General features: G+C 54.2%; 113 protein-coding genes and 1 pseudogene (2 of these 114 only partly in view). 46 read left to right on the top strand and 68 right to left on the bottom strand.

Going from position 1 to position 115,343, the window contains the following annotated elements:
• The 7 genes from chbG to osmE all read right to left on the bottom strand — a co-directional run.
• Positions 1–579 carry the 5' portion of a chitin disaccharide deacetylase gene (gene chbG / locus BJP35_RS13910; protein ID WP_032677967.1) on the bottom strand. 180 nt of this gene lie to the left of the window's left edge, so only the first 579 of its 759 coding nucleotides appear in the window; it begins with the start codon at positions 577–579; its stop codon lies off the left edge, out of view.
• 11 nt (positions 580–590) lie between these two features.
• Positions 591–1,946: a 6-phospho-beta-glucosidase gene (locus BJP35_RS13905; protein ID WP_025204406.1), complete on the bottom strand. Its 1,356-nt coding sequence runs from the start codon at positions 1,944–1,946 to the stop codon at positions 591–593.
• 110 nt (positions 1,947–2,056) lie between these two features.
• Entirely contained in the window at positions 2,057–2,896 is an 840-nt protein-coding gene (chbR, locus tag BJP35_RS13900; RefSeq protein WP_014169676.1) for a transcriptional regulator ChbR, read from the bottom strand.
• A gap of 8 nt (positions 2,897–2,904) precedes the next feature.
• Positions 2,905–3,252 carry a PTS N,N'-diacetylchitobiose transporter subunit IIA gene (gene chbA / locus BJP35_RS13895; RefSeq protein WP_047744488.1) on the bottom strand — a complete coding sequence of 116 codons (348 nt, stop codon included), beginning with the start codon at positions 3,250–3,252 and terminating at the stop codon, positions 2,905–2,907.
• Between the two features lie 47 nt (positions 3,253–3,299).
• Positions 3,300–4,658 (bottom strand): PTS N,N'-diacetylchitobiose transporter subunit IIC, encoded by a 1,359-nt coding sequence (gene chbC, locus BJP35_RS13890; RefSeq protein WP_014169674.1) that lies wholly within the window; start codon positions 4,656–4,658, stop codon positions 3,300–3,302.
• A 79-nt stretch (positions 4,659–4,737) separates the two neighbouring features.
• Positions 4,738–5,055: a PTS N,N'-diacetylchitobiose transporter subunit IIB gene (gene chbB, locus BJP35_RS13885; RefSeq protein ID WP_008500676.1), complete on the bottom strand. Its 318-nt coding sequence runs from the start codon at positions 5,053–5,055 to the stop codon at positions 4,738–4,740.
• Positions 5,056–5,336: 281 nt separating this feature from the next.
• Entirely contained in the window at positions 5,337–5,681 is a 345-nt protein-coding gene (gene osmE / locus BJP35_RS13880; protein ID WP_014169673.1) for an osmotically-inducible lipoprotein OsmE, read from the bottom strand.
• Positions 5,682–5,913: 232 nt separating this feature from the next.
• Here osmE and nadE point away from each other — a divergent pair, with 232 nt between their 5' ends.
• Together nadE and cho are read left to right on the top strand one after the other, a co-directional pair.
• On the top strand, positions 5,914–6,741 hold the full coding sequence (gene nadE / locus BJP35_RS13875) for an ammonia-dependent NAD(+) synthetase (RefSeq protein ID WP_020884418.1): 828 nt from the start codon (positions 5,914–5,916) through the stop codon (positions 6,739–6,741).
• Positions 6,742–6,864: 123 nt separating this feature from the next.
• A complete protein-coding gene (gene cho, locus BJP35_RS13870) occupies positions 6,865–7,743 on the top strand; it encodes an excinuclease Cho (protein ID WP_086463335.1) in 879 nt (292 codons plus the stop codon).
• Here cho and ves read toward each other — a convergent pair.
• The 7 genes from ves to BJP35_RS13835 form a co-directional block, all read right to left on the bottom strand.
• The gene (gene ves / locus BJP35_RS13865; RefSeq protein WP_020884419.1) at positions 7,721–8,278 is read right to left on the bottom strand and encodes an environmental stress-induced protein Ves; all 558 of its coding nucleotides are present in this window, start codon (positions 8,276–8,278) and stop codon (positions 7,721–7,723) included. The genes cho and ves overlap by 23 nt on opposite strands.
• Before the next feature lie 297 nt (positions 8,279–8,575).
• Entirely contained in the window at positions 8,576–9,073 is a 498-nt protein-coding gene (gene spy, locus BJP35_RS13860) for an ATP-independent periplasmic protein-refolding chaperone Spy (protein ID WP_047744483.1), read from the bottom strand.
• 338 nt (positions 9,074–9,411) lie between these two features.
• The gene (gene astE, locus BJP35_RS13855) at positions 9,412–10,377 is read right to left on the bottom strand and encodes a succinylglutamate desuccinylase (RefSeq protein WP_047744481.1); all 966 of its coding nucleotides are present in this window, start codon (positions 10,375–10,377) and stop codon (positions 9,412–9,414) included.
• 10 nt (positions 10,378–10,387) lie between these two features.
• Positions 10,388–11,713, bottom strand: a complete 1,326-nt coding sequence (gene astB, locus BJP35_RS13850) for an N-succinylarginine dihydrolase (RefSeq protein ID WP_040017243.1) — start codon at positions 11,711–11,713, stop codon at positions 10,388–10,390.
• Positions 11,700–13,187, bottom strand: a complete 1,488-nt coding sequence (gene astD / locus BJP35_RS13845; RefSeq protein WP_047744479.1) for a succinylglutamate-semialdehyde dehydrogenase — start codon at positions 13,185–13,187, stop codon at positions 11,700–11,702. The genes astB and astD overlap by 14 nt, the downstream gene beginning before the upstream one ends.
• On the bottom strand, positions 13,184–14,218 hold the full coding sequence (gene astA / locus BJP35_RS13840; protein WP_086463334.1) for an arginine N-succinyltransferase: 1,035 nt from the start codon (positions 14,216–14,218) through the stop codon (positions 13,184–13,186). The genes astD and astA overlap by 4 nt, the downstream gene beginning before the upstream one ends.
• Complete coding sequence (locus BJP35_RS13835) at positions 14,215–15,435, bottom strand: aspartate aminotransferase family protein (RefSeq protein WP_047744475.1); 1,221 nt, start codon at positions 15,433–15,435, stop codon at positions 14,215–14,217. Before BJP35_RS13835 ends, astA begins: the two co-directional genes overlap by 4 nt.
• Before the next feature lie 433 nt (positions 15,436–15,868).
• Between BJP35_RS13835 and xthA the strand changes: the two genes are divergently transcribed.
• The 6 genes from xthA (at position 15,869) to BJP35_RS13805 (ending at position 22,044) form a co-directional block, all read left to right on the top strand.
• Positions 15,869–16,675, top strand: a complete 807-nt coding sequence (xthA, locus tag BJP35_RS13830; RefSeq protein ID WP_020884424.1) for an exodeoxyribonuclease III — start codon at positions 15,869–15,871, stop codon at positions 16,673–16,675.
• Positions 16,676–16,681: 6 nt separating this feature from the next.
• A complete protein-coding gene (locus tag BJP35_RS13825) occupies positions 16,682–17,365 on the top strand; it encodes a TVP38/TMEM64 family protein (RefSeq protein ID WP_025204411.1) in 684 nt (227 codons plus the stop codon).
• Positions 17,366–17,380: 15 nt separating this feature from the next.
• Positions 17,381–18,541, top strand: coding sequence for an ABC transporter substrate-binding protein (locus tag BJP35_RS13820; RefSeq protein WP_032679673.1), 1,161 nt, complete (start codon positions 17,381–17,383; stop codon positions 18,539–18,541).
• On the top strand, positions 18,514–20,043 hold the full coding sequence (locus tag BJP35_RS13815) for a thiamine ABC transporter permease (RefSeq protein ID WP_086463333.1): 1,530 nt from the start codon (positions 18,514–18,516) through the stop codon (positions 20,041–20,043). Before BJP35_RS13820 ends, BJP35_RS13815 begins: the two co-directional genes overlap by 28 nt.
• Positions 20,043–20,663, top strand: a complete 621-nt coding sequence (locus BJP35_RS13810; protein ID WP_047744471.1) for an ATP-binding cassette domain-containing protein — start codon at positions 20,043–20,045, stop codon at positions 20,661–20,663. Before BJP35_RS13815 ends, BJP35_RS13810 begins: the two co-directional genes overlap by 1 nt.
• 73 nt (positions 20,664–20,736) lie before the next feature.
• Positions 20,737–22,044 (top strand): rhodanese-like domain-containing protein, encoded by a 1,308-nt coding sequence (locus BJP35_RS13805; protein WP_032681220.1) that lies wholly within the window; start codon positions 20,737–20,739, stop codon positions 22,042–22,044.
• Here the strand turns inward: BJP35_RS13805 and BJP35_RS13800 are convergent.
• Together BJP35_RS13800 and BJP35_RS13795 are read right to left on the bottom strand one after the other, a co-directional pair.
• Positions 22,041–22,658 (bottom strand): CDP-alcohol phosphatidyltransferase family protein, encoded by a 618-nt coding sequence (locus BJP35_RS13800; protein ID WP_032677958.1) that lies wholly within the window; start codon positions 22,656–22,658, stop codon positions 22,041–22,043. The genes BJP35_RS13805 and BJP35_RS13800 overlap by 4 nt on opposite strands.
• Positions 22,651–23,220 (bottom strand): carboxymuconolactone decarboxylase family protein, encoded by a 570-nt coding sequence (locus BJP35_RS13795; protein ID WP_086463332.1) that lies wholly within the window; start codon positions 23,218–23,220, stop codon positions 22,651–22,653. Before BJP35_RS13795 ends, BJP35_RS13800 begins: the two co-directional genes overlap by 8 nt.
• Positions 23,221–23,295: 75 nt before the next feature.
• On the opposite strand from BJP35_RS13795, the gene BJP35_RS13790 reads away from it, so the two are divergent.
• Positions 23,296–23,712: a pyrimidine (deoxy)nucleoside triphosphate diphosphatase gene (locus tag BJP35_RS13790; protein ID WP_025204417.1), complete on the top strand. Its 417-nt coding sequence runs from the start codon at positions 23,296–23,298 to the stop codon at positions 23,710–23,712.
• Here BJP35_RS13790 and BJP35_RS13785 read toward each other — a convergent pair.
• Positions 23,672–23,944: a YnjH family protein gene (locus BJP35_RS13785; protein WP_014169653.1), complete on the bottom strand. Its 273-nt coding sequence runs from the start codon at positions 23,942–23,944 to the stop codon at positions 23,672–23,674. The genes BJP35_RS13790 and BJP35_RS13785 overlap by 41 nt on opposite strands.
• Before the next feature lie 228 nt (positions 23,945–24,172).
• On the opposite strand from BJP35_RS13785, the gene gdhA reads away from it, so the two are divergent.
• The gene (gene gdhA, locus BJP35_RS13780) at positions 24,173–25,516 is read left to right on the top strand and encodes an NADP-specific glutamate dehydrogenase (protein WP_032677955.1); all 1,344 of its coding nucleotides are present in this window, start codon (positions 24,173–24,175) and stop codon (positions 25,514–25,516) included.
• A 49-nt stretch (positions 25,517–25,565) separates the two neighbouring features.
• Here the strand turns inward: gdhA and BJP35_RS13775 are convergent, their stop codons facing one another.
• The 3 genes from BJP35_RS13775 to BJP35_RS13760 all read right to left on the bottom strand — a co-directional run bounded on the left by BJP35_RS13775 (position 25,566) and on the right by BJP35_RS13760 (position 29,189).
• Positions 25,566–27,473 carry a DNA topoisomerase III gene (locus BJP35_RS13775; RefSeq protein WP_047744468.1) on the bottom strand — a complete coding sequence of 636 codons (1,908 nt, stop codon included), beginning with the start codon at positions 27,471–27,473 and terminating at the stop codon, positions 25,566–25,568.
• Between the two features lie 4 nt (positions 27,474–27,477).
• A complete protein-coding gene (gene selD / locus BJP35_RS13770; protein WP_047744466.1) occupies positions 27,478–28,521 on the bottom strand; it encodes a selenide, water dikinase SelD in 1,044 nt (347 codons plus the stop codon).
• Positions 28,522–28,637: 116 nt separating this feature from the next.
• Complete coding sequence (locus BJP35_RS13760; protein ID WP_014169648.1) at positions 28,638–29,189, bottom strand: NAD(P)H nitroreductase; 552 nt, start codon at positions 29,187–29,189, stop codon at positions 28,638–28,640.
• A 167-nt stretch (positions 29,190–29,356) separates the two neighbouring features.
• Between BJP35_RS13760 and sppA the strand changes: the two genes are divergently transcribed.
• The 4 genes from sppA (at position 29,357) to BJP35_RS13740 (ending at position 34,374) form a co-directional block, all read left to right on the top strand.
• The gene (gene sppA, locus BJP35_RS13755; RefSeq protein WP_047744464.1) at positions 29,357–31,213 is read left to right on the top strand and encodes a signal peptide peptidase SppA; all 1,857 of its coding nucleotides are present in this window, start codon (positions 29,357–29,359) and stop codon (positions 31,211–31,213) included.
• Positions 31,214–31,276: 63 nt separating this feature from the next.
• A complete protein-coding gene (gene ansA, locus BJP35_RS13750) occupies positions 31,277–32,293 on the top strand; it encodes an asparaginase (RefSeq protein WP_020884438.1) in 1,017 nt (338 codons plus the stop codon).
• A gap of 9 nt (positions 32,294–32,302) precedes the next feature.
• Positions 32,303–32,944 (top strand): bifunctional nicotinamidase/pyrazinamidase, encoded by a 642-nt coding sequence (gene pncA, locus BJP35_RS13745; RefSeq protein WP_047744462.1) that lies wholly within the window; start codon positions 32,303–32,305, stop codon positions 32,942–32,944.
• A gap of 170 nt (positions 32,945–33,114) precedes the next feature.
• Positions 33,115–34,374, top strand: a complete 1,260-nt coding sequence (locus tag BJP35_RS13740) for a glycoside hydrolase family 18 protein (protein ID WP_047744460.1) — start codon at positions 33,115–33,117, stop codon at positions 34,372–34,374.
• A gap of 55 nt (positions 34,375–34,429) precedes the next feature.
• On the opposite strand, the gene BJP35_RS13735 is transcribed toward BJP35_RS13740, so the two are convergent.
• Together BJP35_RS13735 and msrB are read right to left on the bottom strand one after the other, a co-directional pair.
• On the bottom strand, positions 34,430–34,693 hold the full coding sequence (locus BJP35_RS13735; protein ID WP_153852331.1) for a YeaC family protein: 264 nt from the start codon (positions 34,691–34,693) through the stop codon (positions 34,430–34,432).
• Between the two features lie 56 nt (positions 34,694–34,749).
• Positions 34,750–35,163: a peptide-methionine (R)-S-oxide reductase MsrB gene (gene msrB, locus BJP35_RS13730; RefSeq protein ID WP_020884441.1), complete on the bottom strand. Its 414-nt coding sequence runs from the start codon at positions 35,161–35,163 to the stop codon at positions 34,750–34,752.
• A 341-nt stretch (positions 35,164–35,504) separates the two neighbouring features.
• Between msrB and gapA the strand changes: the two genes are divergently transcribed.
• Both gapA and BJP35_RS13720 read left to right on the top strand, forming a co-directional pair.
• A complete protein-coding gene (gene gapA / locus BJP35_RS13725; protein ID WP_020884442.1) occupies positions 35,505–36,500 on the top strand; it encodes a glyceraldehyde-3-phosphate dehydrogenase in 996 nt (331 codons plus the stop codon).
• Between the two features lie 74 nt (positions 36,501–36,574).
• Positions 36,575–37,459: a D-hexose-6-phosphate mutarotase gene (locus BJP35_RS13720; protein WP_014169640.1), complete on the top strand. Its 885-nt coding sequence runs from the start codon at positions 36,575–36,577 to the stop codon at positions 37,457–37,459.
• Between the two features lie 47 nt (positions 37,460–37,506).
• Here the strand turns inward: BJP35_RS13720 and BJP35_RS13715 are convergent, their stop codons facing one another.
• Positions 37,507–38,361 carry an aldo/keto reductase gene (locus BJP35_RS13715; protein WP_047744457.1) on the bottom strand — a complete coding sequence of 285 codons (855 nt, stop codon included), beginning with the start codon at positions 38,359–38,361 and terminating at the stop codon, positions 37,507–37,509.
• Between the two features lie 91 nt (positions 38,362–38,452).
• On the bottom strand, positions 38,453–39,202 hold the full coding sequence (locus BJP35_RS13710) for a MipA/OmpV family protein (protein WP_014169638.1): 750 nt from the start codon (positions 39,200–39,202) through the stop codon (positions 38,453–38,455).
• A 432-nt stretch (positions 39,203–39,634) separates the two neighbouring features.
• Here BJP35_RS13710 and yeaG point away from each other — a divergent pair, with 432 nt between their 5' ends.
• From yeaG to BJP35_RS13695, 3 genes are all read left to right on the top strand, one after another.
• On the top strand, positions 39,635–41,569 hold the full coding sequence (gene yeaG, locus BJP35_RS13705; protein ID WP_014169637.1) for a protein kinase YeaG: 1,935 nt from the start codon (positions 39,635–39,637) through the stop codon (positions 41,567–41,569).
• 101 nt (positions 41,570–41,670) lie between these two features.
• A complete protein-coding gene (locus BJP35_RS13700; RefSeq protein WP_047744454.1) occupies positions 41,671–42,954 on the top strand; it encodes a YeaH/YhbH family protein in 1,284 nt (427 codons plus the stop codon).
• Between the two features lie 114 nt (positions 42,955–43,068).
• Complete coding sequence (locus tag BJP35_RS13695; protein WP_014169635.1) at positions 43,069–43,569, top strand: YbaK/prolyl-tRNA synthetase associated domain-containing protein; 501 nt, start codon at positions 43,069–43,071, stop codon at positions 43,567–43,569.
• A 20-nt stretch (positions 43,570–43,589) separates the two neighbouring features.
• Here the strand turns inward: BJP35_RS13695 and yoaI are convergent, their stop codons facing one another.
• Entirely contained in the window at positions 43,590–43,694 is a 105-nt protein-coding gene (gene yoaI, locus BJP35_RS24630; protein WP_014169634.1) for a small membrane protein YoaI, read from the bottom strand.
• 145 nt (positions 43,695–43,839) lie between these two features.
• Between yoaI and BJP35_RS13685 the strand changes: the two genes are divergently transcribed.
• Positions 43,840–44,286: a DUF441 domain-containing protein gene (locus tag BJP35_RS13685; RefSeq protein WP_014169633.1), complete on the top strand. Its 447-nt coding sequence runs from the start codon at positions 43,840–43,842 to the stop codon at positions 44,284–44,286.
• Here BJP35_RS13685 and BJP35_RS13680 read toward each other — a convergent pair.
• Entirely contained in the window at positions 44,270–45,061 is a 792-nt protein-coding gene (locus BJP35_RS13680; RefSeq protein WP_020884444.1) for a helix-turn-helix transcriptional regulator, read from the bottom strand. The two genes, BJP35_RS13685 and BJP35_RS13680, sit on opposite strands and share 17 nt — an antisense overlap.
• A gap of 99 nt (positions 45,062–45,160) precedes the next feature.
• On the opposite strand from BJP35_RS13680, the gene BJP35_RS13675 reads away from it, so the two are divergent.
• Positions 45,161–46,348, top strand: a complete 1,188-nt coding sequence (locus tag BJP35_RS13675; RefSeq protein ID WP_047744451.1) for a CynX/NimT family MFS transporter — start codon at positions 45,161–45,163, stop codon at positions 46,346–46,348.
• A 30-nt stretch (positions 46,349–46,378) separates the two neighbouring features.
• On the opposite strand, the gene BJP35_RS13670 is transcribed toward BJP35_RS13675, so the two are convergent.
• Entirely contained in the window at positions 46,379–47,086 is a 708-nt protein-coding gene (locus tag BJP35_RS13670) for a CTP synthase (protein ID WP_014169630.1), read from the bottom strand.
• A 151-nt stretch (positions 47,087–47,237) separates the two neighbouring features.
• Here BJP35_RS13670 and BJP35_RS13665 point away from each other — a divergent pair, with 151 nt between their 5' ends.
• Complete coding sequence (locus BJP35_RS13665) at positions 47,238–47,582, top strand: DUF488 domain-containing protein (protein ID WP_014169629.1); 345 nt, start codon at positions 47,238–47,240, stop codon at positions 47,580–47,582.
• Here BJP35_RS13665 and BJP35_RS13660 read toward each other — a convergent pair whose 3' ends face one another.
• Both BJP35_RS13660 and BJP35_RS13655 read right to left on the bottom strand, forming a co-directional pair.
• Positions 47,583–47,888, bottom strand: a complete 306-nt coding sequence (locus tag BJP35_RS13660) for a hypothetical protein (protein ID WP_020884446.1) — start codon at positions 47,886–47,888, stop codon at positions 47,583–47,585. It lies immediately after the preceding gene.
• A gap of 80 nt (positions 47,889–47,968) precedes the next feature.
• On the bottom strand, positions 47,969–48,223 hold the full coding sequence (locus BJP35_RS13655; protein ID WP_020884447.1) for a DUF333 domain-containing protein: 255 nt from the start codon (positions 48,221–48,223) through the stop codon (positions 47,969–47,971).
• 304 nt (positions 48,224–48,527) lie between these two features.
• Between BJP35_RS13655 and BJP35_RS13650 the strand changes: the two genes are divergently transcribed.
• The 3 genes from BJP35_RS13650 to yoaJ are packed head-to-tail and all read left to right on the top strand — an operon-like array spanning position 48,528 to position 49,775.
• Positions 48,528–49,556 carry a sensor domain-containing diguanylate cyclase gene (locus BJP35_RS13650; RefSeq protein ID WP_044868073.1) on the top strand — a complete coding sequence of 343 codons (1,029 nt, stop codon included), beginning with the start codon at positions 48,528–48,530 and terminating at the stop codon, positions 49,554–49,556.
• A 45-nt stretch (positions 49,557–49,601) separates the two neighbouring features.
• Positions 49,602–49,700, top strand: coding sequence for a YoaK family small membrane protein (locus BJP35_RS13645; RefSeq protein ID WP_086463331.1), 99 nt, complete (start codon positions 49,602–49,604; stop codon positions 49,698–49,700).
• A complete protein-coding gene (yoaJ, locus tag BJP35_RS24845) occupies positions 49,701–49,775 on the top strand; it encodes a protein YoaJ (RefSeq protein WP_071605476.1) in 75 nt (24 codons plus the stop codon). It begins immediately after the preceding gene.
• Between the two features lie 54 nt (positions 49,776–49,829).
• On the opposite strand, the gene BJP35_RS13640 is transcribed toward yoaJ, so the two are convergent.
• The 3 genes and pseudogenes from BJP35_RS13640 to BJP35_RS13630 all read right to left on the bottom strand — a co-directional run bounded on the left by BJP35_RS13640 (position 49,830) and on the right by BJP35_RS13630 (position 53,527).
• Positions 49,830–50,078: a GlsB/YeaQ/YmgE family stress response membrane protein gene (locus tag BJP35_RS13640; RefSeq protein WP_006174788.1), complete on the bottom strand. Its 249-nt coding sequence runs from the start codon at positions 50,076–50,078 to the stop codon at positions 49,830–49,832.
• A 275-nt stretch (positions 50,079–50,353) separates the two neighbouring features.
• Positions 50,354–51,826: a sensor domain-containing diguanylate cyclase gene (locus BJP35_RS13635; protein WP_032679672.1), complete on the bottom strand. Its 1,473-nt coding sequence runs from the start codon at positions 51,824–51,826 to the stop codon at positions 50,354–50,356.
• Between the two features lie 180 nt (positions 51,827–52,006).
• Positions 52,007–53,527 (bottom strand): annotated as a pseudogene (locus BJP35_RS13630) (EAL domain-containing protein).
• 237 nt (positions 53,528–53,764) lie between these two features.
• Between BJP35_RS13630 and BJP35_RS13625 the strand changes: the two are divergent.
• A complete protein-coding gene (locus BJP35_RS13625; RefSeq protein ID WP_047744446.1) occupies positions 53,765–55,276 on the top strand; it encodes a cyclic diguanylate phosphodiesterase in 1,512 nt (503 codons plus the stop codon).
• Here the strand turns inward: BJP35_RS13625 and BJP35_RS13620 are convergent.
• The 5 genes from BJP35_RS13620 to icd all read right to left on the bottom strand — a co-directional run bounded on the left by BJP35_RS13620 (position 55,273) and on the right by icd (position 59,968).
• Entirely contained in the window at positions 55,273–55,968 is a 696-nt protein-coding gene (locus BJP35_RS13620; protein WP_047744444.1) for a hypothetical protein, read from the bottom strand. The genes BJP35_RS13625 and BJP35_RS13620 overlap by 4 nt on opposite strands.
• A gap of 243 nt (positions 55,969–56,211) precedes the next feature.
• On the bottom strand, positions 56,212–56,457 hold the full coding sequence (locus tag BJP35_RS13615; protein WP_047744441.1) for a YmjA family protein: 246 nt from the start codon (positions 56,455–56,457) through the stop codon (positions 56,212–56,214).
• Between the two features lie 76 nt (positions 56,458–56,533).
• Positions 56,534–56,884, bottom strand: coding sequence for a DUF1304 domain-containing protein (locus BJP35_RS13610; RefSeq protein ID WP_032681232.1), 351 nt, complete (start codon positions 56,882–56,884; stop codon positions 56,534–56,536).
• A 199-nt stretch (positions 56,885–57,083) separates the two neighbouring features.
• Positions 57,084–58,130 (bottom strand): glycosyl hydrolase, encoded by a 1,047-nt coding sequence (locus BJP35_RS13605; RefSeq protein WP_052951156.1) that lies wholly within the window; start codon positions 58,128–58,130, stop codon positions 57,084–57,086.
• A gap of 587 nt (positions 58,131–58,717) precedes the next feature.
• A complete protein-coding gene (gene icd, locus BJP35_RS13600; protein WP_014169617.1) occupies positions 58,718–59,968 on the bottom strand; it encodes an NADP-dependent isocitrate dehydrogenase in 1,251 nt (416 codons plus the stop codon).
• A 117-nt stretch (positions 59,969–60,085) separates the two neighbouring features.
• On the opposite strand from icd, the gene rluE reads away from it, so the two are divergent.
• The 8 genes from rluE (at position 60,086) to BJP35_RS13560 (ending at position 67,893) form a co-directional block, all read left to right on the top strand.
• Entirely contained in the window at positions 60,086–60,739 is a 654-nt protein-coding gene (gene rluE, locus BJP35_RS13595; RefSeq protein ID WP_020884455.1) for a 23S rRNA pseudouridine(2457) synthase RluE, read from the top strand.
• A gap of 9 nt (positions 60,740–60,748) precedes the next feature.
• A complete protein-coding gene (locus BJP35_RS13590) occupies positions 60,749–61,222 on the top strand; it encodes an NUDIX hydrolase (protein WP_020884456.1) in 474 nt (157 codons plus the stop codon).
• A gap of 40 nt (positions 61,223–61,262) precedes the next feature.
• Positions 61,263–62,375, top strand: coding sequence for a tRNA 2-thiouridine(34) synthase MnmA (mnmA, locus tag BJP35_RS13585; RefSeq protein ID WP_032670452.1), 1,113 nt, complete (start codon positions 61,263–61,265; stop codon positions 62,373–62,375).
• A 27-nt stretch (positions 62,376–62,402) separates the two neighbouring features.
• Entirely contained in the window at positions 62,403–63,032 is a 630-nt protein-coding gene (gene hflD / locus BJP35_RS13580; protein ID WP_014169611.1) for a high frequency lysogenization protein HflD, read from the top strand.
• Positions 63,033–63,051: 19 nt separating this feature from the next.
• Entirely contained in the window at positions 63,052–64,422 is a 1,371-nt protein-coding gene (gene purB / locus BJP35_RS13575; RefSeq protein WP_020884458.1) for an adenylosuccinate lyase, read from the top strand.
• Between the two features lie 122 nt (positions 64,423–64,544).
• Positions 64,545–65,216 carry a two-component system response regulator PhoP gene (gene phoP / locus BJP35_RS13570; RefSeq protein WP_032670531.1) on the top strand — a complete coding sequence of 224 codons (672 nt, stop codon included), beginning with the start codon at positions 64,545–64,547 and terminating at the stop codon, positions 65,214–65,216.
• Positions 65,217–66,680, top strand: coding sequence for a two-component system sensor histidine kinase PhoQ (phoQ, locus tag BJP35_RS13565; protein WP_032681238.1), 1,464 nt, complete (start codon positions 65,217–65,219; stop codon positions 66,678–66,680). It begins immediately after the preceding gene.
• Between the two features lie 91 nt (positions 66,681–66,771).
• Complete coding sequence (locus tag BJP35_RS13560; RefSeq protein WP_032677894.1) at positions 66,772–67,893, top strand: cupin domain-containing protein; 1,122 nt, start codon at positions 66,772–66,774, stop codon at positions 67,891–67,893.
• Between the two features lie 56 nt (positions 67,894–67,949).
• Here BJP35_RS13560 and pepT read toward each other — a convergent pair whose 3' ends face one another.
• On the bottom strand, positions 67,950–69,173 hold the full coding sequence (pepT, locus tag BJP35_RS13555; RefSeq protein WP_047357245.1) for a peptidase T: 1,224 nt from the start codon (positions 69,171–69,173) through the stop codon (positions 67,950–67,952).
• 233 nt (positions 69,174–69,406) lie between these two features.
• Here pepT and potA point away from each other — a divergent pair, with 233 nt between their 5' ends.
• From potA to potD, 4 genes are read left to right on the top strand one after another with little or no spacing between them, the layout of a single operon-like run.
• Positions 69,407–70,558: a spermidine/putrescine ABC transporter ATP-binding protein PotA gene (potA, locus tag BJP35_RS13545; protein ID WP_171032980.1), complete on the top strand. Its 1,152-nt coding sequence runs from the start codon at positions 69,407–69,409 to the stop codon at positions 70,556–70,558.
• A complete protein-coding gene (gene potB / locus BJP35_RS13540; RefSeq protein ID WP_047744360.1) occupies positions 70,542–71,399 on the top strand; it encodes a spermidine/putrescine ABC transporter permease PotB in 858 nt (285 codons plus the stop codon). Before potA ends, potB begins: the two co-directional genes overlap by 17 nt.
• Positions 71,396–72,187 (top strand): spermidine/putrescine ABC transporter permease PotC, encoded by a 792-nt coding sequence (gene potC / locus BJP35_RS13535; protein WP_047174455.1) that lies wholly within the window; start codon positions 71,396–71,398, stop codon positions 72,185–72,187. The genes potB and potC overlap by 4 nt, the downstream gene beginning before the upstream one ends.
• On the top strand, positions 72,184–73,218 hold the full coding sequence (gene potD / locus BJP35_RS13530) for a spermidine/putrescine ABC transporter substrate-binding protein PotD (RefSeq protein ID WP_047744357.1): 1,035 nt from the start codon (positions 72,184–72,186) through the stop codon (positions 73,216–73,218). The genes potC and potD overlap by 4 nt, the downstream gene beginning before the upstream one ends.
• A gap of 47 nt (positions 73,219–73,265) precedes the next feature.
• Here potD and BJP35_RS13525 read toward each other — a convergent pair whose 3' ends face one another.
• Positions 73,266–74,495, bottom strand: coding sequence for an EAL and HDOD domain-containing protein (locus tag BJP35_RS13525; RefSeq protein ID WP_047744354.1), 1,230 nt, complete (start codon positions 74,493–74,495; stop codon positions 73,266–73,268).
• A 237-nt stretch (positions 74,496–74,732) separates the two neighbouring features.
• Between BJP35_RS13525 and BJP35_RS13520 the strand changes: the two genes are divergently transcribed.
• A complete protein-coding gene (locus tag BJP35_RS13520) occupies positions 74,733–76,664 on the top strand; it encodes a methyl-accepting chemotaxis protein (RefSeq protein ID WP_047357241.1) in 1,932 nt (643 codons plus the stop codon).
• 46 nt (positions 76,665–76,710) lie between these two features.
• Here BJP35_RS13520 and cobB read toward each other — a convergent pair whose 3' ends face one another.
• Genes cobB through lolC form a run of 5 tightly spaced genes read right to left on the bottom strand, consistent with a single transcriptional unit; the run spans position 76,711 to position 81,650 of the window.
• Positions 76,711–77,532, bottom strand: a complete 822-nt coding sequence (cobB, locus tag BJP35_RS13515) for a Sir2 family NAD+-dependent deacetylase (RefSeq protein ID WP_014169599.1) — start codon at positions 77,530–77,532, stop codon at positions 76,711–76,713.
• 14 nt (positions 77,533–77,546) lie between these two features.
• Positions 77,547–78,458 (bottom strand): N-acetylglucosamine kinase, encoded by a 912-nt coding sequence (gene nagK, locus BJP35_RS13510; protein ID WP_086463330.1) that lies wholly within the window; start codon positions 78,456–78,458, stop codon positions 77,547–77,549.
• Positions 78,459–78,512: 54 nt separating this feature from the next.
• Positions 78,513–79,757 (bottom strand): lipoprotein-releasing ABC transporter permease subunit LolE, encoded by a 1,245-nt coding sequence (gene lolE / locus BJP35_RS13505; protein ID WP_014169597.1) that lies wholly within the window; start codon positions 79,755–79,757, stop codon positions 78,513–78,515.
• Complete coding sequence (gene lolD, locus BJP35_RS13500; protein WP_020884656.1) at positions 79,757–80,458, bottom strand: lipoprotein-releasing ABC transporter ATP-binding protein LolD; 702 nt, start codon at positions 80,456–80,458, stop codon at positions 79,757–79,759. Before lolD ends, lolE begins: the two co-directional genes overlap by 1 nt.
• A complete protein-coding gene (gene lolC / locus BJP35_RS13495; protein WP_086463329.1) occupies positions 80,451–81,650 on the bottom strand; it encodes a lipoprotein-releasing ABC transporter permease subunit LolC in 1,200 nt (399 codons plus the stop codon). Before lolC ends, lolD begins: the two co-directional genes overlap by 8 nt.
• Positions 81,651–81,906: 256 nt before the next feature.
• Between lolC and BJP35_RS13490 the strand changes: the two genes are divergently transcribed.
• From BJP35_RS13490 to BJP35_RS13480, 3 genes are all read left to right on the top strand, one after another.
• Complete coding sequence (locus BJP35_RS13490; protein WP_014169594.1) at positions 81,907–82,980, top strand: acyltransferase family protein; 1,074 nt, start codon at positions 81,907–81,909, stop codon at positions 82,978–82,980.
• A 148-nt stretch (positions 82,981–83,128) separates the two neighbouring features.
• Positions 83,129–86,575 carry a transcription-repair coupling factor gene (gene mfd, locus BJP35_RS13485; protein ID WP_020884658.1) on the top strand — a complete coding sequence of 1,149 codons (3,447 nt, stop codon included), beginning with the start codon at positions 83,129–83,131 and terminating at the stop codon, positions 86,573–86,575.
• Positions 86,576–86,724: 149 nt separating this feature from the next.
• A complete protein-coding gene (locus BJP35_RS13480; protein ID WP_032681246.1) occupies positions 86,725–87,690 on the top strand; it encodes a L,D-transpeptidase family protein in 966 nt (321 codons plus the stop codon).
• 79 nt (positions 87,691–87,769) lie between these two features.
• Here the strand turns inward: BJP35_RS13480 and bhsA are convergent, their stop codons facing one another.
• A complete protein-coding gene (bhsA, locus tag BJP35_RS13475) occupies positions 87,770–88,027 on the bottom strand; it encodes a multiple stress resistance protein BhsA (RefSeq protein ID WP_013097102.1) in 258 nt (85 codons plus the stop codon).
• 244 nt (positions 88,028–88,271) lie between these two features.
• On the opposite strand from bhsA, the gene comR reads away from it, so the two are divergent.
• Positions 88,272–88,907, top strand: coding sequence for a TetR family copper-responsive transcriptional repressor ComR (comR, locus tag BJP35_RS13470; protein ID WP_014169591.1), 636 nt, complete (start codon positions 88,272–88,274; stop codon positions 88,905–88,907).
• 61 nt (positions 88,908–88,968) lie between these two features.
• Here the strand turns inward: comR and BJP35_RS13465 are convergent, their stop codons facing one another.
• The 8 genes from BJP35_RS13465 to hinT form a co-directional block, all read right to left on the bottom strand.
• Positions 88,969–89,508: a glycine zipper 2TM domain-containing protein gene (locus tag BJP35_RS13465; RefSeq protein ID WP_008500779.1), complete on the bottom strand. Its 540-nt coding sequence runs from the start codon at positions 89,506–89,508 to the stop codon at positions 88,969–88,971.
• Between the two features lie 192 nt (positions 89,509–89,700).
• The gene (locus BJP35_RS13460) at positions 89,701–91,005 is read right to left on the bottom strand and encodes an NAD(P)/FAD-dependent oxidoreductase (protein ID WP_025204449.1); all 1,305 of its coding nucleotides are present in this window, start codon (positions 91,003–91,005) and stop codon (positions 89,701–89,703) included.
• Positions 91,006–91,242: 237 nt separating this feature from the next.
• The gene (gene ycfP / locus BJP35_RS13455; protein WP_013097106.1) at positions 91,243–91,785 is read right to left on the bottom strand and encodes an alpha/beta hydrolase YcfP; all 543 of its coding nucleotides are present in this window, start codon (positions 91,783–91,785) and stop codon (positions 91,243–91,245) included.
• A 34-nt stretch (positions 91,786–91,819) separates the two neighbouring features.
• Positions 91,820–92,845 carry a beta-N-acetylhexosaminidase gene (gene nagZ / locus BJP35_RS13450; protein ID WP_020884661.1) on the bottom strand — a complete coding sequence of 342 codons (1,026 nt, stop codon included), beginning with the start codon at positions 92,843–92,845 and terminating at the stop codon, positions 91,820–91,822.
• An 11-nt stretch (positions 92,846–92,856) separates the two neighbouring features.
• Complete coding sequence (thiK, locus tag BJP35_RS13445) at positions 92,857–93,681, bottom strand: thiamine kinase (protein ID WP_032677888.1); 825 nt, start codon at positions 93,679–93,681, stop codon at positions 92,857–92,859.
• Positions 93,662–94,309, bottom strand: coding sequence for a penicillin-binding protein activator LpoB (lpoB, locus tag BJP35_RS13440; RefSeq protein ID WP_014169586.1), 648 nt, complete (start codon positions 94,307–94,309; stop codon positions 93,662–93,664). The genes thiK and lpoB overlap by 20 nt, the downstream gene beginning before the upstream one ends.
• A gap of 10 nt (positions 94,310–94,319) precedes the next feature.
• Positions 94,320–94,694 (bottom strand): YcfL family protein, encoded by a 375-nt coding sequence (locus BJP35_RS13435; RefSeq protein ID WP_014169585.1) that lies wholly within the window; start codon positions 94,692–94,694, stop codon positions 94,320–94,322.
• 1 nt (position 94,695) lies between these two features.
• Positions 94,696–95,055: a purine nucleoside phosphoramidase gene (gene hinT / locus BJP35_RS13430; RefSeq protein ID WP_014169584.1), complete on the bottom strand. Its 360-nt coding sequence runs from the start codon at positions 95,053–95,055 to the stop codon at positions 94,696–94,698.
• A gap of 350 nt (positions 95,056–95,405) precedes the next feature.
• Here hinT and fhuE point away from each other — a divergent pair, with 350 nt between their 5' ends.
• The gene (gene fhuE / locus BJP35_RS13425) at positions 95,406–97,595 is read left to right on the top strand and encodes a ferric-rhodotorulic acid/ferric-coprogen receptor FhuE (protein WP_086463328.1); all 2,190 of its coding nucleotides are present in this window, start codon (positions 95,406–95,408) and stop codon (positions 97,593–97,595) included.
• A gap of 57 nt (positions 97,596–97,652) precedes the next feature.
• On the opposite strand, the gene ptsG is transcribed toward fhuE, so the two are convergent.
• From ptsG to yceD, 14 genes are all read right to left on the bottom strand, one after another.
• Entirely contained in the window at positions 97,653–99,086 is a 1,434-nt protein-coding gene (ptsG, locus tag BJP35_RS13420; protein WP_014169582.1) for a PTS glucose transporter subunit IIBC, read from the bottom strand.
• A gap of 297 nt (positions 99,087–99,383) precedes the next feature.
• The gene (locus BJP35_RS13415; RefSeq protein WP_014169581.1) at positions 99,384–100,178 is read right to left on the bottom strand and encodes a metal-dependent hydrolase; all 795 of its coding nucleotides are present in this window, start codon (positions 100,176–100,178) and stop codon (positions 99,384–99,386) included.
• A gap of 10 nt (positions 100,179–100,188) precedes the next feature.
• Positions 100,189–101,193 (bottom strand): DNA polymerase III subunit delta', encoded by a 1,005-nt coding sequence (holB, locus tag BJP35_RS13410; protein ID WP_086463327.1) that lies wholly within the window; start codon positions 101,191–101,193, stop codon positions 100,189–100,191.
• Entirely contained in the window at positions 101,190–101,831 is a 642-nt protein-coding gene (gene tmk / locus BJP35_RS13405) for a dTMP kinase (protein ID WP_014169579.1), read from the bottom strand. The genes holB and tmk overlap by 4 nt, the downstream gene beginning before the upstream one ends.
• Positions 101,821–102,843, bottom strand: coding sequence for a cell division protein YceG (gene yceG / locus BJP35_RS13400; RefSeq protein ID WP_086463326.1), 1,023 nt, complete (start codon positions 102,841–102,843; stop codon positions 101,821–101,823). The genes tmk and yceG overlap by 11 nt, the downstream gene beginning before the upstream one ends.
• A gap of 2 nt (positions 102,844–102,845) precedes the next feature.
• A complete protein-coding gene (gene pabC / locus BJP35_RS13395; RefSeq protein WP_086463325.1) occupies positions 102,846–103,655 on the bottom strand; it encodes an aminodeoxychorismate lyase in 810 nt (269 codons plus the stop codon).
• A gap of 121 nt (positions 103,656–103,776) precedes the next feature.
• The gene (fabF, locus tag BJP35_RS13390; RefSeq protein WP_014169576.1) at positions 103,777–105,018 is read right to left on the bottom strand and encodes a beta-ketoacyl-ACP synthase II; all 1,242 of its coding nucleotides are present in this window, start codon (positions 105,016–105,018) and stop codon (positions 103,777–103,779) included.
• A gap of 88 nt (positions 105,019–105,106) precedes the next feature.
• Positions 105,107–105,343, bottom strand: coding sequence for an acyl carrier protein (gene acpP, locus BJP35_RS13385; protein WP_003857954.1), 237 nt, complete (start codon positions 105,341–105,343; stop codon positions 105,107–105,109).
• Between the two features lie 154 nt (positions 105,344–105,497).
• Positions 105,498–106,232, bottom strand: a complete 735-nt coding sequence (gene fabG / locus BJP35_RS13380; protein WP_014169575.1) for a 3-oxoacyl-ACP reductase FabG — start codon at positions 106,230–106,232, stop codon at positions 105,498–105,500.
• 12 nt (positions 106,233–106,244) lie between these two features.
• Positions 106,245–107,174, bottom strand: a complete 930-nt coding sequence (gene fabD, locus BJP35_RS13375) for an ACP S-malonyltransferase (RefSeq protein WP_049022666.1) — start codon at positions 107,172–107,174, stop codon at positions 106,245–106,247.
• A gap of 15 nt (positions 107,175–107,189) precedes the next feature.
• Positions 107,190–108,143: a beta-ketoacyl-ACP synthase III gene (locus BJP35_RS13370; RefSeq protein WP_014169572.1), complete on the bottom strand. Its 954-nt coding sequence runs from the start codon at positions 108,141–108,143 to the stop codon at positions 107,190–107,192.
• Between the two features lie 6 nt (positions 108,144–108,149).
• The gene (gene plsX, locus BJP35_RS13365; RefSeq protein WP_014169571.1) at positions 108,150–109,184 is read right to left on the bottom strand and encodes a phosphate acyltransferase PlsX; all 1,035 of its coding nucleotides are present in this window, start codon (positions 109,182–109,184) and stop codon (positions 108,150–108,152) included.
• A gap of 80 nt (positions 109,185–109,264) precedes the next feature.
• Positions 109,265–109,438, bottom strand: a complete 174-nt coding sequence (gene rpmF / locus BJP35_RS13360) for a 50S ribosomal protein L32 (RefSeq protein WP_003857964.1) — start codon at positions 109,436–109,438, stop codon at positions 109,265–109,267.
• 16 nt (positions 109,439–109,454) lie between these two features.
• Positions 109,455–109,976 (bottom strand): 23S rRNA accumulation protein YceD, encoded by a 522-nt coding sequence (yceD, locus tag BJP35_RS13355; protein WP_014169570.1) that lies wholly within the window; start codon positions 109,974–109,976, stop codon positions 109,455–109,457.
• Between the two features lie 140 nt (positions 109,977–110,116).
• On the opposite strand from yceD, the gene BJP35_RS13350 reads away from it, so the two are divergent.
• Complete coding sequence (locus tag BJP35_RS13350) at positions 110,117–110,701, top strand: nucleoside triphosphate pyrophosphatase (protein WP_032677877.1); 585 nt, start codon at positions 110,117–110,119, stop codon at positions 110,699–110,701.
• A 63-nt stretch (positions 110,702–110,764) separates the two neighbouring features.
• On the opposite strand, the gene rluC is transcribed toward BJP35_RS13350, so the two are convergent.
• On the bottom strand, positions 110,765–111,712 hold the full coding sequence (gene rluC / locus BJP35_RS13345; protein ID WP_073395907.1) for a 23S rRNA pseudouridine(955/2504/2580) synthase RluC: 948 nt from the start codon (positions 111,710–111,712) through the stop codon (positions 110,765–110,767).
• A 572-nt stretch (positions 111,713–112,284) separates the two neighbouring features.
• Here rluC and rne point away from each other — a divergent pair.
• Positions 112,285–115,343, top strand: partial view of a ribonuclease E gene (gene rne / locus BJP35_RS13335; RefSeq protein WP_086463324.1) — the 5' portion only. It continues 52 nt past the right edge of the window; 3,059 of the gene's 3,111 nt are visible here — the first part of the coding sequence; it begins with the start codon at positions 112,285–112,287; its stop codon lies beyond the right edge, outside the window.

Raw genomic sequence — 115,343 nt, 5'->3', positions numbered from 1 at the left:
GGACTCATCCAGCACCTGCAGGAACAGCGCTTCGCTAATCTCGTCGCCGTAGAACGCGCTACTGAATCCGTCCGTTGTGGGCACAGAAGACAATGACAGCCCGTGCAGCGCCTGCACCTCACGATCCACGCGCATTGCCACGCCTTTGCGCTGTGCAAATTCCGCCACTGACGGGAAAAGTGCCGGGATCATATGCACGTGATGATGGCTGTCAATATGCGTGGGTTCACGGCCAAAGAGATCGACGAAACGGTTGAACTGACAGTCCAGCTCGCGGGTAATCTCCTCGAGCGGCAGCGTGCCCTGCTCTGCCTGCTCCCAAATCCATTTGCCCAGCTGTCCGTCCCGCGTCAGTCCTGGCATCGGTGAAAGCGGCATCCCGAGCGTCAATACAAAGTGCATGCCGACGCCCAGCGCTGGCACTTCGCGGCTGAGCTGCGCGGCGTGTTCAACCGCGTCACCATTAACCAGTGCCGTTGTTGAGGTCACCACACCCCGGCGGCAGGCTTCAATAATGCCGTAGTTTTGACCTTTTGAGAGACCAAAATCATCAGCATTGACGATCAGCAGGTTTTCCATCACACATCCTCTCAGTGCTGTTTGAATTTCAGCTTCTCAATCGTGGCGGCAAAATTAGGCAACCATTTTTCATGCGCCAGAATCATTTCGCTGGCCAGTTGCTCGGCATCGCGATCGGAATGGACCAGCGGGCTGAGATTGAGTGCCAGAAGAACGTCATTGAGTTCACCGCTCAGCGCCGCGTTGCTGGCTGCCACTTCAAACCCTTTGATGGTGTGGATCAACCCCATCACTTTGTCGTCAAAGTGGGTAATCCGTGGATGCGGCCTGGCGCCATCACGTCCCAGAATGCAGGTCATCTCAACGGCCCAGTCAGCCGGGATGTTGTCGATATGGCCGTGATGCGGCACATTGACGTAGTGCTCGGCCTGCTTGTCGTTGTAAATGGCGTTGATCACTTCGCACGCCGCATCGGAATAATACGCTCCGCCGCGCAGCTCAAGCTCTTTCGGTTTCACGTTCAGGTTCGGATCTTTATACAAATCAAACAGCTGCTTTTCAACTTTCTGCACCACCTGAGCGCGTGCGCCACCCTTATAGTACTCACCCATCTCGATGGCCAGCATCTCTTTCTGTTTGAAGTAGTAAAGCAGGTATGAGCAAGGCAGCAGATTAAGCGAGCGGATCAGCCCTTCGCTGAACGGCAGGTCAAAGATGTTTTTCACTGACGCAGCGGTCAGGCGTCCGGAGGCTACGCCGTCAAGCAGTTCGCTAAAGCGAGACTGACCATTCACGATGACATCTTTGATAAACACCATGTGGTTCAGGCCAAAGAGATCGATAGAAAGATCGTCGGTATCGGTCAACTCCAGCACATCGCTGATGAACATCTTCATGCCAATCGGAATATTACAGACGCCGATAAAGCGTTTGAAACCGGTGTGGCGATAGACCGCCTCGGTCACCATCCCGGCCGGGTTGGTGAAGTTAATCACCCACGCGTTGGGGCAGATCGCTTCCACATCGTTGATGATGTCAAAAATGACCGGAATGGTACGCAGCCCCTTGAACAGGCCGCCCGCGCCGTTGGTCTCCTGCCCCAGATAGCCGTGGCTCAGTGGAATACGTTCATCCATTTCACGCGCTTTGAGTTGACCGACGCGCAGCTGAGTCGTCACGAAGTCGGCATCCTGCAGCGCCAGGCGACGGTCGAGGGTTTTATGCACGGTCAATGGCACACCGGCTTTCGCGACCATCCGCTTGCAGAGCTCAAAAATGATATTCAGTTTCTCCTGACCTTCCTCAACGTCCACCAGCCATAATTCGCTGACCGGTAATTCATGATAACGTTTCAGGAAACCTTCGAGTAATTCCGGGGTATAACTGCTGCCGCCGCCAATGGTTACGACTTTTAATTTCTTCTGCATAATATCTCCCTTAGCATATCAGGTTAATCGCCTGCAAGGTGTAGCGTACTCTTCCCGCTCTGTGGGCAAGCAATCAAGGCAATATTTGTGGCGGGTAAATCCGCCGAAATTTAATTAATTACCGTCAGGTTCTTCCGGTAACTGTTCGGTGTGAACGAGGTCAATTTCTTAAAAGTCTTAATAAACAAGCTGGGGCTACTGTAGCCTGACTCATAAGCAATATCGGTAACCGAGTAGTTAGTTATTTCCAGCTGTTTTTTAGCAAAATTAATGCGGATTTCATTAATAATTTGCACTGGCGTTTTACGATAATAACGCTGAGTTGCTCGGGTCAGATATTCCTGTGATTTACCGGACAAAGCGACCATATTTTCCAGCGCATTTTCGCTGAACTGCCCTTTATCGTGCATCAGTTCAACCGTACTGCGCAGCCACTGCGGAATATCATCGCTCACCTGCTGCTCTTCACGATGGTGGCGCAGACGGTTCATCACATAAAACGTCACCGTTTCAATAAACTCATCAAATTCATTCTCGCGAAAGTTAAGCGAGGCGATAACCGTTTCAATCCAGGTCATGAACTCGTTTTTGATGCGATAGACCTGCGAGGCCACAAAGCAGAACGGCACCAGCGGCAGATAGTGTTTCTCAAAGAAGCGTCTGCTGACACCTACGTTAAGAATGCGGGTTGCACCAAATTCATAAAAGCTCTGGTGATGGGACCCCATCGGCAGGAAGACGAAATCTCCCCGCTCAAGCAGGACGCGCTTGCCGTTGATTTCCTGGTAGTAGCGACCGGTCAGAACAATCGTGAACTCATAGTAGTCATGCTGATGCAGACCGCTCGCGCTCTCCGTCTTGTTGTAAATAATCACGTGAAAATTTTTGCCATTAAACAGTTGCTGTTCAAGTGCGGTTTTTATTTCCATCGCGCTGACCTCCTGCTGCAAATTCTGCCTTACTGCATCTTCTCGTGAAGCTCAATTAACTCGGCCACCAGTTCACGTGCCAGCATCGACGTCATCAGATGATCCTGCGCATGCACCAGCACCAGACTGACCTTCATCTTGCCTTCACCCTGGTCGCTTTCGATAAGCTTTGTCTGCACCAGGTGCGCTTCGTTCAGCGCCGAACGGGACTGTTCCATCATGGTCTTTGCGGCTGCGAAATCACCCTGCTTGGCCTGTTTGAGCGCGGCATACGCCAGGCTACGCGCCTGCCCGGAATTGATGATAAGCCCCATCACCACCTCTTCCAGATCGTTCTCTGCGGTTTCTTCTGCGACAATACTGTCCAAATCTAACATTTTTAAGCTCCTTTTGGCTGGCGCGGGTTGCCCCGCGCCGTGCAATTTTAGAATTTCAGTGCGAGGGCGATATCCTCTTCGCTCTCTTCTTCATCGATAACGGTTGCAGCTTTGTTTGCTATCGCCACGAATGGCATATAGAGCAGTGTTGCAATCCCGAGGTTGAATATCGCCAGCAGGAAGGCAGCCACGCTACCGTTGGTGTTGAAGAACGCCCCCAGACCCGCCGGCATGGTCCACGGCGCAATGTTGGTGACGGGTGGGATAATGCCCAGGTAATAGGCCGTCAGGGTTATGGCCGCCAGCAGTGGCTGAACCAGAATGAACGGAATGAACATTACCGGGTTCATGATGATTGGCAGACCAAACAGAATCGGCTCGTTAATCTGGAAGATGCCTGACGGCAGCGCCAGCTTCGCAACCTGACGATGGTCAGCGCGACGAGAAACAATAAAGACCGCGATGATCAGACCCAGCGTCGCCCCGGTACCCCCCAGGAAGATATAAGAGTCGAGCATCGGCTTCGCCCACACATGGAAGGTTTTACCGGCTGCCAGCGCCGCGTCAACGGAGCCGTACTGCTGGTAAAGTGCAACGTTTTCCAGTGCCCATGGGGTCATGATACCGCTGTCCAGCGCCGCCAGTGCCAGTGAACCATGCACGCCAAAGAACCACAGCAGGGAGGTGAAAATCACATACGCCCAACCGACCACGCTACCCATTGACGCCAGCGGCGTTGAGATAGAGTCCATGATGATCTGGTGGAAGTTAGTGCCCCAATGAGAGAGCGCCCAGGCGATAATCCCCATGATGGAAAGAATAATGAAGCCTGGAATCAACGCGGAAAATGAACGAGAAACGGACGCCGGCACGCTATCCGGTAAACGGATAACCCAGTTGCGACGAATAATAAAGGTGAACATCTCCGCAACCACCAGACCGATAACGATACCGGAGATGATATTAGCGCCCCCCAGCCAGTTGGCCCCTACGGCATAGGCCTCACCGACGCTGTATGGCGTCACGGTCATAAAGGCGGCAATGGATAATAAACCTGCGGCCAGCGGATCCACTTTCCGTTCTTCCGCCAGTGCCATGCCAATAAAGAAAGGTGCCATCAGCGACATAATACCTAACGTACCGTTATATACGTTGCCGCCAATGGCTTTTAAACCATTAAGGGTTTCAATTGTGGAAGCGTCTAATCGAATTCCTAATGAATAAAAAAAGGAACCTTCACCAAAGCTCAGAAAAACGTTGTTAATTAAAACGAACATTGCCCCAGCCAGCGTCAACGGCATTAATCTAATAAAACCATTTTTGATGGCATTAACGTGAGGCTGCTTTCCTATTTTAACAGCAAAAGGAAGGAGTACCTTTTCAAGTGAAGCGATGACTTTACTCATAGGAAAATACCCTTAAATGCCGCAACGCAGGTTACGGCGTATTGTGTGTGAAATAACTCTTTGACGGGAAAAATAAAAATTAATTAGCAGCTTTTTTAATTGCTGCAACAGCAGCTTTCAATACACCTAAACCATCAATCTTGCCGTACAATCCCGAATCGATCACTTCGACCGGTTTATTGGGTAACAGACGTTGAATTTCGGGCAACATATAGGCAATTTGCGGCCCCAGTAAAACGACATCGGCTGTCTGGCCCTTTTCGCCCGCCAGCGTCTCCGGAAACGCTTCGATCACCACCGGGACTTCATACTTCTCAGCCTGAGCACGCATCTTTGACACCAGAAGCGAGGTTGACATGCCTGCTGAGCAGAACAGATAGATATGTTTCTTTTCCATAGTAACTTCCCTCTCGTATGACTACCTGCCATCGCGCTATCACTCGACTCGCTATCCTGGCAGACAGGTAGTTTGCTTACTGTTGTTTGTCGTTGGAGTGAGTATACGCAATGGTACAGACAGGAGATAATTCTGCACAGGGGCAAATTGTCTCTCATTGACCTGGCGTGTTGACTACCTTCACATTTCAGGCAAATAATTCGCGAGAAGAAATAAGATTTACATATGTATAAAAAAACCGGCCCAACGGCCGGTTTGTTAACATACTCAGGCAAGAAGGGTTACTGCGCCTTAGGTGCCTGCGGATCGGTATCGTATTCAGTACAGGTCTGGTAACCGGAGTTGATCACATGACCGGTCTCATCCAACGCAACGAAGTAGGTCTCTGCCTTACCATCACGTTGACCCAGGATATAGGTCTGGCAGGTACCGCGTGCATGAATCATTGTCACTTCAGAAGAAGGCTTGCCGGCAATCGCAGCCACCTGCGAACGGGTCATGCCTTTTTTGACATCTTTCACTACGGGCTGTGTAAACTGATCTTTGGTGCGGTCGTAGGCCGTACACCCTGCCAGCATAGTCAGTACCGCCGCTGCGCTAAGAATTCCTGCTACGTTCTTGTTCATATTCCGTCCTCTTGTTTATCAGCGTGTTATCTAAGCATGGAATAAAAAGTACTATTGTTCAACTTTGTGAATTCCGCCAGACGAATTTCGGAAAATTCTAATAAAACAACGATAACCTGCTAAATCGCCGCAATTTAGCGCACTCGAAACTGTGATCCTTGTCGTTTCTCGTTCAAAGGGTTAGTTTTAACAGTTAACACAATCTGTTTATGTTCTGCATATGGAGGGCGTGATGGCTCTGCAACAAGAGATTATTCAGGCGCTGGGCGCGAAGCCCGCGGTAGACGCACAAGAAGAGATCCGCCGCAGCGTGGATTTTTTAAAGTCTTATTTAAAAACTCACTCGTTCCTGAAATCCCTGGTGCTGGGCATCAGCGGCGGTCAGGACTCTACCCTGGCCGGTAAACTCTGCCAGATGGCAATTTCAGAGCTCCGCGAAGAGACGGGTGATGACGCGCTGCAGTTTATTGCCGTGCGTCTTCCCTATGGCGTGCAGGCTGATGAACAGGATTGCCAGGATGCCATCGCCTTCATCCAGCCCGATCGCGTGCTCACCGTCAATATCAAAGGATCGGTGCTGGCCAGCGAGCAGGCGCTTCGCGAAGCAGGCATTGAGTTGAGTGATTTTGTCCGCGGCAATGAAAAAGCCCGTGAACGTATGAAAGCGCAATACAGCATTGCCGGGATGACCAAAGGCGTTGTGGTCGGTACCGATCATGCGGCAGAAGCCATCACGGGTTTCTTCACCAAGTATGGCGACGGCGGTACCGATATTAACCCGCTCTTCCGTCTGAACAAACGTCAGGGTAAGCAGCTGCTTGCCGCGCTGGGTTGCCCGGAGCACCTTTACAAGAAAGCGCCAACGGCAGATCTGGAAGACGATCGCCCCTCCCTGCCGGATGAAGCGGCCCTGGGTGTCACCTATGACAATATTGATGATTATCTGGAAGGCAAAAAACTGGATGAAGGTACCGCGAAGATCATTGAAAGCTGGTATCTGAAAACCGAGCACAAGCGTCGCCCGCCGATCACCGTGTTCGATGATTTCTGGAAAAAGTAACACTCTGGCACCCTCTCTCTGGGGAGAGGGTGTTCGCCCGCACCGTCCGTTGCGCCACCCGGCTCTTTTTTAACCAAACCGGCTCTGCTACACTGTATGCCTGAACAGTATATGGAGTAGTATGTGAGCAGGCGTCAATCCGCCCCGCGTCTTGAGTTTGAAGCGGCGGCTATCTACGAATATCCCGAACATCTTCGCCCCTGGCTTGAGGAACTGCCTAAACAGCCGGGCGTGTATATCTTTCACGGTGAGAGTGACACCCTTCCGCTCTACATTGGCAAAAGCGTAAATATTCGCAGCCGGGTCATGTCTCATCTGCGCACGCCAGACGAGGCGGCAATGCTGCTCCAGTCGCGACGCATCACCTGGTTTCGTACCGCCGGAGAAATGGGCGCGCTCTTACTGGAAGCCCGGCTGATCAAAGAGCAACAGCCGCTGTTCAATAAGCGCCTGCGCCGCAACCGGCAGCTCTGCTCCCTGCAGATAAACGCCGGTAAGCCGCAGGTTGTCTACGCACGCGAAGTCGATTTTTCTCACGCCCCCAATCTCTACGGGCTGTTCGCAAATAAACGGACGGCTCTGCAGGCTCTGCAAACGCTGGCCGATGAGTTACAGCTGTGCTACAGCCTGCTAGGCCTCGAAGCAACCACCCGCGGGCGTGCCTGTTTCCGCTCAGCGTTAAAGCGCTGCGCAGGGGCCTGCTGCGGGAAAGAAAGCATTGAGGAACACCACGCCCGGCTCCTCGCAGGGCTGGCGGCGCTTAGCGTTAACTGCTGGCCGTGGGAGGGTGCCGTTGCGCTAAAAGAAGTCGGTGACGCGATGACCCAGTATCACATCATCAATAATTGGCTCTGGCTGGGTGCTGTTGACGATGTAAACGATGCGGCAACCTTGCTGCGCACACCCGCCGGTTTCGACCACGATGGCTACAAAATTCTCTGCAAGCCCGTGTTAACCGGCAAGTATGAGGTCATTGAGCTTAGTGCCCCGGCAGCCAGTTAATTTCGCTGAATAATAAGGTGCCCTGAGCCTCCAGCAGGCGGAGAGTATGGACGCCCTCCTCCCAGCTGGCGCCCTGATCGGCCGTCAGCAACTTATCGCCAAGCTGCCACGCCCCGCTTAACACGAACGCGACGCCCCCGCGGGAGCCGAACGTGGTAAAGGTGCGGTCAGCGACACGCACTTTCGCCTGACAACGGTCACGCCGGGTCATGATGTTGAAATCCATCGACATCCGTCCTTCGGAAAGCAGCGCTTTCACCGGCTGATCGCCGGAAAAATGGTATGGCTGATGATGTTTCAGGGTATGGCAGAACGCCTGACCGGCATCCAGCGTTACCTCACCCCCTTCAAGCAAGGTAATCACCCGATCGACACCGGGAAAAGAGGAGAATTCGCCATTGCTGGCGATGGTCGCGATACTGGCACGCCAGTAAAAATCGCGCGTTGCGGGCGGAAAACAACAAATTTCCCGCGTCTCGCCTGCGCCATTGCGCCAGAGGCTGACCGGCATCTTACGGATATCAAAGAACTCCATCACCACTCCTGAAAGGCACAACCTGTGCCAGGGCAAGGATATCGCTATCGTTGCTGTCTTGTTTGTTATCGTTGGGTTCTCACAGACACAGTATCGGCAGCAGAGCGGGCAGGCCTTAGCGGAACGTTAATAAAAATTATAACGCCATGACTCTGCAAACATTCTCTGAAGCGACTACAGGAGAATACCGCTCTGGCGGCGGCAGACAAGAGGGCAGGAAAGAAAAACCGCCGGTCCTGTCCACAGCGTTAGCGCTTTTGTGGACAGGATCCCGGCGGTCTTAAGATGTTGAACCGATTATTCGGTTAGTGCTGGCATTTTACCTTCCATTGCTGGACGTTCTGTCAGACGCTTCTCAAAATTGGCATTAAATTGTTTTTTCTGTTCCGGCGTCAGAATGTTGTAGATCTTGTTCTGGGTTTCCATATGCGCCAGCATGCGGGCTTTATGCTGCTCAGCCATTTTGTCGATCTGCGCTTCGGCTTTTGCTTTATCGAAGCTGTCGCTGGCGATGATGTCATGCATCGCGCGGCGTTCGTCCAGTGACGGACGTTTCATCTGGTCGCGCTGGCTTTTCATGATGTCGCGGACCTGCTGTTTCTGTGCATCCGTCAGGTTCAGATCTTTAAACATCATCATCTCGTGGTGCATACCCGGCTTGCCTTTATGATGCATCATCATTTTGCCTTCGACAGGCGCGGCAGTGGTGGTGGTCGCGGTATCTGCAGCGAACGCCATGCTGGTAGCGCCCAGAGCCAGGGTAGAAGCAACAAACAGTGCAGTAAACTTACGCATAATTTATTTCCTTACTTTCAGTTATTCTTCGGCGCTATGCCGTGTTGACGAGATTAACTTTACGGGGTTTATCGTCAATTAATCAGAGCAACAGTAAAACAATGAAAGTGTAAAAAACAAATTACCGCCAAATGTGGAGGAATTAAGGATAAAGGATGGAGAGTTGCAACGAAAATATTCAAGTTGATGATTTTCAAAGCAATTTAAAAAAGTATAGCGAAGTGAAGACCAATAATAAAGCAATTCACCAGGAATATTCTGCAATAGTTGTCATTGCGCTTTAATCGCTAAGAAAAATATTTTGACGTTCCCCTCTCAGGCAATGAGAGGGGAGATGTTCAGGACACTTTTTCCAGCATCAGCCCGGCGCGCAGGCCAAACGCTACTGATGGATTAGGGAACAGAATATATTCAGTGGTTTTCTGCACCTCGTAACGCTCGTCGCCATCTTCCGCCAGCAGAACGCCTTTGCGAAAAGGGGTGAAGTTCAGCGTGTGGGCGGCCATATGCAGCCGGAAGGCCTCGCTGCGGCGAGTGATCTGCTGTACGACCCGATAACGCACGACAGTCTGTTGCGTTGGCTCGGGTGCCAATCCCCCGAGCAGCGCGCGAAGCGCAAGATGTGTTGGCGCGAAGCGCGTGAGATCGTTCTGGCCAAACGGTAGCGCTTTTCCCAGCTCCAGCGTGCAGGCCAGCGCGCCGAAATGCTCACAGGTGAAATGGGTAAATGTGCCCCCCGGCGACTGATGAAACACCAGAGCCTCCAGCCCGGCGTCGCCCAGCCAGCTCAGAAACGCCTCATCCCACGGCTGGTTACGCTGGGGCAGAACACCAAAGCGCACATGATAAGAGGCGCGAATTGCCGTATGCAGGTCGAGATGCCAGCGCACGGGACCGGCCGCGGCGAAAAATGTGGCAACCACGTGCTCAAGCCACTGCGCCCGCGACGTTTCATCGCCCGGCACAAACTGTGACCAGCGGCCGCCAAACATGCGGTTAAGGTCGCTCTCAAGATAACGTTTGTTTTGCGCCAGCGCTGGCGGGTTGCCAAGCACCACCAGCAGACGGCACTGCAGGGTGATATCTCCCCGATACAACGCGCGAAGCAGCAGGTCGACAATTTCAACCGGCGCGGTTTCATTACCATGGATGCCGGTTGAAAGCAGCAGCGATAACTCACTCTTCGCGGCCGGTGTCAGTTCAAGGACGCCGCGACCCAGCCACCGCCAGTGAAATGAGGGGCCCTCCCCCTCACGCTGTTCGGGCGTTTCATCGGCCAGTGTCAACGCCAGTAAATTTTCCATAGCCACTCCTTTAGCGCTGGAACGGATAAACCGTTCCCAACTGCAGGATTGTTGTTAACGCGTCCAGTGCCTCACGCCCTTCACGCAGTAGCTGAGGGTCGACCAGATCGGCCTGCGTTAATCTGTCGCGATAGTAACGATCCACCCAGTCATTCAGGGAGTTAAACAGCGTCTCATTCATCATCACGGCTGGATTAACAGCCTGCATTTCGTTCTGCGTCAGCACTACGCGCAGGCGTAAACAGGCCGGACCGCCGCCGTTGGCCATGCTTTCGCGCAGGTCAAAGACGCGCAATTCATCGATCGGGTTATCGGCTTTCACCAGTTCAGACAGATAACGCCACACCCCTTTATGGTCCTGCGACTCTTGCGGCAGCACCAGCATCATGCTGCCGTCCTCACGGCTCAACAGCTGGCTATTAAAGAGGTAAGTTTCAACCGCGTCCTGCACGCTGACCGCCTGGGTCGGCACCTGAATCGGCATAAACCCCGGCACCCGCTCATGCAGCGTAGCGAGCAGCTTCTCCTGATGGGCAAACGCCTGCTCATGGCAGAACAGCACCTGGCGGTTAGAGACGGCAATGACGTCATTGTGGAAAACCCCCTGGTCAATCACCTGCGGGTTCTGCTGAGCAAAAATCACCTGTGAGGGATTCACCTGGTTCAGCCGCGCGACGGCCTGGCTTGCCGCCAGCGTCTGGCGGGCGGGATAACGGACAGGCGCCGAATGGCCGCCCTCTTCTCGCCCGTAAATGAACAGCTGTACGCCGGGATCGCCATAATCCCCCCCAAGACGGTTATGGTTTGCCGCTCCTTCATCCCCGAACATGGCCACCTGTGGCAACGCCTGATGGACCTCAAAGTGAGCCTCATCACGGAAAATCGCACGCAGAACGCGCTCGGTCGTCTCCGCTTCGGTAGCACGATGGAATTTGTTATTCAGGTTCGCCACCGTTAAATGTACTTTGCCATCCAGCGTATCGGCCGACGGTGCAACGGTAGCAGCGTTTGCCACCCACATCGACGAGGCAGAGCTCGCCGCTGAAAGCAGGTGCGGCGTCTGCGTACCCGCTTTTTCGATAACCTGCTCATCGCTGCCGCTAAAGCCGAGCTGACGTAACACCGCCACGTTCGGACGCTCCTGCGGCGGGATCACCGCCTGCGGGAAACCGGCATCCGACAAGGCTTTCATTTTCAGCAGCCCCTGCTTCGCTGCCAGTTTCGGGTTAGAGACCTGAAAACGGTGCTTCGTCGAGGCTTCATTACCAAATGAGAGGCCGGCATAGTGGTGCGTTAGCCCCACCAGCCCGTCAAAGTTGACTTCACGCGCTTTCATGACGATCCCCCTGAGTAAAATCCAGCCCCGGACTCAGCGTTTCCGGCAGCGTCAGCGCAGGCGTTTCCAGGCTCGCCATCGGCCACGCGCAGTAATCTGCGGCATACCATGCGCTGGCGCGGTGGTTACCCGAAGCGCCTACCCCGCCAAACGGTGCCGTACTCGCCGCACCGGTAAGCGGTTTATTCCAGTTCACAATCCCGGCGCGTGCTTCGAGCAGCAGCTGATCAAATTTCTCACGATGTGGGGAAATCAGACCGCTCGACAGTCCATAGCGGGTGTGATTGGCCATCTCAATGGCACTGTCAAAATCGTCATAACGCCAGACGCAGAGCAGCGGGCCAAAGACCTCTTCATCCGGCACGTTGCGTGCGCCACTCATCTCAAGAATGCCCGGCGTCAGGAGCGATGTTCCGGGCTTGATTTGCTTTGGCTCAAGCAGGGTTTTCGCCCCGCGCGCCACGTGATCCTGCCAGGCTTTCAGCACGTTCAGCGCGGCCTGCTCGGAAATCAGCCCCCCAATAAATGGCTGTGGGTCGGCATCCCACTGCGCAGGCACCAGACGCGCGCTGATTTCCACCAGCCGCGCGAGGAAGGCATCGCCCTGTGCACCCCGTTTCACCAGCAGACGACGCGCGCAGGTGCAGCGCTGTCCGGCGGTAATAAACGCTGACTGGAGGGTCAAATGCACCGCCGCGTCGATATCATCAGGATCTTCAACGATCAGCGGGTTGTTACCGCCCATCTCCAGCGCGAGAATTTTTTCCGGCTGCCCCGCCAGCTGGCGATGCAGTTGATAGCCTGTTCCGGCGCTGCCGGTAAACAGCAGGCCGTCGATATCACTCAACGTACTCAGGGCCTGGCCGGTTTCACGTCCCCCCTGCACCAGGTTGAGCACCCCGTGCGGCAGACCAGCCTGTTCCCAGAGCTTCACCACCACCTCACCGGACAGTGGCGTTAACTCACTCGGCTTGAAAATCACGCTATTGCCCGCCAGCAGCGCGGGCACGATATGCCCGTTCGGCAGATGCCCCGGGAAGTTATAGGGGCCAAATACCGCCAGCACGCCGTGCGGACGGTGGCGCAGCGTGGCCGCACCGTCAGGCATATCGGTATGTTGCTCGCCGGTACGGGTATGGTACGCCTTCACCGAAATGGCGATTTTATTGATCATCGCCGTCACTTCCGTGGCCGCCTCCCAGCGCGGCTTGCTGGTTTCCTGAGCGATAACGCGCGTCAATTCGGCTTTATTGGCCTCCAGCAGTGATGCAAATTTCTCGACTATTCCCTGACGTACGGAGAACGGTTGTTTCGCCCATCCCGGGAAAGCGCGACGGGCAGCGTGACAGGCCTGTTCGACCTGTCCGGCGCTGGCGTCATTTCCCTTCCAGAGCACTTCTTGTCCGACCGGATTGGTCTTTATGCGCGGCTCGCCTTCGCCCGTGACCCAGTCACCGTTGATCCATAAAGTCATGCTGTTTTCTCCTCAGGGCAGAGACGCACCAGGCGAACCGTGTCGCCGGCGTTACATTTCAGGGCATCCAGTTGCGCGGCCGTCAGCACCAGACGTTCACATTTCGGGTTGGTTCGCACCAGCATGGCGCGGAAATTGTTGTACTGCTCGTTAGCCACCAGACATGCCGGCCACTCACCCGGTGCAGGCTGGCCTTCGGAAACCTCAACCAGCCGGCTTTTACGGATCGCACGCACGCGGTCGATATCGCACTCCAGGGTGGGTCCGCCGTCAAAGATGTCCACATAGTTACGGTAGCGGAAACCCTCTTTTTCCAGCACCGCCCGGGCAGGCGCGGTTTGCGGGTGCACTTCGCCAATCACCGCCTGCGCCCCGGGGCTTAAGAAATGGGTATAGATGGGGTGTTTCGGCATCAGTTCGGCGATAAACGCTTTCTGCCCGGTGCCGCACAGATAGTCCGCGCGGCTGAACTCCATCGAGAAGAAGCGCTCGCCGAGGCTCTCCCAGAAAGGTGAATAGCCGGTGTCGTCGATTACGCCGCGCATCTCGGCGACGACCTTTTCGTTAAAACGATCGCGGAACGCGGCCATAAACATGAAGCGCGACTTGGAGAGCAGATAACCGTTGCCCTCTTTTCGCCACGCAGGATCGAGGAACAGCGTGCAAAGCTCGCTGGCTCCCGTGTGGTCATTACAGAGAAAAAGCGTGGGCAGCGCGTTATAGACGTTCAGCTCTTTTGAGGCGTGAACCATCGTACCGACACGGTAGTTGTACCACGGGTCGTTAAGCCCGACGGCCACTTCGATTGCGCAAATGCCGGCCACGCTACCGGTGTCGGTGTCTTCGAGAACGAACACATAACCCTGTTCGCTTTTTGGCAACGTCCCCTGCCAGGTTTGCAGGGCGCGCTCAATGCGCGCCGACAGCGTTTTTTCATCGGCAGGAAGCGAGGTCAGCCCGCCTCCCGTCTTACCGGCAAGCTGCATGAGCCCGGCGATATCGCCGCGCTCAACGGGACGGATGACCATCATGATGACACCCCGGACTTCACATGTTCACAGGCCAGTGCAAAACGGTCTAAACCGGTTCTCACCTCTTCCTCGCTGACAATCAGCGCAGGGGCAAAACGCACCACGTTGGCACCGGCAATCAGTACCATCACGCCCATTTTTGCCGCTTCCTGTGAAATAAGTTTAGCTTTTCCGGCAAACTCAGGTGTGAGTTCGCAGCCAATTAACAGACCCAGACCGCGGATCTCTTTAAACAGTCCCGTCTTGCTGTTGATGGCGTTCAGGCGCTCAACAAACCAGTCATGACGTTGTTTAACGCCCTTGAGCACTTCCGGCGTGTTAATGATGTCGAGAACCTGTCCGGCCACGGCGGTAGCCAGCGGGTTACCCCCGTACGTTGTACCATGCGTACCCACGGTCATTACGCTGGCGAATTTATCAGTGGTCAGCATGGCGCCAATCGGGAAGCCGCCGCCCAGCGCTTTCGCCGTAGAGAGCACGTCCGGCGTTACGCCGTAGTGCATATAGGCATACAGCTCACCGGTACGCCCCACACCCGTCTGGACTTCATCGAAAATAAGCACCGCGTGATGACGATCGCACAGCTCACGCAGCCCCTGCAGGAACGCTTTTTGCGCCGGAAGGACCCCGCCCTCACCCTGCATAGGCTCGACGATCACCGCACAGGTGGTGTCGTTAATAAGCTCGCTGGCGGACTGCAGATCGTTATACACGCCGTGACGAATATCCGGCGGCAGTGGCGCAAAATCCTGCGAGTATGACGGCTGACCGCCGGCGCTGACGGTAAAGAGCGTGCGGCCATGGAACGCGTTTTTAAACGCCACAATGCCGCTCTTATGAACGCCAAATTTATCGTGTGCATATTTGCGTGCCAGCTTCAGGGCAGCTTCGTTTGCTTCCGCACCTGAGTTACAGAAAAAGACTTTTTCGGCAAACGTTGCGTCGATCAGCTTTTTCGCCAGTCGCAGAGCGGGCTCGTTGGTAAAACCGTTACCGGTATGCCAGAACTTCGCCGCCTGGTCGTTTAACGCCTGACGCAGTGCAGGGTGCGCGTGGCCCAGCGCGTTTACCGCAATCCCGCCTGCAAAGTCGATATACTCTTTGCCCTGTTGATCCCACAGGCGTGAGCCTTCCCCCCGTACCGGAATAAAAGCCGCCGGAGCGTAAACCGGCATTATCCATTCATCGAAATTTTCACGCGTAATTGACTGAGACATAGCGACCTCATCCGGTAAATAAAAGGTTATTTAGATGTTAAATAATTGAGTGTTTGCACTGTGAATGTAGATTGCAGCCTTCGTGCCAGCCAGCGATAAAAATGCATAAACGGGTTAGGGTTACAGAATATCAATAAGTTACGATATGGAGTTATTCACTGTTATTGCATAAAAAGTGAATATTTTTACGACAAGCGGCGCTTTGCCGCACGAAAATAAGAAAGAGTATGCAGAAGCCAAATATAATTCTGGAATTGTGATCGCTCGCGAAATTTATCGGTTCTTTACGCCCTATTGGGGGGCAATGCGCGTCAGAATGGTGCAAATATTGCACCGTTGGCATGATCTGTCGCAGTTATTGGTCGAACCCCGTAACAGTTAACGCAAATTCTGCTACCATCCATGCACTATTCACCTTGCATTGGCAGCGACTATGAAATTTGTCTCTTTTAATATCAACGGCCTGCGTGCCCGCCCTCACCAGCTTGAAGCAATTGTTGAGCAACATCAGCCAGATGTGATCGGCCTGCAGGAGACAAAAGTTCACGACGATATGTTCCCCCTCGAAGAGGTGGCGAAGCTCGGTTACAACGTCTTCTATCACGGACAGAAAGGTCACTATGGCGTGGCGCTGCTGACCAAAGAGACGCCGGTTTCCGTACGTCGTGGCTTCCCGGGCGATGATGGCGAAGCGCAGCGTCGCATCATCATGGCGGAAATTCCCTCACCACTCGGCAATATCACGGTGATTAACGGGTATTTCCCGCAGGGTGAGAGCCGCGACCATGAGACAAAATTCCCGGCCAAGGCAAAGTTTTATCAGGATCTGCAGGATTACCTGACCACCGAACTGAAAAAAGAGAATCCGGTGCTGATCATGGGCGACATGAATATCAGCCCGACCGATCTCGATATCGGCATTGGAGAAGAGAACCGCAAACGCTGGTTGCGTACCGGTAAATGTTCTTTCCTGCCGGAAGAACGCGAGTGGATGGAACGCCTGCTCGGCTGGGGTCTGGTTGATACTTTCCGCACCGCCAACCCGGAAACGCAGGATCGCTTCTCGTGGTTTGACTACCGCTCAAAAGGCTTTGATGACAACCGCGGTCTGCGTATTGACCTGCTGCTGGCCAGCCCGCCGCTGGCGGAACGCTGCATCGAAACCGGCATCGACTACGATATCCGCAGCATGGAAAAACCGTCTGACCATGCGCCGGTCTGGGCGAAATTCAAACTGTAACCTCGTGTGAACACGCAAAAAATACTCCTGATGTGCGCCCTTCTGGGCGCATTTGTTCTGACCTTCGTCTTTCTTCCGCCGGGGACGCTCTCCCTGGAAACCATCAAAACGCACCAGCAGTCGCTCCTCTCGCACGTGGAACAGGCACCGTGGCAAAGCGCGTTTTTCTTTTTCGCCCTCTACGTGTTGGTCTCCGCCCTGTCGATACCCGGTGCGGCGATACTGACGCTGCTGGCGGGAGCGCTGTTTACGCTGTGGGAAGGCACCCTGCTGGTCTCGTTTGCTTCTACCCTCGGCGCCACGCTGGCGATGCTTGCCAGCCGTTATCTGCTGCGCGACTGGGTACAGCGGCGATTCACATCACAGATGAATACGGTGAACGCCGGTATGGCGCGGGACGGTGCAGGGTATCTTTTTGCCCTGCGTCTGATGCCCTTGTTCCCGTTTTTTCTGGTGAATCTGCTCATGGGGCTGACCCGTATTGCGGTCAGTCGCTACTGGTGGGTGAGCCAGGTCGCCATGCTGCCTGCAACCATTATCTTTCTGAATGCCGGACGCGCGCTGGGGAAAGTGAATTCGCTTCGCGATATTTTATCGCCGGGACTGATATTCGCCTTTACACTACTGGGGTTATTGCCGCTGGCGACGCGCTGGCTGTTTTCCCGTTTTACCCCTTCATCAAAAAAGTGAGGCATTATGCGCCGTGTGCGTTTTTGCACGTTTCTGAGCGGTCTGCTGCTGGCAGCCCCGCTGTTTGCAGCGGACAACTGGCAGGCTATCCAACAACAAGCCAAAGGCCAGACCGTCTGGTTTAACGCCTGGGGCGGCGATCGGGCGGTAAACCGCTACCTCGAGTGGGTAAGCGGTGAGATGAAAACGCATTACGACATAACCCTTAAAATCGTCCCACTGGCGGATGCCGCCGATGCGGTCAAACGTATTCAAACAGAAGCCGCCGCAGGCCGGAAAACGAACGGGTCAGTCGACCTCTTATGGGTCAACGGTGAGAACTTCCGTACCCTGAAAGCCGCTAACCTGCTGCAAACCGGATGGGCGCAGACCTTGCCCAACTGGCGCTATGTCGATACCCGTAAACCGGTTATGGAGGATTTTGCTGTCCCCACCGATGGCGCGGAATCCCCGTGGGGCGGTGCACAACTCACCTTTATTGCCCGCCACGCAAGCCTGCCTGCGCCCCCAAACGATCCTCAGGCGTTGCTGGCGTATGCGCAGCAGCATCCGGGCAAAGTCAGCTACCCACGCCCGCCCGATTTTACCGGTACGGCATTTCTGGAACAGTTGCTCCTGACCCTCACCGCTCACCCGGAGGCGTTGCAAAAAGCCCCTGATAACACCTTTGCCCAGGTGACGGCTCCGCTGTGGCACTACCTGGACAAATTACACCCGCTGCTGTGGCGAAAGGGAGAGGACTTTCCTCCCTCGCCCGCCAGAATGGATACCTTGCTTGCCAGCGGTAGTCTTAATCTCTCCCTGACCTTTAACCCGGCACATGCGCAGCAAAAAGTGGCCAGCGGTGAACTGCCTGCCGACAGCTACAGCGTTGGTTTTGACAACGGAATGATAGGCAACGTCCATTTTGTGGCCATTCCGTCGAATGCCAGCGCAAGCGCAGGCGCGAAGGTGGTCGCCAATTTCCTCCTTTCACCGCAGGCGCAAATTCGCAAGGCCGACCCGGCCATCTGGGGAGACCCGAGCGTACTGGATGCGAAAACACTGCCCGAAAAAGAAGCGAAGCAGCTCGCTGCCCATACGCCGGCAGGGCTGCCGAAAATACTTCCCGAGCCGCACGCTGCCTGGGTTAACGCGCTGGAGCAGGAATGGCTGCGTCGTTACGGCACCCGCTGAGCTGGCTCGTCTGGCTGGCGATGGCGGTCATCTATATGCCGCTGCTCCCCGCCGCCGCCATACTGTTTGCCCCGGCATTCTCGCTGAACAACTGGCAGTTGCTGCTTAACGACCCGCAACTGCCACAGGCTACGGTCGCCACGCTGGTCTCAACGCTTATCGCGTCGCTGGGGTCGATGTTTATCGCTCTGGTGATCGTGGCCCTCCTGTGGCCGGGCGAGCGCTGGCGACGGCTCAGCAGCCGACTGCCGTGGCTGCTCGCCGTTCCTCATGTGGCCTTTGCCACCAGCGCTTTACTGCTGTTTGCCGAAGGGGGCCTGTTGTATCAGGTGTGTAGCGTCTGTACGCCGCCGCTTGACCGATACGGTGCAGGGCTGGGGCTGACGCTTGCGGTAAAAGAGAGCGCGTTTGTGCTGTGGGCCCTTTACGCCGTCCTGCCGGAAAAACACCTTGCGCAGCAAAAGGTCGTGCTGCATACCTTCGGCTACGGGCGTTTTCAGGCGCTGAACTGGCTCATCCTTCCAACGATCGCGCCAGCTCTTGGCGCGGTGATGCTGGCGGTGCTGGCCTGGTCCCTGTCGGTTGTGGACGTGGCGATGGTGCTCGGGCCTGGCAATCCCCCGACGCTTGCCGTACTGGCGTGGCAGTGGCTCAGTCAGGGCGATGCGCAGCAGCAGACAAAGGGAACGCTGCTGTGCCTGCTTCTCCTTCTGCTGCTGGCCGCGCTTTCTGCACTGGGTTACGGCGCATGGAGACTCTGGCGTCGCACGCTGCCGGATCTGAGCGGACGCCGTCGAATGTCGCTTATCGCGCCACCAGCGCGTCTGCTCAGCGGATTTCTGCCCGCCTGCGGGGTGCTTTGCGCGGTCGTGCTGCTCATGCTGGCGCAGCGGGACGATATCGGTGCGGTTGGCGCCAGCCTCTCCTTTGGCCTGCTCGCCAGCCTGATTTCGCTGGGGGTAATTGTTCTCTGGCTTGAGTGGGGACCGCAGCGAGGCACACAGTGGGTGTGGTTGCCGCTGGCGCTGCCGGCGCTGCCCCTCGTTACTGGGCAATACGTTATCGCGTTGCGACTGGGTATCGACGGGCACTATGCCGCCGTGCTGTGGAGCCATCTGCTGTGGGTTTTACCGTGGATGTTGTTGGTCCTCCAGCCGGCCTGGCAGAGGATCGATCCCCGTCTGATCCTTACCGCCAGAACGCTCGGCTGGCGGCGGGGAAAAATCTTCTGCTGGCTGAAATGCCCCTTGCTGGTACGCCCGGCGCTGCTGGCTTTCGCGACCGGGTTTTCCGTCAGCATGGCGCAATACATGCCAACCCTCTGGCTGGGCGCAGGCCGTTTTGCGACGCTGACCACTGAAACCGTGGCGCTCAGCAGTGGAGGCAGCATTCCGCTTCTGGCTAACCGGGCGCTGGAGTTGCTGTTGGTCACGGGGAGCGTGTTTGCCCTCGCCGCCCTGCTATCCCGGCTCGCAAGCCGTTACCGACGAGGATTACGTTAATGCTGCAGGTCAGCAATCTCACCATTGAACCGCTTTTCCGCGAGGTCAATTTTTGTGTGCCACGCGGCGAAATAGTCACGCTGATGGGCCCTTCCGGCAGCGGAAAATCAACCCTTTTTGCCTGGATGGTGGGCGCACTGTCAGACGACTTTCAGGCTCAGGGCGAACTGTGGCTTGATGAACGTCGCTGCGACGGACTGCCCGTGGAGGCCCGCGGGTTGGGGATCCTCTTTCAGGATGCCCTGCTGTTTGACCATTTCAGCGTCGGACAAAATTTGCTGCTGGCATTACCTGAACGGATTGTCGGACGAGCGCGGCGGGAAGCGGTCGAGCAGGCGCTCGGTTCTGCCGGGCTTGCCGGGCATTACGCCAGCGATCCGGCGACCCTTTCCGGCGGTGAACGTGCCCGGGTCAGTCTGCTGCGTGCCCTGCTTGCAGAGCCGCAGGCGTTACTGCTGGATGAACCGTTCAGCCGTCTCGATAATGCGTTACGCGCCTCGTTTCGGGCATGGGTATTTGACACTACCCGCGCACGCAATATTCCGGTGGTTCTGGTCACGCATGACGACGAAGACGTGCCCCCGGGCGGCGAAGTGATTGAGATTTCTCGCTGGCAATAATGTGCTAACGCAATGTTTTACCTTTCAGGAGAGACGACAATGCCCCCCTCTTTTACTGACGTCAGGTTATTCGATGAAACGTGTTTCTCAACTGACTGCGCTGGCCATGCTGTGCGGCCTCGCTTCATTTTCCTCTCTGGCTGCTGATATGCCGCACGCCATGACGCTGTCTCAACTTCAGGCACAACACGGTGCGGTGATCGACACCCGCGCCAGCGCGTTTTACAACGGCTGGCCGCAAACGCTGAGCGCGCCCTCCGGGCATGAGCCCGCCGCACTTAACCTTTCCGCCTCCTGGCTTGGCGCGATGAGCGATGACCAGATTGCCGTCTGGGCCAGACAGCACCAGCTTACGCCGGCCATGACGATCGCGCTCTACGGCCGCGACGCCGATAATCAGGCGGTCAAAGCGCGGCTGGAAAAAGCCGGTTACCACCAGATTTCCGTGCTCAACGATGCCCTGCAGGTACCTGAGCGTCTGCAGCGTTTGCCGCACTTTGAACAACTCGTCTACCCGGAGTGGATCCACCAGCTTCAGCAGGGTAAACCCGTCACTGCCGCGCCGACGGGCGACTGGAAAGTCATTGAAGCCGCATGGGGCGCGCCGAAGTTTTATCTGCTGAACCATATTCCCGGTGCCGGCTACATTGATACCAACGAAGTGGAAAGCGAACCGCTGTGGAATAAAGTTTCTGACGACACGCTAAAAGCGATGCTGGCGAAGCACGGGATCCGTCACGATACGACCGTCATTCTGTATGGCCGTGACGTATATGCCGCCGCCCGCGTGGCGCAGATCATGCTGTATGCGGGCGTGAAGGACGTCCGCATTCTTGATGGCGGCTGGAAAGCCTGGTCTGACGCGGGTCTGCCGGTTGAACGGGGAATGCCCAAAGACGTGAAGCCCGCCCCCGATTTTGGTGCACCGATCCCCGGCCAGCCGCAGTTGATGGTGGATATGGCGCAAGCACGCGGGATGCTGCATCGCCAGGACGCGTCGCTGGTCAGCATTCGTTCCTGGCCGGAGTTCATCGGCGAAACCAGCGGCTACAGCTACATTAAGCCAAAAGGTGAGATTGCCGGTGCCCGCTGGGGGCATGCCGGTAGCGACGCCACCCATATGGAAGATTTCCATAATCCGGATGGCACCATGCGCAGCGCTGACGACATCGCCGCCATGTGGAAAACCTGGAACATCCTGCCGGAACAGCACGTCGCGTTTTACTGCGGCACCGGCTGGCGTGCGTCCGAGACGTTTATGTACGCACGGGCGATGGGCTGGAAAAATGTCGCCGTCTATGACGGCGGCTGGTACGAGTGGAGCAGTCATCCACAGAACCCCGTCTCCAGCGGAAAACGTGGGCCAGAAAGTTCACGCTAACGGGTAAGTGACTTCAGCGTCACATACCCGCTCCAGATGCGCGTTGTGGTGGTCAGCCAGCACAACGCGCCAAATATCCACGCCAGCACGCTGAAGTGCGCTGGAAAGAGGCAGCACAGCACAAACAGCGCGATCGTCTCCGTCCCCTCCGTTAACCCACCAATATAGTAAAACGACTTATGCGCGTAGCCGGGGTTGTCGATGTTGTGTTTCGCTGCCAGCGCGGCAAATGCCAGAAAACTGCTCCCGGTACCGATAAAGGCAAACAACAGCCAGCCAGCGGCAAGCGCATTCTCTGCGGGGGCCGCCAGCGCGAATCCGAAGGGAACCAGCGCGTAAAACAGAAAATCGAGGGCGATATCAAGAAATCCTCCCGCATCCGTCAGCCCGCGCCGGCGCGCCAGCGCACCGTCCAGACCATCCAGCAGGCGATTCAGCACGATGGCGACGAGCGCCGCCGGATACCAGCCGAGGGCCAGAAACGGTAAGGCCAGAACGCCTATGGCAAACCCGGTCAGGGTTAATCCGTCAGGCGTGATCCCCGGCTTATCCAGTACTGACACCAGTCGGTTGAGCGTGGGTTTAATCCGCGGGTGCAGATGACGATCAAGCATGGGGATCCTCTTTAAACGTGGCACATAACCCCTGCGCCGGGATGTCCAGCGCGGCATTAAAGCGTGCAGAGAGATTCTGAAACGCAATCAGCGCCGTCATTTCGGCGATCGCGTCCTCGCTGAAATGGCGTTTGATCTCACTTTTGATTTCGTCATTCACACGGGGCGGCGTCGCGGTGACAGCCTCGGCAAAGGCCAGCGCTGCACGCTCCTCTTCGCTAAAAAGAGCGGAATCACGCCACGCGTTGACGGCCTGAACCTTATCCAATGCGCCCGAGCGCTCCGCCAGGCGCAAACTGTTGGCATCAATACAAAAAGCGCAGTGACAAAGCTGCGATACCCGGGTCATTAACAGCGAACGGAGCACCGGCGACAGGCGCGCGTGACGACGTTCGAGAAAACCGACGAACAATGCCACCAGCCAGAAAAGACGTGGCATCCTTCCCCACCAGCGTGTGGGGTTAAGCACGGCACCAAAGTGTTTTTTCTGCATGGCGGCAATCGGTTTTATGCTGACCGGAAGGGTGGCGATGGGATCTACCCAGGTGGACGTCTCTTTCACCTGATTCTCCTGATGGCTGGACTCTTAGAAAGGGCACGATAATATGGTGTTTTTCGCTAACTAGTATTGACGACCATGCTAAAAACAGTCGATGTCGTTGCGGCAATCATCGAAAAAGACAACAAAATTTTACTGGCCCAGCGCCCGGCTCATGCCGACCAGCCGGGCATGTGGGAATTCGCAGGCGGAAAAGTAGAAGCCGGTGAGACGCAGCCCGAGGCGCTTGTCCGCGAGTTGCACGAAGAGCTCGGCATCCACGCGCAGCCAGGTGAGTATGTGGCAAGCCATCAGCGTGAGGTGTCACAGCGGTTAATCAACCTTCACGCCTGGCACGTTCCGGCGTTCAGCGGCGCGCTGACGGCGCATTACCACAGTGCACTGGTGTGGTGTACGCCCGAAGACGCATTTGGTTTCAACTTAGCGCCTGCGGACATCCCGCTGCTGGAGGCGTTTATTGTTTTACGCGACGCCAGACCAGCGGATTCGTGCTAATGGTGCGTTCATCACGCTGGCACTGCAACAGAATGCCGTCCGCTTTTACCACCGCCCCTTCCGAATAGTTCTGATCCTGATAGATGCAGCACTGGTTACACGGCTGCGCTCGCTGGCCGCTGGAGCTGAACACCTCCGGCGGCACATTCACGTCCACATCCGGGCGAATGCGGTCTGCCTGCGCGCCTGCGGTAAACATCAAACATAACGCGGCTATCACGTAACGGTTCATAGACTTATCTTCCTGTTGTGCCCTGATAAAGACTATAACGGTAAACCGGCGCAGAACCTTTAATTTATCTCGCCATCGCTTTTGGTTATGACGCAGCCCCGCTGATTAATTTCCCTTTCGGCATGCATTTCTGCTTGCTTCACAAAGCGGTACGGATGGTATAGTCAAAAAAACAACACAATTCGTATAAGCAATATACATAAAATAATATAAGGGGTTCTTATATCTATGGATCAGACACGCTCTCTGGAAGCTTTCCTCTCTTATGTTCAACAGCGCGACCCGCATCAAAGTGAGTTTGCGCAGGCCGTACGTGAAGTCATGACCACGTTGTGGCCGTTCCTTGAAGAAAACCCGCGTTATCGCCAGATGTCACTGCTTGAGCGCCTCGTGGAGCCGGAGCGCGTGATCCAGTTTCGCGTGACCTGGGTAGATGACCGTAATCAGGTCCAGGTTAACCGCGCGTGGCGCGTGCAGTTTAATTCCGCCATCGGCCCGTTTAAGGGCGGGATGCGTTTCCATCCTTCCGTGAATCTGTCGATTTTAAAATTCCTCGGCTTTGAGCAGACGTTTAAAAACGCCCTTACGACCCTGCCAATGGGCGGCGGGAAAGGCGGCAGTGATTTCGATCCGAAAGGCAAAAGCGAAGGCGAAGTGATGCGTTTCTGTCAGGCGCTGATGACCGAACTCTATCGTCATCTTGGTCCCGATACTGACGTTCCGGCGGGCGATATCGGCGTCGGTGCGCGTGAAGTGGGCTTTATGGCCGGCATGATGAAAAAGCTTTCGAATAATAGCGCCTGTGTCTTTACGGGCAAAGGGCTCTCCTTTGGCGGCAGCCTGATCCGTCCGGAAGCCACCGGCTACGGGCTGGTCTATTTTACCGAGGCGATGCTAAAGCGCCACGGCTTAGGGTTTGAAGGTATGCGCGTGGCGGTGTCCGGCTCCGGTAACGTGGCCCAGTACGCCATTGAGAAAGCAATGCAGTTTGGTGCCCGCGTGGTTACCGCGTCAGATTCACGCGGTACCGTGGTGGATGAAGCCGGTTTTACGGCCGAGAAGCTGGCTCGCCTGTGCGACATTAAAGCCAGCCGCGACGGCCGTCTGGCGGATTATGCCCGTGAATTTGGTCTGACCTGGCTCGAAGGCAAACAGCCGTGGGGCGTGCCGGTCGATATCGCCCTGCCATGTGCGACCCAGAACGAACTGGATACCGAGGCCGCACGCACCCTGATTACCAACGGCGTGAAGGCCGTGGCCGAAGGGGCGAATATGCCAACCACCATCGAAGCGACCGATCTGTTCCTTGAGGCCGGCGTGCTGTTTGCGCCGGGCAAAGCCGCGAACGCCGGCGGCGTGGCGACCTCTGGCCTGGAGATGGCGCAAAACGCCGCGCGCCTCGGCTGGAAGGCAGAGAAAGTGGATGCGCGTCTGCACCACATTATGCTGGATATTCACCACGCCTGCGTCGAGTACGGCGGTGAGGCATCGCAAACCAACTACGTGCGTGGCGCAAATATCGCCGGGTTCGTGAAGGTCGCGGATGCGATGATTGGGCAAGGGGTTATCTAAGCACGCTGTCGCCCTTTCCCGTCGGGAGAGGGCGACAACCGAAAGCACATCAGGCTGCGCTTTTTTTCTTTTTGAACGGTTTCTTCGGCGCACCACCCGGTGCAACCATCCCCCGGAACTGCTTCACCGGCGTATTACGCGCCTGGTTAATCAGCTCGTATAAGGTCCCCACCAGCGGCTGCATAAAGTCCTGATAGCGACACTGCTTTTCACTGATTTGCGTCAGCACAGATTCCCAGTGTGCCGTCATGTCCGGTCTTGCGGCCAGCTCAGGCAGCGAGTGGATCAATGCGCGCCCCGGTTCAGTCGAGTGGATATAGCGCCCTTTTTTCTCCAGAAAACCGCGCTTAAACAGCAGCTCGATAATGCCCGCACGGGTCGCTTCCGTGCCCAGTCCGTCGGTAGCACGCAAGATCTTCTTCAGATCCTTATCCTGAACAAAACGGGCGATCCCGGTCATTGCCGAGAGCAGTGTCGCATCGGTGAAGTGACGCGGCGGTTGGGTCTGGCGTTCAACCACTTCGCCTTTCTCACACAGCAGTTCGTCATCTTTGGCAACCACCGGCAGCGGCGTGCCGTCATTCTCTTCGTCACGCTCTTTGTTGCCAAGCAGCGTGCGCCAGCCAGCCTCCGCCAGGAAACGCGCCTTGGCGATAAATTTCCCTTTGGCAATTTCCAGCTCAATCACGCATTTGCGGAACATGGCGTCCGGGCAGAACTGCATCAGATACTGACGAGCCACCAGGTTATACACCTTCGCTTCGTTTTCCGTGAGGTTAACGTTGCTGGCGCGCGCCGTCGGGATAATCGCATGGTGGGCATCCACCTTTTTATCATCCCAGCAGCGGTTATGAATGTCCGGATTCACAACCGGTTGTGGCAGCAGATCCGGCGCGTGAACGGCAATGGCGTTCATCACCGAGTGACGCCCGGCAAAGTGCTCTTCCGGCAGATACCGGCTGTCAGAACGCGGATAGGTAATGAGTTTGTGGGTTTCGTAGAGCTTCTGGCAGATATCAAGGACGTTCTGCGCGCTCAGACCGAAGCGTTTCGCCGCTTCAATCTGCAGCGCGGAAAGCGAGAACGGCAGCGGCGCGGGTTCTGATTCCCGTTTATCGTTATAGCTGGTGACAATAGCAGGCTGACCGGTAATCCGGTTGACCACGTGCTCCGCCAGCGGACGGTGCAGCAACCGCCCCTCTTCATCCTGATACGATTCGCAGGCATCGCTTGGCTGCCAGACGGCGGTAAAGCGCTCGTCTTTTGGCGTGACGATATGCGCTTTAACCTCAAAGAAATCTTTGGCGACGAAATTCTCAATCTCTTCGTCACGACGCACCACCAGCCCCAGCACCGGAGTTTGCACACGCCCGACGGAGAGGACGCCCTGATAACCGGCATTACGCCCCAGGATGGTGTAGGCGCGGGTCATGTTGATCCCGTAAAGCCAGTCCGCTCGAGCGCGGGCCAGCGCGGAAACGCACAGCGGAATAAACTCGCTGTTCGCGCGCAGACGTGAAATGGCCCGCTCCACGGCCTGCGGATTGAGGTCGTTAATCAGGCAGCGCTGGACCTGCTGGCGTTTTTCCGGCGCCAGCTCCAGATAGTCCAGCACCTCATCCACCAGCAGTTGCCCTTCCCTGTCCGGGTCACCCGCGTGGATGACTTCCGTCGCGTCATGCAAAAAACGTTTAATCACGTTGAGCTGTTTGGTGACGGAAGGCCGTGGCTGCAGGCGCCAGTTTTCAGGGACGATGGGCAGGTCATTGAGGTTCCAGCGGGCATAGCGGCTGTCGTAGACATCCGGCTGCGCCTGCTCAAGCAGGTGACCGATACACCAGGTGACCACCTGCCCGTTACCGCATTCGATAAAGCCGTCGCCCTTGCGATGCGGCTTCGGCAGCACATCGGCAATGGCACGGGCCAGGCTCGGCTTTTCGGCAATAAACAACCGCATTGAATTAACGGATCTCAATCATCGGTCGGCCACCGCGCGCGGTCACCAGTTCACCGATCGCCGTCAGGGTAATACCAAACTCTGCGGCCGTCGCCTGGACGTCGGCTTCAGCGTCTGGCGTGACCGCCAGCAGCAAACCACCGGACGTTTGTGGATCGCACAGCAGATTGCGCCACGCTTCAGGCATTTCGCCCATCAGATGACCATAGCTGGCAAAGTTACGCTGGGTACCGCCCGGAACGGCGCCCGCTGCAATGTACTCCTCCACACCCGGCAGCTTCGGCACGTCCTGATACCAGACCTGCGCCTGTACGCCCGCGCCCTGACACACTTCGGAGAGGTGTCCGAGAAGGCCAAAACCGGTCACGTCGGTCATGGCTTTCACGCCATCGATATTCGCAAAGGCCGCACCCGCGAGGTTCATCTGGCACATGACCTCGGTTGCCAGCCCCTGGTGTTCCGACTTCAGCAGCGATTTTTTCTCCGCAGTAGTGAGGACACCAATGCCCAGCGGTTTGGTGAGGAACAGCTTGCAGCCCGCCTGCGCGGTGCTGTTGCGTTTCACGCGCTCGGTGGGCACCACGCCCGTGACCGCGAGACCGAAGATCGGCTCCGGCGCATCGATAGAATGACCACCGGCCAGCGCGATCCCCGCCTGCTGGCAGGCAAAACGTCCCCCTTCGATCACCTCACGGGCAATTTCAGGAGCAAGGGTGTTAATCGGCCAGCCCAGAATGGCAATCGCCATAATCGGTTTGCCCCCCATGGCGAAAATATCGCTGATGGCGTTGGTGGCCGCAATACGCCCGAAATCGAACGGGTTGTCGACAATCGGCATAAAGAAGTCGGTGGTACTGATAATGCTGGTGCCGTTACCCAGGTCATAAACTGCCGCATCGTCACGCGTTTCGTTACCGACAAGCAGGTTCGGGTCGACAAACTTCGCCTGTTCACTGTGGAGAATGGTCTCCAGCACTTTCGGGGAAATTTTACAACCGCAACCGGCTCCGTGGCTGTATTGCGTTAAACGAATGGTTTGCTCGCTCATGGACGTCTCCTGTCATCTCAATCGCGCTATGGTAGCGCTCATTCCATAAAGAGGTAAGTATGACTGTCTGAATTCTGCGGCAGATGCTCAGAATCCAGACAGTTTAGCGCGCGTTATCAGAAACGGCTGACGAAAGGCGTGGTGTCCGGCACATTAATGGTGGCGGAGGCTTTAAGCTGAGGCGTGCCGAGATAGAGGAAGCCGACAATTTTATCATGTTCGCCACAGGCGAATCCGTCGCGAACCGGCTGGCTGTTGGTCAGCGGCCCTGTGCGCCAGATACCGTTAAACCCTTGCGCCACGGCGGCCATTTGCATTGCCATGACGGCACAGCCTGCAGACATCTCCTGCTCCCAGACCGGCACTTTGTGGTCGGCCTGACATTTCGCCACGACAGCGATGATCATCGGCGCACGGAATGGCGCACTGCGGGCTTTCTCAATACCCTTCTCATCCTGACCTGCGGCAACCGCCCCCTGCTCCAGTATCTGACTGAAACGATCGCGGCCTTCACCTTCAATCACAAAGAAGTGCCATGGCTGCAGCGTACCATGATCCGGTGCACGCAGGCCGGCACGCAGAATATTCTCCAGTTGCTCCCCTGCCGGCGCCGGCTCGGTGAGACGTGAAGCGCTACGGCGGTTAACAAGCAGTTCAAGTGCGTCCATTGGTTAACTCCTTTCTTGAAATTTACTCACAAAATTAACACGGCGGCAGATTTTGTTACAGCGTAGCAGGCGATTCCTGCTGACAAGTGACGGTTGGGTCATTACGATAACCGCACATTGCCGTCCCGTGGCGACGGAAACAGTCATTTTCTGGTTAGGGAGAATACATGCGAACCCTTTGGCGAATCATTGCCGGTTTCTTTAAATGGACGTGGCGACTGCTCAACTTCGTCCGCAACCTGGTGATGAATATCTTCTTCATCCTCCTGGTTCTGGTTTGCGCAGGCGTCTGGATGCATATCAGCAACGCAAATCAGGCGCAGCATTCGACTCGCGGGGCGCTGTTACTTGATATCACGGGCGTCATCGTCGATAAGCCGTCCACCAGCAATCGTCTGGGCGTTATTGGCCGTCAGCTGTTTGGCGCGACATCAGACCGTCTTCAGGAAAACTCCCTGTTCGATATCGTCGATACCATTCGTCAGGCAAAAGACGACCGCAACATTACCGGCATCGTGCTGGATCTGAAAGATTTTGCCGGCGGCGACCAGCCTTCGATGCAATACATTGGTAAAGCGCTGCGCGAATTCCGTGACAGCGGCAAGCCGGTGATTGCGGTCGGGGACAGCTACAGCCAGGGGCAGTATTATCTGGCCAGCTTCGCCAACAAAATCTGGCTCTCCCCGCAGGGTACGGTCGATCTGCATGGCTTTGCCACTAACGGTCTGTATTACAAATCGCTGCTCGACAAACTGAAAGTCACCACCCACGTCTTCCGCGTCGGAACCTATAAATCCGCCGTGGAGCCGTTTATTCGTGATGATATGTCCCCTGCGGCCCGTGAAGCGGACAGCCGCTGGATTGGTGAGCTGTGGCAGAACTATCTGAGCACCGTGGCCGCTAACCGCCAGATAACCGCTGAACAGGTGTTCCCTGGCGCGCAGGGCGTGCTGGAGGGCCTGCGCAAGGTTGATGGTGATACCGCAAAATATGCGCTGGATAACAAACTGGTCGATGCGCTGGGCACCAGCGCGGATATCGAAAAATCACTGAGCAAACAGTTTGGCTGGAGCAAAGAGGATAAAAACTTCAGCGCTATCAGCATGTACGATTATGCGACCAAAAAGCCGGATGACAGCGGTGACAGCGTCGCGGTGGTCTTTGCTAATGGTGCCATCATGGACGGCGAGGAAACGCCGGGTAACGTGGGCGGCGATACCACCGCATCGCAAATCCGTGATGCTCGCCTTGATCCGAAAGTGAAGGCGATCGTACTGCGCGTAAACAGCCCTGGCGGCAGCGTCAGCGCTTCTGAAGTGATCCGCGCTGAACTTGCCGCGGCACGTGCAGCCGGCAAGCCGGTAGTGGTGTCGATGGGTGGAATGGCGGCCTCGGGCGGTTACTGGATTTCAACCCCGGCTAACTACATCGTCGCCAACCCGAGCACGCTGACCGGCTCGATTGGCATCTTTGGGGTGATTAACACCGTGGAAAACAGCCTGGATTATCTGGGCGTCCATACCGATGGCGTTGCCACTTCACCGCTGGCGGATGTGTCGGTCACCAAATCGCTGCCACCTGAAGTCTCTGAGATGATGCAGCTCAGTATCGAGAACGGCTACAAGCGCTTTATTACGCTGGTGGCAGAGTCCCGTAAAAAGACACCGCAACAGATCGACGACATTGCGCAGGGCCACGTCTGGACTGGTCAGGATGCGAAGAATAATGGTCTGGTAGACAGCCTGGGCGACTTTGATGACGCGGTGAAGAAAGCCGCCGAACTGGCGAAGCTCAAGCAGTGGCACGTTGAGTATTACCAGGACGAGCCGTCGTTCTTTGACCTGGTGATGAACAGCATGTCCGGCTCCGTGCGTGCCATGCTGCCTGAGGCGCTGCAGGCGTATCTGCCTGCGCCTGTCGCGACGGCGGCTAAAGCGATGAAAGCGGAAAGCGACAAACTGGCGGCCTTTAACGATCCACAAAGCCGTTACGCGTTTTGTCTGACCTGTGCAAACATCCGTTAAACACCGTCCCCTCTTCCCGTGAAGAGGGGATTTTTTTCTTTTGAAGAACAAGAACTCACTACCATGCAGAAGAAATCGATTTATGTAGCCTACACTGGCGGTACCATCGGTATGCAGCGCTCTGAAAATGGCTATATCCCGGTCTCCGGCCACCTTCAGCGCCAGCTCGCGCTGATGCCTGAATTCCACCGTCCGGAAATGCCTGACTTCACCATCCACGAATACGAGCCGCTGATGGACTCCTCCGATATGACGCCAGAAGACTGGCAGCATATCGCGGACGACATTAAAGCCCATTACGACCAGTACGACGGCTTTGTGATCCTGCATGGTACCGACACGATGGCGTTTACCGCCTCGGCACTCTCCTTCATGCTGGAGAATCTGGGCAAACCCGTCATCGTCACCGGCTCGCAAATTCCACTGGCGGAGCTGCGTTCTGACGGGCAGATCAACCTGCTCAATTCCCTGTATGTGGCAGCGAATTACCCGATTAACGAAGTGTCGCTGTTCTTCAACAACCGACTGTATCGCGGCAACCGGACCACGAAGGCGCACGCCGATGGCTTTGACGCTTTCGCCTCACCGAACCTGCAGCCGCTACTGGAGGCGGGCATCCATATTCGTCGTCTTGGCACCCCGCCTGCGCCGAGCACGGCGGGCGAACTGATTGTTCATCCGATCACGCCGCAACCGATTGGCGTGGTAACGATTTACCCGGGTATCTCTGCAGATGTGGTGCGTAACTTCCTGCGCCAGCCGGTGAAAGCGCTGATCCTGCGCTCTTACGGCGTGGGCAATGCCCCGCAGAACGGCGAGTTCCTGAAAGAGCTGCAGGAAGCGAGCGAGCGCGGGATCGTGGTGGTTAACCTGACGCAATGCATGTCCGGTAAAGTCAACATGGGCGGTTACGCCACCGGTAACGCCCTCGCGCATGCAGGCGTTATCAGCGGATTCGATATGACCGTTGAAGCCACGCTGACTAAACTTCACTATTTACTGAGTCAGGATCTGGACATTCAGTCCATCCGCAGCGCGATGATGCAAAACCTGCGCGGCGAACTGACGCCGGACGAATAAGGAGGCACCATGACGCAACGCGCCCTGTTACTGGTCGATTTGCAAAATGATTTCTGTGCGGGCGGCGCACTGGCCGTCGCTGAAGGTGACAGCACCGTAGACGTGGCGAATACGCTGATTGAGTGGTGCAAAACGCGGGGTGAGGCGGTTGTCGCAAGCCAGGACTGGCACCCGGCTGACCACGGCAGTTTTGCCAGCCAGCACGGCGTTGAGCCCTTCACGCAGGGTGAACTTGACGGCCTGGCACAAACCTTCTGGCCGGATCACTGCGTGCAACAGACGGAAGGTGCGCAGCTGCATCCGCTGCTGAATCAGAAGGCCATCGACGCGGTGTTTCATAAAGGGGAAAACCCGTCTATTGACAGCTACAGCGCCTTCTTTGATAACGGGCATCGCCAGAAAACGGCGCTGGACGGGTGGTTACGCCATCACGAAATCACCGAACTGATTGTGCTGGGTCTGGCGACGGATTACTGCGTGAAGTTCACCGTGCTGGACGCCCTCCAGCTAGGCTATACCGTCAGCGTCATCACCGACGGCTGTCGTGGGGTGAACATTCAGGCGCATGACAGCGCACAGGCGTTTATGGATATGGCCGCGGAAGGCGCCACCCTGTATACCCTGGAAGACTGGCTGGAAATGCACGCCTGACCTTCTCGCCGGGCAAGCCACAGTGCTGCCCGGCACGCCCCGTCTCATTCCCCATAAAGTGAACTCCCTCGCATCACCAGCGAAGCGGCAATGCTATTCTCTTCAGGCTGTTTTTTCGCCACGCCTTTTCCGTGGCGTGGTTATTTTTGTTAAGTCAAAGAGGAACTTGTATGAAACGTTTGCCTTTGCTGGCAGCATTACCCCTGCTTTGCGCGTCAGTTGCTTCCGCCACTCCCCTGATGTCTGTGGGATATTTTAATGGCGGTGGCGATGTCACCGCCGGTCCCGGTGGTGATATCAATACGCTCGACGTTCGTCAGATTACCCACCTGAACTACTCATTTGGTCTGGTCTATAACGTTGAGAAAGACGAAACCCATGCTGCGCTGAAAGATCCGGCGAAACTTCATCAGATCTGGCTGTCGCCAAAAGTCGCCGCCGATCTGGCGCTAATCCCGACGCTGCGTAAGCAAAATCCAAACCTGAAAGTGCTGCTCTCCGTTGGCGGATGGGGTGCGCGTGGCTTCTCCGGCGCAGCCGCGACCCAAGAGAGCCGTGCGGTGTTTATCCGCTCGGCTCAGGAGATTGTCGAAAAATATGCACTCGACGGCATCGATCTTGACTGGGAATACCCGGTAAATGGCGCATGGGGACTGGTGGCCAGCACGCCAGCCGATCGCGATAACTTCACCGCACTGCTGAAAGAATTGCGCGCCGCCTTCGGGCATAAAAAGCTGGTCACCATCGCGGTGGGGGCAAATGCAGAAAGTCCGAAAAGCTGGGTGGATGTTAAAGCCATTGCCCCGCTGCTCGACTACATCAACCTGATGACCTACGACATGGCGTATGGCACGCAGTATTTCAACGCCAATCTGTATGACTCCAGCGACTGGCCAACGGTGGCCGCCGCAGACAAATACAGCGTGGATTTTGTGGTGAACAACTATCTGGCGGCCGGGCTGAAGCCGCAGCAGATGAACCTCGGGATTGGTTTTTACGGCCGCGTGCCAAAACGCGCCGTGGAGCCCGGTATTGACTGGACAAAACCCGATGCGCAAAACCATCCGGTGACCCAGCCCTACTTTGGGCCTCAGGAAACCGGCTTGTTCGCGTCACTGGGTTACGACCTGACCAAAGATACGTATGTGAAGTACAACGATATTGTGAAAAAGCTCTTAAACGATCCGCAGAAGCGTTTTACCGAACACTGGGACGAACGGGCGCAAGTGCCGTGGCTTTCAGTGAATGCGGCGGACGGCAAGGCGCTGTTTGCCCTTTCCTATGAGAACCCGCGTTCCGTCGCCATCAAAGCGGATTACATCAAGGAGAAAGGTCTCGCCGGGGCGATGTTCTGGGAGTACGGCGCGGATGACAATAACCAGTTAGCGAAACAGCTGGCGGAGTCGCTGGGAATTAAACCCAAAGAGTAAGATAAGCACGCCCTCTCTCCAGAGAGAGGGCGCTGGCAGGACTGCCGCCCCACCGTTACTGCATCTTTATCGTCGCGATCGGCTTTGGCGTGATACCAAAGTCCTCTTTCAGCTCGCGCTTGCTCTTCATCACCATCTGGCCTTGAGTGTCGATAGTCATGTGTTGCGCGTCGGTATTGTTACGCGCCTGCCAGAGCATCACCAGTTGCAGACTGTTCTCTTTTTGCTCCGGCGTGAGCGCGACACCGTCCGGCCATTTGCCCAGTTCAACAGCAGTCACCAGGCGCTGATACACCTCCGGCGTCATACCGCTAATCATGTCATCAATATTCACGATCTCTCCCTTTCAAAGGAATAATTTGCTGAATCGTTTTTTCAACCTTTGATCTGGTCACCGTTTTCATCATCGGTGAAGCTCATCGACGCAGAATTCACACAGAAACGCTCACCCGTCGGTTGAGGGCCATCCGGGAAGACGTGTCCAAGGTGGGCGTCACAGGTTCCGCAACGAATTTCAGTTCGCACCATGCCGTGCGACGTGTCGCTCAGGTAGCGGATCGCATCGTCACTAACCGGCTCATAAAAGCTTGGCCAGCCACAGCCAGAATCGAACTTCGTTTGGGAATTGAACAACGGGGCGTCACATACCAGACAGTGGTAGACACCGTCGCGCTTGTTGTGCAGTAAACGGCCGGTAAAAGGCGGTTCGGTTCCGTGATTTTGCGTCACGTAAAACTGCATTTCGGTGAGGTTTTTTTTCAAATCGTCAGGGTTACGTTGGTTCGACATATGCTTACATCTCGCTGTAGAAACAGACATCTTTTAACCCGGATTCTAACAAAACATTAACACCCTTGCGTGCACTTTTGTTCTAAACTTATGTGTCGCGAAAAGGCGGTCAGGCAATTGTGATCATGTTCACATTTTTATCCTGCGAGGACTTTAAAATGCCGCGCGCAGCCCCCATGTGGTTGCTAGCTCAAAGGGAAAGTGAGGCGAGTCAGTCGCACAAACGTTAGTCACAGGATTGATTTGTCGCAATGATTGACACGATTCCGCTTGACGCTGCGTAAGGTTTTTGTAATTTTACAGGCAACCTTTTATTCACTAACAAATAGCTGGTGGAATATATGACTATCAAAGTAGGTATCAACGGTTTTGGCCGTATCGGCCGTATTGTTTTCCGTGCTGCTCAGAAACGTTCTGACATCGAAATCGTTGGTATCAACGATCTCCTGGACGCTGAATACATGGCGTACATGCTGAAGTACGACTCAACTCACGGTCGTTTCGACGGCACCGTTGAAGTGAAAGACGGCCACCTGGTTGTTAATGGCAAAACCATCCGCGTTACTGCTGAGAAAGACCCAGCTAACCTGAAATGGAACGAAATCGGTGTTGATGTTGTAGCTGAAGCTACCGGTATCTTCCTGACCGACGAAACTGCGCGTAAACACATCACCGCGGGTGCGAAAAAAGTTGTTCTGACCGGTCCTTCTAAAGACAACACCCCAATGTTCGTTCGTGGTGCAAACTTCGAAACTTACGCTGGCCAGGACATCGTTTCTAACGCATCCTGCACCACCAACTGCCTGGCACCGCTGGCTAAAGTAATCAACGACAACTTCGGCATCGTCGAAGGTCTGATGACTACCGTTCACGCGACCACCGCGACTCAGAAAACTGTTGACGGCCCGTCTCACAAAGACTGGCGTGGCGGCCGTGGCGCGGCTCAGAACATCATCCCATCCTCTACCGGTGCAGCTAAAGCTGTAGGTAAAGTACTGCCAGAACTGAATGGCAAACTGACTGGTATGGCGTTCCGCGTTCCAACTCCTAACGTATCCGTTGTTGACCTGACCGTTCGTCTGGAAAAAGCTGCTTCTTATGAAGAAATTAAGAAAGCAATCAAAGCTGCTTCCGAAGGCGCAATGAAAGGCGTTCTGGGCTACACCGAAGACGACGTTGTATCTACCGATTTCAACGGCGAAGTGTGCACTTCCGTGTTCGATGCTAAAGCAGGTATCGCACTGAACGACAACTTCGTGAAACTGGTTTCCTGGTACGACAACGAAACCGGCTACTCTAACAAAGTACTGGACCTGATCGCTCACATCTCCAAATAAGTTGAGATGAGTTCTTGATCCAAAAAGGCGACTTCGGTCGCCTTTTTTATTGTTTTTAGACAGAGGATTGCTTAATGATTAATAAAATTTTTGCACTTCCGGTAGTCGAACAACTTACCCCTGTGCTCTCCCGCCGACAGATTGATGGTGCGGATATCATCGTCGTTGACCACCCGCGCGTAAAAGCCTCCGTGGCGCTGAACGGCGCACACCTGCTCTCCTGGAAACCTGAAGGCGAAACGGAAGCACTGTGGCTGAGCGACGCGACCTCCTTTAAAAAAGGGGATGCGATTCGCGGCGGCGTGCCTATTTGCTGGCCATGGTTTGGTCCTTCCGCTGAGAAAGGCCTACCCTCTCACGGTTTTGCCCGTAACCAGCAGTGGACGCTGAAAGCGCACAATGAAGACGATAACGGTGCGGTACTGACCTTTGAGCTGCAGGCGAATGAGGAAACCCGTGCCCTGTGGCCGCACGATTTCACCCTGTACGCACGCTTCAAGCTGGGCAAAACCTGCGAAATCGAACTGGAAGCGCACGGTGAATTTGAAACCACCTCCGCCCTGCACACCTATTTCAACGTTGGTGACATCAGCGCCGTGAAGGTGAGCGGCCTTGGCGATACCTTTATCGACAAAGTGGATAACGCGAAAGAAGGAAAACTGAGCGACGGCATTCAGACGTTCCCGGACCGTACTGACCGCGTTTACCTGCATCCGGAAGCGTGCAACGTGATCCACGACAGCGCCCTGAACCGTGGTATCGAAGTGGTACACCACCATCACAGCAACGTGGTGGGCTGGAACCCAGGCCCGGCACTTTCTGTCAGTATGGCCGACGTGCCTGATGACGGTTACAAAACGTTCGTCTGTGTGGAAACGGCGTGCGTCACTGCGCCACAAAAAACCAGCGAAGAAAAACCGTCTCGCTTAGGGCAGACAATCAGTATTGTGAAGCGCTAATACGCTTCTGCCCCTCTTCCTGTAAAGGAGAGGGGCATGCGTCAGGATTAAACGACATCCAGCGGGAGTTTATGGGTGGGTGGCGGGAAAGCATTATCCAGTTTGTGACGTTCTTCCGCGGTGAGGGTTATCTCCAGCGCTCCAGCGTTGGCGTTAACATGCTCAATCGAGGCCGCTTTCGGTATGGCAATAACACCCTGATGGCGGATAACCCACGCCAGCAGAATTTGGGCGGCAGTGGCGCGGTGGTTATGCGCGATGGCATTCACGACCGGATGGTTTATCAGCCCCGAACGCAGGCGCCCGGCCTGAGCCAGCGGGCAGTAAGCCATCACCGGCATCGCCTGTTGCTGACACCAGGGAAGCAGATCAAATTCAATTCCCCGTGACGCCAGATGATAAAGCACCTGATTAGTGGCACAGGCGGAACCGCCCTCTTCACGCCACAGCGCCTGCATATCTTCATAATCCAGGTTTGAGACGCCCCAGCGGCCAATTTTTCCCTGCTGCTGGAGTCTTTCCATCAGCGTAATGGTTTCATCCAGGCCATAGTTACCGCGCCAGTGCAGAAGGTAGAGATCAATATGGTCTGTCCCGAGACGTCGCAGACTGGCATCACACGCCGCCTGGCCTTTCTGACCGCCAGCGTTCCACGGGTAGACTTTTGATACCAGAAAAACGTTGTCGCGCTGGCCCTTAATGGCCTCCCCGACCACCTCTTCCGCTCCGCCTTCGGCATACATTTCAGCGGTATCAATTAACGTTAACCCCAGATCAATGCCCGCCCGCAGTGCATTCACTTCGGATTTACGCTGGCTGGCTTTTTCTCCCATATACCAGGTACCCTGTCCAATAGCCGGAAGTGGACGCCCTGCGGAAAAGGTCACGGTTTTTACGCTCATATCATCCCCTCTTTTTCGTTGCACCACACCAATGCAAACGGGGCGCAAGCGCCCCGTTTTGATGCAATGATTGCACTGTTTTAATGCACAATCAGAACTTGTAGGACACACCGACTGAGAATATGCCCGCCCAGGACTTATCAACCATCGGGCTGTCCTTCACTTCATCGCTCAGACGCTCATAGCGCCCGGTACCGTAGACGTTCCAGTCACCGAGGAAGTTATAGCTTGCCGTCAGCTCAAGGTACGGATCCCAGCCGTCGTCCGCACTGTAGCTCTTCAGACCGCTACGACGGGATTCGTTCTTAGAAACACCATAGTAGTAGTCGTTGTAGTTCTCACTGTTATATTGCACACCGATACCCGGGGTTAGCGTTAACGCACCGTTGGTGTAGCGATAGAGCCAGGCCAGATCCCAGATAAAACCGTTGCTGTTATCCAGCGTATCCCCCGCAAGCGCGGTACGCAGGAAGCCATATTCGGTGTTATGCACATAAGAGAGTCCCGCCATCATGGTGCTCTTACGCTTGTCGAGCTGGCGAAGCGCATGGCTGTCGCTGTCACCCGGCTTGAAATGCGTCGGATCGTAGTAAGCCATGATGGAGAGCTTGTCGGCCGTATCATTCCAGAGGTAGTAGCCACCGCCCAGACCGCGGAACCAGAAGTTATCGCCTTCATAGGTGACAACCGGAACTGGATAAACATCACGATCATACTGTTTGTATGGGCTGTTAATCACGCCAACGCCCGCGCCAACAGTCCACTGACTTTCCGCCGCCTGTGCGGTGCTAACAGCGGTTGCGGCAAGTACGCCCAATGCCAGAAGTTTGAGTTTGGTCACAATCCATTCTTTCCTGTAGTCAAATAATCAGCGAGAGAAGTTTAACCGCCATTGTCGTACATCCCAAAATTTTTTGCCTGCTAATCAGTCTGATTAACCCGTTATTTTCAACTTTTCAGGTGACAGCCTGCTTTCATTTATATGACTACTGAATGAAAAACGTGCTTTTACCCTAAAACAGCAGGGGAAATTTTTGGATGAGTTATTGATATGTCATTGAAATTAGATTTTATCGGCATGCAAGTTTTGCAAATGCCATCTACGCTTTAAATTAAGAAGAGTTTTTTCTGAACACCCTGCGGTTCTTAGCGTCTGACCTGGCACACAGGTTGCTGCTCTGGCAGTGAGGTGCGAGAGATTCTCTTCCGGGAGCCTCCACTACTCATACGAACGGCTCTTATCCTGTGCTAAAAAACGAAAGGACGGCATGCCATGAATATATTCGATCACTATCGCCAGCGTTATGAAGCTGCCAAGGACGAAGAGTTCACACTGCAGGAGTTTCTTACCATTTGTCGGCAAGATCGCAGTGCCTATGCCAATGCGGCAGAACGGCTATTAATGGCTATTGGTGAGCCAAACATGGTTGATACTGCCCTGGAACCTCGGCTTTCCCGTCTCTTTTCGAATCGGGTGGTCGCCCGCTACCCGGCGTTTGAAGAGTTCTATGGTATGGAAGATGCCATCGAACAGATTGTCTCCTACCTGAAGCATGCCGCCCAGGGTCTGGAAGAGAAGAAACAGATCCTTTATTTACTCGGCCCTGTGGGTGGGGGTAAATCATCACTGGCTGAACGTCTGAAATCACTGATGCAGCGCGTCCCTATCTATGTGCTGAGCGCTAACGGTGAACGCAGCCCGGTGAATGACCATCCGCTGTGCCTGTTTAATCCGCAGGAAGATGCGCAAATTCTGGATAAAGAGTTTGGTATTCCGCGGCGCTATCTTGGCACCATCATGTCGCCTTGGGCGGCAAAACGCCTGCACGAGTTTGGTGGGGATATCACCAAATTCCGCGTCGTCAAGGTGTGGCCATCCATTCTGGAACAGATTGCTATCGCTAAAACTGAACCGGGTGATGAGAACAACCAGGATATCTCCGCCCTGGTGGGTAAAGTCGATATTCGTAAGCTGGAAAACTACGCGCAAAACGACCCGGATGCCTACGGTTACTCGGGTGCGCTGTGCCGCGCCAACCAGGGGATTATGGAGTTCGTCGAGATGTTTAAAGCACCGATTAAAGTGCTGCATCCGCTGCTGACGGCCACCCAGGAAGGCAACTACAATGGTACGGAAGGTATTTCCGCCCTGCCGTTTAACGGCATTATCCTCGCACACTCAAACGAATCTGAGTGGGTCTCCTTCCGTAATAACAAAAACAATGAGGCGTTCCTTGACCGTGTCTACATCGTCAAAGTGCCTTATTGCCTGCGGATCTCCGAAGAGATCAAAATTTACGAGAAACTGCTTAACCACAGTGAGCTGGTACACGCACCTTGCGCACCAGGCACCTTGGAAACGCTGTCGCGCTTCTCCATTCTCTCGCGCCTGAAAGAGCCGGAAAACTCCAGCATCTACTCGAAAATGCGCGTGTATGACGGGGAAAGCCTGAAAGATACCGACCCGAAAGCGAAGTCTTATCAGGAGTACCGCGACTACGCCGGTGTGGACGAAGGGATGAACGGTCTGTCCACGCGTTTCGCCTTTAAGATCCTCTCCCGCGTGTTTAACTTCGACCATGCGGAAGTGGCGGCGAACCCGGTTCATCTGTTCTACGTGCTGGAGCAGCAAATTGAACGCGAGCAGTTCCCGCAGGAACAGGCTGAACGCTACCTTGAGTTTCTGAAAGGCTACCTGATCCCGAAATATGCGGAGTTCATCGGCAAAGAGATCCAGACCGCCTACCTGGAGTCTTATTCAGAGTACGGGCAGAACATTTTTGACCGTTATGTCACCTATGCTGACTTCTGGATCCAGGATCAGGAGTACCGCGACCCGGATACCGGACAGCTGTTCGACCGGGAATCCCTGAACGCAGAGCTGGAAAAAATCGAGAAGCCGGCCGGGATCAGTAACCCGAAAGACTTCCGTAACGAGATTGTGAACTTCGTCCTGCGCGCCAGAGCGCATAACAACGGACGTAATCCGAACTGGACCAGCTACGAGAAACTGCGCACGGTAATCGAGAAGAAAATGTTCTCCAATACCGAAGAGCTGTTGCCGGTGATTTCGTTTAACACCAAAACGTCAACCGATGAGCAGAAAAAGCACGACGATTTTGTCGACCGTATGATGGAGAAAGGCTACACCCGCAAACAGGTTCGCCTGCTCTGCGAATGGTATCTGCGCGTACGTAAATCGTCTTAATACAAGTACAAGTGCCCGGTAGTGCATACGCCTGCCGGGCTACAAAAAAATGTCCGGCACGTCCGGACACTGCAAGTTGGCAAATGCAGTACGGGGGATATATGACCTGGTTTATTGACCGTCGTCTTAACGGCAAAAACAAGAGCACGGTAAATCGCCAGCGCTTCTTGCGCCGTTATAAAGCGCAAATTAAACAGTCGATCTCCGAGGCCATCAACAAACGCTCGGTGACCGACGTCGACAGCGGCGAATCTGTCTCCATCCCCACCGATGACATCAGCGAACCGATGTTTCATCAGGGACGTGGCGGCCTGCGCCATCGCGTACACCCAGGTAATGACCACTTCGTGCAGAACGACAGAATCGAGCGCCCGCAAGGCGGCGGGGGCGGTTCAGGAAGCGGTCAGGGACAGGCCAGCCAGGACGGTGAAGGACAGGATGAGTTTGTCTTCCAGATTTCAAAAGATGAGTATCTCGACCTGCTGTTTGAGGATCTGGCGCTGCCGAATCTGAAAAAGAACCAGCATCGTCAGCTTAACGAGTACAAAACCCATCGCGCGGGATATACCGCAAACGGCGTGCCCGCCAACATCAGCGTGGTCCGTTCGCTGCAGAACTCTCTGGCGCGACGCACGGCCATGACGGCAGGTAAACGGCGCGAACTCCGCGAGTTGGAAAACAGCCTGAAGGTGGTGGAAAATACTGAACCAGCGCAACTGCTGGAAGAGGAACGCCTGCGCAAAGAGATAGCCGAACTCCGGGCTAAAATAGACCGGGTACCGTTTATCGACACCTTCGACCTGCGCTACAAGAATTACGAAAAACGCCCCGAACCGTCGAGCCAGGCGGTCATGTTCTGTCTGATGGATGTCTCCGGTTCGATGGACCAGGCCACCAAGGATATGGCGAAGCGTTTTTATATCCTGCTCTATCTGTTCCTGAGCAGAACCTATAAGAACGTGGAAGTGGTCTATATTCGCCACCACACTCAGGCGAAAGAGGTGGATGAACATGAGTTCTTCTACTCGCAGGAGACCGGTGGCACCATCGTGTCGAGCGCTCTGAAACTGATGGATGAAGTGGTGAAAGAGCGTTACGACCCGGCGCAGTGGAACATCTATGCCGCGCAGGCATCAGATGGCGATAACTGGGCGGATGACTCCCCGCTGTGTCACGACATTCTGGCGAAGAAAATTCTGCCGGTGGTGCGTTACTACAGCTATATCGAAATTACCCGCCGTGCTCATCAGACGCTGTGGCGTGAGTATGAACATCTGCAATCGATGTTTGATAACTTTGCCATGCAGCATATCCGCGATCAGGATGATATCTATCCGGTGTTCAGGGAACTGTTCCATAAACAGTCAGCCAACAGCAATGCCTGACCCAACAGCCAGCGAATCCGCTGGCTGTTTTCTTTGCGTCCTGCCTATCCCAACGGCGAAATATTCTGTGCTAAGGTTAAACGCTGCGTATTGGTATTTAACAGGTAAATCGCTATGTCTGATGACGTTAAGGGAACAACAACCCACCAGCAACTCATTACGTTGTTAACCCAGCAGGGCGCGCGATTTCGCGTCATGGAGCATGACGCCGTGGGGAAATGTGAAGCGGTGAGTGAGATCCGCGGAACCGATCTGGGGCAAGGGGCAAAAGCACTGGTCTGTAAGGTGAAGGGAAACGGCGTAAAAAAACACGTTCTGGCGATCCTCGCCGCCGATCTGCAGGCCGATTTAAGCCAGCTTGCCAGCCATTTTGGGGGGATAAAAGCGTCTCTCGCAAGCCCTGCCGAAGTCGATACCCTGACCGCCTGCGTTTTTGGCGCCATTCCGCCTTTTAGCTTCCATCCCGATCTGGCACTGGTGGCCGACCCGCTCCTGTTCGAGCGTTTCGATGAAATCGCGTTTAACGCCGGTCTGCTGGAAAAATCCGTGATTATGGATACGCAAGATTATTTGCGTATCGCCCGTCCTGAGCTGGTGACGTTCCATAAAGCGTAATCGTGTAGGCTGGCATCCCGTCAGCCTTTTTTTTCCAGAAAAATAACTGACGCGACCAGGATAATGGCAACAGCGAAAAACGATGAAGAGATGATCAGCGTTTCGACAAACATGTGATCGTACATTTTTGCGACCCTTTTTCGATGCCTGCCCCTGTTTTATCCCCCGTAAATGACAGGGTTATGACAGCAGTAAAATCTTTTTAAAAACTGTCTTCAGCCGTGTTTCCGCGTAAAGTAAGCAGGCTTACTCTTTTGGCAAGGATTCCTTATGTTTGACCCGACTCTGCTCATTCTTCTGGCCCTCGCTGCGCTTGGCTTTGTCAGCCATAACACCACCGTCGCTATCTCAATTCTGGTGCTGATCATTGTGCGCGTGACCCCGTTAAACACCTTTTTCCCGTGGATAGAAAAACAAGGTCTCACCATCGGGATCATCATTCTGACCATTGGGGTGATGGCACCTATCGCCAGCGGTACGCTGCCTGCCTCGACGCTACTGCACTCGTTTGTAAACTGGAAATCGCTGATAGCGATAGCGGTAGGCGTTTTTGTCTCGTGGCTGGGCGGGCGTGGCGTTACGCTGATGAGCAGCCAGCCCTCGCTGGTAGCCGGTCTGCTGGTGGGAACCGTGCTCGGTGTGGCGCTCTTTCGTGGCGTTCCGGTGGGCCCGCTGATTGCGGCCGGGCTGGTCTCACTGTTTATCGGGAAGTCATAGTCAGGCTGGCAATATAGCGCGCTGGCGTCTGCCCCAGCCCCTTCTTAAACATCGTGATAAACGCGGTGGTGGAGTCGTACCCCAGCGACTGTGCCACCTGCTGTACCGACTTCCCCCCAATCAACAGCTGTAACGCCACAATAAGCTGCAGCTGATGCCGCCAGCGGCGAAAGCTCAGGCCCGTCTCTTTTACCACCAGGCGCGCCAGATTGCGCTCACTCATGGCGAAGTGGCTCGCCCATTGCGCCAGCGTCTGCCAGGCAGCAGGCTCTTCCGCCATCTTCTCGCTCATCAGCCGGATTTTTGGATGAGGCGAAACGGGCAGTTGCAAATGTTCCTGACGCTGCAGCGGTAGCTCGTCAAAAAGAACATCCACCAGACGCGATGTGGCAGCAAGCGAAAGCGCTTCACGTGATTTTTCCGCCAGCGATAAGATCAGTTCCCGCACCAGAGGGGAGATCTTCAGGGTGCAGCAGCGATCGGGCAAACTTACCGCTCCGGGTTCAATAAACAAAAAGCAAAGCTGGGCACCCGGCGTGGCCTTATTGCTGTGCGGCATCTGGCCAGGGATCCACACGGCATATTGGGGCGGTACCATCAGCATGGCGTTTTCCACTTCGCAGGTAATGGCTCCCCCCAGCGCCAGAATCAGCTGTCCCTTACGATGTTGGTGTCGCGGAATGTATTGTTCCTCCGCCACCACGCGGATGCGAAACGCGACAGCCGCATCATGCTGGCTATCGGGATCGTAGCCGTCCAGTCCGAGACCAATCATCAGGTTGTCCGATATTAGCGATAAACTGTCATTTTAGCCTGATTTCAACCGTGGAGAAAATCGGTATTGTGTGCGCTCGCTTGAACGTATGAGAACACAATGACTACTGCAATTCGGGTTTCAGGAAAACAGGGCGCGCTGCTGATCGCAGGTATCCTGATGATTGCCACTACGCTTCGCGTCACCTTTACCGGAGCAGCACCGCTGCTCGATACCATTCGTCTCGATTATGGCTTGAGTACAGCGCAAACCGGTCTGCTGACCACCCTGCCTCTGCTGGCTTTCGCCCTTATCTCCCCGCTCGCCGCAGGTTTTGCCCGGCGTATCGGCATGGAGCGCAGCCTGTTTATCGCCCTGCTGCTGATTTGCGTCGGCATTGCTGTGCGCTCCCTGCCTTCCGCCCCCCTACTTTTCATCGGTACGGCGGTGATTGGCTGCGGTATCGCGCTGGGCAATGTGCTGTTGCCTGGGTTAATTAAACGTAACTTCCCGGGACAGGTTGCCAGACTCACCGGCGCGTATTCCCTGACGATGGGGATCTCCGCGGCGTTAGGTTCCGCACTGATTGTTCCGCTGGCGCAGGGGGAAGCCGGCTGGCATGGCGCCCTGCTAGTGCTGATGGCCTTTCCGCTGGCGGCGTTACTGCTCTGGCTGCCACAGTGGCGTCAGAAACACGTTGCGACGGTGACCGGTGCAGGCGCGTTACATAACCGCGCCATCTGGCGCTCTGCCCTCGCCTGGCAGGTCACCCTTTTTCTGGGGATTAACTCGCTGATTTACTATGTCATCATCGGCTGGCTACCGGCGATCCTGCTCAGCCACGGGTATAGCGAAGCCCAGGCGGGTTCTGTGCACGGACTCTTACAGCTGGCCACCGCCGTGCCGGGTCTCGCTGTCCCGCTAATCCTCCATCGTCTGAAGGATCAGCGAGCAATCGCCGGCGTCGTGGCGCTGTTGTGCGCGATAAGCGCAGCAGGATTGTGGTTTGCGCCGGGAATGGCGGTCATGTGGACGCTGGTGTTTGGTTTTGGTACCGGGGCAACGATGATCCTTGGCCTGACCTTCATCGGGCTGCGCGCCAGCTCTGCGCATCAGGCCGCGGCCTTGTCCGGCATGGCACAGTCGGTTGGCTATCTGCTGGCCGCCTGTGGCCCGCCGTTGATGGGCAAAATTCACGATGCTGCCGGTGACTGGCGGTATCCGCTTCTGGCCTGTGCACTGGCCGCCGTGATCATGGCCATTTGCGGTATGCTTGCCGGGCGTGACCGGGAGGTCACGCCCCGTTAGTAGAATGGCAGACCACCAGGTCTGCCTTTTTTATCCGCGCGCCGCGCGCAGCATTGCCTGTACCAGCACCACCGGTCGACCTTCCAGCGCGGCACGTTCATGCTGGAATAAAGTGATCACGAAGAACGGATGGGTCAGTAGCTCCGCGGCGCGAATTTCACCCTGCTCGTCCCAGCCGGTGACGCGCATTTCGCCGCTCTCCAGCTCCCGTGCAAATTCCGGCGACACACCGTAATTGCAGTGATATCCCTCCACGATTTCCGGTTTGCCATAGGCTTTGGCGATGAGCGTATTGTTGCGCAGCTCAATTGCATCGGTTTTTTCCACCAGCGAGCAGGTTAATGGCGCAATCACCATTGTGCCTTCGGTATCCGTTTCGGCGTGAGCCGCATCGTGCCAGCCCAGCACATTACGGGCGTACTCAATCAGCGCATGCTGGAACCCGCCGCAGGTGCCGAGGAAGGGAATGCTGTTTTCGCGTGCGTAGCGTGCAGCGATAAAGGCCGCCGCCGTGTTTTTGTACGGGCTTGCGGGAACCAGCCAGATAGCGTCATAACCTACCAGATCTTCCGGGCTGGTCAGTTCCGTGGTCGCGAGCCAGTCATAATCAGCGGTGAGGTCAAGAACGGCAGCGGCGTCGTCAATTGCCAGCGGGATCGCCTGGTGCGCAATAACATCGGGATTGTAATCGCCAACCAGCGCAATGCGCAGTGTGGTTTTAGCCGGGAGGTGTTCCATGAAAGGTTCCTTATGCCTGAGTATTAGCAGATAACATAAGGAACCTCAGACTACCGATCTTCTGCAATTATCACAATACCTTAAATTGGGTGGGTAAAGACAAAGTGCTAGAGTAATACGCAGAACGTTTTGCCGCAGGTGAGGAGAAAAGATGATCCAGTGTAAACGCGTATACGAACAGGCAAGCCCGGACGATGGTTATCGGGTGCTGGTAGACAGACTCTGGCCGCGTGGCGTGAAGAAAACCGATCTCGCGTATGATGAATGGTGTAAAACGCTCACCCCGTCCAATGATTTACGCAAGGCGTTTCATAGCGAAACCCTTGATTTCAACGCCTTCAGCAAGGCGTACCGGGAAGAGCTGGCGCAGCACAAGGACGAGGGGTTGCGTCTTGCGGCGCTGGCCAGCAAGCAGACCTTAACCCTTCTCTATGGCGCGAAAGATAAGGAACACAATCACGCCCTGGTGTTAGCCGACTGGCTGCGTAATGTCTAGTCAGTCGATCATCAGTTCATCAAGGATTTGCGGCGCCGTATCCGGGGTAAGCGGCATCAGATGTTCGGCACGAATAAACGCAAAGCCGTGCTGATTGTCAAACGCGAAGACATCACCGGTCACCAGCCAAAGCGCGCGATCCGAGGTGGTGGGTAACTGCGTCATGACGCCATTGACCGGGTTAACGAAACGCTGGCCGGGCTGACACAGGCCAAACAGTTCAACAGATTTACCAATATTACGACGGCCGGACGCCGTGCGGGCACCGATGATCATCGCCATGCTGCCCGGTTTAAGCTGAAACATACTTCTCTCACGATAACGGTAGCCATCGAAAGGCTAAGAATAATCCTAAAGAGAAGTGTACCGCAGCCACTGTCCCGCTGTCACCTGGCAGGTTGCGGATGATCGCGACGATAAAGCGCCCATTCATCGATCACTTCGCCGCCAGGCAACTTGCACTCCGTGCGAACCCCTTGCGGGCTCTGAACCGGGACCTGTTCCCCGCCTTTATTCAGGCAGTAGACGGAGGCGGGATTAGCCATCCCGATAACATGGGGCGGTTTCGGGGCATCAGGCGGGGATGTTTTGGAGGTACAGGCGGCCAGCGGTAACGCCAGTGCCAGAAGCAGTAATCTCATCTCATTGATCCTTTTAACTTCATCAGACTTTAAGGGTAACGGGTCACCGCCGCTTTCTCCACGATTTCTCCATCTTAACTGCACTTTTCCACACTACAGTGGCACGTGTTCTCAATGACCAGAGAACATCATTCCGTAATCAAGATGTCTTTGCCCCGGTCTCAACATCGGGGCTTTTTTTCTCCCCCGCTCCCCTGTGATGAATATTAATATTTTTATATTCATGTTTTACTATGCCCGAAGTCGAAAAATTCAGCATAACATGCAGATGCAGACGTCTTCTGCATGGGAGTGAGCCTACGTCATGTCGGATATTATCCTTGCCCGTGTTTCAGAAACGCTCGCCACTGAGCAGTCCCTTGAAAGTCTCGTCCGCCAGCTGCTGGAGATGCTGGAGATTGTGACTGAAATGGAGTCCACCTACCTGACGAAGGTCGATATCAATGCGCGGCTGCAGCATATCCTCTACGCCCGCAACAGCAAGCAGATGCAGATCCCAGAGGGGCTGAGCGTTCCCTGGGGCGACACGTTGTGTAAGCGCGCCATTGAGAGTGGTACGTTGTTCAGTAACGAGGTGGCTGAGCGCTGGCCGGATTGCGATGCCGCGAAAGCCCTTGGCATTACAACCTACATGAGTATCCCTATTCATCTTGCGGATGGTTCACTCTATGGCACGCTCTGCGCCACCAGCACGGAAAAGAAACATCCCAGCGATCGCGGTGAACAAGTTCTGAAATTATTCGCCGGGTTGATTGCCCAGTATATTCAGAAAGAGTCGCTGGTGATCCAGCTTCGGGAAGCCAATGCGGCACTCATTGCGCACTCTTATACCGATGCCCTTACCGGATTACCAAACCGCCGCGCCATCTTCGAAGAGCTGACGACCCTGTTTTCACTGGCAAAGCACCTTAAACGCAACGCCATCATCGCGTTTATCGACCTTGATGATTTCAAGCTGATTAATGACCGTTACGGACATGAATCAGGCGATCGGTTCCTGATTGAAGTGGGTAAACGTCTGACTGAAGAAAAACAGGCGGACGAAATAATTGGCAGGCTGGGCGGTGATGAGTTTCTGGTGGCCTCACTTAGCCAAACCAACAGTACGGGTGAGAACACACAGATTAACCTGCTTAAAACGCGCCTCGACGCCCGTATTGCAGGAGAATACTGGCTGGGGAGCGTGAACATTATTTATCCTGGCGCCAGCTTCGGTGTGATTGAAGTTGACCCCACCGTGACCGATCCGGACAGTGCGTTACGCGCGGCTGATGTCGCGATGTATCAGCATAAGAAAGGAAAAAGCAAAACGTGCTTTCTCGCGATGGATTAACCCCGTACACTCTACGGCGTTATAAAAACCGAAACAGGTGATGGTATGAGAATAGGGATCCTCTTCCCGGTCGTTATTTTTATAACGGCGGTAGTGTTTTTTGCCTGGTTTTTTGTTGGTGGTTACGCTGCTCCGGGGGCATAAATGAGAAAAACAACCCTCATTATGCTGATCGTGGCAATCGTGGCTGTTGCAGGCTCGCAGCTAGGCTGGTGGTAAACCCACCACGTAAAAAGGCCGCCATATGGCAGCCTTTTTCAACATTTATCAGGCTTAGCTTTTGATTTTTCTGTAAATAAACAGAACAACCAACGCACCGATCACCGCGACAGCGAAGCTGCCGAAGTTAAAGCCATCGACCTTACCAAAGCCGAACAGCGTACTGATCCAACCGCCCACCACTGCACCGATAATCCCCAGTATTACGGTGACGATAAACCCACCGCCATCTTTGCCCGGCATAATCCACTTCGCCAGAATACCTGCAATAAGCCCAAAGATAATCCAGGATAAAATTCCCATAAGTTTCCTCTCCGTATGGTTTTTGTCATTAAATCAACGACACAAGAAAGGATAGCACAGGATTTCAGAAAGGAAATTTGTGATAAGCATCACAGTGAGAGAGTGCGCGTTTAATCATCAACAGCACCACAAGAAATGTGGGGTTGCATCTTTTGTTGAGAAAGATTATCTTTCTCAACACTGAATAGTTGAGTGAAACACTCAGGTATTCAGTACGACATTGCTCACATTGCTTCCAGTATTTCTTGCCCACTCTAGAGTGGGCTTTTTTTTGCCTACACCGCAACAAAAGCGTGCCGGTTTCGCCCTGCACGTTTTGCCTGATAGAGCGCCTGGTCGGCGGCTATAATGATGTTCTGCTGGCTGCCCGCGATATCCACGGCACGCGCAGTGGAGATCCCGACGCTAACCGTGACCCGCCCGAAGGGACTGAAAGCATGTTCAATATGCAGCGAAAAGACATTGCGAATGATCGTCTGACCGAGGCGGAGCGCTTCCTGAATATCCGTGTCTGGCAGGATCAGTGCAAACTCTTCCCCGCCATAGCGCGCCACAACCTGGTTGTCCCGGTTGAGGCTCTCCCTGAGGCTATTTCCCAGCAGGGTTAAACAGCGGTCCCCTTCGGGATGACCATAGTTATCGTTGTATTTTTTGAAGTAGTCCACATCGACAATCAACACCGAAATCGGGGCGTCGCTGGCCGCACAGGCCGCAATTTCTGACAGAATTTTTTCATCAAAAATGCGTCGGTTGAAAAGCCCGGTTAGCGCATCTTCAGACGCAATAATCTTCAGCGCTCTGTTATCCCGTGTTTTTCTGGATAAATCGGAATAGAGGAAACAGGACGCCGCAATGAGTATCGCGGTAAAAACCAAAATGAGTACAGAAAGCTGGAGAGCCTGCTTGCGCCAGGGGGCGAGCGCTTCTTGCGTACTGACCGCCACGGTGGTGACGAGCCCGTAGCGCTTGTTCTTCTCGAAAGCATAAATGCGTTCGATTTTATCAAACCGTGAGACAGAGCTGGCGATACCCGCGTTTTGTACCTTGAGGTATGTCCTGAAGAGAGGCGAATCCGAAACAATCGCACCAATGTAATTATTTTTAAACGGATGACGCACCAGCAACACGCCTGACTGGGTTGTTAAGCCGATCACGCCTGAGTGACCAATATTGATCTGCCCGTATAACGCCAGAAAATTTTCGATACCCAGCGTAACCACAACGACACCGTTAAACGCGCCGGTAGGGGTTTCCAGCCGACGACTAATGGTTATGACCCATTTACCATTCGTTCTGCTGACCACCGGCTGGCCAATAAAAATCTGCTGGCTCTTATTTTCTTTGTGGTAGATAAAAAACGACCTGTCCACCCCTTTCCGGGGTCCGGAAAAACTTTCATGCAGTGCCGTAAAAATATTCCCTTGCGCATCGTAAACAACCACATTATTTATCTGGATAAGAAGATTATCCTGATTGCTTATCATCCGCTGGATATTTTTGGCCTGTTGTGGGGTCATGCCATAAATTTTGATTATGTCGGAAACCGAAGTAATCAACATTTCACTTTGGCGCATGATCCCTTCGCTGTACACGTCTAAGGTATGGCTCAGGTTGGCAACGCTGGTGTTTATTTGCTGGATTGACTGCTGCCTGGACGTGGTAATTTGGACGGCAAGCGACAGCGAAATGATCAATGAGACAATGATGACGGTAATAGTTGTTGTGTAAAAAGTATTTTTCACATGCACGAGCTCTTCCACCTTATCACGCCTGACATCCCTGGCTGACAACTAGAGTCACTGTAACAAAGCTCAGGATAAGAGGAAAATGAATTGCACTTAAGCATACAACAGAAATCTGATGATATTTCGCTTTTCGCAAACGAGCATCAGATATTATTACTGGGCCCCTTTCACAGAAAAAATCTCTTACAGACTGACCTTCTCCAGGGGCTTAGATAAGATGACTTTAATAAATTCTTTATACGAGACCGGTTTACCAAAATAGTATCCCTGCAACAGGGTAATCTGATTACGGTTGAGATAGTCCAGTTGCTCCTTCGTTTCTACCCCTTCAGCCACGATATGCAGTGAGAGTTTTTTCGCCAGGTCAATCACACAGTCCAGCAGGATCGTAGAGTCTTTCGCCTCTGATACCCGGTTCACGAAACTTTTATCGATTTTAATATAATCAATCGCCAGCGCGTGCAGACAGGAGAGTCCGGAATACCCGGTCCCAAAGTCATCAAGCGCAATGACGAAACCGGCGTTATGTAACGCATTGAGATTTTCCACCAGATGAGGATTATCGATCAGCGGTTCACGCTCGGTCACTTCGAGAACCAGTTTGACCTCTTTACCATAAAAGCCTTTTCCAAAGACCCGGCAGTCAGCGATAAAAGAAGGCGCATTGATGTGTCTGGCGCTGATGTTCACCCCGATGTGAAATCCGTCCGGCAACTTAGGCAAAAGCGGCTTAAGCTCGGTCACCACTTTCGCCATTAAATTTTTGGTCAGCGGAATTATCAGACCGCTGCGCTCGGCAATCGGAATAAAAACATCCGGTGGGATAAAGCCTGATTTTGGGTGCTTCCACCTTGCCAGTACTTCCACGCCATACAAACCGCCGGTATCACCATTCACGATCGGCTGATAGTACGGAACGATCTGGCCGTGGATGATGGCTTTACGCAGATCGTCTTCAAACGAGCTGCTTTTCCCCCTCTAGCGACGGATAAGAATGCCAACAGCCGCAGATAACGCAAGGATAAGCAGTATCAGGCTCCATCCCTGGTGCAGTAAACGCGTCAGGCTGAAAAAGGCGGGAGGCTGCCAGGCCATGCTAAACGGAAAATGTGCCGATGCTGTTAAGGAACCCGCCCACTTCACGGGGGGCCAGCCGGTCACATCCCCCGCGCCGGCTATCGCTTTTTCGCCAACAACCAGCCTCAGCCCCGTGCTGTTTGCTGCACTCGCAATAACATCCCGCAAATGCGCGTCGCTAACGCTTACGATAACGCGCCCTTTCGCGACGGGCATCTGAAAAAGTAACACCGGAATGCCGTTCACCAGGCGATTACCGGGGAGCAGCATCAATTCTTTGTTGGGCAGCGTCTGCGGGCGAACAATCAATACGCCGTTTCCGGGAAGGGAGGTACAGACGATCCTGCCCTGCTGCTCAATCATAATGGCGCGAAGATGCGGTTTCAGCGCAGCTTCCGAACCCAGTTCACGTTGTCCGGTGTCGGTACACCCTTCAGCGGCGACCCGTTTTGCGGTATCTGCAGCACTGACAGCCTCAGCAAGAATGGCCTCAATTTTACGCGTGCTTGCGGCGGCGGTTTCGGCATAATTTGACCGGGCCATATGCCACAACTGCCAGTTAATGATCAGCATGCCACTCAGAAACACAAATAAGGCACACAGAATGGGGAGCATAACGTTGCGCACGATTTTTTCCTTAAGAGAAAAATGCTCATTTATGACCTGTATAAGGCGATCGCCTGGCAAACTCTGCGCTGCTTAAAGCAATGTGAAAAGTTTAGTTAAGATTTATCTTAAAAAACTGGTACTTCCGCATGAGTTACTCTGACTGAATAAGATAAACCTCCGTTATTATCAGGCTTGTGCCTTGCCCTGGCTGTGTTAAGATTTGTGAAATCAGGGAGCGGACGGGACCACTGGAAAATGAAAAAGATCATTGCCGTTGCTATCATTTCAACGTTGCTGGTCGCCCTCTCTCTCTACGCGGTTAATGCGGTTATCGTGGCCCAGGAAAAGAGCAAACAGCTCGAGGTTTCCCATTCCCTTTTGCAATATTCAGAAGGCCTGTCTCAAAGTGTGGCGCAGGCGCTCAAAAGCATTACTACACAGGGTTGTGATAAAACCAGTCTCGATAGTTACAGGCAGATAAAGTTAGATAGCCTCTATTTCGGGGATATCGGTTTTATTGAAAAGGGGAAAATAGCCTGTACTGCTTTTTGGGGTAAACTCGCCACTCCCGTTGCCCTTCCTGCAGAGCTGCATAAAACGCCACGGGGTTTTCTTCTGGCACAGTTTTCCAGAAAAGATTTTTTTACAGGCAATGCGGCAATTTATAATAACGTGATTATATTCACCTCCCGCTATGCTTACGATAAGTTCACGCCGATTACGGCGAACTATTCACTGAGTACGACGACCAAAGATTTCGGCAGAACATTTTTCTCAGCCTCCCCGGTGATAAAAGAACAGAGCTGGCTGCATTCAAATCTGTTTACCTTAACCCTGACGCAGTGCAGCGCCGTATGGGATTTGTGTGTTATCGTGAAGCATCACAACGCAGGGCTGGCTTCGTTGTCGCTGGTGGTGTTTACCCTTCTCACGGCAATTCTGGCTTTCATCTGGATAGCGATCACGCTGTTTTTCTTCCGCATCTATGAAGATCGGTTCTCACTGGAGCGCACGCTGGTTAACGCGGTAAAAGCCAATACCATCAGCGTTAACTACCAGCCCATTATTCGAATCCAGGATAAAAAAATGGTGGGCGTTGAAGTTCTGTCGAGATGGCGCGATAACAATCATGGAGAGGTCTCGCCTGAGCTCTTTATTCCCTTAATTAAGAAAATTGGCCTGTATCAAAAGTATTATATCAATATCATCGAAAAATCCCTGGCAGAAATCGCCTCGCTGGCGATTAAACATCAGCTGGTGATTTCATTAAACATTGGTCGAACCGAGATTGAAGACGGGCAATTCATTAAGATTCTGTGTCGTGAGTGTTTAGTGAATAGCATTCCACTCTCCTTGATAAAAGTCGAACTCTCTGAAAAGGCGGTCTCCACTGCGGATGTTCTCGAAGGGTTTTGTCAGGCGTTAAAATCACTGGGTGTGAGAATATCAATTGACGATTTTGGAGTACAAAACTCTAACCTCGCCCGCATATCGCTTCTGGAATACGATGAGATCAAAATAGACAAATCGCTGGTAGATGGTATTAATGAGCATTATAAACAAAATATATTCGTCATCTTTAGTGACGCCCTCGCCAGACTGAATAAAACGCTCGTCTTTGAAGGTGTGGAAAGCGAAACGCAATATCGCTTTATCGCAGACCGGTATCCTGATGCCCTGATTCAGGGATGGTATTTCTCTAAATCACTGACCATTGATGAACTGACGCAGCAACTTAACAACGATAAGCAAAAACCAGCGCGTTAGCATGTCAACATTGACGACGTGACGGCTCTGCATAGCGTCCAGTTATAATTCACGACGTTGAGTTTTAGCTCTCCGCAAACCTCACCGTAACGCTGCATGCGGCGCTCACGGAAAAACGCCCTCAGTGATTCAGGCAGACAGTCTGCCTGGTAGCGTAACAGCGTAGTGTGCCAGAACGGCGCTGGCAAAGGGGTATTGCCATGGCGTAAGCGCAACGCCTCTTGCCAGTCCGTCGTTAACAGACGTTCACAAAACGCCTGCCGCTGCCTCAAGGCAAGTGTATCGGGTATGCCTGCAAGCAAGAGCTGGTTGGGCAATGCCACCAGCCGGAGTTCCCGAACCGTGATACCCAGACCGGCAAAAGGGATCCATGCGTCGATAAGCTGATGCATCTTCGTCGGTAACGGTGCATTCTCGTCGTAGAGAGGGAGCGTTATGGGTACGAAGGTGAAATGGAAGCCGGATGGCGGCTGGAGGTCTACTAAAGAATCGTGGCGGGTCAACGCCCGCAGTTCCTGAAACAATATGTCGACAGACGCGGCCATTTCCGGCTGGAAACCTGTCGCCAGTGCGAGCTTTTGCGTAGCATAAAACGGCTCCCTTACCGCTCCGATACCGTCCCGCGTTTCCCAGAGCGCCAGCGTCTTCGCGTTGGTGTCGTGGTAATGTTTTTCCAGATCAGACGTTTCCATTTCTTTCCTAAAAACATATAGTCGTCACATTCAGACCGTAGATTACCCTGAAGCACACTCTCATTTGGTTAAAACGTGAAAAATTCTCTGTTGTTTCCGCTGGTACTCTTTTTCCTGATCGTTATTTTCGCCCTGCTCATCGGTAAACCCTCAACGCACATCCCGGATAAAAAATGCATGTGGTCCGATAGCGTGATGCTGAGCTGTTTAGCAAAGCATCATCACAACGGTTTTTGAGGCGGACTATTCATTTCCCCACTGATTGAGGAAGTTCGCAATATCATCAATGCGCGCGCTACGGATGCCGGCTTCACTCGCCATCTCTTGCTGGGCTTCCTCGCTGATCTCTTCATTGTTCGATAAACGGGTGAGCAGCAACTGGAAATAACAGGCAAGAGGATCGCGCTCTGCCTCACTTACCGGCTCCGCGGCTTCCGACGCGTATTCATCGACGATGTCATAATACTTAAGTGGAATTTCATTGGGCATAAACAGTCTCTTCTCTGACCTTTAAGGGTAATGCGTAAGTATATCGGACGGCACTCTTAGACCAAAGCCTTGTTAATCAACGCAACCACAATGCAATCAATGCAGCCAGCGCCGGTAAAGCCTGAACACAGAGTATTTTTCGGCTGGCGGTCATGGCACCGTAAATGCCCGCAATCAGCACGCAGGTCAAAAAGAAGAAGACCACAGGAACACCGCTTTCACCAAGCCACAGTCCCCAGAGCAGTCCCGCCGCCAGAAAACCGTTATACAACCCCTGATTTGCGGCCAGCACGCGGGTATCGCGTGCAAAATCAGGGCTGAGATTAAATGCCTTGTGGCCTGTTTTTGTGTTCCACAGGAACATTTCCAGCACAAGTATGTAGAGATGAATTAATGCAACAATAGCGACAAGGATCGTAGCTAACATCTTGCAGTCTCCCGCAGGCAGAGGAAAAAAACGGGGACCCTCTGGCCCCCGTTCACGTTTAACCCAGAATCTGGATGACATATTCGCGATGATCGCGTCGCCAGACTCTGAACATTTTAGCATCTTCTATAGCGTTAACGATTGGGCCAGCGACTTCAACCATTTTATATGGTGCATCAACGTGACACCGGAACGTACATTAACTCAGAACGCTGCCGTTCCATACCTCTCCGAGATTTATTACCCGGTCATTATTGTATGCACCAGAGGCATTCAGGTTTTTCAGCGGGCTCCAGTCATTGTTCCAGGGGATAAACATGGTTGCTTTAGGGTATTTCTGAAGAATAACACTCACTAAGTTTGCATAATCAAACTGGCCGTTAATTGTTGATGGCCCCACTTCTGCAAAGGCAAACGGCTTATTCAATGCCACCATTTCATCGTAACCGTTTACAGTGGCAGGATTGTCTGTATACAAATCCAGGCCAGTAATATCAACATACTCTGCGCCAGGGTAATAAGATGTCTTATAATCCCGGTTTGCATCAGGAGAGAAGACCCAGAGTAAATTGTTTAACCCTTTCGTTTTAACGAAATAGTTAAAGATATCCTGATACAGGCGTCGATACAGATCCATACGTACAGTATCGTTTGTATTCTCACCGGTTGCCCCCCACCAGAACCACTCGCCATTCATCTCATGCAAGGGTCGATAAAAGACGGTGACACCTTTCTCATTCAGTTGCTGTAGGCCCTGAGCGACCTTATCAAGCATTGCCAGCCAGCGCCCACGCGCCGGTGTTCCAGACTGTAAGATTGCAGAAAATTCATCATTACTCACAGGATGCTTGAGAGCCCCCTTTCCATCACCAGGATTATTCCCCGCAAAACAAGGGTTTGGTAAATGGTGACTGATCGCGACCAGTCCGCCTTTTTTCCAGTGGTCGATCAGATCGGCATTACAACCAAAATCGATCAAACTGGCTTCCTCTCCAGGGGTACAGGCATCCCAGCCACGGGCATAGTCAGCGCTATAAATAGCGGGGAATTTCCCGGTCAGGGCCTGCAGGTCTTTTCCTTGTTGCAGGGAAAAAGCATCGACGCCGCCGATATTGCTATAGCCACCAAAAATACCTGAAATGAGCTTTTTACCCTGTCGTTCGGACAGACCACACAACCACTGATAAATCATTTTCGCATTATTATCTGCAGACTGATTTGCGGGTATTACAGTAAAAGTACTCATTTGTAGAATATCCTTACGTCTCGATTGGAAAATACATGGCAATGAATGACCATGCGTGTTTGCTATGTACACAATAAAACCGACATTACCCGGCTTTATTTTTTCGTACAGTTTGTCTCACTTTTCCCACTACCGCGGAAAGTGCCAGCGCAGCAATACCGTTTGATTAAACAACTTGCTGCGACAGGGATATTTATATCAGCCGCCTGCTTAAAATGATGCTAATTCACGTTGTGCTATCTCCCGTAATACGAGTGATATTCCGCACACCAGAAAGTTATGCTGACAACAGAATTAATGAGGGTTTCACCGTAATCGTCGTACCCGATTAGTTAGATCAGGTATTCATGAGCGCGGCACCGGGTGAGGCCGTACACCATAACAATGAATTTAGTGAGACGTGGAATTAAGATATTCAAGAAATTTTGGGGCATACATCGCCGAATCAAACGGCGAAAGCGCATGATGGCCCGGTAGAGTGTGGACGGTAAATGCTATTGAAGGAGGGGTTTTGATAACCGTACGAAATCGAATAATAAAAAACGGGAACCAGTTGGCTCCCGTTCTTGTTTAACCCAGACTCTGGATTACATGTTCGCGATAATCGCGTCGCCAAACTCTGAGCATTTCAGCAGCTTAGCGCCTTCCATCAGACGTTCGAAATCGTACGTTACGGTTTTGGCGTTAATCGCGCCTTCCATACCTTTAACGATCAGGTCAGCCGCTTCGAACCATTCCATATGACGGAGCATCATTTCTGCAGACAGGATGATAGAACCTGGGTTCACTTTATCCTGGCCGGCATATTTTGGTGCCGTACCGTGGGTCGCTTCGAACAGTGCGCACTCGTCACCGATGTTCGCACCAGGAGCGATACCAATACCGCCAACCTGCGCCGCCAGGGCGTCGGAGATATAGTCGCCGTTCAGGTTCATACAGGCGATAACGTCATATTCAGCAGGACGCAGCAGGATCTGCTGCAGGAACGCATCGGCGATCACATCTTTAATGATGATCTCTTTGCCGGTGTTCGGGTTCTTGATCTTCTGCCACGGACCACCGTCAATCAGCTCACCACCGAACTCTTCCATCGCCAGCTGGTAGCCCCAGTCTTTGAATGCGCCTTCGGTGAACTTCATGATGTTGCCTTTGTGAACCAGCGTCACAGAGTCACGGTCGTTGGTGATCGCGTATTCAATGGCCGCACGCACCAAACGTTTAGTCCCTTCTTCGGAGCAAGGCTTGATACCGATACCGCAATGCTCAGGGAAGCGAATTTTCTTCACGCCCATCTCTTCGCGCAGGAATTTAATCACTTTCTCTGCGTCAGCAGAGTCCGCTTTCCACTCGATGCCCGCGTAGATGTCTTCTGAGTTTTCGCGGAAGATAACCATGTCGGTCAGTTCAGGGTGCTTAACCGGGCTTGGGGTGCCCTGATAGTAACGAACCGGACGCAGACACACGTACAGGTCCAGCTCCTGACGCAGCGCAACGTTCAGGGAACGAATACCGCCACCGACTGGAGTTGTCAGAGGGCCTTTAATAGCAACGCGGTAGTCGCGGATCAGGTCCAGCGTTTCAGCTGGCAGCCAAACGTCCTGGCCATAAACTTGAGTAGATTTTTCACCGGTGTAAATTTCCATCCAGGAAATTTTACGCTCGCCTTTGTAGGCTTTCTCAACAGCGGCATCAACCACTTTCAGCATTGCCGGGGTAACGTCTACACCGATACCGTCACCTTCGATGAACGGGATAATCGGATTGTGAGGAACGTTAATCTTGCCGTTTTGCAGGGTGATCTTTTTACCTTCCGCCGGAACAACTACTTTGCTTTCCATTAACCTCTCCTTCGAGCGCTTCTGGTTGTTACTGATCTTATGTTAATAAATTGTAATGAGCCCTTCGATAGTACCTGATTGTCCGACGCCATGAAAGGTCTTCGTTAATAGGCTATAATGCGGCAATTGATAACGTCTGAAAATACCATGAAGAAAACTTCTTTTACAAAACACCGGGTTGAGCGATTCAGCTCACGACAAGCCGCCAGAAGACCACAAGAATCCCAGCCAAAGCGGGTGATTTTGTTCAATAAACCCTACGATGTTTTGCCGCAGTTTACTGACGAAGCCGGACGCAGCACGCTGAAGGATTACATTCCTGTTCAGGGCGTCTACGCCGCTGGCCGTCTGGACCGGGATAGCGAAGGACTTCTGGTCTTAACCAACGATGGTGCCTTACAGGCCAGGCTCACTCAGCCGGGCAAACGCACGGGAAAGATTTACTTCGTCCAGGTTGAAGGTGAACCGGATGATGAGACGCTGGCGACATTACGCCGCGGCGTGACGTTAAACGATGGTCCTACCTTGCCTGCAGGTATTGAGCTCGTCAGCGAGCCGGAATGGCTGTGGCCACGCACGCCGCCTATCCGCGAGCGCAAATCCATCCCGACGAGCTGGCTCAAGATCACCCTTTATGAAGGCCGTAATCGCCAGGTTCGCCGGATGACCGCACACGTGGGCTTCCCTACCCTGCGACTTATTCGCTACGCCATGGGCAACTTCACCCTGGATTCACTGGCAAACGGTGAATGGCGGGACGTTACCCCTTAAGGAGTCACTATGTTTAAACCGCATGTCACGGTCGCCTGCGTGGTTCACGCGCAGGGTAAGTTTCTGGTCGTAGAAGAGAGTATTAACGGCAAGGCGCTGTGGAACCAGCCTGCCGGGCACCTAGAAGCCAATGAAACCTTACTGCAGGCCGCTAAACGCGAACTGTGGGAAGAGACCGGTATCCACGCGGAGCCGCAGCACTTCATCCGTATGCACCAGTGGATTGCCCCTGATCACACCCCGTTCCTGCGCTTTTTATTTGCCGTCGAGCTTAGCGAAACGTGCGCCACAGAGCCGCAGGACGATGATATCGATCGCTGCCTGTGGGTCACTGCCGAAGAGATCCTGAACGCGCCAAACCTGCGCTCGCCGCTGGTTGCCGAGAGTATCCGCTGCTGGCAGTCTGCTGGTCGCCTGCCGCTGGAGGTGATTGGAGAATTTAACTGGCCGTTTACAGAGGGTGCCAATGGTGGGGGGGCGTGATAGAATACGCCGCCTTGAAGTTCAATGTCGTGAGTATTCCATGTCAGATAACAGCCAGAAAAAAGTGATCGTCGGCATGTCCGGCGGTGTCGATTCCTCCGTTTCCGCCTACCTGTTGCAACAACAGGGCTATAAGGTGGAGGGCCTGTTCATGAAGAACTGGGAGGAAGATGATGGCGAGGAATATTGCACTGCTGCTGCGGATCTCGCCGATGCGCAGGCGGTGTGCGATAAGCTGGGCATTGAACTGCACACCGTTAACTTTGCCGCAGAATACTGGGACAACGTCTTCGAGCTTTTCCTTGAAGAGTACAAAGCCGGTCGTACCCCGAACCCGGACATTCTGTGCAACAAAGAGATCAAATTTAAAGCCTTCCTGGAATTCGCCGCAGAAGATCTGGGCGCAGACTATATTGCGACCGGGCACTACGTGCGTCGTGCCGATGTGAATGGCAAAAGCCAGCTGCTGCGCGGTCTGGATGGCAACAAAGATCAAAGCTACTTCCTTTATACACTCAGCCACGAACAGATTGCGCAAAGCCTGTTCCCGGTAGGCGAGCTTGAAAAGCCGCAGGTGCGTAAAATCGCCGAAGAGCTGGATCTGATCACTGCTAAGAAAAAAGACTCTACCGGTATCTGTTTTATCGGCGAGCGTAAATTCCGCGATTTCCTTGGTCGTTACCTGCCGGCACAGCCGGGCAAAATCGTTACCGTCGACGGTGATGAAATTGGTCAACATCAGGGGCTGATGTACCACACGCTGGGCCAGCGTAAAGGGCTGGGTATTGGCGGCACCAAAGAAGGCAGCGAAGATCCGTGGTACGTCGTAGATAAAGATGTCGAAAACAATATTCTGGTTGTTGCTCAGGGCCACGACCATCCGCGTCTGATGTCCGTCGGCCTCATCGCACAACAGCTGCACTGGGTCGATCGTGAGCCGCTGAAGGGTACGCTGCGCTGCACGGTAAAAACACGCTATCGCCAGACCGATATCCCTTGTACCGTCACCGCGCTGGATGATGAACGCATTGATGTGCGTTTCGACGAGCCGGTTGCGGCGGTCACCCCAGGCCAGTCCGCCGTATTCTACAGCGGCGAAATCTGTCTGGGCGGCGGGATCATTGAACAGCGCCTGCCGCTGCCGGCCGTTTAACACGATTGCACACATAAAGGAGAACGTGTGGCGAAGAACTATTATGACATCACCCTGGCACTGGCTGGAATTTGCCAGTCTGCCCGTCTGGTGCAACAGCTGGCGCATCAGGGTCATTGCGATGCTGACGCGCTGCACGTTTCACTCAACAGCGTTATCGACCTCAACCCCGGTTCGACTCTGGGTGTCTTCGGTGGGAGTGAAACCAATCTTCGTCTCGGTCTTGAAACTTTGCTTGGCGTGCTTAACGCCAGTAGCCGTCAGGGGTTGAACGCGGAGCTGACCCGCTACACGTTAAGCCTGATGGTACTGGAGCGTAAGCTCAGTGCGGCCAAAGGCGCGCTTGATACGCTCGGTGACCGCATTGCCGGGCTGCAGCGCCAGCTCGACCATTTTGATCTGCAGTCCGAAACGCTGCTCAGTGCCATGGCCGGCATTTATGTTGACGTCATCAGCCCGCTGGGCCCACGTATTCAGGTCACCGGCTCTCCTGCCGTGCTGCAAAGCCCGCAGGTTCAGGCAAAAGTCCGCGCCTCCCTGCTGGCGGGTATTCGTGCCGCCGTGCTGTGGCATCAGGTTGGCGGTGGCCGCCTGCAGTTAATGTTTTCTCGTAATCGCCTGACGACTCAGGCAAAACAAATTCTTGCTCATTGTTAACCTCCCGGAGTTGCGAATTATGGAATTATCCTCACTGACCGCCGTATCCCCTGTAGATGGACGCTACGGCGATAAAGTCAGCGCGCTGCGCGGGATCTTCAGCGAATATGGTTTGCTGAAGTTCCGTGTTCAGGTTGAAGTACGCTGGCTGCAAAAGCTGGCCGCCCAGGCAGCAATCAAGGAAGTTCCTGCTTTTGACGCCCAGGCAAACGATTACCTCGATAAAATCGTTGCTGACTTCAACGAAGAAGATGCTGCGCGCATTAAAACTATTGAGCGCACCACCAACCATGACGTAAAAGCGGTTGAGTATTTCCTTAAAGAGAAAGTGGCAAGCGTGCCTGCGCTGCATGCCGTGTCTGAATTCATTCACTTCGCCTGCACCTCAGAAGACATTAACAACCTGTCTCATGCACTGATGCTCTCCACCGCACGTAAAGACGTGGTGCTGCCTTACTGGCGTAAAATCATCGACGCGGTAAAAGCACTGTCTGTCGAATATCGTGATATTCCGCTGCTGTCCCGTACCCACGGTCAGCCGGCCACTCCCTCCACGATGGGTAAAGAGATGGCAAACGTGGCGTACCGTATGGAACGTCAGTATCGTCAGCTGGAGCAGGTCGAGATTCTGGGTAAAATCAACGGTGCGGTAGGTAACTACAACGCCCACATCGCCGCCTACCCGGAAGTGGACTGGCATCAGTTCAGCGAAGCGTTCGTGACCTCTCTGGGCATTCAGTGGAACCCGTACACCACCCAGATTGAGCCGCACGACTATATCGCGGAACTGTTTGACTGTATCGCTCGCTTCAACACCATTCTGATCGATTTCGATCGTGACGTGTGGGGTTACATCGCGCTGAACCACTTCAAACAGAAGACCATCGCCGGTGAAATTGGCTCCTCAACCATGCCGCACAAAGTCAACCCAATCGACTTCGAAAACTCCGAAGGCAACCTGGGTCTGGCGAATGCGGTGCTGCAGCACATGGCGAGCAAACTGCCGGTTTCCCGCTGGCAGCGCGACCTGACTGACTCCACCGTGCTGCGTAACCTGGGCGTGGGTATCGGCTACGCGCTGATCGCGTATCAGTCCACCCTGAAAGGTGTAAGCAAACTGGAAGTGAACCGCGACCGTCTGCTGGACGAGCTGGATCACAACTGGGAAGTGCTGGCAGAGCCCATTCAGACCGTCATGCGTCGTTATGGCATTGAAAAACCGTACGAGAAACTGAAAGAGCTGACGCGCGGCAAACGCGTAGACGCCGAAGGCATGAAACAGTTTATCGACAGTCTGGAACTACCAGAAGACGAGAAAACCCGCCTGAAAGCGATGACCCCGGCAAACTATATCGGCCGTGCCATCACCATGGTTGACGAGCTGAAGTAACCTCCCTTCCCCCTTTCCGCCTGGAAAGGGGGCTGCTTTTCCCCGGTTTACTTAATGTTTATCCCCACAACAACATAATCAGCGTTAAACTATTCATACCATTCATATAGGGAGAAAAGATGATGCGCGTACTGGTTGTTGAGGATAACGCATTGCTACGCCATCACCTGAAGGTTCAGCTTCAGGAGATGGGACATCAGGTGGACGATGCCGAAGATGCAAAAGAAGCCGATTATTATCTCAATGAGCACCTGCCGGACATCGCCATCGTCGATCTCGGATTGCCTGATGAAGACGGTTTGTCGTTGATTCGTCGCTGGCGCAGCCATGATGTCTCCCTTCCGGTTCTGGTATTGACCGCACGTGAAGGCTGGCAGGACAAGGTTGAAGTGCTCAGCGCGGGCGCGGATGATTACGTCACCAAGCCGTTTCACATCGAAGAAGTGGCGGCACGCATGCAGGCACTGCTGCGCCGCAACAGCGGCCTGGCCTCCCAGGTGATTTCGATTCCCCCTTTCCAGGTTGATCTCTCCCGTCGTGAATTCTCGATCAATAATGAAGTCATTAAGCTGACCGCGTTTGAATACACCATCATGGAAACGTTAATCCGCAACAGCGGCAAAGTGGTGAGCAAAGACTCCTTAATGCTTCAGCTTTATCCGGATGCCGAGCTGCGTGAGAGCCACACGATTGATGTGTTGATGGGACGTCTGCGCAAGAAAATTCAGGCGGAGTACCCGCAGGACGTGATCACGACCGTCCGTGGTCAGGGCTATCTGTTCGAAATACGCTAAATGAAAGGGATCTTGCGTCATATTCTGCCCCTCTCGCTGCGGGTTCGCTTTTTACTGGCAACAGCCGCCGTCGTGCTGGTGTTATCCCTCTCCTACGGCATGGTGGCTCTGGTGGGCTACAGCGTCAGTTTTGATAAAACAACTTTTCGACTGTTGCGTGGTGAAAGCAACCTGTTTTATACCCTGGCGAAATGGGAAAACAACACGATCACCGTCGAAATGCCGGAAAACCTTAACCAGCAAAGCCCGACGCTGGCCCTGATTTATAACGAAAAGGGAAAACTACTTTGGGCACAACGCGATATCCCATGGCTGGTTAAAAGTATTCGTCCGGAATGGCTTAAGACCAATGGTTTCCACGAACTTGAAGCCGATCTGAACACCACCAGCTCGCTGCTGCGCGAGGACCGCTCCCTGCAGCAAAAGCTGAATGAGATCCGCGCAGACGATGCCGAAACAGAAATGACGCACTCCGTGGCGATTAACCTCTACCCGGCCACGATGAACATGCCGCAGTTAACCATCGTGGTAGTCGATACCATCCCGGTCGAACTTAAACGTTCTTATATGGTATGGAACTGGTTCGTCTATGTTCTTGCCGCGAATCTGCTGCTGGTAATCCCGCTGCTGTGGCTCGCCGCGTGGTGGAGTTTACGCCCCATCGAATCGCTGGCGAGAGAGGTGCGCGAGCTGGAAGAACATCATCGTGAGAAGCTCAACCCGGAGACTACCCGCGAGCTGACAAGCCTGGTGCGTAACCTCAACCGTCTGCTGAAAAGCGAACGTGAGCGCTATGACAAATACCGCACCACCCTCACCGACCTCACGCATAGCCTGAAAACGCCGCTGGCGGTGATGCAAAGTACCCTGCGTTCGATGCGCAGCTCAAAGCTGAGCGTTGATGACGCCGAGCCGGTGATGCTGGAACAGATCAGCCGTATTTCTCAGCAAATTGGTTACTATCTGCACCGTGCCAGCATGCGTTCCGGCAGCGCGTTATTGAGCCGCGAACTGCATCCTGTGGCACCGCTTCTGGATAACCTCACCTCCGCGCTTAACAAGGTTTACCAGCGCAAAGGGGTCAATATCAGCCTCGATATCTCTCCCGAAATCAGCTTTGTTGGTGAAAAAAATGATTTCATGGAAGTGATGGGCAATCTGCTGGATAACGCCTGTAAATATTGCCTGGAATTCGTGGAAGTTTCCGCGCGTCAGACGGATAACGAATTGCATATTATCGTTGAGGATGATGGCCCGGGGATCCCGCGCAATAAACGTGATGTGGTATTCGACCGCGGTCAGCGTGCGGATACGTTGCGCCCCGGCCAGGGGGTTGGGTTAGCGGTGGCACGCGAAATCGTCGACCAGTACGACGGAAAAATTGAAACCGAAGACAGTTTACTCGGAGGCGCCAGAATGGAGGTCATTTTCGGTCGCCAGCAGCCCACATCGAACGATAGTTAACCCGTTATGTGAAAAATGCGAGGATCTCGCACCCAGGCTCCTGTGCTTCCGTTATAATCCGAGTCAGTAAGAGCCTGCGGAATAAAAAAATATGGATTATCACTTAACACTTAACTGGCCCGAATTTATTGAACGTTACTGGCAGAAACGCCCGGTCGTTCTTAAACGCGGGTTCAGCAATTTTGTCGATCCTCTCTCCCCTGACGAACTGGCCGGCCTGGCCATGGAGAGCGAAGTCGACAGCCGCCTGGTAAGCCACCAGGACGGGAAATGGCAGGTCAGCCACGGTCCTTTCGAAAGCTACGATCACCTCGGTGAAAACAACTGGTCATTACTGGTTCAGGCGGTTAACCACTGGCATGAACCGACTGCGGCGTTAATGCGTCCGTTCCGCGCCCTGCCCGACTGGCGAATGGACGATCTGATGATCTCCTTCTCCGTGCCAGGAGGGGGCGTTGGTCCGCATCTGGACCAGTACGACGTGTTCATCATTCAGGGTACAGGCCGCCGCCGCTGGCGCGTGGGCGACAAAGTGCCGATGAAACAGCACTGCCCGCATCCGGACCTGCTTCAGGTCGATCCGTTTGAAGGGATTATCGATGAAGAGCTGGAGCCGGGTGATATTCTCTATATCCCACCAGGGTTCCCGCACGAAGGGTATTCGCTGGAAAACTCGCTGAACTACTCCGTCGGATTCCGCGCACCAAGCGGTCGCGAAATGATCAGCGGCTTTGCTGACTACGTGCTGCAGCGTGAACTGGGCAGCCATCGTTACAGCGATCCGGATGTGCCTGCACGCGAGCACCCGGCTGATATTGTGCCAGCCGAACTGGACAAGCTTCGCGGCATGATGCTGGATTTGATCAATGAACCGGCGCATTTCAGCCAGTGGTTTGGTGAGTTTATCAGCCAGTCACGCCATGAGCTGGATGTGGCACCGCCAGAGCCGCCATACCAGGCCGACGAGATTTATGACGCACTGCAGCAGGGCGACAAACTGGTTCGTCTGGGCGGGTTGCGCGTACTGCGCATCGGTGAAGATGTTTTCGTTAACGGCGAGAAGCTGGACTCCCCTCACCGTCCGGCGCTGGAGGCTATTGCCAGCCACCTGACCTTAACGGCTGATACCTTTGGCGATGCGCTGGAAGATCCCTCTTTCCTCGCGATGCTCGCCGCGCTGGTGAACAGCGGGTACTGGTTCTTTGAGGACTAAACCGTAAAGAAAAGCGTGCCGGGTGGCGGCTTCGCCTGACCCGGCTTTTTTTGTCATTACCGCGCCGCGGTCAGCTCCGCAATTCGCACAATCACCTTCACCGCTTTTTCCATTCCTTCCAGCGTCACGAACTCGTGCTTGCCGTGATAGTTGTAGCCACCGGTAAACAGATTCGGGCAAGGCAGCCCCATGAACGACAGCTGCGAACCGTCTGTGCCGCCACGAATCGGTTTTAACAGCGGTTCAATATCACAGTCACGCATTGCCTGCTGCGCGATATCGAGGATATGCGGATGCGCCATCACTTTCTCGCGCATATTGTAGTAGCTGTCTTCGATAATCAGCTCGATATAGCAATCCGGATGCAGGCCCTTACCGACCTTTTTGGCTATCTCCATCATCTTACGTTTACGCGCTTCAAATGCTTTACGGTCAAAGTCGCGAATGATGTAGTGCATCTGCGCACTGTCTACGGTGCCCTTAATGCTGGTCAGGTGATAAAAACCTTCATAACCGTCGGTCTGTTCCGGGCTCTCTTCTGGCGGAACTTCCGCATGAATACGCGACGCCAGCGACAACGCATTCACCATGACCCCTTTGGCGGAGCCAGGATGAACGTTGTTTCCGACGATTTTGATTGTCACGGACGCGGCGTTGAAATTCTCGAACTCCAGTTCCCCTACGCCGCCACCGTCGACGGTATAGGCCCACTTCGCGTTAAAGGCCTCTACGTCGAAGTGTTTTGCCCCCTTGCCGACCTCTTCATCCGGCGTAAAGGCGACACGGATATCCCCGTGCGGGATATTTTTCTCTTTCAGCACCGCCAGCGCCGTCATGATCTCGGCAATCCCCGCTTTGTCATCGGCACCCAGCAGCGTTTTGCCGTCGGTGGTGATGAGCGTCTGACCGAGCAGCTGGTGCAGCACAGGGAACATCACCGGCGACAGTACTTCGTCACCAATCCCCAGCGCAATGTCGCCGCCGCGGTAGTTTTCAACAATCTGCGGGTTCACATGTTTACCGCTAAAATCCGGAGAGGTGTCGACATGGGAGATAAAGCCAATCGCCGGGATATCACCGGAGACATTCGCAGGCAGCGTTCCCATCACAGTGCCTTTCTCGCTTAACGTGACGTTAACCAGCCCCATGGCGTCGAGCTGCTCTTTGAGCAGGTTTAATAACTTCCACTGGCCTTCGGTGCTTGGCACCTGGCGGACACCCGGTTTAGATTGGGTATCCAGCGAAACGTACTGTAAAAAACGCTCAAGTAATTTATCCATGCAGTCACCCTCACTTTTTGTGACAACATTATCAATAAGCATCAAAAGGCAAATATTGCGTCAGGTCACTTTTATCCCGCAAACGAGAATATTTTCCGTTTATATCGTATCCGTTAGTAAATGTAGCTTATGAATCAGTGACAAGGATTGGCGATTACAGTGGTTTGCCGTAGAATGTCCGCCCTCATTACGAGTCACCAAGGTGGTTACACACAAACCCCGCTTCGGTCAGCATCCCGGAGCGTCTATATGGGACAGCGCAAAAATTGAATACACAATCCCGTTCACGTTCACCGCTGGTGCAACTGGAACGAATTCGTAAAAGTTTTGATGGTAAAGATGTTATTTCCGGGCTCAACCTGACCATCAATGACGGTGAGTTCCTCACGCTGCTTGGCCCCTCTGGCTGCGGCAAGACAACCGTACTGCGCCTTATCGCCGGACTGGAAAACGTCGATAGCGGTCACATCCACCTTGAAAACCAGGATATCACCCAGGTCCCCGCCGAAGAGCGGCACGTGAATACCGTCTTTCAGAGCTATGCCCTGTTTCCGCACATGACCGTGTTCGAGAACGTCGCATTTGGCCTGCGGATGCAAAAAACACCGGCCAGCGAGATCCCTGCTCGCGTTACCGACGCGCTGCGCATGGTGCAACTGGAAGAATTTGCCCAGCGTAAGCCACACCAGCTTTCCGGCGGCCAGCAGCAGCGCGTTGCTATCGCCCGCGCTGTGGTCAATAAACCGCGTCTGCTCCTGCTGGATGAGTCACTTTCCGCGCTGGACTACAAACTGCGCAAGCAGATGCAGAACGAGCTTAAAGCCCTGCAGCGCAAGCTCGGCATTACCTTTGTCTTCGTTACCCACGATCAGGAAGAGGCACTCACCATGTCGGACCGTATCGTGGTGATGCGTGACGGCAAAATCGAGCAGGACGGCACGCCACGTGAAATCTATGAGGAGCCGAAAAACCTGTTCGTGGCCAGCTTCATTGGGGAGATCAACATTTTCAACGCCACGGTGATTGAACGCCTGGACGAACAGCGCGTGCGGGCCAACGTAGAAGGCCGCGAGTGCAATATCACCGTGAATTTCGCCGTCGAAAAAGGGCAAAAGCTTAACGTCCTGCTGCGCCCGGAGGATCTGCGCGTTGAAGAGATCCACGGCAATACTGATGCCGAGGGGCTGATTGGCTATATCCGTGAGCGCAACTATAAAGGGATGACGCTGGAGTCTGTCGTCGAACTGGAAAACGGTAAGATGGTGATGGTCAGCGAGTTCTTTAATGAGGACGACCCTGATTTCGACCACTCCCTCGACCAGAAAATGGTTATCAACTGGGTAGAAAGCTGGGAGGTTGTACTGGCTGATGAAGAACACAAGTAAATTCCAGAATGTGGTGATTGCTACTATCGTCGGTTGGCTTGTGTTGTTTGTCTTCTTACCCAACCTGATGATCATCGTCACCAGCTTCCTGACCCGCGACGATACTGACTTCGTAAAGCTGGTCTTTACGCTGGACAACTACTCGCGTCTGCTCGATCCGCTCTATTTTGACGTGCTGTTGCACTCGCTTAATATGGCGCTGATCGCCACCGTTGCCTGCCTGGTGCTGGGTTATCCCTTTGCATGGTTTCTGGCACGTCTGCCGCAAAAAGTGCGTCCACTGCTGCTCTTTTTGCTGATCGTGCCTTTCTGGACCAACTCCCTGATCCGCATCTACGGGCTGAAAATTTTCCTCAGCACCAAAGGCTATCTGAACGAATTCCTGTTGTGGCTGGGCGTGATTGATACGCCAGTGCGCATCATGTTTACGCCGGGTGCGGTCATTGTGGGTCTGGTCTACATCCTGCTGCCCTTTATGGTGATGCCGCTCTACTCCAGCATTGAGAAGCTGGATAAACCGCTGCTGGAAGCTGCGAGAGACCTGGGCGCCAGCAAACTGCAGACCTTTATCAGGATTATCATTCCGTTGACCATGCCTGGCATCATTGCAGGTTGTCTGCTGGTAATGCTGCCGGCAATGGGCTTGTTCTACGTGTCCGACCTGATGGGCGGCGCGAAAAACCTGCTTATCGGCAACGTGATTAAGAGCCAGTTCCTGAACATTCGCGACTGGCCGTTCGGTTCCGCTACCAGCATTACGCTCACGGTGGTGATGGGCCTGATGCTGTTGATCTACTGGCGTGCTTCACGATTACTGAATAAAAAGGTGGAACTCGAATGATCGGTCGACTGCTTCGCGGCGGTTTTATGACCGCCATCTATGCGTATCTTTATATTCCGATCATTATTTTGATCGTGAACTCGTTTAACAGCTCGCGTTTCGGCATCAACTGGCAAGGTTTCACTACCAACTGGTACAGCCTGCTGATGAACAACGACAGCCTGCTGCAGGCTGCTCAGCACTCTCTGACGATGGCGATTTTCTCCGCCACCTTCGCCACGTTGATTGGTTCACTTACCGCCGTGGCGCTCTATCGCTATCGCTTCCGGGGTAAACCGTTCGTCAGCGGGATGCTGTTTGTGGTGATGATGTCGCCTGATATCGTCATGGCGATTTCGCTGCTGGTGCTGTTTATGCTGCTGGGCGTCCAGTTGGGCTTCTGGTCACTGCTGTTCTCCCACATCACTTTCTGCCTGCCGTTTGTGGTGGTCACCGTCTTCGCACGCCTGAAAGGGTTTGACGTGCGCATGCTGGAAGCCGCAAAAGATCTGGGTGCCAGTGAGATGATCATCCTGCGCAAAATCATCCTGCCGCTGGCGATGCCCGCCGTTGCTGCCGGATGGCTGCTGAGTTTTACCCTGTCGATGGACGATGTGGTGGTCTCCTCCTTCGTCACCGGCCCGAGTTATGAAATTCTGCCATTGAAGATCTATTCAATGGTGAAAGTCGGCGTCTCGCCCGAGGTGAACGCGCTGGCGACCATACTGTTAGTGTTCTCGCTGGTGCTGGTGATTGCCAGCCAGGTTATTGCTCGTGATAAAACAAAATCTCAGGGGACAATGAAATGAAAAAAATGCTTGCCGCTGCGGCACTGGTGCTCGGAATGGGTGCCGCGCACGCTGATGACAGCAAAACGCTCTATTTCTATAACTGGACCGAGTATGTGCCACCTGGCCTGCTGGAGCAGTTCACGAAAGAGACGGGCATCAAGGTTATCTATTCTACCTATGAGTCGAATGAAACCATGTACGCCAAGCTCAAAACTTACAAAGAAGGCGCGTACGATCTGGTCGTCCCGTCGACCTATTTCGTCGATAAAATGCGCAAAGAGGGCATGATTCAGAAGATCGATAAAACGAAGCTCACTCACTTCAACAATCTCGATCCGGAGATGCTCAATAAGCCGTTTGACCCGAATAACGACTACTCCATTCCTTACATCTGGGGCGCAACCGCCATTGGGGTCAACAGCGAGGCTATCGATCCGAAAACCGTTACAAGCTGGGCCGATCTGTGGAAACCGGAATACAAAGGCAGCCTGCTGTTAACCGACGACGCGCGCGAAGTGTTCCAGGTAGCGCTGCGTAAGCTCGGCTACTCAGGCAATACGACGGACCCGAAAGAGATTGAAGCGGCCTATAACGAGCTGAAAAAGCTGATGCCTAACGTGGCGGCATTCAACTCTGATAACCCGGCAAACCCGTATATGGAAGGCGAAGTGAATCTGGGTATGGTGTGGAACGGCTCCGCGTATGTTGCCCGTCAGGCCGGTACGCCGCTGGAGGTAGTGTGGCCGAAAGAAGGCGGGATCTTCTGGATGGATAGCCTCTCTATTCCTGCAAACGCGAAGAACGTTGACGGTGCCCTGAAGCTAATTAACTTCCTGCTGCGCCCGGACGTCGCGAAACAGGTTGCGGAGACCATTGGTTATCCCACCCCGAACCTCGCCGCGCGTAAGCTGCTCAGCCCGGCCGTCGCGAACGACACATCGCTCTATCCGGATGCGCAAACCATCAGTAAAGGCGAGTGGCAAAACGATGTCGGTGACGCAAGCCGCATCTATGAAGAGTATTACCAGAAATTAAAAGCGGGCCGGTAAGCGGCCAGGCTTTCTTCCTCACTCCGTCTTAGCGGAGTGAGGAACGATTAACTGACGGCGTTCTCCCCGGCCCAGATCGTGGACTTTCTCATCGCCTCTACGATCTCTTCCTCTGCCAGCCCCAGCGCGTGACTTATTCTGCTTGCCTCATCCCACTGCTGCTGCTCGTAGTAATGGCAGAGGCGAACCATATCCGCTAACTGCCCTTCCTGATGGCACAACGCATTACTCACGCTCTGCGGGACAGCAATTTGCGTCATCAACTCTGCCATCGGCAGCTCAAGCAGGGTATCAAGCAGTGAGAACAGACCGCACATGAACGCATTCTCAGCCAGCATCGGCTCATTCAGTTTCTCGGCAATCAGTTCACAAAATTTCCCGCGCATCATACTCATCGGGTAAAGCTCGGTGACGGTGTCGTTGGCTGCACTTGCCAGCACTACAACGGCCACAAACCTTCTGAGCTGATTTTCTCCAAGGTACCTCAGCACTTCACTCAGGGTTAACTTGCTGAAATTACAGGCTCCCATGTGTTTAAAGGCGGTGTGCTTCATATAGCGCATGATTTTATAGGACAGCGTGAGGTCGCTTTTGATTAACGCCTCGATGATCCGAAAGTCAGGTTTATTGCGCCCTACTTCCATTTGCAGACGGAAAATTGCAAGCTGATTTTGCGATAGCCGTTTATATTTAATCACCTCCGGACGACAGAAAAAATATCCCTGAAACAGAGAAAATCCGGCATCGCTGTATTGTTTGAATTCCTCTTTAGTCTCAATTTTTTCAGCCAGATATTTAATATGCCCGGTCAGGCTTTTACGCTCACTCAGGTAATTTTGAATTTGCGCTAAGGTGTAATTCTGGACATCGAATTTGATGATGGAAATATAGGGCAAGAAAACATCCCATTCCGGTGCGAGAGTGAAATCATCGAGCGCAAAGCAGTACCCGTGCTCATACATTTCTCTCACGGCCTGCAAAAGCGCCTCACCCGGGTCAGCATCTTCCAGGATCTCAATGACCACGTTGTTTTTGTCCAGCGCCTCAGCGCTGCGGTCGATAATCATCCGGGAAGGAAAATTGATAAACGACGTATGTTCCCCGGCGATGCGCTGGGACGGCACGGATAAGAACTGGTCTGATATCATTCTGGACGTGGCATATTCCGCCGACACATCGGGGAAACGGTTGGTCATTCCGTCTCTGAAAAGCAGCTCATAGGCCACGGTATTCATATCGAGGTTAAAAATGGGTTGTCTCGCGATAAATCCATACATATCCCATCCTCCTGAACGTCTTTATATTTATTAGCATCCCCTATCTGCACAACGATAACGAGCATTATCGAACACTAATTTGATTGAATGCACAAAATAAAAGCATCCACACTAATTAACGGGAATTAGCGATCAAAAATTTAAATTAAATATACCCGGTGCTCTACAGAAACATGGCGAAATATCCGATAAGTGATCTGTGCCTGCCCGACATGCACGTCATTACGGGAGTTGAGAATGAAAGACGCCATGGTCCGAAAACAAAAAATAAGAGTCAAGACGTTGATGCTATTGTCCATTTTCCTCACCGTGACGGTGGGCTTTACGGCAACGATCGGTTTTATGATGTGGCAGTGGATGGATCAGCAAGAAGTGCTGGCTAAAAAACACATCCGCCAGATTGCTGAAGTGCAGTCGTTGCAGGTCAGTAAACAGATGGATTCCGCTCTGGCGGCCGCACGGGACATGGGAAATAGCGCTCAGGCACTGCGCGACGCGGGCATCGCTGATCGACAGGGACTCAACCAGCTGCTAATCCATTATCTTTCAGCGCACCCTCAGTTTCTTTCAATGTCGATGGCCTTTGAACCTGATGCCTTCGATGGCAACGATGCCACCTTTGCCGGTCAGAGCGGTGAAGATCCCGCCGGACGTTACGCCCGCTACGTTGACCGCGACGCCACAGGCAAACCGGCATTACATCTGCTGACGGACATCGAAACGCCCGGCAGCGGCGATTATTATCTGCTGCCGAAGCAACGGCAAAAAGATGTCATCATCGAACCCTATATTTATCCCTACAATGGGGTGGACGTAATGCTCACCTCGATTGCCGCCCCCATCATGCGTGAGGGTCAGTTCCTGGGGTCCGTCACGTCGGATTTCTCACTCGCGACCCTGCAATCGATGATCGGGGCGATTAAACCGTGGAACGGTACAGGCTACGCCCTGCTTCTGTCGGCGGGCAACAGCGTGGTTTCCAGCCCGGATAAACGTGCCGTAGGCAAGCCTTACACCGGAACTGTCACAGGGGATGAGGTGATACGCACAAACGATCCTCAACTGAAGGAAGAGGCGTTTATCACCTGGCAGGCGATTACCATCGGCAACAGTCAGACGCCCTGGAAGCTGGCTATCGTCACCCCGGTCAGCGAAGTGATGGCCGAGGCAAGACAATTTTTACTGAAAGCCATCCTCCTGATGGTGTTAAGCATTGTGGTTGTCAGCCTGGTCATGGCGCAAATCTTTACCCGTAAAGTGGACCGCCCGGTGGGGGGCGAACCGTCAGATGCCGCCGGGATCGCGCTGGCCGTGGCCGGAGGCGACCTGAACAACGCTATCCCGGTGCGTCCCGGGGATACCAGCAGTATTTTTTACGCCCTACACACCATGCAGATGCAGCTCAAGCGCATCGTGGGTAACATCAGCGAAGCCAGCCACTCCGTTCACGGTGGCACCAGTGAAATTTCGGCAGGCAATCTCGATCTGGCCTCACGCACCGAAGAACAGGCAGCGGCGATTGTCGAAACCGCGGCCAGCATGGAAGAGATTTCGGTCACGGTGAAAAATAACGCCGACAATGCGCACAAAGCTACCACCCTTACCGATCGCGCCGCGACCCTTGCCGGACATGGCGAGACGCTGGTCAACGATGTCGTGGTGGTGATCGGGGAAATTGACGAAAGCGCCCGTAAGATTGGAGAGATCAACAGCATTGTGGACGGTATCGCCTTCCAGACCAATATTCTGGCGCTGAATGCCGCCGTAGAAGCGGCGCGCGCGGGCGAACAGGGGCGCGGTTTTGCAGTGGTGGCGGGTGAAGTGCGCAACCTTGCCCAGCGAAGCGCCAACGCGGCAAAAGAGATCTCCCAACTGATAGCCGAGTCTTCAGGCCGTGTCAGCAAAGGCGTTGAGCTGGTCAATGAAACCGGCGTCATGATGAAGCAGGTCATCGAGGCCGTGTCGCATGTGCATCTGGTGATTAACGATATTGTTCAGGCTCTGGATGAGCAGAATCGGGGAATTAGCCAGGTCAGCATTGCCGTCAATCAGATGGACAGCACGACCCAGCAGAACGCGTCCCTGGTACAACAGATCTCAGCAGCGGCCCTGTCGCTGGACGAACAGGCGAAATCGCTGGAGAAAACGCTGGCGTACTTTACGCCATAAACAAAAAAGGCACCCGCAGGACGGGTGCCTTTTCAGGCTATCGCGATTACAGCCCTTTCAGGAGCTTATCGACAAACTCCGGTACGACGGTACTGGCCAGGCCATAGTGCTTCTCTTCGAACTCGCTGCCCACCTGGCTCGGCTCCAGATTCAGCTCAACCGTATGCGCGCCGTGCAGCCGCGCTTCGTGAACAAACCCGGCCGCGGGATAGACATGGCCAGATGTGCCAATGGCGATAAAGACATCCGCCATGGCCAGCGCGCTGTAGATGTCATCCATACCAAGCGGCATTTCACCAAACCAGACCACATGCGGACGCAGGCGCGACGGAAACTGGCAGCAGTGGCACTTATCTTCAGGCAGCACGTCCTCTTTCCAGTCCAGCACCTGACCGCTCCAGGCGCAGCGAACTTTCAGCAGTTCACCGTGCATATGGATGATGTTTTTGTTACCGGCCCGTTCATGCAGATTGTCGATATTCTGCGTAACCAGTAAAAAACGATCGCCAAGCGCCTCTTCCAGCTTCGCCAGCGCCAGGTGCGCCGGGTTAGGCACAACCTCTGGCTGCTGCAGCTGACGACGGCGGGCGTTATAAAACGCCTGCACAAGATCCGGATCGCGGGCAAAGCCTTCCGGCGTCGCCACATCCTCAACACGGTGCTCTTCCCATAACCCGTCCGCAGCGCGGAAAGTACGAATACCTGACTCTGCGGAGATCCCCGCCCCGGTCAGCACCACCACTCTGGGTTTATCCATCGCTTCTGGCATCATTCTGTCTCTGAAAAAGATCCGCTGGCGCAAGCGCTCACGTAAGCGGCGTTTATTTTTGCGAAAACGGCTGAGTCGACCTAAGCGACGCGACAGCATAAAAACCTCGTAAACTAATCGGTGAGATGAAGGAATGCGGCTCCGCGCATCCCTCCTGCGTCCCCGTGTCGCGCACGTTCAATACGCGGCACGCGGGCAACCGGCAATAAATGTCGGGGCAAACGCCCGGACAGCTGTTCCGTTAACGCGCTAAAGTTTGAAAGCCCTCCCCCAATCACCAGCAGATCCGGGTCGACGATGGTGAGAATATTTCCCAGACACACCGCCAGCAGATCCAGATAGCGCTCAACGTGCTCTCGCGCCTGCGCATCCCCCTGCTCCCACAAGATAATGATTTGAGGGGCTTCAAGTTTCTGATGATAGAAGTGTTCGTAAAGCCATGCAAACCCACGTCCGGAGAGGTAGTTCTCAATACAGCCATGCTGACCGCAACCGCAGCGGGTCAGCGGGAAGTCGCGCCCGACGACCGCCAGGGCATCAACCGGCAGGCGGATATGGCCGAACTCTCCCGTAATGTAACTGCGCCCGGTAATCGGCTTACCGTTGATGACGATCCCTCCCCCTACGCCCGTGCCAAGGATCAGCCCCATCACCAGCGGATAGTGCTGAAACTCATCGTCCCAGGCTTCGGAGAGTGCAAAACAGTTGGCATCATTATCTAAACGCACGTCGCGTTCAAGCAGAGCGGAGAGATCGGCGCGCAGCGGTTTACCGCTGGCAGCAGGAACGTTGGCCGCATACAGCGTACCATCGTCAGTTTCGGGCATTCCCGGAATACCAATGCCGACGCTGCCTTTCACGCCAAAACGTGAATCAGCTTGCGCCACCAGCGCGGCAATGGCAGTTAAAAATTCATCATAGCTTTCGCGTGGTGTGGGAACGCGGGTTTCCCACTGCAGTTTGAGGTTTTTATCAAACACGCCCAGCGCAATTTTGGTGCCGCCAATATCAAATCCATAATACATCACGCATTCCTCTTTTTGATTTGGCGGCCTGACGACCGCTAAATCATGACGTAATTACTGGCCACTTAGTACCCTCGCCGGATCAATTCGGCTTGCGCGACGCGCCGGATACCAGCTTGCCAGCAGACTCAGTAAAAGTGCCGTTACCAGCACATAAAAAACGTCCAGCCAGTGCAATTCAGACGGCAGGAAGTCAATAAAATAGATATCACCTGACAGGAACTGGTGGCCAATAAGCGCCTCGATGCCATTGATAATTGGCGTCAGCTGCAGAGAAACCACCACGCCAATCACCACGCCACAGAGGCTCCCGAACAGTCCAGCCAGCAGACCGTACCAGACAAAGATGGCGCGAATAAGACCGTCTTTTGCCCCCAGGGTACGCAGGACGGCGATGTCGCCGCTCTTGTCTTTGACCGCCATCACCAGCGTCGAAACGATATTAAAGCACGCGACCCCAATCACCAGCACCATCGCCAGATACATAATGGCGCGGATCATCTGGATATCACGGTACATATAACCGTAAGTGCCAATCCAGCTTTTGATGTAGACATAGTTATTGGTCACGCTGCCGGCATCACGCACCAGCTTATTGGCGTTGAAGACGTCGTTGACCTTAATGGCAATCCCCGTCACGCTGTCGGCCATGTCGAGATACTGGCGCGCATCTTCCATCGGCACCATCGCAAAGCTGTGATCGAGCTGGCCGCTTAACTGAAGAATACCGGTGACGTGCAGACGTACGCGTTTAGGCTGCTGCAGCTTGTGGTCGGCACTGGCGTTCGGGATCATGATAGAGACCCAGTCGCCCTGCTTAACCTTCAGGGCCTCGGCAACGCCTTTGCCCATAATAATTTGCTGTTCACCGGCCTTAAAGTTTGCCCACGCGCCGTTTTGCACATATTTCGGCAACGCGCTGAGGCGCTCTTCCTGCACCGGGTTCACCCCTTTTACCTGAATGGCGCGCAGGTTAACGCCGCTCTCGACCAGCCCGGTAAAGTTAATGTAAGGCGCGGCCGCCACGATGCCTGGCACTTTTTCGATTTTACTCAGGGCATCGCTCCAGTGCGTCCACGGCTGATTCACCGGTTCGATTTCACCGTGCGGGACCACCGCCAGGATGCGGTTATTCAGTTCACGCTCAAAGCCGTTCATGGCGCTAAGGCCCACGATCAGCACCGCCACTCCCAGCGCAATACCGATGGTGGAGATCACCGAGATCAGTGACACCATGCCGCCGCGACGACGTCCGCGGCTAAAACGCAACCCTATGAGTAACGATAACGGTGAAGCCATTACTCCGCCCCCATCAGGGTCAGTTCTGGGTTCAGATGACCGTCGCGCATCTCAAGTTGACGTCCCATCCGTTTTGCCAGCTGGAGATCGTGGGTTACCACCAGAAACGCGGTTCCCTGCGAGGCATTCAACTCACCCAGCAGCTGGAAAATACTGTCCGCGTTGCGGGCGTCCAGGTTACCCGTTGGCTCATCCGCCAGTACCAGGCGCGGATTGTTGACCAGCGCACGCGCAATGGCCACACGCTGGCGTTCACCGCCGGAAAGTTCAGAAGGACGATGATTACCGCGATGCCCAAGCCCAACCGCTTTCAGCATATCGCTGGCGCGAGTGTTAATTTCTGCGGGTTTCTTTTTACCAATCAACAGCGGCATCGCCACGTTTTCCAGCGCCGTGAAATCCGGCAGCAGGTGGTGGAACTGGTAGATAAAGCCCAGCTCGCGGTTACGCAGCTCCGCTTTTGCCGCAGATGACATTTTGCTCATCGGCTGGCCGGAGAAAATCACGTCACCACTGGTGGGTGTATCCAGCCCACCGAGCAGGTGTAATAACGTACTTTTGCCGGAGCCGGAACTGCCCACAATCGCCATCATCTCACCTTCGCCCACGCTGAAGCTCACATTGTGCAACACGTCAGTCTGCACAGTGCCTTCCTGATAGCGTTTGGACAGGTTGTCGCATTGCAACAGGATCTTATTCATAACGTAAAGCCTCAGCGGGTTGAGTGGCGGCAGCGCGCCAGGAAGGATAAAGCGTAGAAAGCAGCGCAATGGCCATCGCAGCCAGCGCAATCCCAATCACCTGTAACGGTTCGATAGCCACGGGCAGCGCCGCACCATCAAGCAGAGCGCCGATGATCGGCATTAAATTGTTAAGCTGGCTGGCGAGCAGCACCCCCAGCGCCGCACCGAGTAGCGCACCGATAATCCCGGCACTGGCACCCTGCACCATAAATACCGCCATGATCTGGCGCGGCGTTAGCCCCTGAGTCTGCAGAATGGCGACCTCACCCTGCTTTTCCATCACCATCAACCCCAGTGAGGTGATGATGTTGAAGGCCGCGACCGCCACGATCAGGCTCAGCAGCAGCCCCATCATATTTTTTTCCATCCGCACGGCCTGGAACAGCTCGCCCTTGCGTTCACGCCAGTCCTGCCATTTGGTCCCTTCCGGCAACGTTTGCTGGCTGAGGGTATCCACTTTTAGCGGGGCGTCGAGCCACAGGCGCCAGCCGGTGATATTCCCCGCCGGATAGCGCATCAGACGTGACGCGTCCTGAATATTCACCAGCATCTGATAACCATCGACTTCGCTATTGGCGGCAAACGTGCCAACCACCGTAAACAAGCGCTGGCTTGGCAAACGTCCCATCGGCGTAAACTGACTGGCCGACGGTACCATTACGCGCAGCTGGTCACCACGGTTGACGCCAAGCTGCCCGGCCAGTTGCTCGCCGAGGATCACGTTATATTTGCCGGCTTCCAGGTCGGTCTGCTTCACGTTCACGAGGAACGGCGTCAGCGGGTCGTTTTGCGCCGGGTCAATGCCCAGCATCACGCCGACCGCCACGCTACGGGCGCTTTGCAGCACCACATCGCCCGTGGTTAACGGCGCAACGCGCGTGACACCCTGTAACTTCGCCGCGCTTTCCGGCAGCTGTTGTGGGTTAACGGAACCGTGGGTTGAGGAGAGGATAGCCTGCGGCATCAGCCCCAGGATGTTGTTTTGCAGCTCGCGCTCAAAGCCGTTCATGACGGAAAGAACCGTCACCAGAGCCATTACGCCAAGCGTAATGCCAATAGTCGAAAGCCAGGAGACAAAACGACCGAAGCGGTCCGCGGCGCGCCCACGCATGTAACGTAAGCCTATGAAGAGTGCGACAGGTTGGTACATGAAATCCGTCTGTTTGCTGATAGCAGACCCACGAGTATATAAGCGAATCCCTTAAGCGTAAATGACTGAAACCGTAAGCTTTGGTAATCATTTTTCTGAAAAATTCAGATAAATCAGAGTACTACTCTCTGAAACCTCCCTGTACAGCCTCCACCTTTTCCGAAAAACCTCCTGATACAGACTGTTACCCGTTACATCACGGTTTTGTTTAACAACAATTGTTCGTTCGTTTATGGCAAAAAGGTAGTCGCGAACAATGAAGCAAAAAGCATTATGGATTAACCAGATAAAAGGGCTGTGTATCTGCCTGGTGGTTATCTACCATTCAGTCATCACCTTTTATCCCCATCTCAATGGGTTACAACATCCGTTATCCGGTCTTCTCGCCAAATGTTGGGTCTATTTTAATCTCTATCTTGCTCCCTTCCGCATGCCGGTGTTTTTCTTCATTTCCGGCTATCTGATTCGACGTTACATCGATGAGGTGGACTGGCGTACCAGTCTCGATAAACGGATCTGGAGCATTGTCTGGGTACTGGCGCTGTGGGGCGTTCTGCAATGGCAGGCGCTGAGCCACCTCAACGCCTGGCTTGCTCCCGAGCGTGAACTGGCCACTTCCTCCAATGCGGCCTATGCCGATTCCCTTTCCGGGTTTGTGAAGGGAATGCTCACCGCCAGCACCAGTCTCTGGTATCTGTATGCCCTGGTGGTCTATTTCACGCTGTGTAAACTGCTGAGCCGCTGGAAGCTGCCGGTACTGGGGCTGCTGGCACTGGCGAGCGTCGCGATAAACTTCCTGCCGCTGCCGTGGTGGGGAATGAACAGCGTGGTGCGCAACATGATCTACTACAGCCTCGGCGCGTGGTATGGCGCTGAGCTGATGGCGTGGATGAAAGGGTTCAATCTGCGTCGCGCCTGGCTGGCGTTAGCCGCGTTCGCTGCCGTTTCTGTGGTGCTGTGGTTTGCTAACGTCCCGCTGCTGCTCTCCCTGCTGTCGATTGTGTTGATCATGAAGCTTTTCTACAGCATTGAGCAACGTTATGCCGTCCATCCTAATAATCTGCTTAACGTGATCGGTTCTAATACCATCGCGATTTATACCACCCATCGCATCCTGATTGAGGCCTTTAGCCTGTTCCTGATTGGTGAGATGAATGCCGCATACTGGCCGGTCTGGGCGGAGCTGACGTTGATTCTGGTCTACCCGTTTGCCAGCCTGTTGCTCTGCACCGTTGCCGGGCTTGGGGTGCGTAAGGTCTCCACCGCACTGTTTGGTGATGTGTTCTTCTCCCCGCCTTCCACGCTTTCTCCGTCATCGGCCAGCCGCTGATGCGCTTTTCGCCCCCTTTTGGGGGCGAATTTTCTCCCTGTGCGGTTCCGGTTTGATTATGTAAAACGATCGAGGATAATAAAGACATTGCGTATCAGTGATATGCCCCAATACTGTTGGTATATCCCCAAGAGACTCTGACATAGCCATGCCTGAACACTATCGATATTCCTTGCCTGTCAAAGCGGGCGATCAGCGCCAGCTGGGCGAACTTACTGGCGCGGCGTGCGCCACGCTGGTGGCAGAAATCGCTGAGCGGCACCCGGGTCCGGTGGTACTGGTTGCCCCGGATATGCAAAATGCCCTGCGTCTGCATGATGAAATCCGCCAGTTCACTGACAATCTGGTGTTCAGTCTGGCCGACTGGGAAACGCTGCCGTATGACAGTTTCTCGCCGCACCAGGAGATCATCTCCTCTCGTCTGTCGACCCTGTATCAGTTACCGACGATGCAGCGCGGCGTGCTGATCGTCCCCGTAAACACCCTTATGCAGCGCGTCTGTCCGCACAGCTATCTTCATGGCCATGCGCTGGTGATGAAAAAAGGCCAGCGCCTGTCCCGGGACGCCCTGCGCGCGCAGCTCGACAGCGCCGGTTATCGCCATGTCGATCAGGTGATGGAGCACGGGGAATATGCCACGCGTGGTGCACTGCTCGATCTTTACCCGATGGGCAGCGACCAGCCGTATCGTCTGGATTTCTTCGATGATGAAATCGACAGCCTGCGCGTGTTCGACGCCGACACGCAGCGCACGCTGGAAGAAGTGGACTCCATCAATTTACTGCCCGCACATGAGTTCCCGACAGACAAAACCGCAATCGAGCTGTTCCGCAGCCAGTGGCGCGACAGATTCGACGTCAAACGCGATGCCGAACATATCTATCAGCAGGTCAGCAAAGGGACGTTGCCGGCGGGTATTGAATACTGGCAGCCGCTGTTCTTTAACGAGCCTCTGCCCGCGCTGTTCAGCTATTTCCCGGCCAATACGCTGATTGTTAACACCGGTGATATCGACGCCAGCGCCAGCCGTTTTGAGAGCGAAACCCGCGCCCGCTTTGAAAACCGGGGCGTGGACCCGATGCGTCCGCTGTTGCCACCGGAAGTGCTGTGGCTGCGCACTGATGAGCTGAACGCCGAGCTGAAACGCTGGCCGCGTATGCAGCTCAAAACCGATTCGCTCGCCGACAAGGCCGCCAATACCAACCTCGCCTTCCGCACGCTACCGGATTTATCCGTTCAGGCGCAGCAGAAGTCGCCGCTGGATAATCTGCGCAAGTTCCTCGAGTCCTTTACCGGGCCGGTCGTGTTCTCCGTTGAAAGCGAAGGCCGCCGGGAAGCGCTGGGTGAACTGCTGGGGCGGATCAAAATTGCCCCGAAACGTATTTTGCGCCTGAGTGAAGCCACCGGTAATGGCCGTTATCTGATGATTGGCTCCGCCGAGCACGGGTTTGTGGATACCCTCAACAATCTGGCGCTGATTTGCGAAAGCGACCTGCTGGGGGAACGCGTGGCGCGCCGCCGTCAGGACAGCCGTCGCACCATTAATCCGGACACGTTGATCCGTAACCTCGCCGAACTACACCCCGGCCAGCCGATTGTTCACCTCGAGCACGGGGTGGGCCGTTATCAGGGCATGACGACGCTGGAAGCCGGTGGCATCAAGGGCGAATACCTGATGCTGACCTACGCCAATGACGCCAAACTCTATGTGCCGGTCTCCTCCCTGCATCTCATCAGCCGCTATGCCGGCGGTGCAGAAGATCATGCGCCATTACATAAACTGGGCGGCGACGCCTGGGCGCGCGCGCGGCAGAAAGCCGCGGAAAAAGTGCGTGATGTGGCGGCAGAACTGCTGGATATCTACGCCCAACGCGCGGCCAAAGAAGGCTTTGCCTTCAGGCATGATAAACAACAGTACCAGATGTTCTGCGATAGCTTCCCGTTTGAAACCACGCCGGATCAGGCCCAGGCCATTAATGCTGTGCTGAGCGACATGTGCCAGCCGCTGGCGATGGACAGGCTGGTTTGCGGCGATGTCGGCTTCGGCAAAACCGAAGTGGCGATGCGCGCCGCCTTCCTCGCGGTAGAAAACAACAAACAGGTCGCGGTGCTGGTGCCTACCACCCTGCTCGCCCAGCAGCATTTTGACAACTTCCGTGACCGTTTCGCCAACTGGCCGGTTCGTATTGAGATGCTGTCACGTTTTCGCAGTACCAAAGAGCAGTCGCAGATTCTGGAACAGGCCAGCGAGGGTAAGATCGATATTCTGATCGGCACCCACAAGCTGCTGCAGAGTGATGTGAAGTGGAAAGATCTGGGGCTGTTGATCGTCGATGAAGAACACCGGTTCGGGGTCCGTCATAAAGAGCGTATTAAAGCGATGCGTGCCGACGTCGATATCCTCACCCTGACCGCCACACCGATTCCGCGAACGCTGAATATGGCGATGAGCGGCATGCGCGACCTGTCGATTATCGCCACGCCGCCGGCACGTCGTCTGGCGGTAAAAACCTTTGTTCGTGAGTACGACAACCTGGTCGTCCGCGAGGCTATTCTGCGTGAAGTACTGCGCGGGGGGCAGGTCTATTATCTCTATAACGACGTGGAGAATATCCAGAAAGCGGCGGACAGGCTGGCCGAACTGGTGCCGGAAGCGCGCATCGCTATCGGTCACGGTCAAATGCGCGAGCGCGAGCTGGAGCGGGTGATGAACGATTTCCACCACCAGCGCTTTAACGTCCTGGTGTGTACCACCATCATTGAGACCGGGATCGATATTCCGACGGCCAATACCATCATTATTGAGCGCGCGGATCACTTTGGACTGGCGCAGCTTCACCAGCTGCGTGGCCGCGTTGGCCGCTCGCACCATCAGGCCTACGCCTGGCTGCTGACCCCGCATCCGAAAGCGATGACCACCGATGCGCAAAAACGTCTGGAGGCTATCGCATCGCTGGAAGATCTGGGCGCGGGCTTCGCGCTGGCGACACACGACCTTGAGATCCGCGGTGCAGGTGAACTTCTGGGCGAAGACCAGAGCGGCTCGATGGAAACCATCGGCTTCTCGCTCTATATGGAGCTGCTGGAAAATGCGGTCGATGCCCTGAAGGCCGGACGTGAGCCATCGCTGGAAGATCTGACCAGCCAGCAAACTGAGGTGGAACTGCGCATGCCTTCCCTGCTGCCGGATGATTTTATTCCGGATGTGAACACGCGTCTGTCGTTCTACAAACGTATCGCCAGTGCGAAAAATGAGAACGAACTGGATGAAATTAAGGTAGAGCTGATCGATCGCTTTGGCCTGTTGCCGGATGCCGCGAGAAACCTGCTGGATATTGCGAGGCTGCGCCAGCAGGCACAAAAGCTGGGCATTCGTAAGCTCGAAGGCAATGAAAAAGGTGGCGTGATTGAATTTGCCGAGAAGAATCACGTTAATCCGATGTGGCTAATCGGTCTGCTCCAGAAACAGCCGCAGCATTTCCGTCTGGATGGTCCAACGCGTCTGAAATTTACGCAGGAGCTGACGGATCGTAAAAACCGGATGGAGTGGGTTCGTCACTTTATGCGTCAGCTGGAAGAGAACGCTGTCGCATAATTCCCCTTCCCCCCGTTGGCGCAATGCTTACGGGGGGACAATTTACAAACTCTTTGCACTTCACCTGGATTTCCCGACATACCCATTCGCCATAATTATCGTTAACGCCTTATAAAACAATAACCTTATTATTTATATGGATTATGGTGATGATGACCTCTTCGCGTTTTACCCGCTGGATAACCGTGTTTGCGCTGGCAGCAACGGTCGCTGTTGCGCTTCCTGCACGCGCAAATACCTGGCCTCTTCCCCCTGCTGGCAGCAAGGTCGTGGGCGAAAACCGTTTTCATGTGGTTGAAAATAATGGGGGATCGCTCGAAGCGATTGCCAAAAAATATAACGTAGGCTTTCTGGCTCTGCTGCAGGCTAACCCTGGCGTTGACCCCTATGTGCCACGCGCTGGCAGCGTCCTGACCATCCCGTTGCAGACCATTCTCCCGGATGTAGCGCGCGAAGGGATCGTGATAAACCTTGCCGAGCTGCGTCTTTACTATTACCCGCCGGGTAAAAATGAAGTCACCGTTTATCCAATCGGTATTGGCCAGCTGGGCGGCGACACGCTGACCCCAACAATGGTCACCACCGTATCGGATAAACGTGCCAACCCAACCTGGACGCCAACGGCTAATATTCGTGCTCGCTATAAAGCACAGGGAATTGATTTGCCGGCTGTGGTGCCAGCGGGTCCGGAGAATCCGATGGGTCACCACGCGATCCGTCTTGCGGCCTATGGTGGCGTTTACCTTCTGCATGGAACAAATGCGGATTTCGGTATCGGGATGCGCGTCAGTTCCGGCTGTATTCGTCTGCGCGATGATGATATCAAGACGCTCTATAGCGTGATCACGCCTGGTACCCGAGTGAATATTATTAATACGCCCATTAAGGTTTCTGAGGAGCCGGGTGGCGTAAGGCTGGTTGAAATTCACCAGCCGTTATCGAAAAACATTGGCGACGATCCGCAGACACTGCCAATTAATCTGAATGCCGCGATGGTGAGCTTTAAAACGAATGCCCGCACGGATGGCATCGTGATGGAGCGTGCGATGGAGGCGCGTTCCGGGATGCCCACCGATGTCACCCGGCATCAGGATGTCACCCAGCAGTCGATGTGATCCCCAATAAAAAAAGCCCTGCTGAGCAGGGCTTTTTTACAGTGGCATCGCAGTGGCATAAATGAGGGTTTAGCCAGGCTTATTTGTAGATAACAGCGGTGCCGTGCAGGGTGTTAGGACCGGTCACTGAGGTGATGCGGAAAGATTTTGCACCCATCTCGTCAGCTTTCTGCGCCAGCTGATCTTCCAGTGAGCCCAGGTTAGTCCCGGCAGAAGCAGAGATAGTCCCGACTTTATGCTGGTCAGCAGGGGTTGATTGCACTTCAACAGCAGCGAAGCTTGCGAAAGAAAGTGAACTCAGAACAGCAGCAGCGATGAGGGTTTTTACGTTTTTCATGATTTTTACCTTTGGGCAGATGATTCGGAGGTCGTTAGCTATTTAGTTAACGATCGATAGGTAAATCATAAATGTGATCCAGCTCACGCGTCAACATCTTTTTATAACGAACATTAATTAAATTTTAAATTCGTTATTTTTCATACCCATATGATTAATTTATTTTTCTCTCATCAGTGCTGGTGGTCACCCGCGATTATTTTTATAATGATTATTCAACAAACCAACAGAGGACCAACGGCAAATGACAACCGACGTGACGAGTTGCGCGAAGAAAAGCCGTGGCCGACCAAAAGTGTTCGACAGGGATGCAGCGCTTGATAAGGCCATGACTCTCTTCTGGCAACATGGGTATGAAGCGACCTCGCTTTCCGATCTGGTGGAAGCTACCGGTGCCAAAGCACCCACGCTGTATGCTGAATTCACCAATAAAGAGGGGCTGTTCAGGGCAGTACTGGACAGATACATTTCGCGCTTTGCGGCGAAACACGAAGCCCAGCTGTTTTGTGAAGAGAAAAGCGTCGAACAGGCGCTACGGGACTATTTCACCACCGTCGCGACCTGCTTCACCAGTAAAGATACCCCTGCGGGTTGCTTTATGATTAACACCTCTGCCACCCTTGCGGCCTCCTCAAAAGAGATTGCCAACACGGTGAAATCGCGCCATGCCATGCAGGAAGAGACGCTAAGTGCGTTCCTGTCTCAGCGCCAACAACGAGGTGAAATTCCTGCGCATTGCAATCCACAGATGCTGGCGCAATACCTGAACTGTATTTTGCAGGGTATGTCGATAAGCGCTCGTGAAGGGGCTACGCTGGAAAAACTGCAAACCATTACCGCGACCACGCTGAAACTGTGGCCTGAACTGCTCAAAATCTGACGCAAAAAAAAAAGCTCCTCAGCCTGAGCGCTTGAGGAGCTAAGTTCAGAGAACATCTTTTTTACACTTTGTTATTCAGTACCAACTGGCCGTTTCCATCCAGCGGAATTTGAGTGCCCGGGTCTTTATCCATGCGGATCTTGCCCTGCTGATCGCCAATTTTGTACGTCACGTCGTAACCCAGCATTTTCTCCGACTTGTCATAGACGGTTTTGCAGCGCTGCTGAGTCGTCGTGTACGTGTCGTTATCCTGCATAGCGCCCTGCACCTGGTTACCGGCATAGCCGCCGCCCAGCGCGCCGACCACGGTCGCCACATCTTTACCACGACCACCACCAAACTGATGGCCAATCACACCACCGGCAACCGCACCCAGTACTGAACCGGCGATACGGTTTTCATCCTGTACCGGACGGCGATGGGTCACGGAGACGTTACGGCACTCCTGACGAGGCGTTTTCACGGTTTCTTTAATCGGGGTAGCAGACACGACCTGTGCGTATTGTGGGCCGCGATCCAGTACGTTGAGACTGGCAACGGCAGCCACACCTAACGCAGCAGCGACGCCAATCCCTATACCCGCCAACATTGATTTATTCACGGGACTTCCTCCTTTGTTGCTATTGGTAACAATTTTGCAATGCAGGTCGCGCTTCGCCAATAAGACAAAGGATCAAAAAGTGGACGTGGAGGAGAGATATATCGTGTTTAGGAGAACTCTTAAGCACTCAATGTACGTTGAGCAGCATGATATGCTAAAAATTCCCTCCGGAGGCCCCGGAGGGAGAGAATATTAGTGCAGCTTCAGGCGTGGTCGAATAACGCGGTTGATTCGTCCCACCAGCATCATCAGCCCGGTTTTGAAGTAACCGTGCAGGGCAATCTGGTGCATACGATAGAGCGAGATATAGACAAAGCGTGCAATACGTCCTTCCACCATCATAGAGCCGCGCATCAGGTTACCCATCAGGCTGCCGACGGTAGAGAAGTTCGAGAGCGATACCAGAGAACCATGGTCTTTATAGACATAGGCTTTCATCGGCTTACCTTTGTACTGCGCCAGAATATTGTGCAGTACCAGGCTTGCCATCTGGTGCGCTGCCTGAGCACGCGGAGGCACAAAACCGCCCTCCGGACGCGCGCAGGAAGCACAGTCGCCGATGGCGAAAATGTCCGGATCGCGTGTGGTTTGCAGGGTCGGCTCGGTCACCAGCTGGTTAATACGGTTCGTTTCCAGCCCGCCAATCTCTTTCATAAAATCAGGCGCTTTGATGCCAGCAGCCCAGACCATCAGGTCTGCTTTGATGTACTCGCCATCTTTGGTGTGCAGGCCGCCGTCGTCCGCGCTGGTTACCATGGTTTGGGTCAGAACCCGCACGCCCAGCTTGGTCAGTTCATTATGCGCCGCACCGGAAATGCGCGGAGGCAGCGCCGGCAGGATACGTTCACCCGCTTCAACCAGCGTCACGTTCAGCGCGTCATTGGTTAAGCCTTTATAACCGTAGCTGTGCAGCTGTTTCACCGCGTTGTGCAGCTCAGCAGAAAGCTCGACGCCCGTCGCCCCCCCACCAACAATCGCGATATTAACCTTCCCGTTCGCACCCATATTGCTGGTGTACTTCAGGAACAGGTTCAGCATTTCCTGGTGGAAACGACGTGCCTGATGTGGGTTATCGAGGAAGATACAGTGCTCTTTTACACCTGGTGTGTTGAAGTCATTGGAGGTACTGCCCAGCGCCATGACCAGCGTGTCATACGGCAGTTTGCGCTCAGGAACCAGCAGTTCCCCTTTTTCATCGCGCAGCTCTGCCAGGGTAATGGTTTTGCTCTCACGATTGATATCCACCACGGAGCCCAGCTGGAACTGGAAATGGTGATTGCGCGCATGTGCCAGATAGCTCAGCGCGTCCACGCCCTCATCCAGTGAACCGGTCGCCACTTCGTGCAACAGCGGTTTCCACAGATGGCTGTGGTTACGATCCACCAGCGTAATTTTGGCTTTTTTGCCGCGACCGAGCTTCTTGCCTAACTGTGTAGCCAGCTCCAGCCCGCCAGCACCACCGCCGACAATCACTATCTTTTTCAATGGCGTAGTCAACGTGACCCCCTCAAATTATTAACCAATTGTTAATTAAAAGTTATAAAAATAACCCTTAATTAACAACAGGTTACAGCACTGAAACCATTCAGGTGCATTGAGAATACCACGTCAGGCGCATTGGTCATACCAAAATTGATATGCATCAAGTTTTGATGGCTTAAAAGTAGACAATTCTGGACAAAAAGAAAGCCCGGCGCGCTTTCGCGGCCGGGCCTGGCGGTCGTACGCAGTGGATTAGCCCAGGGTTTTGAAGGCTTTGATCCGCTGCAAATGCGGGGAGATGTTCTTGAATTTGTGGGTCTGTTCTTCATCCCAGACAATTTCATAGTAATGATGCAGCAACTCAGCCGCCCGGTGGCTGTTAAGGGCTTCATCATTACGCGACAAGATCACCAGACAACGGTCGCGGTTTTTCTCCCGAAAATTACTGACGCACTTGGTGGCAATATCGACATACTCTTCAGGGCGGTCAATTTTGCCTTCCATGTTCTCATTCGGGAAAAGATTAGGATTGAACACCACCTGGCGGATATCGCACAGGAATCCAATCCGCTCTGCCCAGTAGCCACCTAATCCCACGCCACAAATCAGCGGACGGTCATCGATGTTGAGCTGCAACATCTTGTCCACCTCTTTGAGCAAGTGCTGCATATCATGCTTTGGATGGCGTGTGCTGTAACTGATCAGCCGGACATCCGGATCGATAAACTGCAGCTGCAGGACCTTCTCATGATTACCAGGACTGTTTGAGTCAAAACCGTGTAAATAGATGATCATTGTCTTCTCACCACGCTACGCCTTCCGGGAGGATTTACAGGCTGGCTTTATGTGCCTGCCAGCGTTCATTCAGGGCTTCAAGCTGCGCGTTGACCGTCTTCCAGCGCGCCGAGTCCATCAGCTCCTGACGGCTAAATGAACCTTTATGATACAATTGTGTAACACGCTGTGCATTGATCGGCGACAGGTTATCCAGCACGCTGACGGCACCTTTACGATTATTGCAGACGAGGATCATATCGCAACCTGCGTCCAGCGACGCCTGACCGCGCTCGGCGTAGCTGCCCATAATCGCCGCCCCTTCCATCGACAAATCGTCTGAGAAAATCACGCCATTAAACCCCAGCTCCTGACGCAAAACGGTTTTCAGCCAGTGCGCGGACCCGCTTGCAGGACGCGGGTCGACGTCGCTGTAAATCACGTGTGCTGGCATGATGGCGTCCAGCTTGTTATCGGTAATCAGGGAGCGGAACACCGACATATCTTTGGCACGAATGTCAGCTTCCGGACGCGGATCGCGCGGCGTCTCTTTGTGCGAGTCGGCGGTCACCGCACCGTGTCCCGGGAAATGTTTCCCGGTGGTTTTCATTCCCGCGTCGTGCATACCGTCAATGAAACAGCTCGCTATCGCCAGCGCAATACGCGGATCTTCATGGTATGAGCGTTCGCCAATGGCGGCGCTGATATGCCCCACGTCCAGAACCGGCGCAAAACTGATGTCGATATCCATGGCAATCATCTCGCTGGCCATCAGCCAGCCGGCCTCTTGCGCCAGTTTGCCACCCTCTTCCGTGCCCAGTAATGCCGCAAAAGATTGGGCGGCAGGCAGGCGAGTAAAGCCTTCGCGGAACCGCTGTACGCGTCCGCCTTCCTGATCGACGGCCACCACCAGATGATTGCGCGATGCAGCACGGATCTGGCGCACCAGTTCTCGCAGCTGCGCTGGATCGTGATAGTTGCGGGTGAACAGGATCAAGCCTCCCACCAGCGGGTGCGCCAGAATTTCACGCTCCTCCGCATCCAGCTCAAACCCTTCTACATCCAACATGACTGGACCCACACCAACCTCTCTTATCCTTTAGTTTGTAACTGACGCCAGGCATCATCTGCCAGCGCAATAAATTGTTTATCTCGGGATTGCTGAAAGCGCATTTCAAACCAGCCAGCCATCAGCATGACGACCCACGGTCGCCAGCGCCTCACCTGACGCCTCAGGGCGTCGGCATTCATGTGCGCTATCCGGGCGTAGTCGGTGATGAGCCGCTGCCGCGCAGCATCATCTTCCGACCAGACGGCCGCCAGCTCCAGCGCCACGTCTCCGTCACCGGCATACTCCCAGTCGATAAGCCTCGCACCGAGGGACGTATGAACAATATTTCCGGCATGAACATCCATATGCAGCGGCGAGAGCCGAAGCGGCTGCGGTTCGCCCGTTTTACGCAGCCGTTTTAGCTGTGCCAGCCAGAATGGGGTTCGCCTGTCGGCCGAAGCCTGCTGCCAGTATTGTTCAAGCAACGGCAGCAGCGTCACCCGCCACCCCAGGCGCGGTTGCCGGTGCAGATGACAGAGCATAGCCGCAAGCACTGCCGTTTCCGGTAGCGTGTTGCCGATCTCCCCTGCCAGATACTCCACGGCCATCCAGCCCTGGCGGTAAAAACGGGGCTTTGGCACCAGATCCGCCGGAAGACGTTTCAGTGCCCGAAACTGACGGCGGAAATGGGATGAAGACGCTAAGGGATCGTGATTCTGCCGCAATACCAGACGTTGCTCGCCCTGCTCTATAATGCAACTCGCGCCGCCAAGCCCGGAAGGGGCCTGCGGCGCGATAAGGCGATACTGTGGAAAATAACGCGTCAGGATCTCTTCACGCGTACAGTCAGAGTTGCGTAACGGCACCTTTACCTGACCAGATAATCTCGCCTGTCTGAACCAGCATCAGCTGCATCTGCAGGGCTGGCGTATTCACGTTACCGGTGGCACTGGAGTAAAGCACATACTGCGCACCGACGTTACGGGCAATCCCAATCGCCTTGCTGCGTGAACCGAGGCTGTCCTGCGGTGACAGGCCCAACTGCTGCTTGGCTACCGCGAGCTGCTGTGCCGAGACCAGCGTAAACTTACCGTTATTGGCCAGGGCATTGCGCAGGGTTTCTGTCGCTTCGCCCGCGTTCAGCGAACCGTTGGTACGGTTATTCACGCTATCAACCAGCAATACGCTGCCCGCGGTCACACCCTGAGCCTGCAGCATTTTGCCGACCATCGGTTGCATCGCACCGTTCCAGTCATAATGACGAACGCGCGGCGCAGGCTGCGATGTCTGATCCGGATGTTCAATTGGACCTGGCTGCGACGGAATAGACGGCACAGTCGGTACGGTTGGCGGCGGCTGCGTTGGCTGTGTCGGCTGCTCGGTACCCGGTTTGGCCTCTTCCACAGGCGCAGGTTCTTCAGTTCGGGTCACACACCCTGCGAGGAACAGAGCGAAAGCAGTCACGAGCGCATAACGGCTCAAATTTTTAATCAAGGTTCACCCCTTACAAATAAAGATAAAGTCTCACCTTATGTGCACCCAGATAGTTGGCGCTGCCATAGAGCGTTACCGACGATCTTGCCGGAATAGTGACGCTGCGCGGCGCTTCCAGCGGATGCATTTCAAGACCTCGTACGTCATACCAGAAAAAACGGTAGTGCACCGTCACTGGTTCTTGTCTTTCATTAAAGAGCGTAGAGGAAGCAGAAGAGTTGATTTCACTGATCGACAACGCAGGTTGTTGCGCCGTGATGCCCGCAGCAAGTACGGAGGATTCCATCACCAGCGTCTGTTCATCGCTGACGGGGATCGCCGGACGCGTGCTGCACCCTACGATCAACATCGTCATTACCAGCGCTGCAATACGCCCTTTAAGCATGTCAAAGACCTTTATGTGCCAGCATCGGCCCCAGAGGACGTCCACCCAGCAGATGCATGTGAATATGATAAACTTCCTGACCACCGTGGCGATTACAGTTCATGATGAGACGGTAACCGTCATCAGCAATCCCTTCCTGCTCAGCAATTTTTGCGGCCACTGTCAGCATACGACCTAACGCTACTTCATGCTCGGTTTTTACGTCGTTTACGGTCGGAATCAGAATATTAGGAATAATAAGGATATGTGTCGGAGCCTGAGGAGAAATGTCCCGGAAAGCCGTCACCAGCTCATCCTGATAAACGATATCCGAAGGGATTTCGCGGCGGATAATTTTACTAAAAATCGTTTCTTCAGCCATGACCTTTTCCTTTTTTGTTTAATCTGGCGTAGTGCGCCGCCATTAACACATTCTCAGTATTACTGTGTGACACAACACAAGAGTATGAGCGAGATTCTCCTGTCCTTTCAACCTTCTCCACCGATTTCTTTCCTGAATGTCCTCCAGCTGCCTGGAGAGTGAGCGCTGACGCGTCGCGATCGCCTGAAACATTATTTCAGTCCCTTTTGACACATCTGTTTACACCGTTAATCTCAATGCGTATATTTCGCATTTGCATTTTCATGCGCATTTTCAACATAGAAAACGACATTAGCCCGCACACGCGGGACTGATGCAGACCACCTTCACCATTCATTAAGGGTTTGATGATGTCTTTCATTACTCATACCAGGGATGGGCAACGCCAGCCTGTCGCAACACCTTCGTTGCTGGCAGCCTGTATTGCTATGGCATTGATGCCAACCGTCAGTTTTGCCGCCTCCACGACCGAAGATACGGTAGTTGTGGAGGGTGGCTTTGATAACGCACAGGATCCCTCCAGCGGACAGGATCAGGACTACAGCGTAAAAACCACCACCACCGGGACCAAACTGTTACTTGTTCCCCGCGATATCCCCCAGTCCGTCAGCGTGATTAGCCAGCAGCGCATGGCAGATCAGAACCTGCAGTCAGTCGGCCAGGTGTTAACCAACACCACCGGCGTAACGGCCCAGGTGCAGGACAGCGACCGCACCGTATTTTACTCGCGCGGATTCTTCGTCAGTAACTATGCGTTCGATGACCTGCCGACCTCCATCAGCGAAGTATGGAACTTTGGCGACACCGCCGCCGACACCGCCATTTATGACCGTATAGAGGTGGTTCGCGGCGCTACCGGGCTGATGTCCGGCACCGGTAACCCATCCGCCTACGTCAATATGGTGCGCAAGCACGCAGACAGTAACGTATTCAAAGGGAACGTCTCCGCCAGCTACGGCAGCTGGGACAAGCAGCGCTATGTGCTGGATTTACAGGCCCCGCTGGTAGAGTCCGGCAAGGTGCGCGGTCGTCTGATCACCGGTTACCAGGACAACGACAGCGCTGTGGATAACTACCACTACCGTAAAAAATTCCTCTATGGCGTGGTGGATGCCGACGTCACCGATAGCACGACCCTCTCCGTAGGCTATGAATATCAGGAAAGTTACACCGCCGATCCTACCTGGGGCGGTCTGCCAACCTGGTATAGCGACGGAAGCAAAACCCATTACGACCGCAGCCAGACCGTTGCGCCTGACTGGGCTTACTCGGATAAAGACAACACCCGTATCTTTGCCAACCTGACCCAACGTTTTGACAACGGCTGGGAAGCGCACATCAACGGCATGCATGCGGAAACCCATTTCGACAGCAAACTGATGTATATGTCAGGCTATCCGGATAAAGAGACCGGGGCGGGTATGGTCGGCTACGGCGGCTGGAACCGTGGTGAACGTAAGCAGGATGCCATCGACGCCTTCCTGCGTGGCGATTTCAGCCTTTTTGGTCGTCAGCATGAGATGATGTTTGGCGGGAGCTTCAGCCGCCAGCGTAACCATTACGATAACAGCATGCCGAATGCGTTATACGGTATGGTGGATGTGGGTAATTTTAAAAACTGGAATGGCAAAATCGCCGACCCGCAGTGGACACCGTGGAAGCTCTATAGCCAGGACGACATTCGCCAGTCATCGGCGTATACCTCGGCCCGATTCTCGCTGGCCGACCCGCTGCACCTGATCCTTGGCGCGCGTTACACCAACTATAACATTCGCTACAACCCTGCAGGTTCCCCGGATACCCGTCTGGAAAGCTCCAAAGATGACGTAACGCCTTATGCAGGACTGGTTTATGACATCAATGAAGACTGGTCGACCTATGTCAGCTACACCTCTATTTTCCAGCCACAGGACAAGCGTGACGCGAGCGGCCGTTACCTCGACCCTACGACCGGGAAAAGCTACGAAGCGGGGGTGAAAGCGGACTGGTTCAACACCCGCCTGACCACCTCACTGGCCGTTTTCCGTATTGAACAGGATAACGTGGCAAGCAATACCTACACCTATATGCCGAGCGGTGAATCTATTTATGAATCACTGGATGGCGTGGTCAGCAAAGGGATTGAATTTGAGCTAAACGGTGCACTGACCGACAACTGGCAGTTAACCTTCGGGGCGACACGGTTTATTGCAGAAGATAAGCGCGGGAATGCCATCAGTTCCGATCAGCCACGCACGACCATGAAGCTGTTTACCCGTTATCAATTGCCTATGCTGCCGGAACTGGCGGTGGGCGGCGGGGTGAACTGGCAGAATAAAGTGTGGACGGATGTGGAGGGTGGCCCGGCAGGCCAGTCCCGTGCAGAACAGGGCAGCTATGCGCTGGTGAATCTCTTCAGCCGTTATCAGATCACCAGGGATCTGGCCTTGCAGGCCAACGTTAACAACCTGTTTGATAAAAAATACTACGACTACGTCGGGTCATACGTTGTCTATGGCGCGCCGCTGAACGTCTCCGTCAGCGCCAATTACTCTTTTTAAGTTTCTACCCATAAAAAAGGCAGCCATTTGGCTGCCTTAGTCTCCCCAGGTCACAGCTTAGCTGTTGCGGATGTACTCATCCATTTCGGTTTTCAGGTTATCGGATTTAGTCCCGAAGATTGCCTGAACGCCCGAACCAGCAACAACAACCCCTGCTGCACCCAGTTTTTTCAGACCCGGCTGGTCTACTTTCGCGACGTCGGCAACGCTAACACGCAGACGAGTGATGCACGCGTCCAGGTTAGTGATGTTCTCTTTCCCGCCGAATGCGGCAACCAGAGCCGGAGCCATTTCGCTTGTCGCGGTGGCTTTGCTGTCTTCTGACGCATCTTCACGACCTGGTGTTTTCAGGTCCAGTGCTTTGATCAGCACGCGGAAGATGGTGTAGTAAACAACGGCATAGCACGCACCAACGATTGGGAACAGCCACAGTTTGCTGCTGTTACCGGACAGAACGATGAAGTCGATCAGGCCGTGAGAGAAGGACGTACCGTCACGCATACCCAGCAGGATACAGATTGGGAACGCCAGACCCGCCAGAACCGCGTGAATGATGTACAGGATCGGCGCAACGAACATGAAGGAGAACTCGATCGGCTCGGTGATACCGGTCAGGAACGAGGTCAACGCTGCGGAGATCATGATACCGCCCACTTTTGCACGGTTCTCTGGTTTAGCAGAGTGCCAGATAGCAATTGCCGCTGCCGGCAGACCGTACATTTTGAACAGGAAGCCACCAGACAGTTTACCTGCAGTTGGGTCACCCGCCATGTAACGTGGGATATCACCGTGGAATACCTGACCTGCTGCGTTGGTGAATTCACCAATCTGCATCTGGAATGGAACGTTCCAGATGTGGTGCAGACCAAATGGTACCAGGCAACGCTCGATGAAGCCGTAGATACCAAACGCCACAACCGGGTTCTGATAAGCAGCCCACTGAGAGAAGGTCTGGATCGCGGAACCGATTGGTGGCCAGATGAAGGACAGGATCACGCCAGTGAAAATCGCTGCCAGGCCAGAAATAATCGGAACAAAACGCTTGCCCGCGAAGAAGCCCAGATACTCAGGCAGCTTGATGCGATAGAAGCGGTTGAACATGTACGCTGCAATCGCACCGGAGATGATACCGCCCAGAACACCGGTGTCTGCCAGGTGTTTCGCAGCGATCTCTTCTGCCGGTAAATGCAGAACCAGTGGCGCAACCACTGCCATGGTTTTCACCATGATGCCGTAGGCAACAACTGCAGCCAGCGCAGAAACGCCGTCGTTATTGGTGAAGCCCAGCGCCACACCGATAGCGAAGATCAGAGGCATGTTAGCAAAGACGGAACCGCCTGCTTCGGCCATCACGTGGGAAACTACGGCTGGCAGCCAGCTGAAGTTAGCAGAACCGACACCCAGCAGGATACCTGCGATAGGCAGTACGGATACTGGCAGCATCAGCGATTTACCGACCTTTTGCAGGTTAGCAAATGCATTCTTAAACATAATTGAGAGTGCTCCTGAGTATTTGTGCTTTTTTTACGCTTTCACGCATTGGCCCGGGGGGAGTACCGTGCCGTGGACAGGACATCTAAGCGCCCTTTATTTATTACACAGAGTAAAATAATTCCCTCTGAGTTTGTTTGACGGCTATCACGTTTCAGCTTAAGACGGTCGAAAAACTTTCAGTTATTTACAAAAAGCATTTCTGGATGTGTCTAAATACACCTTCACCGCCCCAAATGAGGCGGTGAACTTTACTCGTTTTATGTATTAATTACGAGCCTAAAAAAAACAGGCGTATCAAACAGATTGCAGGCGGGCGGGGTCGATATGGAACAGCGTAGAGAAGTTGTCCGTCGTGACGCGGGCCAGCTCTTCAATGCTGACGCCTTTAAGCACGGCCATGTACTCGGCTACGTCTCTCGTCATGGCTGGCTGATTTTCTTTACCGCGATGCGGCACCGGTGCCAGATACGGAGAGTCTGTTTCCACGAGGATGCGATCGAGCGGAACATAGCGCGCAGCTTCGCGGAGTTGCTCAGCGTTACGGAACGTCACGATCCCCGAAAACGAGATATAAAACCCTAAATCAAGCAGTTTACCCGCTGTTTCTCTGTCTTCTGTGAAACAGTGTAGTACGCCACCGCAATCCGTCACCTTTTCTTCCTTCAGGATCGCCAGCGTATCGGCGCGCGCATCACGGGTATGGACAATCACCGGCTTGTTGAGCTCGCGACCAATGCGAATATGATGGCGGAAGGACGCTTGCTGGCGCGGTTTCGTTTCCGGCGTGTAGTAGTAATCCAGCCCGGTTTCCCCCATCGCCACGACGCCCTCTTCTGCGGCCAGCCGGCGCAGTTCCTCAACGTCGTACTCTTCATCCTGATTGAGCGGATGCACGCCACAGGAGAAAACAACGTTCTCGCGCTCGCCCACCAGCTCACGCATGGCGCGATACCCCGGTAGCGTTGTCGCCACGGCAAGGCAAAACTTCACATCACGGGCAGCGGCTTTGGCCAGCACGTCGTCCACGTTTTTATGCAGGGATTGATAATCCAGGCCATCAAGATGGCAGTGTGAGTCGACTAAAAACATAATGTCTCTCTCAGAGATGGGAAACAGGCGGTGTCACGCCTGGTTGCAGGTAATGTTCGATACGCAGCAACTGGTCGGTCAGTAAAAGCTCGCGATTAAGACCGGTCACTGTTAAAAGTTGTTCACGACTCTCACAGATATCGTGAAGGATAGCGTGTAATGATGCGCCTGACAGGCCGTTCGCCAGCGTGTTAACCAGCGGCCAGACGTCCGGGTTGGTCAGTAGCGTTGCCCCTTGCTGGAGTTTGAGCGCATCCAGAAGTAAGGAAGCCAGCCAGTGCAGACGTTCCGCGGCCTGCTCGCCGTTAAGCGCAGGCAATAAACTTAGCCAGTCGCGGCTGGTGATGGAAGACTCAACGGCCCGGCAGAGCGCGTCTCGCTGTGACCAGACCTCTGGCTGCAGTAATGCCAGCGCCGCCGCGGGCGCACCGCTGCTCAGGCGCAACGCAGAGAGCACCCCTTCCTGTGACGTTGTCACTTCTCGTTCAAGCCAGCTCAGCGCCCATGATTCCTGAGGCACAACGAGGTGGTGAAGACGACAACGGCTGCGCAGCGTTGCCAGCAAACGCCCCGGGTCACGACATGAGAGAAGGAACCACGTTTTCTCTGGCGGTTCTTCCAGCGTTTTAAGCAGCGCATTCGCCGCCGCCTCGGTAAGCTGTGCTGCGTCTTTGAGCCAGACGACTTTTGCGCCGCTGAGCCGCGCATGTTCGTACAATTTTTCACTGACTTCACGCACGGCATCAATACCGAGCGCGCTTTTGCCCTTCTCAGGCTCGAGCGTGTAATAGTCAGGGTGCGTGCCCGCCTGCATTAACTGGCAGCCACGGCATTTACCACAGCTTTTATGGCCTTGCGGCTGCTGACACATCAGGAAGCGGGTGATGGCGTAAATCAATGCATCATCCCCCATTCCCGGCAGTGCCTGAATCAGTAACGCATGATGCCCCCGACCAGCCTGATAGCTTTCGATCAGCTTTTCAAAATGCGGGCGCAACCATGGGTACCATTTCATGCCTGTTGCTCCTGTAGCCACTGCGTAACCGTCTTCTGAATAGCGCGGGTGACCTCTTCCAGGGATTGCGTCGCATCAATGGTGCGAATACTGCCATCCTGATCCGCCAGTTCCAGATAGCGCGCGCGGGTACGGTTAAAGAAATCAAGGGACTCCTGCTCAATGCGGTCCAGCTCACCGCGAGCACGGGCGCGCTTGAGACCCACTTCCGGCGTCACATCCAGATAGAGCGTCAGGTCAGGGCGAAAATCACCCAGCACCGCATCGCGCAGCGTGGCCAGCATCGTCTGGTCAATACCACGCCCACCGCCCTGATAAGCCTGGGTCGACAGATCGTGACGATCGCCAATTACCCACTTGCCATTAGCCAGGGCCGGTTTAATGACCGTCTCCACCAGCTGCACACGCGCCGCGTAGAACATCAATACTTCTGCTTTATCTGTGATGACCTCGTCACCAACGGATTTGATATCCAGCACCAGGCTTCGCAGCTTTTCGGCCAGTTGCGTACCGCCGGGCTCGCGGGTAAATACCATGTCCGCAACGCCAAGCGATTTGAGCGTATCCACCACCACATTGCGGGCCGTGGTTTTACCCGCCCCTTCGAGTCCCTCAATGACAATGTATTTACTGCGCATTTTTTTCCTTAAGTGCCTTCAGATAGTCCTGAACGGAGCGATTATGGCTGGCAAGGTTGGTGTTAAAGGTATGCCCCCCTTTTCCATCAGCCACAAAATAGAGATACGGTGTTTTAGCAGGATGCGCAGCCGCACGCAGGGAAGCCTCGCTCGGCGTGGCAATCGGGCCCGGCGGCAGACCGCTAATCACGTAGGTATTATACGCCGTTGGCGTCTCCAGATCTTTTCTTGAAATCTTACCGGTATAACTCTCGCCCATTCCGTAGATGACGGTGGGGTCCGTTTGCAGACGCATGCCGATACGCAGACGGTTAATGAAGACCGATGCCACCTGATCGCGTTCGGCGGCGACGGCCGTCTCTTTCTCAATAATTGAGGCCATCGTGACAAACTGGTTTTGATCTTTGTATGGCAGGCCGTCCATGCGCCCTTCCCAGGCGGAATCGACGGCTGCTACCATCTTTTTATGCGCCCGCTTGAGAATAGCCACATCGGTCGTGCCTGCGGTGTACATCCAGGTGTCTGGCCAGAACCAGCCTTCCACCCACTCAGGGTGTTCAAATTTCAGTACCTCGGCCACCGTCTGATAGCGGTCATCTTTCAGGGTATGCTTAATGTACGGAGCATCGCGCAGTTGCTCGAGATAATCGCTCAGGCGCATCCCCTCAACAAAACGCAGCGGGAACTGCGCTTCTTTACCGCTTTCCAGCAGCTGAAGCATCTCTTTGACGGTCATCCCCGGCGTAAAGTGATAGGTACCGGCTTTGAAATGAGACAGTTCAGGCTCGATACGTAACAGCCACTGAAACACGCGCGGACGGTTAATGATCTTGTCGCCATAAAGCTGTTCGCCAAGCGCCAGGCGGCCCGTCCCCGCTTTCAGGGTAAAAATCGTCTCGTCTTTAATCAGGATCTTACTGTTCGCCAGCTGACGAACTTTCCACACTCCCGCTCCGCCGGCAACACCCAGCGCAACGATAAGGAGGAGGACAAAGCGCAACATTTTCTTCATGACTATCGGGTTTGCTCACATATCGGGGCTAAAAACTGAAACAGCTCGCGCGAGGACAAGCTGTATTGACCATACGCGCGGACGGGTACAACCGGCATCAGCGCATTACAGATGATAATTTCATCAGCCTGGTGCAGCGCCTCTTCTCTCGCGTTCACTTCGACAACGCGAAAGCCAGAGTGTGCCAGCTGCTGCAAACAAAACTGACGCATAATCCCGTTGACGCCGGCCTGCTCGAGCGACGGCGTATAAACATCGTTCCCCTGCCGCCAGAGTAAATTAGCCGCACAGCATTCCGTAATAAACCCTTCGCTGTCAAGAACCAGCGCCTCATCAGCGTCCGTCTGTTCAAGATGAGTGCGAATCAGTACCTGTTCAAGGCGGTTGAGGTGTTTTATACCGGCAAGCATAGGGTTTCGCCCCAGACGTACCGGGCTGAGCGTCAGCGTAACGCCCTCTTCACGCCAGCGCAGATAATGAGCAGGACAGGCAGACACCGAAAGGATCCGCGTTGGGTGCTGGCAAGCTGTACCGCTGTATCCCCGGCCACCGCTGCCGCGGCTGATAATCACCTTCAGAACACCGCTTTGCTTCCCGGCCGCCAGCTGGCACATCTCCTGACGCAATGTGTCCCAGTGCGTGAAGGGGATCATCAAGGCTTCACAACCCTGCTGAAGACGACGAAGGTGCGCCTCGAGCAGGCAGACATTGCCGTCGAGAATGCGCGCTGTCGTAAAGCAGCCATCACCAAACTGAGTTGCCCTGTCACCAGCAGGCAGCGTGTTTTGCTCAAGGCCATTGATTAAAAACATGGTGGCTCCTTATGCGTGGGCATTTAGTCTGGCAGGATGCCATGCAGCCGACAAGAAGATTAGGCTTAATAAAAAAGGCCCGACAAGCGGACCTTTTTTAATCGCCATGATGCAGTCAGGCTCAGATCTTTTTGAAGATCAGTGAACCGTTAGTACCACCAAAGCCGAAGGAGTTACACAGGGTGTACTCCATACCACTTACCTGACGCGCTTCGTGAGGAACGAAGTCCAGGTCACAACCTTCATCCGGATTATCCAGGTTGATGGTTGGCGGAACAGCCTGATCGCGCAGCGCAAGGATAGAGTAGATAGACTCTACTGCACCCGCCGCACCCAACAGGTGACCGGTCATGGATTTCGTGGAGCTCACCAGCACGCGGCTGGCGTATTCGCCGAAGATAGACTTAACAGCCTGAGCTTCTGCTTTATCGCCTGCAGGCGTAGAAGTACCGTGCGCGTTAACGTAACCGATGTGCTCCGGGGTAAGACCCGCGTCGCGAATCGCGTTGGCCATTGCCTGCGCGGCGCCCGCACCATTTTCTGGTGGTGACGTCATGTGGTATGCATCGCTGCTCATCCCGAAGCCGACAACTTCAGCATAAATCTTCGCGCCACGTTTTTTAGCATGTTCGTACTCTTCAAGTACGATCATACCCGCACCGTCACCCAGCACGAAACCGTCACGGTCTTTGTCCCACGGACGGCTTGCCGCCTGCGGGTTATCGTTGCGGGTAGACAGCGCACGCGCTGCACCAAAGCCACCCACTCCCAGCGGAGTACTGGCTTTTTCCGCACCGCCCGCAACCATAGCATCTGCATCGCCGTACGCAATCATGCGCGCGGCCTGGCCGATGTTATGCACGCCAGAGGTACATGCGGTAGCGATAGAAATGCTTGGCCCACGCAGGCCGAACATGATGGTCAGATGACCTGCCACCATATTAACAATCGTGGACGGAACGAAGAACGGGCTGATTTTACGCGGGCCGCCATTCATCAGAGATGTATGGTTTTCCTCGATCAGACCCAGACCGCCAATCCCGGAACCGATAGCGGCACCGATACGGGTTGCGTTCTCTTCCGTAATCTCAAGGCCAGAATCCTGCATGGCCTGAACGCCAGCGACAATTCCATATTGAATGAAGGCATCCATCTTGCGCTGTTCTTTGCGCGAGATGATCTCTTCACAGTTAAAATCCTTTACTAAGCCAGCAAATTTCGTTGCATAGGCGCTAGTATCGAAATGGTCGATTAGGCTGATGCCGCTCTGACCGGCAAGGAGAGCTTTCCAGGTGGACTCTACGGTATTGCCGACAGGAGACAACATGCCAAGTCCGGTCACAACTACACGACGCTTAGACACGTTTGTCCTCCAGGGAGGGATAAAAAGGGATTCGTGGGACAAAAAAGATAAAACTCAGGCGGTCGAATGACCGCCTGGAGATGTTCACTTACGCCTGGTGACCGTTGATGTAATCAATGGCAGCCTGAACGGTGGTGATCTTCTCAGCTTCTTCGTCCGGAATCTCAGTATCAAACTCTTCTTCCAGAGCCATTACCAGCTCAACGGTGTCAAGAGAATCTGCGCCCAGGTCTTCAACGAAGGAAGCGGAGTTCACAACTTCTTCCTGCTTAACGCCCAGCTGTTCGCCGATAATTTTCTTAACGCGTTCTTCGATAGTGCTCATACTCTTAAATTTCCTATCAAAACTCGCTTTCGCGATGGTTTTCGTAGTGTATAAAATGTTGAAAAATTTGCAACTAAATCCCGGCAGTTCTTACCACGATTTTACGTTATTTTGAGGCCATTCGCCCTAATAACGCAAATATTTTTCATCGTGATTAAACCATGTACATCCCGCCGTTGACGTGGAGGGTCTCACCAGTGATGTAACCCGCTTCGTCAGAGGCTAAAAATGCAACCGCGCTGGCAATTTCTTTAGGGTCGCCTAAGCGGCCCGCTGGAACAGCTGCCAGCGTACCCGCACGCTGCTCATCAGTTAGCGCACGCGTCATGTCCGTTTCAATAAAGCCCGGAGCAACAACGTTTACAGTAATACCGCGGGACGCAACTTCACGTGCCAGCGACTTACTGAAACCGATCAGACCTGCTTTCGCCGCAGCGTAGTTAGCCTGACCAGCATTTCCCATGGTACCAACCACAGAACCGACAGTGATAATACGACCATGACGCTTTTTCATCATAGCGCGCATTACCGCTTTTGACAGACGGAATACAGATGACAGGTTGGTTTCGATGATATCGTTCCACTCGTCGTCTTTCATTCGCATTAACAGGTTATCACGAGTGATCCCGGCATTATTTACCAGAATATCCACTTCGCCAAATTCTGCGCGAATATTTTCCAGAACAGATTCGATAGATGCAGGTTCGGTCACATTCAGAACCAGACCTTTACCGTTCGCACCCAGATACTCGCTGATGGCCTTAGCGCCATTCTCGCTGGTTGCTGTACCAATCACTTTCGCGCCGCGCGCAACCAGTGTTTCAGCAATTGCACGCCCGATACCGCGGCTTGCGCCAGTGACCAGGGCAATTTTTCCTTCAAAACTCATGGTATTCCTCTTTTATTGCGAGAGTGCCGCTGACATCGCGTCCGGCTCGTTAATTGCCGAAGCAGTCAGGGTGTCAACAATACGTTTTGTCAGACCGGTGAGGACTTTACCTGGGCCGACTTCATACAGATGCTCAATGCCCTGAGAGGCCATAAACTCAACGGTTTTGGTCCACTGTACCGGGCTGTAGAGCTGGCGAACCAGCGCATCACGGATAGCGTCCGGCGAGGTTTCGCATTTCACATCGACGTTGTTCACAACGGAGATTGTCGGTGTGTTAAAAGTAATTTTTTCAAGCTCAACGGCCAGTTTATCGGCAGCAGGTTTCATCAGTGCGCAGTGGGACGGTACGCTGACGGGCAGCGGCAGAGCGCGTTTCGCGCCTGCAGCTTTACAGGCTGCACCAGCACGTTCAACCGCGTCTTTATGACCGGCGATAACCACCTGGCCTGGCGAGTTGAAGTTAACGGGAGACACCACCTGACCTTCAGCGGATTCTTCACACGCTTTTGCAATCGCAGCATCATCGAGGCCGATGATAGCAGACATGCCACCGGTGCCTTCAGGTACTGCTTCCTGCATGAACTTACCGCGCAGTTCAACCAGACGCACCGCGTCAGCAAACGCGATAACACCGGCACACACCAGCGCAGAGTATTCACCCAGGCTATGGCCCGCGAGCAGCGCTGGCGCTTTACCGCCCTGCTGCTGCCAGACACGCCACAGCGCAACGGACGCCGTCAACAGCGCTGGCTGAGTCTGCCAGGTTTTGTTCAGCTCTTCGGCCGGTCCCTGTTGGGTCAGCGCCCACAAATCATAACCCAGCGCAGCGGAAGCTTCACGGAAAGTCTCTTCGATAACCGGATACTTTGCTGCCATTTCAGACAACATCCCAACGGCCTGAGAACCCTGGCCCGGGAACACAAAAGCAAATTGCGTCATTATTTAATCCTTATACTAGAAACGAACCAGCGCGGAACCCCAGGTGAACCCGCCACCAAAGGCTTCAAGCAAGACCAACTGGCCCCGTTTGATTCGTCCGTCACGTACCGCTTCATCAAATGCGCACGGTACTGACGCCGCAGAGGTATTGCCGTGACGATCCAGCGTCACCACAACATTATCCATCGACATGCCCAGCTTTTTAGCGGTCGCGCTGATGATACGCAGGTTCGCCTGATGCGGCACCAGCCAGTCAAGTGCGGAGCGGTCAAGGTTATTCGCTTCCAGCGTTTCATCGACAATGTGCGCAAGCTCAGTCACCGCCACCTTGAACACCTCATTACCCGCCATCGTCAGGTAAATAGCGTTATCCGGATTAACGCGATCGGCGTTAGGCAGGGTCAGTAATTCGCCGTAGCTGCCATCGGCATGCAGATGCGTAGAGATGATGCCCGGCTCTTCGGACTGACCGAGCAGTACCGCGCCCGCACCATCACCAAAAATAATGATCGTCCCACGATCGGTTGGATCGCAGGTACGTGCCAGCACGTCAGCACCGATGACCAGCGCATATTTCACGGCACCGGATTTAACATACTGATCGGCAACGCTCAGCGCATAGGTGAACCCAGCGCACGCTGCGGCAACATCAAATGCCGGGCAGCCTTTAATGCCGAGCATGTTTTGCACCTGGCACGCTGCGCTTGGGAAGGCATGCGTGGCAGAGGTCGTGGCAACCACGATCAAGCCAATCTGATCTTTATCAATGCCCGCCATTTCGATAGCACGCTGCGCGGCTTCGTAACCCATGGTCGAAACGGTTTCGTCTGGCGCGGCAATACGACGTTCACGGATACCTGTGCGCGTGACAATCCACTCGTCAGACGTATCTACCATTTTTTCAAGATCGGCGTTGGTACGCACGTGTTTTGGCAGGTAGCTGCCGGTACCTAAAATCTTCGTATACATGTACGCTCAGTCACTTTTAGCTAATACAGATTCCAGGCGAGCGGCAATCCGCTGAGGGACTTGTCGCTGCACCGCCTGCACTGCCTGTTCAATGGCGACAGTAAATGCTCGCTGATTGGCGGCACCATGACTCTTAATCACGATGCCGCGCAATCCTAACAGACAGGCGCCATTATACTGGTCGGGGTTGAGGTGACTGAATCGCCGCGTCAGGCTTTTTTGTAACCAACGCTTTAATAAAATCAACCACCAGGCGCTTTTTTTGCCTTCTCCCTGCGATTTAAGCAGTGAGAGAAACATTCGCACGACCCCTTCCATGGTCTTCAACGTTACGTTCCCGGTGAAGCCATCACACACCAGAACATCCGTTTTCCCCGTCAGCAACTCATTGGCTTCGAGATAACCAATATAGTTGATGGAGGGAACCTGTTTGAGCAATTCGGCAGCTTCGCGAATACTGTCCAGGCCTTTGGTCTCTTCTTCACCGATGTTCAATAACGCAACACGGGGATTGTTTATCCCGACCACTTCTTCTGCCAGCACCGACCCCATCACGGCAAACTGAGCCAGCATTGTACTATCACAATCGACGTTAGCACCCAAATCGAGCACCACCGTCTTGCCCTTCTGCTGATGCGGTAATACCGTCACCAGCGCCGGACGCTCAATACCTTCAATAGGTTTGAGCAACAATTTCGACAGCCCCATCAGCGCGCCGGTATTTCCCGCACTGACGCAAGCCTCCGCGCGTCCTTCCTTCACCAGCTCCAGCGCCATTCGCATAGAACTGCCCCGGCTATTGCGAATCGCCTGCGATGGACGTGCATCACTGGCAATAACTGACTGCGCAGGAATAATCTGCAGACGCGAACGTTGTTCGAAGTCAGCTTTTGCAAGTAATGGCGTGATTGTGTCGGGATTGCCGACTAAAAGAAGTGTGAGTTGCGAATTAGAATTCAGTGCCTGCAAAGCTGCAGGCACTGTCACGGAAGGGCCAAAATCCCCTCCCATGACATCTAACGCCAGGGTTAGACGTGTCAAGGTATCGTCACAGCCTGGTTCGGTAAATTCCCCGTTTGCACGGGGAAATCCTCACTAAGCCTAATCACGCTGACGCGTGATTACTTAGTGATAACCTTGCGGCCGCGGTAGAAACCGTCAGCGGTGATGTGGTGACGCAGGTGTTTCTCACCAGAAGTCTTGTCTACAGACAGGCTGGTAACTGCAGTCAGCGCGTCATGGGAACGACGCATGCCACGTTTGGAACGGGTTGGTTTATTCTGTTGTACGGCCATGGACCTTACTCCTCAATTACTTACGCTTTAAGCTGGCTAATACGGCAAATGGGTTTGGTTTTTGCGCTTCATCAGGCAGTTCCCCAAAGACCATGTCCGCCTCGGACACTTCACAGTGTTCAGATTCATGCACCGGAACGACTGGCAAGGAGAGGATGATTTCATCTTCAACCAGAGCCAGAAGATCGATTTCACCGAATTCATTAACTTCAATCGGTTCATACGCTTCCGGGAGTGCTTCAGCCTGTTCGTCAGAACGGACCGGACTGAAACAATACGTTGTGTGAACATGCTGTACAAACGGTTTCCCGCAACGCTGACATTCGAGGGTTACCGTCACCTTTGCATCACCGGTTAAAACGGCGAGACGCTGGTTATCGATAGCGAACGACATGGAGCATTCTACATCACTGTCCACACTGACTACGGATTCGGCGACACGCTCAGCCTGATCGGAAGTATAAATACCTTCGTAATCGAGGCGTTTTTGAGCCGTGCGAACCGGATCAAGAGTCAGGGGTAATTTTACCTTTTGCATAGGGCGCGCATATTAACTTTGTAACGTCATATAGTCAAAGAAAAAGGCAACCACAGCTGCCTTTTGCCAATTATTCGCACACATTGCGGCCTGTAGTTTAAAATGGCTGGCATCGATACGCTATATCTGGTGATAAAAATATGCCAAATCTCGTTCTTGCCTCCACCTCACCCTACCGCCGAATGTTGCTGGAAAAGCTCGGGATCCCGTTTGAATGCGCGGCGCCGGAAGTTGACGAGACGCCGCAGCCGGGCGAATCACCGCGTCACCTGGTCACCCGTCTTGCGAAGGAGAAAGCGCAATCACTTGCCGCACGCTACCCTTCGCATTTGATTATAGGCTCCGATCAGGTTTGTGTGCTGGACGGTGTTATCACCGGAAAGCCGCACACTGAAGCGAATGCCTGCCAGCAGCTTATGCAAGCGCGGGGCAATATCGTCACCTTTTATACGGGTCTGGCACTCTACAACTCCGCCTCGGGTCACCTGCAAACCGAATGCGAACCTTTCGACGTCCATTTTCGCCATCTTAGTGAGCAGGAAATCGCCGACTATGTGCGTCGGGAGCGACCGCTCAATTGCGCCGGAAGCTTCAAAAGTGAAGGTCTGGGGATTGCCCTGTTCGACAAGCTGGACGGACGTGACCCAAACACGCTGGTTGGGTTGCCGTTGATAGCATTGTGCCAGATGCTCAGACGCGAGGAGTGTAATCCACTGAAGATGTGAGTATTACGGTTGATGCATCACTTACCGGCCTGAGAGACCTCAGGCCGGTAAGTGCCAGCCAAATCAGCCGCGCAGCACCTTCAGGCAGCGTTTTAACTGCTCATCAAGGGGGGCTTCAATGCGAATTGTTTCGCCGGTATTCGGGTGAGTGAACGTCAGTGCCGCCGCATGCAGGAACAGGCGTGACAACCCGGTGCCCGCCAGTTGCTTATCAAACTCCCTGTCGCCATAGCGGTCATCAAATGCGATCGGATGACCGGCATACTGCGTATGTACGCGGATCTGGTGGGTACGGCCGGTTACCGGGCTGCAGCGCACCAGCGTGGCGAACGCATAGCGCTCTTCCACTTTGAAACGCGTCTCAGACGGCTTCCCTTCCTGATTCACACGTACAATGCGCTCACCGCTTTGCAAAATATTCTTCAGCAAAGGTGCCTGCACCGTCTTAACGTGGGACTGCCAGTGGCCGCGAACCAGCGCCAGATAATCCTTCTGCATCCCTTTTTCACGCAGCTGCTCATGCAGGGAACGCAGGGCAGAACGTTTTTTTGCGACCAGCAGCACGCCGGAGGTATCGCGATCGAGACGGTGAACCAGTTCAAGGAAACGGGCTTCAGGGCGCAGCGCACGCAGGCCTTCAATCACGCCAAAGCTGAGACCACTCCCGCCATGGACAGCGGTACCTGACGGTTTATTCAGCACCAGGATATGATCATCCTCATAAAGGATAACGTCACTCAGGGCGGCCACTTTCTGCAACCTGGGTGAAACGACCTCTTCTTCGCGTTCCGCAACACGGACCGGCGGGATACGCACTTCATCACCGGCTTCGAGTTTGTACTCAGGCTTCACGCGTTTTTTGTTAACCCGCACTTCACCCTTGCGCAGGATGCGGTAAATCATGCTCTTTGGCACGCCTTTGAGTTGGGTGCGCAAAAAGTTATCGATACGTTGCCCCGCGTCGTCTTCCGCGATGGCAACCATTTTTACGGCTGGAGTCTCTGTTTTCATGGTTGGCGATTCTAAATATCGTCAGCCATTAGCGCCACTCATTTTTCTATGCTTATATTTACTTTTATCCGGCCTGTCCCCTGTTTCACGCAATCGATTTGGTGGTTATTAAACCAATCACCGCCTTGAAGTGAAGAAACTGTGAGTAACCGGGTGATAATTGGTAAAAGTCATCTTGCTATAACCCGGCGAGCAGTGGAATAATGAACTCGTTTTCCGTGTTAAATCCTGGTTAAGTAAGGATCTCGACGGAATGACCAATTTTGTCTGACCGATCATCCACGCAGCAATGGCGTAAGACGTATTGATCTTTCAGGCAGTTAGCGGGCTGCGGGTTGCAGTACTTCCCGGTATAAGGATTGTTCTCTGGAGAGTTCTACCCAGGCAATTCCCCTGATAATTGCGCTGTGTTTCCGTATGAAATACAGGCAACCGACACTCTGCGCCTCTTAAGCGAGCGACAACCGTGAGGTTGGCGACGTGAATAGACACGAGGCCATCGGTTCATACCCCGGAAAGCGTCACCTTGCCCGCAGCTTTGTCGTCAATGTAAGAATAACGAGTAAGTTACGATGAAAAGAATGTTAATCAACGCAACTCAGCAAGAAGAGTTGCGTGTCGCCCTTGTGGATGGGCAGCGCCTGTACGATCTGGATATCGAAAGTCCTGGACACGAACAGAAAAAAGCGAACATTTACAAAGGTAAAATCACCCGCATTGAACCAAGCCTTGAAGCTGCATTTGTCGATTACGGTGCTGAGCGTCACGGTTTCCTCCCTCTGAAAGAAATCGCCCGCGAATATTTCCCTGCAAACTATAACTCCCATGGCCGCCCAAACATCAAAGATGTGCTGCGTGAAGGTCAGGAAGTCATTGTTCAGATTGATAAAGAAGAGCGTGGCAACAAAGGTGCCGCACTGACCACCTTTATCAGTCTTGCGGGAAGTTATCTGGTTCTGATGCCAAACAACCCGCGTGCCGGTGGTATCTCTCGCCGCATTGAAGGTGATGACCGTACCGAGCTGAAAGAAGCGCTGGCAAGTCTTGAGCTGCCTGACGGCATGGGGCTTATCGTGCGTACCGCAGGCGTCGGCAAATCTGCCGAAGCGCTGCAGTGGGACTTAAGCTTCCGTCTGAAGCACTGGGAAGCAATCCAGAAAGCAGCAGAAAGCCGCGCAGCGCCGTTCCTGATTCACCAGGAAAGCAACGTGATTGTGCGTGCCTTCCGTGACTACCTGCGTCAGGACATCGGTGAGATTCTGATCGATAACCCGAAAGTGCTTGAGCTGGCGCGCCAGCACATTGCTGCGCTGGGTCGTCCGGATTTCACCAGCAAAATTAAACTGTACACCGGTGAAATCCCGCTGTTCAGCCATTATCAGATCGAATCGCAGATTGAATCCGCTTTCCAGCGTGAAGTGCGTCTGCCATCCGGTGGTTCTATCGTTATTGATACGACCGAAGCACTGACCGCCATCGACATCAACTCCGCACGTGCTACGCGCGGCGGTGATATCGAAGAGACCGCCTTCAACACCAACCTTGAAGCCGCTGATGAAATCGCCCGCCAGCTCCGCCTGCGTGACCTGGGTGGTCTGATTGTTATCGACTTTATCGACATGACCCCGGTTCGCCACCAGCGTGCGGTTGAAAACCGTCTGCGCGAAGCGGTACGTCAGGATCGTGCTCGTATCCAGATTAGCCATATCTCACGCTTCGGCTTGCTGGAGATGTCCCGTCAGCGTCTGAGCCCTTCACTCGGTGAATCCAGCCATCACGTCTGTCCGCGCTGCTCCGGTACTGGTACCGTTCGTGATAACGAATCTCTGTCCCTCTCTATTCTGCGTCTGATTGAAGAAGAAGCGCTGAAAGAGAACACCAAAGAGGTTCATGCCATTGTTCCCGTGCCAATTGCGTCCTACCTGCTGAACGAAAAACGTGCAGCCGTCAGCGCAATTGAATCACGCCAGGGCGATGTTCGCTGCATCATCGTGCCTAACGATCAGATGGAAACCCCGCACTACCACGTGCTGCGTGTCCGTAAGGGTGAAGAGACCAGCACGCTCAGCTATCTGCTGCCTAAACTGCATGAAGAAGAGATGGCGCTGCCTTCCGATGAAGAACCTGCCGAGCGCAAACTGCCAGAGCAGCCAGCCTTAGCGACCTTCATCATGCCTGAAGCTCCGCCAGAAACGGCACTGGAAAAACCTGTGACCAAACCGGTTGCGCAAAAACCAGAAGCCGTTGCGGTCAAAGCCCAGCCAGAACAACCGGGTCTGCTGAGCCGCCTCTTCGGTGCGCTGAAAAAGATGTTTGCAGGCGAAGAAGTCCAGCAGCCTGAGCAACCGAAAGAAGCACCGAAAGAAGCGAAACCTGAACGTCAGCAGGACCGTCGTAAACGTAAGAACAACCGCCGTGACCGTAACGATCGTAATGACCGTAACGAACGCCGTGACAACCGTTCGGACAATAATGAGGGTCGTGAGCAACGCGAAGACAACCGTCGCAACCGTCGCGAGAAGCAACCGCAGAATGTTGAAGATCGTGAAATTCGCCAGCAGGCGGGCGATGAGTCTGAGAAGAGCAAACAGCGCGACGAGCAGCAGCCACGCCGTGAGCGTAGCCGTCGTCGTAACGACGAGAAGCGCCAGGCGCAGCAGGAAGTCAAAAACCTGAACCGCGAAGAGCCTGTTGAACAACAGGAAAGCGAGCAGGAAGAACGTACTCAGGTTATGCCGCGTCGTAAGCAGCGCCAGCTGTCACAGAAAGTGCGTGTAGGTGCCCTGCCGGTGGAAGAGACCGTCATCGTCCCTGCAGAAGCAAGTGACACTGCACCAGGCACCCAACTTGCGAAAGTGGATCTGCCTGCCGTCGTCGAAAACAACGCTGAGCAAGACGATAACGGTGAAGGCCGTGATAACGCGGGTATGCCACGTCGTTCACGCCGTTCTCCGCGTCACCTGCGCGTCAGCGGTCAACGCCGTCGTCGTTATCGCGATGAGCGTTACCCGACACAGTCGCCAATGCCATTAACCGTGGCGTGCGCGTCTCCTGAAATGGCATCCGGTAAAGTCTGGATCCGCTACCCGATTGCTCGTCAGGAGCAGATTGTGGAAGAACAGGCTGTCACCGAAGAGGTGATTGCCCCGGTAACCGCAACTGAAGAAGCGGTAAGTGAAGCCGCTATCGTGGTTGAACCACAGGCCGTTGAGTCAGAAGCGCCTCATGCAGTAGACGTTGAAACCACGCACCCTGAAGTGATTGCCGCGCCGGTTGACGCCGCACCGCAGCTTATTGCTGAAGAAGATACCGTGGTCGCTGAAGACGTTGTTGCTGAGGTTCAGCCAGCAGCAGCGATAGAAGAGACACCGGACGTGGTTGTTGAAACCGTGACTGAAGACGTGGTTCAGGACGTTGAAATTGACGTCGAACCGGTGCGTGAAGCCGCGAAAGCAGAAGAGCCAGAAGTGAAAGCCGAGCCGGTAATCACAGCGCCGGCCCCTGCTCACGTTGCGACAGCCCCGATGACTCGCGCACCTGCGCCGGAATATGTGCCGGAAGCACCGCGTCACAGTGACTGGGTCCGCCCTGCGTTCAACTTTGACGGTAAAGGCTCTGCCGGTGGCCACAG

The organism is Enterobacter sp. J49, assembly GCF_002148625.1.
In the GTDB taxonomy this organism is placed as follows: domain Bacteria; phylum Pseudomonadota; class Gammaproteobacteria; order Enterobacterales; family Enterobacteriaceae; genus Enterobacter; species Enterobacter ludwigii.
The sequence above is the reverse complement of the archived record's forward strand: the minus strand, read 5'-3'. Positions and strand labels throughout refer to the sequence as shown.

Coding starts and splice junctions, on each gene's coding strand:
- BJP35_RS13905 (WP_025204406.1), bottom strand. CDS start 1,946: ATGCAGAAGAAATTAAAAGTCGTAACCATTGGCGGCGGCAGCAGTTAT.
- chbA (WP_047744488.1), bottom strand. CDS start 3,252: ATGTTAGATTTGGACAGTATTGTCGCAGAAGAAACCGCAGAGAACGAT.
- chbC (WP_014169674.1), bottom strand. CDS start 4,658: ATGAGTAAAGTCATCGCTTCACTTGAAAAGGTACTCCTTCCTTTTGCT.
- chbB (WP_008500676.1), bottom strand. CDS start 5,055: ATGGAAAAGAAACATATCTATCTGTTCTGCTCAGCAGGCATGTCAACC.
- osmE (WP_014169673.1), bottom strand. CDS start 5,681: ATGAACAAGAACGTAGCAGGAATTCTTAGCGCAGCGGCGGTACTGACT.
- nadE (WP_020884418.1), top strand. CDS start 5,914: ATGGCTCTGCAACAAGAGATTATTCAGGCGCTGGGCGCGAAGCCCGCG.
- ves (WP_020884419.1), bottom strand. CDS start 8,278: ATGGAGTTCTTTGATATCCGTAAGATGCCGGTCAGCCTCTGGCGCAAT.
- spy (WP_047744483.1), bottom strand. CDS start 9,073: ATGCGTAAGTTTACTGCACTGTTTGTTGCTTCTACCCTGGCTCTGGGC.
- astE (WP_047744481.1), bottom strand. CDS start 10,377: ATGGAAAATTTACTGGCGTTGACACTGGCCGATGAAACGCCCGAACAG.
- astB (WP_040017243.1), bottom strand. CDS start 11,713: ATGAAAGCGCGTGAAGTCAACTTTGACGGGCTGGTGGGGCTAACGCAC.
- astD (WP_047744479.1), bottom strand. CDS start 13,187: ATGACTTTATGGATCAACGGTGACTGGGTCACGGGCGAAGGCGAGCCG.
- astA (WP_086463334.1), bottom strand. CDS start 14,218: ATGATGGTCATCCGTCCCGTTGAGCGCGGCGATATCGCCGGGCTCATG.
- BJP35_RS13835 (WP_047744475.1), bottom strand. CDS start 15,435: ATGTCTCAGTCAATTACGCGTGAAAATTTCGATGAATGGATAATGCCG.
- xthA (WP_020884424.1), top strand. CDS start 15,869: ATGAAATTTGTCTCTTTTAATATCAACGGCCTGCGTGCCCGCCCTCAC.
- BJP35_RS13815 (WP_086463333.1), top strand. CDS start 18,514: ATGGCTGCGTCGTTACGGCACCCGCTGAGCTGGCTCGTCTGGCTGGCG.
- BJP35_RS13810 (WP_047744471.1), top strand. CDS start 20,043: ATGCTGCAGGTCAGCAATCTCACCATTGAACCGCTTTTCCGCGAGGTC.
- BJP35_RS13805 (WP_032681220.1), top strand. CDS start 20,737: ATGAAACGTGTTTCTCAACTGACTGCGCTGGCCATGCTGTGCGGCCTC.
- BJP35_RS13800 (WP_032677958.1), bottom strand. CDS start 22,658: ATGCTTGATCGTCATCTGCACCCGCGGATTAAACCCACGCTCAACCGA.
- BJP35_RS13790 (WP_025204417.1), top strand. CDS start 23,296: ATGCTAAAAACAGTCGATGTCGTTGCGGCAATCATCGAAAAAGACAAC.
- BJP35_RS13785 (WP_014169653.1), bottom strand. CDS start 23,944: ATGAACCGTTACGTGATAGCCGCGTTATGTTTGATGTTTACCGCAGGC.
- gdhA (WP_032677955.1), top strand. CDS start 24,173: ATGGATCAGACACGCTCTCTGGAAGCTTTCCTCTCTTATGTTCAACAG.
- BJP35_RS13775 (WP_047744468.1), bottom strand. CDS start 27,473: ATGCGGTTGTTTATTGCCGAAAAGCCGAGCCTGGCCCGTGCCATTGCC.
- selD (WP_047744466.1), bottom strand. CDS start 28,521: ATGAGCGAGCAAACCATTCGTTTAACGCAATACAGCCACGGAGCCGGT.
- BJP35_RS13760 (WP_014169648.1), bottom strand. CDS start 29,189: ATGGACGCACTTGAACTGCTTGTTAACCGCCGTAGCGCTTCACGTCTC.
- sppA (WP_047744464.1), top strand. CDS start 29,357: ATGCGAACCCTTTGGCGAATCATTGCCGGTTTCTTTAAATGGACGTGG.
- ansA (WP_020884438.1), top strand. CDS start 31,277: ATGCAGAAGAAATCGATTTATGTAGCCTACACTGGCGGTACCATCGGT.
- pncA (WP_047744462.1), top strand. CDS start 32,303: ATGACGCAACGCGCCCTGTTACTGGTCGATTTGCAAAATGATTTCTGT.
- BJP35_RS13740 (WP_047744460.1), top strand. CDS start 33,115: ATGAAACGTTTGCCTTTGCTGGCAGCATTACCCCTGCTTTGCGCGTCA.
- BJP35_RS13735 (WP_153852331.1), bottom strand. CDS start 34,693: ATGATTAGCGGTATGACGCCGGAGGTGTATCAGCGCCTGGTGACTGCT.
- msrB (WP_020884441.1), bottom strand. CDS start 35,163: ATGTCGAACCAACGTAACCCTGACGATTTGAAAAAAAACCTCACCGAA.
- gapA (WP_020884442.1), top strand. CDS start 35,505: ATGACTATCAAAGTAGGTATCAACGGTTTTGGCCGTATCGGCCGTATT.
- BJP35_RS13720 (WP_014169640.1), top strand. CDS start 36,575: ATGATTAATAAAATTTTTGCACTTCCGGTAGTCGAACAACTTACCCCT.
- BJP35_RS13715 (WP_047744457.1), bottom strand. CDS start 38,361: ATGAGCGTAAAAACCGTGACCTTTTCCGCAGGGCGTCCACTTCCGGCT.
- yeaG (WP_014169637.1), top strand. CDS start 39,635: ATGAATATATTCGATCACTATCGCCAGCGTTATGAAGCTGCCAAGGAC.
- BJP35_RS13700 (WP_047744454.1), top strand. CDS start 41,671: ATGACCTGGTTTATTGACCGTCGTCTTAACGGCAAAAACAAGAGCACG.
- BJP35_RS13695 (WP_014169635.1), top strand. CDS start 43,069: ATGTCTGATGACGTTAAGGGAACAACAACCCACCAGCAACTCATTACG.
- yoaI (WP_014169634.1), bottom strand. CDS start 43,694: ATGTACGATCACATGTTTGTCGAAACGCTGATCATCTCTTCATCGTTT.
- BJP35_RS13685 (WP_014169633.1), top strand. CDS start 43,840: ATGTTTGACCCGACTCTGCTCATTCTTCTGGCCCTCGCTGCGCTTGGC.
- BJP35_RS13680 (WP_020884444.1), bottom strand. CDS start 45,061: ATGATTGGTCTCGGACTGGACGGCTACGATCCCGATAGCCAGCATGAT.
- BJP35_RS13675 (WP_047744451.1), top strand. CDS start 45,161: ATGACTACTGCAATTCGGGTTTCAGGAAAACAGGGCGCGCTGCTGATC.
- BJP35_RS13670 (WP_014169630.1), bottom strand. CDS start 47,086: ATGGAACACCTCCCGGCTAAAACCACACTGCGCATTGCGCTGGTTGGC.
- BJP35_RS13665 (WP_014169629.1), top strand. CDS start 47,238: ATGATCCAGTGTAAACGCGTATACGAACAGGCAAGCCCGGACGATGGT.
- BJP35_RS13660 (WP_020884446.1), bottom strand. CDS start 47,888: ATGTTTCAGCTTAAACCGGGCAGCATGGCGATGATCATCGGTGCCCGC.
- BJP35_RS13655 (WP_020884447.1), bottom strand. CDS start 48,223: ATGAGATTACTGCTTCTGGCACTGGCGTTACCGCTGGCCGCCTGTACC.
- BJP35_RS13650 (WP_044868073.1), top strand. CDS start 48,528: ATGTCGGATATTATCCTTGCCCGTGTTTCAGAAACGCTCGCCACTGAG.
- BJP35_RS13645 (WP_086463331.1), top strand. CDS start 49,602: ATGAGAATAGGGATCCTCTTCCCGGTCGTTATTTTTATAACGGCGGTA.
- BJP35_RS13640 (WP_006174788.1), bottom strand. CDS start 50,078: ATGGGAATTTTATCCTGGATTATCTTTGGGCTTATTGCAGGTATTCTG.
- BJP35_RS13625 (WP_047744446.1), top strand. CDS start 53,765: ATGAAAAAGATCATTGCCGTTGCTATCATTTCAACGTTGCTGGTCGCC.
- BJP35_RS13620 (WP_047744444.1), bottom strand. CDS start 55,968: ATGGAAACGTCTGATCTGGAAAAACATTACCACGACACCAACGCGAAG.
- BJP35_RS13615 (WP_047744441.1), bottom strand. CDS start 56,457: ATGCCCAATGAAATTCCACTTAAGTATTATGACATCGTCGATGAATAC.
- BJP35_RS13610 (WP_032681232.1), bottom strand. CDS start 56,884: ATGTTAGCTACGATCCTTGTCGCTATTGTTGCATTAATTCATCTCTAC.
- BJP35_RS13605 (WP_052951156.1), bottom strand. CDS start 58,130: ATGAGTACTTTTACTGTAATACCCGCAAATCAGTCTGCAGATAATAAT.
- icd (WP_014169617.1), bottom strand. CDS start 59,968: ATGGAAAGCAAAGTAGTTGTTCCGGCGGAAGGTAAAAAGATCACCCTG.
- rluE (WP_020884455.1), top strand. CDS start 60,086: ATGCGGCAATTGATAACGTCTGAAAATACCATGAAGAAAACTTCTTTT.
- BJP35_RS13590 (WP_020884456.1), top strand. CDS start 60,749: ATGTTTAAACCGCATGTCACGGTCGCCTGCGTGGTTCACGCGCAGGGT.
- mnmA (WP_032670452.1), top strand. CDS start 61,263: ATGTCAGATAACAGCCAGAAAAAAGTGATCGTCGGCATGTCCGGCGGT.
- purB (WP_020884458.1), top strand. CDS start 63,052: ATGGAATTATCCTCACTGACCGCCGTATCCCCTGTAGATGGACGCTAC.
- phoP (WP_032670531.1), top strand. CDS start 64,545: ATGCGCGTACTGGTTGTTGAGGATAACGCATTGCTACGCCATCACCTG.
- phoQ (WP_032681238.1), top strand. CDS start 65,217: ATGAAAGGGATCTTGCGTCATATTCTGCCCCTCTCGCTGCGGGTTCGC.
- BJP35_RS13560 (WP_032677894.1), top strand. CDS start 66,772: ATGGATTATCACTTAACACTTAACTGGCCCGAATTTATTGAACGTTAC.
- pepT (WP_047357245.1), bottom strand. CDS start 69,173: ATGGATAAATTACTTGAGCGTTTTTTACAGTACGTTTCGCTGGATACC.
- potB (WP_047744360.1), top strand. CDS start 70,542: ATGAAGAACACAAGTAAATTCCAGAATGTGGTGATTGCTACTATCGTC.
- potC (WP_047174455.1), top strand. CDS start 71,396: ATGATCGGTCGACTGCTTCGCGGCGGTTTTATGACCGCCATCTATGCG.
- potD (WP_047744357.1), top strand. CDS start 72,184: ATGAAAAAAATGCTTGCCGCTGCGGCACTGGTGCTCGGAATGGGTGCC.
- BJP35_RS13525 (WP_047744354.1), bottom strand. CDS start 74,495: ATGTATGGATTTATCGCGAGACAACCCATTTTTAACCTCGATATGAAT.
- BJP35_RS13520 (WP_047357241.1), top strand. CDS start 74,733: ATGAAAGACGCCATGGTCCGAAAACAAAAAATAAGAGTCAAGACGTTG.
- cobB (WP_014169599.1), bottom strand. CDS start 77,532: ATGCTGTCGCGTCGCTTAGGTCGACTCAGCCGTTTTCGCAAAAATAAA.
- nagK (WP_086463330.1), bottom strand. CDS start 78,458: ATGTATTATGGATTTGATATTGGCGGCACCAAAATTGCGCTGGGCGTG.
- lolE (WP_014169597.1), bottom strand. CDS start 79,757: ATGGCTTCACCGTTATCGTTACTCATAGGGTTGCGTTTTAGCCGCGGA.
- lolD (WP_020884656.1), bottom strand. CDS start 80,458: ATGAATAAGATCCTGTTGCAATGCGACAACCTGTCCAAACGCTATCAG.
- lolC (WP_086463329.1), bottom strand. CDS start 81,650: ATGTACCAACCTGTCGCACTCTTCATAGGCTTACGTTACATGCGTGGG.
- BJP35_RS13490 (WP_014169594.1), top strand. CDS start 81,907: ATGAAGCAAAAAGCATTATGGATTAACCAGATAAAAGGGCTGTGTATC.
- mfd (WP_020884658.1), top strand. CDS start 83,129: ATGCCTGAACACTATCGATATTCCTTGCCTGTCAAAGCGGGCGATCAG.
- BJP35_RS13480 (WP_032681246.1), top strand. CDS start 86,725: ATGATGACCTCTTCGCGTTTTACCCGCTGGATAACCGTGTTTGCGCTG.
- bhsA (WP_013097102.1), bottom strand. CDS start 88,027: ATGAAAAACGTAAAAACCCTCATCGCTGCTGCTGTTCTGAGTTCACTT.
- comR (WP_014169591.1), top strand. CDS start 88,272: ATGACAACCGACGTGACGAGTTGCGCGAAGAAAAGCCGTGGCCGACCA.
- ycfP (WP_013097106.1), bottom strand. CDS start 91,785: ATGATCATCTATTTACACGGTTTTGACTCAAACAGTCCTGGTAATCAT.
- BJP35_RS13435 (WP_014169585.1), bottom strand. CDS start 94,694: ATGCTTAAAGGGCGTATTGCAGCGCTGGTAATGACGATGTTGATCGTA.
- hinT (WP_014169584.1), bottom strand. CDS start 95,055: ATGGCTGAAGAAACGATTTTTAGTAAAATTATCCGCCGCGAAATCCCT.
- fhuE (WP_086463328.1), top strand. CDS start 95,406: ATGTCTTTCATTACTCATACCAGGGATGGGCAACGCCAGCCTGTCGCA.
- ptsG (WP_014169582.1), bottom strand. CDS start 99,086: ATGTTTAAGAATGCATTTGCTAACCTGCAAAAGGTCGGTAAATCGCTG.
- BJP35_RS13415 (WP_014169581.1), bottom strand. CDS start 100,178: ATGTTTTTAGTCGACTCACACTGCCATCTTGATGGCCTGGATTATCAA.
- holB (WP_086463327.1), bottom strand. CDS start 101,193: ATGAAATGGTACCCATGGTTGCGCCCGCATTTTGAAAAGCTGATCGAA.
- tmk (WP_014169579.1), bottom strand. CDS start 101,831: ATGCGCAGTAAATACATTGTCATTGAGGGACTCGAAGGGGCGGGTAAA.
- yceG (WP_086463326.1), bottom strand. CDS start 102,843: ATGAAGAAAATGTTGCGCTTTGTCCTCCTCCTTATCGTTGCGCTGGGT.
- pabC (WP_086463325.1), bottom strand. CDS start 103,655: ATGTTTTTAATCAATGGCCTTGAGCAAAACACGCTGCCTGCTGGTGAC.
- acpP (WP_003857954.1), bottom strand. CDS start 105,343: ATGAGCACTATCGAAGAACGCGTTAAGAAAATTATCGGCGAACAGCTG.
- fabG (WP_014169575.1), bottom strand. CDS start 106,232: ATGAGTTTTGAAGGAAAAATTGCCCTGGTCACTGGCGCAAGCCGCGGT.
- fabD (WP_049022666.1), bottom strand. CDS start 107,174: ATGACGCAATTTGCTTTTGTGTTCCCGGGCCAGGGTTCTCAGGCCGTT.
- BJP35_RS13370 (WP_014169572.1), bottom strand. CDS start 108,143: ATGTATACGAAGATTTTAGGTACCGGCAGCTACCTGCCAAAACACGTG.
- rpmF (WP_003857964.1), bottom strand. CDS start 109,438: ATGGCCGTACAACAGAATAAACCAACCCGTTCCAAACGTGGCATGCGT.
- yceD (WP_014169570.1), bottom strand. CDS start 109,976: ATGCAAAAGGTAAAATTACCCCTGACTCTTGATCCGGTTCGCACGGCT.
- BJP35_RS13350 (WP_032677877.1), top strand. CDS start 110,117: ATGCCAAATCTCGTTCTTGCCTCCACCTCACCCTACCGCCGAATGTTG.
- rluC (WP_073395907.1), bottom strand. CDS start 111,712: ATGAAAACAGAGACTCCAGCCGTAAAAATGGTTGCCATCGCGGAAGAC.